The organism is Rhizobium hidalgonense, from assembly GCF_002914525.1.
GTDB lineage: Bacteria > Pseudomonadota > Alphaproteobacteria > Rhizobiales > Rhizobiaceae > Rhizobium > Rhizobium hidalgonense.
The window spans coordinates 1-113,603 of sequence record NZ_LODW01000052.1 but is presented as its reverse complement, the minus strand read 5'-3'; the positions used below and the strand labels follow the sequence as shown (position 1 = coordinate 113,603).

The 113,603-nt window shown below is 61.5% G+C and carries 110 protein-coding genes and 1 pseudogene (1 of these 111 running past the window's edge); 54 read left to right on the top strand and 57 right to left on the bottom strand.

All coding sequences use genetic code 11. The features are described 5' to 3' along the window. The 11 genes from ATY29_RS14650 to aspA all read left to right on the top strand — a co-directional run. Positions 1-229, top strand: the 3' end of a protein-coding gene (locus ATY29_RS14650) for an ABC transporter permease (protein WP_165779434.1). Its footprint begins 713 nt before the window's first position; 229 of the gene's 942 nt are visible here — the last part of the coding sequence; its start codon lies off the left edge, out of view; the stop codon is at positions 227-229. Beyond that, positions 229-1,098, top strand: a complete 870-nt coding sequence (locus tag ATY29_RS14645; RefSeq protein ID WP_097536744.1) for an ABC transporter permease — start codon at positions 229-231, stop codon at positions 1,096-1,098. Before ATY29_RS14650 ends, ATY29_RS14645 begins: the two co-directional genes overlap by 1 nt. 48 nt (positions 1,099-1,146) lie before the next feature. Further along, entirely contained in the window at positions 1,147-1,659 is a 513-nt protein-coding gene (locus tag ATY29_RS14640) for a RidA family protein (protein ID WP_097536743.1), read from the top strand. Positions 1,660-1,729: 70 nt separating this feature from the next. Continuing rightward, positions 1,730-2,926, top strand: coding sequence for an aminotransferase class V-fold PLP-dependent enzyme (locus ATY29_RS14635; RefSeq protein WP_003563893.1), 1,197 nt, complete (start codon positions 1,730-1,732; stop codon positions 2,924-2,926). Positions 2,927-2,943: 17 nt separating this feature from the next. After that, positions 2,944-4,779, top strand: a complete 1,836-nt coding sequence (locus tag ATY29_RS14630; RefSeq protein ID WP_097536742.1) for an ABC transporter ATP-binding protein — start codon at positions 2,944-2,946, stop codon at positions 4,777-4,779. 85 nt (positions 4,780-4,864) lie between these two features. Further along, on the top strand, positions 4,865-5,686 hold the full coding sequence (locus tag ATY29_RS14625) for a bifunctional allantoicase/(S)-ureidoglycine aminohydrolase (RefSeq protein ID WP_097536741.1): 822 nt from the start codon (positions 4,865-4,867) through the stop codon (positions 5,684-5,686). 94 nt (positions 5,687-5,780) lie between these two features. Further along, entirely contained in the window at positions 5,781-6,500 is a 720-nt protein-coding gene (locus ATY29_RS14620) for a FadR/GntR family transcriptional regulator (RefSeq protein ID WP_097536740.1), read from the top strand. A gap of 52 nt (positions 6,501-6,552) precedes the next feature. Beyond that, the gene (locus tag ATY29_RS14615; protein ID WP_097536751.1) at positions 6,553-7,260 is read left to right on the top strand and encodes a FadR/GntR family transcriptional regulator; all 708 of its coding nucleotides are present in this window, start codon (positions 6,553-6,555) and stop codon (positions 7,258-7,260) included. A 225-nt stretch (positions 7,261-7,485) separates the two neighbouring features. After that, a complete protein-coding gene (locus ATY29_RS14610) occupies positions 7,486-8,958 on the top strand; it encodes an amino acid permease (protein WP_097536739.1) in 1,473 nt (490 codons plus the stop codon). A 67-nt stretch (positions 8,959-9,025) separates the two neighbouring features. Further along, the gene (locus ATY29_RS14605; protein ID WP_097536738.1) at positions 9,026-10,129 is read left to right on the top strand and encodes an asparaginase; all 1,104 of its coding nucleotides are present in this window, start codon (positions 9,026-9,028) and stop codon (positions 10,127-10,129) included. A gap of 99 nt (positions 10,130-10,228) precedes the next feature. After that, positions 10,229-11,656 carry an aspartate ammonia-lyase gene (gene aspA, locus ATY29_RS14600; protein WP_097536750.1) on the top strand — a complete coding sequence of 476 codons (1,428 nt, stop codon included), beginning with the start codon at positions 10,229-10,231 and terminating at the stop codon, positions 11,654-11,656. Between the two features lie 140 nt (positions 11,657-11,796). Here aspA and ATY29_RS14595 read toward each other — a convergent pair whose 3' ends face one another. After that, positions 11,797-12,726 carry a TauD/TfdA dioxygenase family protein gene (locus ATY29_RS14595; RefSeq protein WP_097536737.1) on the bottom strand — a complete coding sequence of 310 codons (930 nt, stop codon included), beginning with the start codon at positions 12,724-12,726 and terminating at the stop codon, positions 11,797-11,799. Positions 12,727-13,036: 310 nt separating this feature from the next. Here ATY29_RS14595 and ATY29_RS14590 point away from each other — a divergent pair, with 310 nt between their 5' ends. Beyond that, a complete protein-coding gene (locus tag ATY29_RS14590) occupies positions 13,037-13,444 on the top strand; it encodes a carboxymuconolactone decarboxylase family protein (protein ID WP_003563880.1) in 408 nt (135 codons plus the stop codon). Between the two features lie 266 nt (positions 13,445-13,710). Continuing rightward, a complete protein-coding gene (locus ATY29_RS14585) occupies positions 13,711-14,532 on the top strand; it encodes a DUF1206 domain-containing protein (protein ID WP_097536736.1) in 822 nt (273 codons plus the stop codon). A gap of 122 nt (positions 14,533-14,654) precedes the next feature. On the opposite strand, the gene ATY29_RS14580 is transcribed toward ATY29_RS14585, so the two are convergent. Further along, a complete protein-coding gene (locus ATY29_RS14580; RefSeq protein WP_003563869.1) occupies positions 14,655-15,377 on the bottom strand; it encodes a response regulator transcription factor in 723 nt (240 codons plus the stop codon). Positions 15,378-15,390: 13 nt separating this feature from the next. Then, positions 15,391-16,629, bottom strand: coding sequence for a GAF domain-containing sensor histidine kinase (locus ATY29_RS14575; RefSeq protein WP_003563868.1), 1,239 nt, complete (start codon positions 16,627-16,629; stop codon positions 15,391-15,393). Between the two features lie 278 nt (positions 16,630-16,907). On the opposite strand from ATY29_RS14575, the gene ATY29_RS14570 reads away from it, so the two are divergent. The 5 genes from ATY29_RS14570 to ATY29_RS14550 all read left to right on the top strand — a co-directional run bounded on the left by ATY29_RS14570 (position 16,908) and on the right by ATY29_RS14550 (position 22,268). Further along, the gene (locus ATY29_RS14570) at positions 16,908-17,924 is read left to right on the top strand and encodes an ABC transporter substrate-binding protein (protein ID WP_003563867.1); all 1,017 of its coding nucleotides are present in this window, start codon (positions 16,908-16,910) and stop codon (positions 17,922-17,924) included. A 72-nt stretch (positions 17,925-17,996) separates the two neighbouring features. After that, complete coding sequence (locus tag ATY29_RS14565; RefSeq protein WP_097536749.1) at positions 17,997-19,448, top strand: sugar ABC transporter ATP-binding protein; 1,452 nt, start codon at positions 17,997-17,999, stop codon at positions 19,446-19,448. Continuing rightward, positions 19,445-20,392 carry an ABC transporter permease gene (locus ATY29_RS14560; protein ID WP_003563865.1) on the top strand — a complete coding sequence of 316 codons (948 nt, stop codon included), beginning with the start codon at positions 19,445-19,447 and terminating at the stop codon, positions 20,390-20,392. The genes ATY29_RS14565 and ATY29_RS14560 overlap by 4 nt, the downstream gene beginning before the upstream one ends. Continuing rightward, positions 20,389-21,339, top strand: coding sequence for an ABC transporter permease (locus tag ATY29_RS14555; RefSeq protein WP_097536735.1), 951 nt, complete (start codon positions 20,389-20,391; stop codon positions 21,337-21,339). The genes ATY29_RS14560 and ATY29_RS14555 overlap by 4 nt, the downstream gene beginning before the upstream one ends. 14 nt (positions 21,340-21,353) lie before the next feature. Continuing rightward, positions 21,354-22,268 carry an SMP-30/gluconolactonase/LRE family protein gene (locus ATY29_RS14550; protein WP_097536734.1) on the top strand — a complete coding sequence of 305 codons (915 nt, stop codon included), beginning with the start codon at positions 21,354-21,356 and terminating at the stop codon, positions 22,266-22,268. A 59-nt stretch (positions 22,269-22,327) separates the two neighbouring features. On the opposite strand, the gene ATY29_RS14545 is transcribed toward ATY29_RS14550, so the two are convergent. Continuing rightward, positions 22,328-23,554, bottom strand: coding sequence for an MFS transporter (locus ATY29_RS14545; RefSeq protein ID WP_097536733.1), 1,227 nt, complete (start codon positions 23,552-23,554; stop codon positions 22,328-22,330). Positions 23,555-23,672: 118 nt separating this feature from the next. On the opposite strand from ATY29_RS14545, the gene ATY29_RS14540 reads away from it, so the two are divergent. Further along, positions 23,673-24,263, top strand: coding sequence for a TetR/AcrR family transcriptional regulator (locus tag ATY29_RS14540; protein WP_025418876.1), 591 nt, complete (start codon positions 23,673-23,675; stop codon positions 24,261-24,263). 142 nt (positions 24,264-24,405) lie between these two features. On the opposite strand, the gene ATY29_RS14535 is transcribed toward ATY29_RS14540, so the two are convergent. Then, on the bottom strand, positions 24,406-24,588 hold the full coding sequence (locus ATY29_RS14535) for a hypothetical protein (RefSeq protein ID WP_003563859.1): 183 nt from the start codon (positions 24,586-24,588) through the stop codon (positions 24,406-24,408). A 282-nt stretch (positions 24,589-24,870) separates the two neighbouring features. Here ATY29_RS14535 and ligD (ATY29_RS14530) point away from each other — a divergent pair, with 282 nt between their 5' ends. Beyond that, positions 24,871-25,923, top strand: coding sequence for a non-homologous end-joining DNA ligase (gene ligD, locus ATY29_RS14530; protein ID WP_097536732.1), 1,053 nt, complete (start codon positions 24,871-24,873; stop codon positions 25,921-25,923). A gap of 417 nt (positions 25,924-26,340) precedes the next feature. After that, positions 26,341-28,380, top strand: a complete 2,040-nt coding sequence (locus ATY29_RS14525; protein ID WP_097536731.1) for an SPFH domain-containing protein — start codon at positions 26,341-26,343, stop codon at positions 28,378-28,380. Positions 28,381-28,427: 47 nt separating this feature from the next. On the opposite strand, the gene ATY29_RS14520 is transcribed toward ATY29_RS14525, so the two are convergent. Genes ATY29_RS14520 through ATY29_RS14495 form a run of 6 tightly spaced genes read right to left on the bottom strand, consistent with a single transcriptional unit; the run spans position 28,428 to position 33,472 of the window. Then, positions 28,428-28,736 carry a YciI family protein gene (locus ATY29_RS14520; protein WP_003563855.1) on the bottom strand — a complete coding sequence of 103 codons (309 nt, stop codon included), beginning with the start codon at positions 28,734-28,736 and terminating at the stop codon, positions 28,428-28,430. Beyond that, the gene (locus ATY29_RS14515) at positions 28,733-29,581 is read right to left on the bottom strand and encodes a dioxygenase family protein (RefSeq protein ID WP_003563853.1); all 849 of its coding nucleotides are present in this window, start codon (positions 29,579-29,581) and stop codon (positions 28,733-28,735) included. The genes ATY29_RS14520 and ATY29_RS14515 overlap by 4 nt, the downstream gene beginning before the upstream one ends. Positions 29,582-29,601: 20 nt before the next feature. Further along, positions 29,602-30,660, bottom strand: a complete 1,059-nt coding sequence (locus tag ATY29_RS14510; protein ID WP_025418873.1) for a maleylacetate reductase — start codon at positions 30,658-30,660, stop codon at positions 29,602-29,604. A 1-nt stretch (position 30,661) separates the two neighbouring features. Further along, positions 30,662-31,642 (bottom strand): gamma-resorcylate decarboxylase, encoded by a 981-nt coding sequence (gene tsdA / locus ATY29_RS14505; protein ID WP_064685317.1) that lies wholly within the window; start codon positions 31,640-31,642, stop codon positions 30,662-30,664. Between the two features lie 47 nt (positions 31,643-31,689). After that, the gene (locus ATY29_RS14500) at positions 31,690-32,922 is read right to left on the bottom strand and encodes a flavin-dependent monooxygenase (protein WP_025418871.1); all 1,233 of its coding nucleotides are present in this window, start codon (positions 32,920-32,922) and stop codon (positions 31,690-31,692) included. A 10-nt stretch (positions 32,923-32,932) separates the two neighbouring features. Continuing rightward, positions 32,933-33,472, bottom strand: coding sequence for a flavin reductase family protein (locus ATY29_RS14495; protein WP_025418870.1), 540 nt, complete (start codon positions 33,470-33,472; stop codon positions 32,933-32,935). Between the two features lie 205 nt (positions 33,473-33,677). On the opposite strand from ATY29_RS14495, the gene ATY29_RS14490 reads away from it, so the two are divergent. Both ATY29_RS14490 and ATY29_RS14485 read left to right on the top strand, forming a co-directional pair. Beyond that, complete coding sequence (locus ATY29_RS14490; protein WP_003563845.1) at positions 33,678-34,130, top strand: MarR family winged helix-turn-helix transcriptional regulator; 453 nt, start codon at positions 33,678-33,680, stop codon at positions 34,128-34,130. 181 nt (positions 34,131-34,311) lie between these two features. Beyond that, the gene (locus ATY29_RS14485) at positions 34,312-35,613 is read left to right on the top strand and encodes an MFS transporter (RefSeq protein WP_172644338.1); all 1,302 of its coding nucleotides are present in this window, start codon (positions 34,312-34,314) and stop codon (positions 35,611-35,613) included. A 45-nt stretch (positions 35,614-35,658) separates the two neighbouring features. On the opposite strand, the gene ATY29_RS14480 is transcribed toward ATY29_RS14485, so the two are convergent. The 4 genes from ATY29_RS14480 to ATY29_RS14470 all read right to left on the bottom strand — a co-directional run bounded on the left by ATY29_RS14480 (position 35,659) and on the right by ATY29_RS14470 (position 37,280). Then, positions 35,659-35,940, bottom strand: coding sequence for a hypothetical protein (locus ATY29_RS14480; protein WP_003563841.1), 282 nt, complete (start codon positions 35,938-35,940; stop codon positions 35,659-35,661). 174 nt (positions 35,941-36,114) lie between these two features. Continuing rightward, entirely contained in the window at positions 36,115-36,579 is a 465-nt protein-coding gene (locus tag ATY29_RS14475; RefSeq protein ID WP_097536730.1) for an NUDIX hydrolase, read from the bottom strand. Between the two features lie 24 nt (positions 36,580-36,603). Beyond that, on the bottom strand, positions 36,604-36,768 hold the full coding sequence (locus ATY29_RS36890; RefSeq protein WP_003563839.1) for a hypothetical protein: 165 nt from the start codon (positions 36,766-36,768) through the stop codon (positions 36,604-36,606). 113 nt (positions 36,769-36,881) lie between these two features. Beyond that, complete coding sequence (locus ATY29_RS14470) at positions 36,882-37,280, bottom strand: RidA family protein (RefSeq protein WP_003563838.1); 399 nt, start codon at positions 37,278-37,280, stop codon at positions 36,882-36,884. A 155-nt stretch (positions 37,281-37,435) separates the two neighbouring features. Between ATY29_RS14470 and ATY29_RS14465 the strand changes: the two genes are divergently transcribed. Beyond that, positions 37,436-38,029, top strand: coding sequence for a TetR/AcrR family transcriptional regulator (locus ATY29_RS14465; protein WP_025418867.1), 594 nt, complete (start codon positions 37,436-37,438; stop codon positions 38,027-38,029). A 91-nt stretch (positions 38,030-38,120) separates the two neighbouring features. Here the strand turns inward: ATY29_RS14465 and ATY29_RS14460 are convergent, their stop codons facing one another. The 8 genes from ATY29_RS14460 to ligD (ATY29_RS14425) all read right to left on the bottom strand — a co-directional run bounded on the left by ATY29_RS14460 (position 38,121) and on the right by ligD (ATY29_RS14425) (position 47,990). Further along, positions 38,121-38,801 carry a peroxiredoxin-like family protein gene (locus tag ATY29_RS14460; protein ID WP_025418866.1) on the bottom strand — a complete coding sequence of 227 codons (681 nt, stop codon included), beginning with the start codon at positions 38,799-38,801 and terminating at the stop codon, positions 38,121-38,123. 137 nt (positions 38,802-38,938) lie between these two features. Then, the gene (locus tag ATY29_RS14455; RefSeq protein ID WP_025418865.1) at positions 38,939-39,838 is read right to left on the bottom strand and encodes a carbohydrate ABC transporter permease; all 900 of its coding nucleotides are present in this window, start codon (positions 39,836-39,838) and stop codon (positions 38,939-38,941) included. Between the two features lie 11 nt (positions 39,839-39,849). Further along, positions 39,850-40,782 (bottom strand): carbohydrate ABC transporter permease, encoded by a 933-nt coding sequence (locus ATY29_RS14450; protein ID WP_003563833.1) that lies wholly within the window; start codon positions 40,780-40,782, stop codon positions 39,850-39,852. A gap of 86 nt (positions 40,783-40,868) precedes the next feature. Beyond that, positions 40,869-42,173, bottom strand: a complete 1,305-nt coding sequence (locus ATY29_RS14445) for an ABC transporter substrate-binding protein (RefSeq protein ID WP_003563832.1) — start codon at positions 42,171-42,173, stop codon at positions 40,869-40,871. Positions 42,174-42,319: 146 nt separating this feature from the next. After that, positions 42,320-43,387 carry an ABC transporter ATP-binding protein gene (locus ATY29_RS14440; protein WP_003563831.1) on the bottom strand — a complete coding sequence of 356 codons (1,068 nt, stop codon included), beginning with the start codon at positions 43,385-43,387 and terminating at the stop codon, positions 42,320-42,322. Positions 43,388-43,446: 59 nt separating this feature from the next. Continuing rightward, positions 43,447-44,433 carry a D-erythronate dehydrogenase gene (gene denD / locus ATY29_RS14435; protein WP_003563830.1) on the bottom strand — a complete coding sequence of 329 codons (987 nt, stop codon included), beginning with the start codon at positions 44,431-44,433 and terminating at the stop codon, positions 43,447-43,449. 20 nt (positions 44,434-44,453) lie between these two features. Continuing rightward, entirely contained in the window at positions 44,454-45,179 is a 726-nt protein-coding gene (locus ATY29_RS14430; protein ID WP_025418862.1) for a FadR/GntR family transcriptional regulator, read from the bottom strand. 162 nt (positions 45,180-45,341) lie between these two features. Next, positions 45,342-47,990 (bottom strand): DNA ligase D, encoded by a 2,649-nt coding sequence (gene ligD, locus ATY29_RS14425; protein ID WP_097536729.1) that lies wholly within the window; start codon positions 47,988-47,990, stop codon positions 45,342-45,344. Between the two features lie 237 nt (positions 47,991-48,227). Between ligD (ATY29_RS14425) and ATY29_RS14420 the strand changes: the two genes are divergently transcribed. After that, complete coding sequence (locus ATY29_RS14420) at positions 48,228-49,994, top strand: SLC13 family permease (protein WP_025418860.1); 1,767 nt, start codon at positions 48,228-48,230, stop codon at positions 49,992-49,994. 1 nt (position 49,995) lies between these two features. Here ATY29_RS14420 and ATY29_RS14415 read toward each other — a convergent pair whose 3' ends face one another. After that, positions 49,996-50,370: a nuclear transport factor 2 family protein gene (locus tag ATY29_RS14415; RefSeq protein WP_003563825.1), complete on the bottom strand. Its 375-nt coding sequence runs from the start codon at positions 50,368-50,370 to the stop codon at positions 49,996-49,998. 77 nt (positions 50,371-50,447) lie between these two features. Here ATY29_RS14415 and ftrA point away from each other — a divergent pair, with 77 nt between their 5' ends. Further along, positions 50,448-51,473 (top strand): transcriptional regulator FtrA, encoded by a 1,026-nt coding sequence (ftrA, locus tag ATY29_RS14410; protein ID WP_097536728.1) that lies wholly within the window; start codon positions 50,448-50,450, stop codon positions 51,471-51,473. A 90-nt stretch (positions 51,474-51,563) separates the two neighbouring features. On the opposite strand, the gene ATY29_RS14405 is transcribed toward ftrA, so the two are convergent. After that, on the bottom strand, positions 51,564-51,803 hold the full coding sequence (locus tag ATY29_RS14405) for a hypothetical protein (protein ID WP_003563821.1): 240 nt from the start codon (positions 51,801-51,803) through the stop codon (positions 51,564-51,566). A 135-nt stretch (positions 51,804-51,938) separates the two neighbouring features. On the opposite strand from ATY29_RS14405, the gene ATY29_RS14400 reads away from it, so the two are divergent. Next, positions 51,939-52,418, top strand: a complete 480-nt coding sequence (locus tag ATY29_RS14400) for a DMT family transporter (RefSeq protein WP_097536727.1) — start codon at positions 51,939-51,941, stop codon at positions 52,416-52,418. Further along, complete coding sequence (locus tag ATY29_RS14395; RefSeq protein WP_003563818.1) at positions 52,415-52,855, top strand: DMT family transporter; 441 nt, start codon at positions 52,415-52,417, stop codon at positions 52,853-52,855. The genes ATY29_RS14400 and ATY29_RS14395 overlap by 4 nt, the downstream gene beginning before the upstream one ends. A 42-nt stretch (positions 52,856-52,897) precedes the next feature. Here the strand turns inward: ATY29_RS14395 and ATY29_RS14390 are convergent, their stop codons facing one another. From ATY29_RS14390 to yghX, 3 genes and pseudogenes are all read right to left on the bottom strand, one after another. Beyond that, positions 52,898-53,110, bottom strand: coding sequence for a hypothetical protein (locus ATY29_RS14390; protein ID WP_003563817.1), 213 nt, complete (start codon positions 53,108-53,110; stop codon positions 52,898-52,900). A 174-nt stretch (positions 53,111-53,284) separates the two neighbouring features. After that, a pseudogene (locus ATY29_RS38620) lies at positions 53,285-53,437 on the bottom strand (pirin family protein); the annotation flags it as partial. An 89-nt stretch (positions 53,438-53,526) separates the two neighbouring features. Beyond that, positions 53,527-54,414 carry a YghX family hydrolase gene (gene yghX / locus ATY29_RS14380; protein ID WP_003563814.1) on the bottom strand — a complete coding sequence of 296 codons (888 nt, stop codon included), beginning with the start codon at positions 54,412-54,414 and terminating at the stop codon, positions 53,527-53,529. A 297-nt stretch (positions 54,415-54,711) separates the two neighbouring features. On the opposite strand from yghX, the gene ATY29_RS14375 reads away from it, so the two are divergent. The 5 genes from ATY29_RS14375 (at position 54,712) to ATY29_RS14355 (ending at position 60,131) form a co-directional block, all read left to right on the top strand. Then, positions 54,712-55,869 (top strand): Gfo/Idh/MocA family protein, encoded by a 1,158-nt coding sequence (locus ATY29_RS14375; RefSeq protein WP_003563811.1) that lies wholly within the window; start codon positions 54,712-54,714, stop codon positions 55,867-55,869. 13 nt (positions 55,870-55,882) lie between these two features. Further along, positions 55,883-56,767, top strand: a complete 885-nt coding sequence (locus tag ATY29_RS14370) for a carbohydrate ABC transporter permease (RefSeq protein ID WP_025418854.1) — start codon at positions 55,883-55,885, stop codon at positions 56,765-56,767. Further along, positions 56,764-57,621, top strand: coding sequence for a carbohydrate ABC transporter permease (locus ATY29_RS14365; protein ID WP_003563807.1), 858 nt, complete (start codon positions 56,764-56,766; stop codon positions 57,619-57,621). Before ATY29_RS14370 ends, ATY29_RS14365 begins: the two co-directional genes overlap by 4 nt. A 73-nt stretch (positions 57,622-57,694) precedes the next feature. Beyond that, positions 57,695-58,900 carry an ABC transporter substrate-binding protein gene (locus ATY29_RS14360; protein WP_037091198.1) on the top strand — a complete coding sequence of 402 codons (1,206 nt, stop codon included), beginning with the start codon at positions 57,695-57,697 and terminating at the stop codon, positions 58,898-58,900. Between the two features lie 97 nt (positions 58,901-58,997). Then, positions 58,998-60,131 carry an ABC transporter ATP-binding protein gene (locus tag ATY29_RS14355; RefSeq protein ID WP_025418852.1) on the top strand — a complete coding sequence of 378 codons (1,134 nt, stop codon included), beginning with the start codon at positions 58,998-59,000 and terminating at the stop codon, positions 60,129-60,131. Positions 60,132-60,948: 817 nt separating this feature from the next. On the opposite strand, the gene ATY29_RS36395 is transcribed toward ATY29_RS14355, so the two are convergent. Next, entirely contained in the window at positions 60,949-61,386 is a 438-nt protein-coding gene (locus ATY29_RS36395) for a DUF7919 family protein (RefSeq protein ID WP_128398735.1), read from the bottom strand. Between the two features lie 361 nt (positions 61,387-61,747). Between ATY29_RS36395 and ATY29_RS14340 the strand changes: the two genes are divergently transcribed. Next, positions 61,748-62,311, top strand: a complete 564-nt coding sequence (locus ATY29_RS14340; protein ID WP_280176729.1) for a P-loop nucleotide/nucleoside kinase family protein — start codon at positions 61,748-61,750, stop codon at positions 62,309-62,311. A 63-nt stretch (positions 62,312-62,374) separates the two neighbouring features. On the opposite strand, the gene ATY29_RS14335 is transcribed toward ATY29_RS14340, so the two are convergent. Genes ATY29_RS14335 through ATY29_RS14325 form a run of 3 tightly spaced genes read right to left on the bottom strand, consistent with a single transcriptional unit; the run spans position 62,375 to position 65,464 of the window. Beyond that, positions 62,375-63,475, bottom strand: a complete 1,101-nt coding sequence (locus ATY29_RS14335) for a D-TA family PLP-dependent enzyme (RefSeq protein ID WP_025418848.1) — start codon at positions 63,473-63,475, stop codon at positions 62,375-62,377. Next, positions 63,476-64,951, bottom strand: a complete 1,476-nt coding sequence (locus ATY29_RS14330) for a M81 family metallopeptidase (protein ID WP_097536726.1) — start codon at positions 64,949-64,951, stop codon at positions 63,476-63,478. It abuts the gene before it with no gap. A 30-nt stretch (positions 64,952-64,981) separates the two neighbouring features. Beyond that, the gene (locus ATY29_RS14325) at positions 64,982-65,464 is read right to left on the bottom strand and encodes a hypothetical protein (protein ID WP_003563786.1); all 483 of its coding nucleotides are present in this window, start codon (positions 65,462-65,464) and stop codon (positions 64,982-64,984) included. 111 nt (positions 65,465-65,575) lie between these two features. Between ATY29_RS14325 and ATY29_RS14320 the strand changes: the two genes are divergently transcribed. From ATY29_RS14320 to ATY29_RS14300, 5 genes are all read left to right on the top strand, one after another. Beyond that, on the top strand, positions 65,576-65,962 hold the full coding sequence (locus ATY29_RS14320; RefSeq protein WP_097536725.1) for a RidA family protein: 387 nt from the start codon (positions 65,576-65,578) through the stop codon (positions 65,960-65,962). Between the two features lie 19 nt (positions 65,963-65,981). Beyond that, a complete protein-coding gene (locus ATY29_RS14315; RefSeq protein WP_025418847.1) occupies positions 65,982-66,845 on the top strand; it encodes a MurR/RpiR family transcriptional regulator in 864 nt (287 codons plus the stop codon). Between the two features lie 39 nt (positions 66,846-66,884). After that, a complete protein-coding gene (locus tag ATY29_RS14310) occupies positions 66,885-67,661 on the top strand; it encodes an SDR family oxidoreductase (protein WP_097536724.1) in 777 nt (258 codons plus the stop codon). Positions 67,662-67,764: 103 nt separating this feature from the next. Continuing rightward, a complete protein-coding gene (locus ATY29_RS14305; RefSeq protein ID WP_097536723.1) occupies positions 67,765-68,988 on the top strand; it encodes an MFS transporter in 1,224 nt (407 codons plus the stop codon). A gap of 76 nt (positions 68,989-69,064) precedes the next feature. Further along, a complete protein-coding gene (locus ATY29_RS14300; protein WP_097536722.1) occupies positions 69,065-70,267 on the top strand; it encodes an ROK family transcriptional regulator in 1,203 nt (400 codons plus the stop codon). A gap of 3 nt (positions 70,268-70,270) precedes the next feature. Here the strand turns inward: ATY29_RS14300 and ATY29_RS14295 are convergent, their stop codons facing one another. Beyond that, a complete protein-coding gene (locus ATY29_RS14295) occupies positions 70,271-71,185 on the bottom strand; it encodes a DMT family transporter (RefSeq protein ID WP_097536721.1) in 915 nt (304 codons plus the stop codon). Positions 71,186-71,339: 154 nt separating this feature from the next. On the opposite strand from ATY29_RS14295, the gene ATY29_RS14290 reads away from it, so the two are divergent. Further along, positions 71,340-72,203: a helix-turn-helix domain-containing protein gene (locus tag ATY29_RS14290; RefSeq protein ID WP_483251924.1), complete on the top strand. Its 864-nt coding sequence runs from the start codon at positions 71,340-71,342 to the stop codon at positions 72,201-72,203. Positions 72,204-72,288: 85 nt separating this feature from the next. On the opposite strand, the gene ATY29_RS14285 is transcribed toward ATY29_RS14290, so the two are convergent. The 7 genes from ATY29_RS14285 to ATY29_RS14255 all read right to left on the bottom strand — a co-directional run bounded on the left by ATY29_RS14285 (position 72,289) and on the right by ATY29_RS14255 (position 80,870). Further along, entirely contained in the window at positions 72,289-73,311 is a 1,023-nt protein-coding gene (locus ATY29_RS14285; RefSeq protein WP_097536719.1) for a class I SAM-dependent methyltransferase, read from the bottom strand. Between the two features lie 154 nt (positions 73,312-73,465). Next, positions 73,466-75,487 carry a beta-N-acetylhexosaminidase gene (locus ATY29_RS14280; protein WP_097536718.1) on the bottom strand — a complete coding sequence of 674 codons (2,022 nt, stop codon included), beginning with the start codon at positions 75,485-75,487 and terminating at the stop codon, positions 73,466-73,468. Between the two features lie 37 nt (positions 75,488-75,524). After that, a complete protein-coding gene (locus tag ATY29_RS14275; protein ID WP_025418839.1) occupies positions 75,525-76,469 on the bottom strand; it encodes an ABC transporter ATP-binding protein in 945 nt (314 codons plus the stop codon). Beyond that, a complete protein-coding gene (locus tag ATY29_RS14270) occupies positions 76,466-77,281 on the bottom strand; it encodes an ABC transporter ATP-binding protein (protein WP_025418838.1) in 816 nt (271 codons plus the stop codon). Before ATY29_RS14270 ends, ATY29_RS14275 begins: the two co-directional genes overlap by 4 nt. Beyond that, on the bottom strand, positions 77,278-78,180 hold the full coding sequence (locus ATY29_RS14265; protein ID WP_025418837.1) for an ABC transporter permease: 903 nt from the start codon (positions 78,178-78,180) through the stop codon (positions 77,278-77,280). Before ATY29_RS14265 ends, ATY29_RS14270 begins: the two co-directional genes overlap by 4 nt. Then, on the bottom strand, positions 78,180-79,160 hold the full coding sequence (locus tag ATY29_RS14260) for an ABC transporter permease (RefSeq protein ID WP_097536717.1): 981 nt from the start codon (positions 79,158-79,160) through the stop codon (positions 78,180-78,182). The genes ATY29_RS14265 and ATY29_RS14260 overlap by 1 nt, the downstream gene beginning before the upstream one ends. A gap of 18 nt (positions 79,161-79,178) precedes the next feature. After that, positions 79,179-80,870, bottom strand: a complete 1,692-nt coding sequence (locus tag ATY29_RS14255) for an ABC transporter substrate-binding protein (protein WP_097536716.1) — start codon at positions 80,868-80,870, stop codon at positions 79,179-79,181. Between the two features lie 263 nt (positions 80,871-81,133). Between ATY29_RS14255 and ATY29_RS14250 the strand changes: the two genes are divergently transcribed. Both ATY29_RS14250 and ATY29_RS14245 read left to right on the top strand, forming a co-directional pair. Continuing rightward, complete coding sequence (locus ATY29_RS14250) at positions 81,134-82,672, top strand: DHA2 family efflux MFS transporter permease subunit (protein ID WP_097536748.1); 1,539 nt, start codon at positions 81,134-81,136, stop codon at positions 82,670-82,672. A gap of 104 nt (positions 82,673-82,776) precedes the next feature. Beyond that, on the top strand, positions 82,777-86,064 hold the full coding sequence (locus tag ATY29_RS14245) for a GH36-type glycosyl hydrolase domain-containing protein (RefSeq protein WP_097536715.1): 3,288 nt from the start codon (positions 82,777-82,779) through the stop codon (positions 86,062-86,064). A 4-nt stretch (positions 86,065-86,068) separates the two neighbouring features. On the opposite strand, the gene ATY29_RS14240 is transcribed toward ATY29_RS14245, so the two are convergent. From ATY29_RS14240 to kduI, 3 genes are all read right to left on the bottom strand, one after another. Continuing rightward, the gene (locus ATY29_RS14240; RefSeq protein ID WP_097536714.1) at positions 86,069-86,812 is read right to left on the bottom strand and encodes a FadR/GntR family transcriptional regulator; all 744 of its coding nucleotides are present in this window, start codon (positions 86,810-86,812) and stop codon (positions 86,069-86,071) included. A 169-nt stretch (positions 86,813-86,981) separates the two neighbouring features. Next, the gene (gene kduD / locus ATY29_RS14235; RefSeq protein WP_280176728.1) at positions 86,982-87,746 is read right to left on the bottom strand and encodes a 2-dehydro-3-deoxy-D-gluconate 5-dehydrogenase KduD; all 765 of its coding nucleotides are present in this window, start codon (positions 87,744-87,746) and stop codon (positions 86,982-86,984) included. Continuing rightward, positions 87,743-88,579, bottom strand: a complete 837-nt coding sequence (gene kduI, locus ATY29_RS14230; protein ID WP_003563761.1) for a 5-dehydro-4-deoxy-D-glucuronate isomerase — start codon at positions 88,577-88,579, stop codon at positions 87,743-87,745. Before kduI ends, kduD begins: the two co-directional genes overlap by 4 nt. A gap of 105 nt (positions 88,580-88,684) precedes the next feature. On the opposite strand from kduI, the gene ATY29_RS36885 reads away from it, so the two are divergent. Further along, positions 88,685-89,032 (top strand): hypothetical protein, encoded by a 348-nt coding sequence (locus tag ATY29_RS36885; RefSeq protein ID WP_165779433.1) that lies wholly within the window; start codon positions 88,685-88,687, stop codon positions 89,030-89,032. 150 nt (positions 89,033-89,182) lie between these two features. On the opposite strand, the gene ATY29_RS14225 is transcribed toward ATY29_RS36885, so the two are convergent. Both ATY29_RS14225 and ATY29_RS14220 read right to left on the bottom strand, forming a co-directional pair. Then, the gene (locus tag ATY29_RS14225) at positions 89,183-89,329 is read right to left on the bottom strand and encodes a DUF1127 domain-containing protein (RefSeq protein WP_003563760.1); all 147 of its coding nucleotides are present in this window, start codon (positions 89,327-89,329) and stop codon (positions 89,183-89,185) included. Between the two features lie 189 nt (positions 89,330-89,518). Further along, entirely contained in the window at positions 89,519-90,499 is a 981-nt protein-coding gene (locus ATY29_RS14220) for a 3'-5' exonuclease (RefSeq protein WP_025418831.1), read from the bottom strand. 113 nt (positions 90,500-90,612) lie between these two features. On the opposite strand from ATY29_RS14220, the gene ATY29_RS14215 reads away from it, so the two are divergent. Then, on the top strand, positions 90,613-91,881 hold the full coding sequence (locus tag ATY29_RS14215; RefSeq protein WP_097536712.1) for a flavin monoamine oxidase family protein: 1,269 nt from the start codon (positions 90,613-90,615) through the stop codon (positions 91,879-91,881). Positions 91,882-92,107: 226 nt separating this feature from the next. Beyond that, on the top strand, positions 92,108-93,139 hold the full coding sequence (locus ATY29_RS14210) for an aldo/keto reductase (RefSeq protein WP_025418829.1): 1,032 nt from the start codon (positions 92,108-92,110) through the stop codon (positions 93,137-93,139). Between the two features lie 70 nt (positions 93,140-93,209). Here ATY29_RS14210 and ATY29_RS14205 read toward each other — a convergent pair whose 3' ends face one another. Further along, complete coding sequence (locus ATY29_RS14205; RefSeq protein ID WP_025418828.1) at positions 93,210-94,061, bottom strand: helix-turn-helix transcriptional regulator; 852 nt, start codon at positions 94,059-94,061, stop codon at positions 93,210-93,212. Positions 94,062-94,256: 195 nt separating this feature from the next. Between ATY29_RS14205 and ATY29_RS14200 the strand changes: the two genes are divergently transcribed. The 5 genes from ATY29_RS14200 to ATY29_RS14180 all read left to right on the top strand — a co-directional run bounded on the left by ATY29_RS14200 (position 94,257) and on the right by ATY29_RS14180 (position 99,096). Continuing rightward, positions 94,257-95,381: an ABC transporter ATP-binding protein gene (locus tag ATY29_RS14200; protein WP_097536711.1), complete on the top strand. Its 1,125-nt coding sequence runs from the start codon at positions 94,257-94,259 to the stop codon at positions 95,379-95,381. A gap of 22 nt (positions 95,382-95,403) precedes the next feature. Beyond that, positions 95,404-96,564 (top strand): ABC transporter substrate-binding protein, encoded by a 1,161-nt coding sequence (locus ATY29_RS14195; RefSeq protein WP_097536710.1) that lies wholly within the window; start codon positions 95,404-95,406, stop codon positions 96,562-96,564. Between the two features lie 81 nt (positions 96,565-96,645). Continuing rightward, positions 96,646-97,512, top strand: coding sequence for an ABC transporter permease (locus tag ATY29_RS14190; protein WP_003563752.1), 867 nt, complete (start codon positions 96,646-96,648; stop codon positions 97,510-97,512). Then, complete coding sequence (locus ATY29_RS14185; RefSeq protein WP_003563751.1) at positions 97,512-98,321, top strand: ABC transporter permease; 810 nt, start codon at positions 97,512-97,514, stop codon at positions 98,319-98,321. The genes ATY29_RS14190 and ATY29_RS14185 overlap by 1 nt, the downstream gene beginning before the upstream one ends. A gap of 13 nt (positions 98,322-98,334) precedes the next feature. Beyond that, entirely contained in the window at positions 98,335-99,096 is a 762-nt protein-coding gene (locus ATY29_RS14180) for an SDR family NAD(P)-dependent oxidoreductase (protein WP_003563749.1), read from the top strand. 80 nt (positions 99,097-99,176) lie between these two features. Here ATY29_RS14180 and ATY29_RS14175 read toward each other — a convergent pair whose 3' ends face one another. Beyond that, positions 99,177-100,961, bottom strand: a complete 1,785-nt coding sequence (locus ATY29_RS14175) for a trimethylamine N-oxide permease (RefSeq protein WP_003563748.1) — start codon at positions 100,959-100,961, stop codon at positions 99,177-99,179. A 250-nt stretch (positions 100,962-101,211) separates the two neighbouring features. Here ATY29_RS14175 and ATY29_RS14170 point away from each other — a divergent pair, with 250 nt between their 5' ends. The 4 genes from ATY29_RS14170 (at position 101,212) to ATY29_RS14155 (ending at position 105,035) form a co-directional block, all read left to right on the top strand. Next, positions 101,212-103,581: a trimethylamine N-oxide demethylase gene (locus tag ATY29_RS14170; protein ID WP_097536709.1), complete on the top strand. Its 2,370-nt coding sequence runs from the start codon at positions 101,212-101,214 to the stop codon at positions 103,579-103,581. Between the two features lie 272 nt (positions 103,582-103,853). Next, entirely contained in the window at positions 103,854-104,063 is a 210-nt protein-coding gene (locus ATY29_RS14165; protein WP_003548109.1) for a cold-shock protein, read from the top strand. Positions 104,064-104,287: 224 nt separating this feature from the next. Further along, on the top strand, positions 104,288-104,512 hold the full coding sequence (locus ATY29_RS14160; RefSeq protein WP_003563744.1) for a hypothetical protein: 225 nt from the start codon (positions 104,288-104,290) through the stop codon (positions 104,510-104,512). A 142-nt stretch (positions 104,513-104,654) separates the two neighbouring features. Further along, entirely contained in the window at positions 104,655-105,035 is a 381-nt protein-coding gene (locus ATY29_RS14155; protein WP_003563742.1) for a DUF6481 family protein, read from the top strand. A gap of 41 nt (positions 105,036-105,076) precedes the next feature. Here the strand turns inward: ATY29_RS14155 and minE are convergent, their stop codons facing one another. The 10 genes from minE to ATY29_RS14105 all read right to left on the bottom strand — a co-directional run. Further along, positions 105,077-105,337 carry a cell division topological specificity factor MinE gene (gene minE, locus ATY29_RS14150; protein WP_003563740.1) on the bottom strand — a complete coding sequence of 87 codons (261 nt, stop codon included), beginning with the start codon at positions 105,335-105,337 and terminating at the stop codon, positions 105,077-105,079. Continuing rightward, positions 105,334-106,149: a septum site-determining protein MinD gene (gene minD, locus ATY29_RS14145; protein ID WP_003563738.1), complete on the bottom strand. Its 816-nt coding sequence runs from the start codon at positions 106,147-106,149 to the stop codon at positions 105,334-105,336. The genes minE and minD overlap by 4 nt, the downstream gene beginning before the upstream one ends. 76 nt (positions 106,150-106,225) lie before the next feature. Then, complete coding sequence (minC, locus tag ATY29_RS14140) at positions 106,226-106,945, bottom strand: septum site-determining protein MinC (protein WP_003563736.1); 720 nt, start codon at positions 106,943-106,945, stop codon at positions 106,226-106,228. 189 nt (positions 106,946-107,134) lie between these two features. Continuing rightward, on the bottom strand, positions 107,135-107,737 hold the full coding sequence (locus ATY29_RS14135) for a methyl-accepting chemotaxis protein (protein WP_025418823.1): 603 nt from the start codon (positions 107,735-107,737) through the stop codon (positions 107,135-107,137). A 174-nt stretch (positions 107,738-107,911) separates the two neighbouring features. Beyond that, positions 107,912-109,249: a trimethylamine monooxygenase gene (locus ATY29_RS14130; RefSeq protein ID WP_003563732.1), complete on the bottom strand. Its 1,338-nt coding sequence runs from the start codon at positions 109,247-109,249 to the stop codon at positions 107,912-107,914. A 57-nt stretch (positions 109,250-109,306) separates the two neighbouring features. After that, positions 109,307-110,347, bottom strand: a complete 1,041-nt coding sequence (locus tag ATY29_RS14125; protein WP_025418821.1) for a heme-dependent oxidative N-demethylase family protein — start codon at positions 110,345-110,347, stop codon at positions 109,307-109,309. Positions 110,348-110,381: 34 nt separating this feature from the next. After that, positions 110,382-111,347 carry a PDR/VanB family oxidoreductase gene (locus ATY29_RS14120; RefSeq protein ID WP_097536708.1) on the bottom strand — a complete coding sequence of 322 codons (966 nt, stop codon included), beginning with the start codon at positions 111,345-111,347 and terminating at the stop codon, positions 110,382-110,384. Continuing rightward, positions 111,344-111,949 (bottom strand): dimethylamine monooxygenase subunit DmmA family protein, encoded by a 606-nt coding sequence (locus ATY29_RS14115; protein WP_003563726.1) that lies wholly within the window; start codon positions 111,947-111,949, stop codon positions 111,344-111,346. The genes ATY29_RS14120 and ATY29_RS14115 overlap by 4 nt, the downstream gene beginning before the upstream one ends. 11 nt (positions 111,950-111,960) lie before the next feature. Then, a complete protein-coding gene (locus ATY29_RS14110; RefSeq protein WP_003563723.1) occupies positions 111,961-113,094 on the bottom strand; it encodes an aminomethyl transferase family protein in 1,134 nt (377 codons plus the stop codon). Positions 113,095-113,224: 130 nt separating this feature from the next. After that, positions 113,225-113,603: formyltransferase family protein (locus ATY29_RS14105; RefSeq protein WP_280176727.1), on the bottom strand; the 379-nt coding region annotated here is incomplete at its 5' end.

The window sequence follows — 113,603 nt, the reverse complement described above, 5'->3', positions numbered from 1 at the left end:
GATCCTGACGGTGCTCGGGCTGACGGCGGCGGTGCTGATTTCAGGCGCCGTCGTCACCGAGACCGTCTTCGGCCTGCCTGGCGTCGGCAACCTCGTCGTCTCGGCGGTGCTGCGCCGCGATTATCCGGTCATCCAGGGGGCGCTGCTCGTCATCGCCGCGCTCTATGTGCTGATCAATTTTGCGATCGACATGCTCTATCTGCTGGTCGATCCGAGGGTGCGCTACTGATGGCCGATATCGCAATCAAATCAGCCGAGCGCGAAAGCAGCAAATTCGTCCGCCGCCTGCTGAAGCGAAAGACGGTGGCCTTCGGCCTGCTGATCCTGACGATCTTCGTGCTGCTCGCGGTCTTTGCGCCTGTCGTGGCACCCTATTCGCCCTCCAAGCTTTCCATCGTCAACCGGCTGAAACCGCCGAGCGAGACCTTCTTTTTCGGCACCGACGAGTTCGGCCGTGATGTTTTCTCGCGCACGATCTTCGCCGGCCGGCTGTCGCTGCTGGTCGGCGCCGCGGTCGTCAGCCTGTCGGCGGTGATCGGCGTTACACTCGGCCTGCTTGCCGGCTTTTTCCAGAAGCTCGACACGCCGATCGCCCGGCTGATCGATGCGATGATGGCCTTTCCGGACATTCTGCTGGCGATCGCCTTGGTCGCCGCCCTCGGCCCGTCCTTGACCACCGTCATCATCGCGCTGTCGATCGTCTATGCGCCGCGCCTTGCCCGTATCGTGCGTGCGTCGACGCTGGTTATTCGCGAGCTGCCTTATGTCGAGGCGGCAAGGGCGCTCGGCATTTCCACTTTCCACATCATGACGCGGCACGTGCTGCGCAATCTGCTCTCGCCGATCCTGGTGCAGGCGACCTTCCTCTTCGCCAGCGCCATGCTTGCCGAAGCCGGCCTGTCTTTCCTCGGCCTCGGCGTCAGCCCGGAGATTCCGACCTGGGGAACGATGATTGCCGCCGGCCGGCAATATATCGGCCAGGCCGACTGGATGACGCTGTTTCCGGGTGTGGCCATCATTCTCTCGGTGCTGTCGTTGCAGATGGTCGGTGACGGCCTCAGAGACATGCTCGATCCAAGACTTCGCAAGGACCTTTAATCCGCCGACCTCTCAATCGGCTCCCAAATTCGCCAATCCAAAATTCGCATGACAGGAGTTTGCGTGAATCAGTTTCCAACCGCCGCCAGCAAGGTCGAGAGCTCGCCTTACCAACGCTTGGCTGCCCTCGGTATCAAGCTTCCGCCGCCGCCGCCGCCGATCGCCAATTTCGTGACGCATGTGGTGGAGGGCAATATGCTCTACCTCTCCGGCCAGGGGCCGCGCGAGGCCGACGGCTTCCTGCATGCGGGCAAGGTCGGAGCCGACGTCGGTGTCGAGGAGGCCTATCGGCATGCGCGGCTGACCGGCATCAACCTGCTCGCCGTCATGCATGATGCGCTCGGCGATCTCTCCCGCGTCAAGCGGGTGGTCAAGCTGCTTGGGATGGTCAATGCCGTGCCGGAGTTCGAGGATCATCCGAGCGTCATCAACGGCTGCTCGGATCTGCTGATCGCGGTTTTCGGCGCGGCCGGCGAACATGCCCGCTCGGCCGTCGGCTTCGGCTCGTTGCCCGGCAACATCACCGTCGAAATCGAGGCGATCGTCGCCTTGAATGGCTGACGAGAGCTTGCATATTTGGAGCAGCGTCCACCCGTGACCCGTTCCTCGCCCCAGACCTCTGGAGACCTTCATGCCCAATGATATCAGACCTTCGCTCGGCCTTCGCCCCGTCATCAATGTGTCCGGCACGATGACCAGCCTCGGCGCCTCGATCGTCGTGCCCGAGGCGATCGAAGCGATGGCATCGATCCTGCCGCATTTTGTCGAGATCAACGACCTGCAGCGCAAGGCCAGCGCCGTCATCGCCCGGCTGACCGGCGGCGAGGCTGGCTTCGTCACTGCCTCCTGCTCGGCCGGCATCTCGCTCGCCGTCGCCGGCGCCATCTCAGGCGACAATCTGCTGGCGATCGAAAAGCTGCCGGATGCCATGCTCGAGAAAAACGAAGTCTTGGTGCAGATGGGCCATGTGGTGAGCTATGGCGCCCCGGTCGATCAGGCGATCCGGCTTGCCGGCGGCAAGGTCGTGCTGGTGGGACAGGCAACCTCGACGCATCGCTTCCACATGGAGCATGCGATCACCGACAAGACGGCCGCCGCCGTCTATGTCGTCTCCCATCATGTCGTCGATTATGGCCTGTTGAACCTGAAGGAATTCGTCGAGATCGCTCACGCCAGGGGCGTGCCGGTTATCGTCGATGCGGCCTCGGAATATGATCTCAGGATTTTCCTGGAGCAGGGGGCCGATATCGCACTTTATTCCGGCCACAAATTCCTCGGCGGCCCGACCTCGGGCATCGTCGCCGGCAGGAAGGAGCTGGTGCGCCATGCCTTCCTGCAGAATATGGGCATCGGCCGCGGCATGAAGGTCGGCAAGGAGAGCATCTTCGGCGTCATGGCGGCACTCGAAGCCTGGGAGCGCCGCGACCATGCCGGCATCCGGGAACGCGAGACCGGCTATCTCAACTTGTGGAAGCGCACGCTTGACGGCCGCCCCGGCGTCACCGCACTGATCGAACCCGATCCGACCCACAATCCGCTCGATCGGCTGCGCCTGATCGTCGATCCCGAAGAGGCGCATATCACCGCCTGGGATCTGGCCGATGCGCTCGCGAGGGGCAACCCGCCGATCATCGTGCGCGATCACGAGGTGGAGCACCGCTATTTCTATCTCGACCCGTGCAACCTGCATCGGGGCCAAGAGACAATCGTCGCCGAGCGCCTGGCTGAGGAACTCGACAAGGCGCGCGCCTCCAATGAGATCATTGCCACGCCGATCGAAAACCGCAGCCGGCATCGTTTCGACGGGCTGTTGCGCTGGCCGGATTGAGCCGCAGGAGAGACGATATGGGCAGCGTTCAAGCACGATCGATCGAGACAGCCAGCACGGTTCTTTCCGTCGAGGGGCTGACGACGTCCTTCCTGGTCGACGGCGCCTGGAAACCGGTCGTGCGCGATGTGTCCTTCACCGTCGCCCCCGCTGAAACCGTGGCGATCGTCGGGGAATCCGGCTCGGGTAAGAGTGTCACCTCGCTCTCGATCATGCGGCTGCTGCAGGCCGACACAAGCCGCGTCGGGGGCAGCGTCATTCTTGGCGGACGCGACCTCCTGGCCTTGCCGGAACATGCCATGCGGCAGGTGCGCGGCAATGAGGTGGCGATGATCTTCCAGGAGCCGATGACATCGCTTAATCCGCTCTTCACCATCGGCGATCAGATTTCCGAAGCGCTGTTATGCCATTCCGAGATGAGCAAGGCCGATGCCAGGGCTGAGACGATCCGACTGCTGGAAAAGGTCCGCATCCCGTCTGCCGCCTCGCGCTTCGGTGAATACCCGCATCGTTTCTCCGGCGGCATGCGTCAGCGGGTGATGATCGCCATGGCGCTCGCCAGCCGGCCGAAGCTCCTGATCGCCGACGAGCCGACGACGGCGCTCGATGTGACGATCCAGGGCCAGATCCTCGATCTGATCAAGATGCTGCAGGAAGAGGAGGGGACCTCCGTTCTCTTCATCACCCATGACATGGGTGTCGTTGCCGAGATCGCCGACCGGACGGTGGTGATGTATCGCGGCGAACAGGTCGAAAGCGGTGCCACAGCCGATATCTTCCACCGCGGCAAACATCCCTATACCCGGGCGCTGCTATCCGCCGTGCCGGTGCTCGGCTCGATGCAGGGCCGGCAGAGGCCGCTGCGTTTTCCGGTGGTCAACACCACGACAGGGGAATCGGACATTCCCTCTGAGGCCGCCGATACCGTAGCAGCGACGCCGGTCCTCGAGGTGAAGAACCTCACCAAGCGTTTCGACATTCATACCGGCCTGTTCGGCCGGCTCACCAGCCGGGTGCACGCGGTCGAAAACGTCTCCTTCGATCTTCATGCCGGCGAGACGCTGTCGCTCGTCGGTGAATCCGGCTGCGGCAAATCGACGACCGGGCGGGCTATCATGCGTCTGATCGAGCCGCAGGCGGGCTCCGTTCTCGTCGAGGGCAGGGAGGTGCTCGGCCTCGACAGGCAGGAGTTGCGCGAGATGCGCAAATCCGTGCAGATGATTTTTCAAGATCCCTTTGCCAGCCTCAATCCGCGCATGACCGTCGGTGCTGCGATCGCCGAGCCCTTTCTCGAACATCGGATGGGCAGTTCGAAACAGGCAAAAGACGTGGTCGCCGATTTGCTGGTGAAGGTCGGCCTGTCTCCTGATATGGCGGCGCGTTTTCCGCATGAATTTTCCGGCGGCCAGCGTCAGCGCATCTGCATCGCCCGGGCGCTCGCCTTGCAGCCGAAGGTCATCGTCGCCGATGAGAGCGTGTCGGCACTCGATGTGTCGATCAAGGCGCAGGTCATCAACCTGATGCTCGATCTGCAGCAGAGCCTCAACCTCGCCTTCCTGTTCATCTCGCACGACATGGCGGTGGTCGAGCGCGTCAGCCACCGGGTGGCGGTGATGTATCTCGGCGAAATCGTCGAGATCGGCCCGCGCGCCGCCGTGTTCGAAAATCCGCAGCATCCCTATACGAAGAAACTCATCGCAGCCGTGCCGGTGCCCGATCCCGATCGCCGCCACGAGAAGCGGATGGTGGTGAATGACGAGATCAAGAGCCCGATGCGTGCCGTCGACTATCAGCCTCCGGCCACCTTCTATCGCGAGGTCGGGCCGGGCCATCTGGTGATGGCCGATCGCTAGGCCTGGCTTGGCCTATTGGCAGTTGCCTAACGGGCCGGCGGCGCATAAAGCAGATGCAGAGACACCTGCCTGGAAAGCCGTATCAATGGACAAGACAGAGTTTTTTTCGAAGCTCGGCGGTTTGCCGCCGCAGACCCAGTTGCTTTCCGGCAGAGCCGTTTTCACCACGGCTTACGCGGTCATCCCCCGCGGCGTCATGAGCGATATCGTCACGAGTTTCCTTCCGCATTGGACGGGAACGCGGGCATGGGTTCTCTCCCGGCCGCTTTCCGGCTTCTCCGAGACCTTCTCGCAATATGTGATGGAAGTTCAGCCGGGCGGTGGCAGCGATCGGCCGGAGCCCGACAAGCGGGCCGAAGCGGTGCTGTTTGTCGTCGAAGGCGGCATGACGGTAGAGCTCGAAGGCGTCAGCCACGCGCTGCGCGCCGGTTCCTTCGTCTATATTCCTGCCGGTTCGGCCTGGCGCCTCAAGAACGACGGTTCGGCCGCAGCGATCTTCCACTGGGTCCGCAAGGCCTTTCAGGAGGTCGACGGGCTGGAGCCCCCGCCGGCGATCGTCACGCATGAGGACGACCATCCGATCCGCGCCATGCCGGATACCGACGGCCGCTGGGGCACCACCCGCTTCATCGATCCGGCCGATGTGCGCTACGACATGCATGTCAACATCGTCACCCTGGAGCCGGGCGCTGTGATCCCCTTCATGGAAACCCATGTCATGGAGCATGGCCTCTATGTGCTGGAAGGCAAGGCGGTCTATCGCCTGAACCAGGATTGGGTCGAGGTCGAGGCCGGCGATTTCATGTGGCTGCGCGCCTTCTGCCCGCAGGCCTGTTATGCCGGCGGGCCCGGCCGGTTCCGCTATCTGCTCTACAAGGACGTCAACCGTCATATGAAGCTCTGGTAGGCCTCGCGAGGCGCGCTGCATGCGGTCGGCAAGCTCCGCCAAAGAGCCTGTCCGGTTGCTTGACAGCTCTGGGGATTGCACCCATCGTCGTTCGATGCGGGATAGGGATTCATGGCTGTCGGAGAAGAAGGATATGAGCCGAAGAAACGCTGCGGAAGCGGTCTTCGAAGATATCCGCACGGCCATTGTCGATCGGAAACTGGCTCTCGGTATTCGTCTTCCCTCGGAGGTACAGCTTGCCGAGCGTTACGGCATCAGCCGGGCTATCGTGCGTGAAGCGCTGCGCTCGCTGCAGACACTGGGGTTCACGCAGACCCGGACCGGCCGGGGCACCTTCGTCGTTTCGGAAAGCCCCGCGCGCCAACTGGGCGGCGGCGCCTATTCCGCCCGCGATCTCATGGAAGCGCGCCCCTGCATCGAAATACCGGCTGCCGGCTGGGCGGCATTGCGTCGCTCGCACGAGCAGTTGACCCTGCTGACATCCTTGTGCGACCGGATGGACGCGGAAGTGGATGTCCAGAAATGGGTGCGGATGGATGCGGCGTTTCATGGAGAAATCGCCGAGGCCTCGGGCAATGCGATCTTCAGGAAAGTCGTCGCTGATGTTCGCGGCGCGCTTTCGACCCAATCGGAGCTCGTCGAGCATGTTCGCGGACGGCGCAAGGCGTCCAATGCGGAGCATCGCCGAATTCTGCAGGCCGTGGCCGCGGGCAGCGAGGAGGATGCGCGCGCAGCCATGGCTGAGCACCTGCTGGAGGTCAAGCGATCCATCATCGGAATTACCGATGAAAGACGAACCGCGTCGAAGCAATGATTTCCAATTTGCGCCCGGGAAGCCGGGCGCGCCGCCGATCGGATGCAAAGCGATGAATGATCTAGAAAGCTGGCTGTCCGACACCGCTGTCCTCAGTCGCAAAAGCGCCTCGGAACTCGTGTTCGAGGAGTTGCGCAGCCTCATCCTTTCCGGCCGGTTTGCTGCCGGTTCGAAGCTGCCGTCAGAAGCGAAGCTGGCGGGAAAATACGGTGTCAGCCGCCCGATCGTGCGGGAAGCGCTACGCTCGCTGCAGATTTTGGGGCTGACGGAGACACGAACGGGCAGCGGTACATACGTGCTTTCGGCCTCCGGCGACGGAGATATCAGTTACGGCGATTATTCGGCGCGTGATCTGATGGAGGCGCGTCCCTATGTCGAGGTATCGGCCGCCGGCTGGGCGGCGCTGCGTCGAAATGACGACGAGCTGTCCCGGCTGCTCAGGCTTTGCGAGCATATGGAGCAGGAGGAAAATACCGAGGCCTGGGTGCGGCTGGATTCGGAGTTTCATGGGCTGATCGCGGCGTCGTCGCAGAATGCTGTCTTCCGCGACATCGTCGATGAGGTTCGCGAGGCGATGGCGCAGCAATCCGGGCTGCTGACGGTGTTGGGGCCGCGGCGTCGGGAGTCGAACGAAGAGCATCGCGCCATCGTCGAGGCCATCCGTACCGGGTCGGAGCTCGAAGCCCGGGCCGCGATGGAAATCCATCTCAAAAAGGTCGAGGCGGCGCTCAATCGCATCATCGGCGCCGAGCCGCGCTAGCAAGCGCTTCACGCAACAGTCTTGTCGAACACTCCCGGTGTCCAGGCATCGGCGACTGCTCGAGCCCCTTCCATATATGCACGCCGTCGAACGAAAGACGCTTGACCGAGGCCCGCTTTTGCATCTATTTCCAAACCTGTCAGACTGCATAGCAGGTGAACATCTTGTTGGCAGCTGCGCGGAGGGGCGGCCGGGAGGTTGCCGAACCTATGGATAGGGAGGAAAATGACAGTGATGGAATCCACCAGAACCGAGGCCGATGGCCAGGTTTTCGCCGAGGAGGACCTCGGTTACAAAAAAGCGTTGAAGCCACGGCAGATCCAGATGATCGCCATCGGCGGAGCCATCGGCACCGGCTTGTTTCTGGGCGCAGGTGGGCGGCTCGCCGCTGCCGGTCCGGCACTCGTGCTGGTCTATGCCTTGTGCGGCTTTTTCGCTTTCCTCGTTCTCAGGGCTCTCGGTGAACTCATCGTGCATCGCCCGACTTCGGGTTCGTTCGTCTCCTATGCCCGTGAATTTTACGGCGAAAAGCTCGCCTTCGCGGTCGGCTGGCTCTATTGGCTGACCTGGGCGATGACGGCGGTCGCTGATGTCACCGCGGTGGCTCTCTACATGAATTTCTTCAAGGCTTATGTCCCCTGGATTGCCATGATCGATCAGTGGGTATTTGCGCTGGTGGCGCTAGTCCTCGTCCTCGCCATGAACCTGCTGTCGGTGAAGGTCTTCGGCGAATTGGAATTCTGGTTCAGCCTCGTCAAGGTTCTCGCTTTGGTCGTCTTCCTCATCGTCGGAGTCTACTTCGTCGTCACCGGCACGCCGATCGACGGTCACGTTCCGGGGCTGAATACCATCACCGACTTCGGCGGCATGTTTCCGAGCGGAATTCTGCCGGCGCTGGTCGTGATACAGGGCGTGGTGTTCGCCTATGCCTCGATCGAGCTGATCGGCACCGCCGCAGGCGAAACCGAAAATGCGCGCAAGGTCATGCCGCGGGCGATCCGGACGGTCGTGCTGCGCCTGGTGGTCTTTTATGTCGGCTCGGTTCTGCTGCTGTCGCTGCTGCTGCCCTATACCGCCTATAAGGGCGGCGAGAGCCCGTTCGTGACCTTCTTCGGCAAGATCGGCATCCAGGGTGCCGACGTCGTCATGAACCTCGTCGTGCTGACCGCCGTCCTGTCGTCGCTCAATGCGGGCCTCTATTCGACCGGCCGCATCCTTCATTCCATGGCGATTTCGGGATCGGCGCCGGCTGCGCTGGCGAAGATGAACAGATCCGGCGTGCCCTATGGCGGCATTGCGGTGACGGCTGTTGTGACCGCCTTTGGCGTCGTGCTGAATGCTGTCGTTCCGGCAGCGGCTTTCGAGATCGGCTTGAATGTTGCCGCGCTCGGCATCATCGCTGCATGGGGCGTCATCATCCTGTGCCAGCTCAAGCTGTGGCACCTGTCGCGCCAAGGCAAGCTGGCAAGGCCCGAATTCCGGATGTTCGGCGCGCCTTATACCGGCGTGCTGACGCTGAGCTTCCTTGCGGTCGTCGTGATCCTGATGGCCCTCGATTATCCGGTCGGTACCTACACGGTTGCCTCTCTGCTGCTGATCATTCCGGCGCTGGTGGTCGGCTGGCTGCTGATGCGTGAGCGCATCCACATGATTGCCGCCGAGCAGGGCGACGATCGCGGCAGTTTCGATCTGGCCTGAGCCGCGCGATAGCAAGGCTTGCCCCGGCGCCGAAGGCTGCCGGGGCGGCGCATGAATGGAGAGAGAAATGATCCCGAGTGAGGATTTCGTCGTCACCGAGCGTGGCGGCATCGTCGAGAACCGTCACCGCGTCCATGCCGCGGTCGTCGATGCAAAAGGCAGGCTGCTTTTTGCGCTGGGAAACCCGACGCGCTTTACGCTTGCCCGGTCTGCCGCCAAGCCGGCCCAAGCGCTTGCCATCCTGGAGGCGAATGGGTTCGAGCCTTACGGGTTCGATGATGCCGACCTGGCACTGATGTGCGCTTCCCACAGCAGCGAGGAGCGGCATATTGCGCGGACGCGGACCATGCTGTCGAAGATTGGGGCCAAGGAGGCCGATCTTCGTTGCGGCGGCCATCCTTCCCTTTCCGAAGCCGTGAACCGCTCCTGGATCAGGCAGGATTATACGCCGACGGCGGTTTGCAGCAATTGTTCGGGAAAGCACGTCGGAATGATGGCCGGATCCCGGGCGATCGGGGCGGGCCTGGAAGGCTACCATCTTCCGGATCACCCGATGCAGGTGGTGGTGAAGCGGACGGTTGCCGAGCTCTGCGATTTGGACATGCAGGACGTCGAATGGGGGGTCGACGGATGCAATCTCCCGACGCCCGCTTTTCCATTGGATCGGCTGGCGCGCATCTATGCCAAGCTCGCTTCGGCGGTGGACCAGGGCGAGGCGCGCGAGGGCGTGTCGACGCGAGACGCGGCGCTGGCTCGCATCTTCCAGGCGATGGCGCGCTACCCGGAAATGGTTGCGGGTGAGGGGCGCTACTGCACGGTGCTCATGCGCGCATTCGACGGTGCCATGATCGGCAAGCTCGGCGCCGACGCCAGCTACGCAATCGGTGTGCAAGCCTCCAATGATACCAGGCGATGGGGAGCGGAAGGGGCGCTCGGCATCTCGGTCAAGATCGAGGATGGCAACATCGAAATCCTCTACGCTGTCGTGACGGAAATCCTCGAGCAGCTCGGTATCGGTTCGCCGGAACGCCGCAAGCCGCTTGCATCATTCCATCATCCCAGCCGTGTGAACACGATGGGTGTCGCGACAGGCGGCGTGTCCTTTCCGTTCATGCTTGGCGGATCGAAATCGGACGCGGACGGTTCTCGTCCTGCAGCTTTGAGCCGATGACGCATTCTGGATGCGGCAATATTGCCGCGTCTCCCCATCATCTTGTCCGGCCTGCTGCCGCAGTTCATGTCCGCAGCGCCGCTTCTCGAAAGTCCAGCCATGACTATCTCTGATATTGCGAAAATCCGCGTCGAGCATGACCTGATCGGCAATCGCGACGTGCCGGCCACGGCCTATTACGGCATCCATACGCTGCGCGCGGTCGAGAATTTCCCGATCACCGGTCAGACCTTGCGTGAATCGGCAGACCTGATTGCGTCACTCGCCGCGATCAAGCAGGCGGCGGCTCAGGCCAATGCAAGCCTCGGCCTTCTGGATCGGGCACGCGCCGACGCCATCATTGCGGCCTGCGTCGAGATCCGTGACGGTGCGCTGCACGACCAGTTCGTCGTTGATCTCATTCAGGGCGGCGCCGGCACCTCGACCAACATGAACGCCAACGAGGTGATTGCAAACAGGGCGCTGGAAATCATGGGATATGGCCGAGGCGATTACCAGCACCTGCATCCGAACGAGCACGTCAATCTCTCGCAATCCACCAACGATGTCTATCCGACGGCGCTGAAGCTCGCCGCATGGATCGGCGTTCACCGTCTCGTCGACGCCATGGCGATCCTGCGCCGGGCATTCGAGGCCAAGGCGATCGAATTTGCCGACGTCCTCAAGATGGGCCGCACCCAGTTGCAGGACGCCGTGCCGATGACGCTGGGGCAGGAATTCGGAACCTATGCGCTGATGCTCGCCGAGGACGAAACGCGCCTCTCCGAAGCGGTCTCGCTGATCCGCGAGATCAACCTTGGCGCAACGGCCATCGGCACCGGCATCACCGCCCATCCTCAATATGCAGCGCTGGTGCGCGAGCGTCTGTCGGATATCGTCGGCGTCGATCTGGTGACCTCACCGGATCTGGTGGAGGCGACGCAGGATTGTGGATCCTTCGTACAGCTTTCGGGCGTCCTCAAGCGCGTGGCGGTCAAGCTGTCCAAGACCTGCAACGACCTGCGGCTTCTGTCCTCGGGGCCGCGCGCCGGATTGAACGAGATCAATCTGCCTGCGCGGCAGGCCGGCTCCTCGATCATGCCCGGCAAGGTGAACCCGGTGATCCCGGAAGTCGTCAACCAGGTCGCTTTCGAAGTGATCGGCAATGATGTGACAATCACCATGGCAGCGGAGGCCGGCCAGCTTCAGTTGAACGCTTTCGAGCCGGTGATCTTCTATTGTCTCTACCGCAGTCTCAGCCACCTGACCAATGCCTGCCTGACACTCGAAGCCAATTGCATTCAAGGCATTACCGCCAACCGTGACCGGTTGCGGCAGACAGTCGAGCAGTCGATCGGCATCGTGACGGCATTAAACCCCTATATCGGCTATCGCAACGCCACGGAGGTCGCGCTTGAAGCGCATCATTCCGGACGGGGCGTCTACGAAATCATTCTCGAACGCGGTCTGATGCAGAAGGAGCACCTCGATGCGGTGCTGCGCCCAGAAACGCTGACCCGGCCGAGCGAGAAGCTTTCCTTCTCGTAAGACGAGCGGCTCATTTAACCCGCGGGCTTCTTGCGGAAGGCGGACCCGGTTGCGTCCGCTATCTGCGCTACAAGGATGTCAACCGGCACATGAAGCTTGGGTCTCGCTTCATGTGCCGGGCAATACTTATCTGCGTATGATCACGCCGCCTTTGCTTTCGGCTTGGCCGCCTTGACATGGGTTATGCTGCGGCGGCCGTCGATGCTGACTGGGACATCGCCGTCGACAGTGGCGCGGCGCACCACCCGGTGCTGGTCGCCATAGTCGTTGACGGCATAGTGCTGGGTCGCACGATTGTCCCAGATCGCGACATCCCCGGCTTTCCAGCGCCAGCGCACGGTATTTTCGGGGGCGGTGACGTAGGATTGGAACACCTCGTAGAGTTTGGCGGAGTCGCCCTTCGACAGCCCGACTAGGCGTTGCACGAAATTGCCGAGCAGCAGCGATCTCTCGCCGGTTTCCGGATGGACACGCACGACCGGATGCTCGGTCTCGTAGATTGTCGAGGTGAAAACCTCTTCGAAGTGCTTTTTCTCTTCGGCGGTGGCGCGAGGGCGTACGGCCGCGTAGTCATAGGCATTGCTGTGAATGGCCCATAAATTATCCACCAGCAATTTGAGCGGCGCCGGTAGACTTTCGTAGGCAGCATGGGTGTTGGACCAGATCGTGTCGCCGCCGGCCGCCGGAATGACGACGCCGCGAAGGACCGAGAATTTGGGGTAGGCATCGACGAAGGTGACGTCGGTGTGCCACTGATCAGCCCGGCCGCCGCCGCGGCTGGAATCGAGGTTGAGGATAGAAGCCGTGCCAGCGACCGGTCCCTGGGTTGGATGAGGCACGAGATCGCCGAGGCGGCGTGCGAAAGCTTCCTGTTCAGAATCCTCAAGATGTCCCTGATCGCGGAAGAAGATGACCTTGTGTTTCAGGAGAAGCTGGTTGATGGCGGCTACTTGCGCGTCCGAAAGATCCCCGCCAAGACGGATCCCTCTGATTTCGGCGCCGACGCGGCCGGTCAGCGGCACGACATCGGACTCGGGAATGATCTGATTGACGAGGACCGGATTGCTCATGGAAATCTCCTGTTGATGTAAAGAAGTCGGCAGGTCATTTGCGCCCGAAGAAGCATTTCCCGGGCGTTTAAGCCTCATCGCTGAAATCGACGGGGCTATGAAACCGTATAATCTATAAAATCAGTAGACAATATTTCTAATTTTGACTGTTTTCCTGAAACACCAGCCTTCGATTTCCTCGCGGGACGGGGAAGGTTGGTGGCCATTGTCGTTTCTTCGTATCTTCCGCCGGCAGTGTCTGATCGCCGGGCAATTTCACCGCGGCGAAGAAAAGATCATGGTGCATCGGCACACCGGAAAGGAAAAATCGATGGCAACAGTCAAACTTCTGTCGGATCAACAGGCCGCAGCCATTCCAGCCGTGCAAGCGGTGTTCGATGACATCAGGGCGACACGCAAGACCGCTTTCATCAACAATTTCTGGCGCGCTCTTGCAAACGATCCGGCAAATCTCAAGCGGGTATGGGAAACGCTCAAATCGGTCATGATGGTCGAGGGCACGATCGATCCGTTGACGCGCGAGATGATCTACATTGCAGTGTCAACGGCCAATGCTTGCCAGTACTGTGTTCAATCTCACACCGCCGCCGCCCGTGTGCGAGGGATGAGCGATGCCCAACACGGCGAACTCCTGACGATCATCGGTCTTGCCGCGCAGACAAATCATCTCGCCCTCGCCATGCAGGTTCCGCCAGATCCCGAGTTTGAGGTGCGATAAGAAACAACGGACTGGTGCGCGCATGCCGCCCGCCACTGCGATCAACGCCATCTGCAATACCCCCTCTTAAGTGCGGGAGGTACAATTTCTGGAAGAAGGTTAATTCAACTTTAAATTGCAAAGTGGCGTAATCTATCTTATGGAACTTATGCCGTTCGTGACGGTGAGCCATCGCGTTGCCCGGTCAACAAAGGAAGATCCACCCAGCAAACTTTCGGAAGGCTGGCGCGTTAATCTCGCGCACCGGCGACGGATAGGAAATGCTGATGACTAAAGGCCTTCGATTTGATCTGCTCGCCAAAGGCGGTTACACCGCGCGCGGTGTCGTATTTCTCCTGATAGCGGGGCTGGCGCTCTTCTCCGGCGTCGCTGGCGGCCGGCCCGAAACGAAATCGGCGCTCTCGACGCTGCTTGCGCAGCCGTTCGGTCGTGTCTGGGTCGGAATCATTGGTCTCGGACTTCTCGGCTTTGTCGCCTGGAGGCTGGCCCAGTCCCTGGCAGATAGCGATGGCCACGGGAAAGACGCAAAGGCATTGGTGATCCGGGCAGCACTCCTTGGCAGCGCCATCACCTATCTCGGGCTTGCCGGATATGCACTGGGTCGTGCCCTGTTCTTCGGCGGAGGCAGCGAAGGTTCCGGCGAGAAGGGTTTTGCGGGATGGATCATGTCGCAGCCGTTCGGGTCCTACCTTGCGATCGCCGTTGGCGCCGGTTTTGTCATCGGCGGCATCGTGACTGTCGCAAAGGGCATCAGCCGGAAGTTTGAGCGCTACGTCAAGATACCGGACAGCAAGGGTATCGTGACATGGATATGCGTTTACGGTCTCGTCGCCCGCGGCATGGTGTTCGCCATCACCGGCGTGCTTTTTGCCTATGCAGGCTTCCGGGTGGATCCGCAACAGGCCGGCAGCATGGGCGACGCCTTGGAATGGGTCCGCCAGCTTCCGTTTGGAGCCTTCCTCTACATCGCCGTTGCCGCTGGATTGGCAGCCTTCGGACTATACAATCTTGTCGAGGCACGATACCGCGTCATTTCGGGCCCATCCTTGGCAGAGGCCAAGCGTTCAATTCCGCTGCCTGGCTCATGATGCCGCGTTTCGGAGGTTGACTCGAACGTGAGAACGACGCTGTAACGGTTTGAATTGCTGATTATTTCTATGCAGCCTGGCTCCCTTGAAAGCCATCGCATGATCCGCGTGGAGCCGCGGATCTACTTTCCGTCAAGCCATTCCTGCAGCTCCGCCTCGGCCCGCTCCAGGGCGCTATAGTTCAGCAGCTTGCGCAGGAAAGCGACCGTGATGGCGCGGGCGCGGAGATTGAAACGACCGTCTTCGTGGTCGTCGCCGGCGCTCTGGTAGACGTCGAGCTTGTCGTAGAGCTGCTGCAGGCGGTTCTGCACGCTGCGCAGCGACAGGCCCCGGCGTTTGGCGATCGCCCGGTCGGTGAGGCCGAGCGCGATATCGACGAGAATCTCGTATTCGGAATCGGTAAAGCCGTTCGTCTGGCCAAGGCTCTTCTGCTGCAGGCCGCGCACCTCGCGGTCGATGACGCACTGGCTCTCGATGAAGATCGAGCGCAGCGCAAGCTTCAGCCGCTCGTCGGAAGCGGATTTCAGCACGTAGCCGTAGGCTGCGCCATCCGGCACGATGCGCGAGACGCCGCGCACATAGGCCTCGTCAGAATAATTCGACCAGAACAGGATGCGGGTCTCCGGCCGCTCCTTCCAGATGGTGCGCGCCGCCTCGATGCCGTTGCGGTTCGCCATCTGCAGGTCCATGACGATATGCGCCGATTTGTGGTCGCGGGCGAGCTTCTCGCCGACTGTTCCGTTCTCGGCCTCGATCACCGTGTCGCATTCCGGCAGGGCCGCGTTGACCGCCTCGTGCAGGTAGGAGCGGTGCAGAGGGTCGTCCTCGACGATCAGAACCTTCATTGCGCCCTTCTCCTCAGTTCGGCTCGTTCGCCGGGTCGTGCGGGTGAAGCGGCAGCACGACCCGCACCACGGTTCCGCGATTGTTGTGGCCTGGCCCGGTCGCAAAGCGCGCCGAGATCAGCCGCGCCCGGGTCTTCATATTGTCGATGCCGCCGCCGATCCGGCCCCGCGCCTTGGCGAGGCCGCTGCCATCGTCGGAAATTTCGATCGACAGCCGCTCGTCGTCGGCCTCGAGCCGTACCGTCACGGTGAGCGGCGCGGCATGGCGCACCGCATTGTTGATGGCCTCCTGGGCAATCCGGAACAGCGCGACGCTGACGGTCGGTTCCAGCCGCTCCAGCGCGCCGTGCGTCTCGTCGACGAGGCCCCATTCGATGGCCGACCCGCTATCGCGGGTCGATCGGTCGAGATGATGCTCGATCGCCTGGGAAAGCCCGAAGAGCTGCAGCACGGAGGGTTTTGCCTGTTCGATGATCTGCCGCAGATCCTGCATGCAATGCTGCAGCGAACGCGAGACCGGCTCCAGCGCCTCGGGCGCCACCTCGCCGTTGCGCGACAGCCGATCGATCCGGCGGGCGAGCCGCGTCAGATCGGCGAGCGTCTGGTCGTGCAGGTCCATGCCGATGCGTTGGCGTTCCTGCTCCAGCGCTTCGGTCAGCTTCAGCGCGCCTTGCCGCAGTCCCTCCTCGCGGGCGCGGGCCTCCGCCTCGACGATGGCCGAGCGTTGCGCCTGCTCGGCCGCCTGCAGCGCGAAGAAATAGGGTGTCAGCAGGTCGGCGATGATGCGGGCGCGTTCGATATCTTCCATTGTATAGACGCCAGCCGTCTGCGACGAACAGGAAAGTGCGGCGATGATCGTGCCCTGCACCTTCATCGGCACATGCAGGCGGCTTCTCAGTGACTGTTCGACGATCGGCCGCTTGAATGCGCCCTCGAAGTGGAAACGCGGATCGGTCATGGCATCGTCCGTCAGCAGAAAGTCCACCTCGCCCCGCAGCAGCGAGCGGATCGGGCTGTTGACGACAGGCGCGCCGGCAATCTCGCCCCAAGCGGTCTCGATGCCGGTCTCATAAGCCGTGTGATAGCTGCCGCCTTCGAGCAGCACGCAGACATCGAGATGGTCGTGCGGGATGATGTGAGCGACCTCGGCCGCGACGGAGCGGATGGCCGAGCGGAAGTCGAGCTGACCCGCGAGCAGCCGGGAAATGCCGAGATAATGGTCGAACAGGGCTGCCGGTGCACGATGCAGCATTGTCAGTTCCTCCCCGTCACGGCAGGCTCCTCAACCCGCCGTGATCGTTTCCCCAGTAAGCGCCCGCAAATGGGTCGCCGTCTTGCGTAAACCCGCAGCTTGTTGCGCAAAACCCGCAAACGACTTGCCGCCTTGCCCCTGTACAGGTCGGCCGATCTCCCGCATCCTGCCCTTACTGAGAGGAGGAAGCTCAGTGCAAGAACAATTTTCATTCGAGGCCGTTTGAGGCGGCAGAGTGAAGCGATCCGCCGACCGGCGCGATCATCAGGGAGGAAGACATGACAATCCGTAAGATGCTTCTGGCATCGGCCGCTATTGCTTGCGCCGCCATGCCCGTTTCTGCCTTTGCCGACACTTCGGCTAAGAAGATCGCCCTTTCCAACAACTATGCCGGAAACTCCTGGCGCCAGGCCATGCTGACGAGCTGGGGCAAGGTGACCGGCGAAGCCGTGAAGGCCGGCACCGTTGCCGCCGCCGATCCTTTCACCACCGCCGAGAACCAGGCGACGGAACAGGCGGCGCAGATCCAGAACATGATCCTGCAGGGCTATGACGCCATCGTGCTGAACGCCGCCTCGCCGACGGCGCTGAACGGCGCGGTCAAGGAAGCCTGCGACGCCGGCATCACCGTCGTCTCATTCGACGGCATCGTGACCGAACCCTGCGCCTGGCGCATTGCCGTCAACTTCAAGGAAATGGGCCGCAGCGAGGTCGAGTACCTGTCGAAGAAACTTCCGGAAGGCGGCAACCTGCTCGAGATCCGCGGCCTTGCCGGTGTCTTCGTCGATGACGAGATCTCGGCCGGCATCCATGACGGCGTCAAGCAGTTCCCGCAGTTCAAGATTGTCGGCTCGGTTCACGGTGACTGGGCGCAGGACGTGGCGCAGAAGGCCGTTGCCGGCATCCTGCCCAGCCTGCCCGACATCGTCGGCGTGGTGACGCAGGGCGGTGACGGTTATGGCGCCGCACAGGCGATCGCCGCGACCGACCGGAAGATGCCGACCATCATCATGGGCAACCGCGAAGACGAGTTGAAGTGGTGGAAGGAGCAGAAGGACGGCAAGGGTTACGAGACCATGTCCGTGTCGATCGCACCGGGCGTCTCGACTCTTGCCTTCTGGGTCGCCCAGCAGATCCTCGACGGCAAAGAGGTGAAGAAGGATCTCGTCGTGCCTTTCCTGCGCATCGACCAGGACAATCTTGAAACGAACCTCGCCAATACTCAGGCCGGCGGCGTCGCCAATGTGGAATACACGCAGGCAGACGCGATCAAGGTCATCGAGTCGGCAAAATAACTCTCCCGGCGACTGTCGCGCGGGCCAAAAATGGCCGCGCGGCAGTCCTTCCGAGCAGATGTGGCGGGCAGCATGAATGAGGTTTTGAAGGCGGTGATTGCCGTCGATGGCGCCAGGGTGAGCTTCGGCGCGGTCAGGGCGCTCGACGGCGTCACGCTTAGTGTCATGCCGGGCGAATGCGTCGGGCTCGTCGGCCACAATGGCGCCGGCAAATCAACGATCGTCAGCGTCATCAACGGCGGCCTCACACCACATGAAGGAAGTGTCGCGAGCGACGGCCAACGGCTGGAGCGCTATGGTATCAACGCGGCGCGCGCCCGCGGCGTGCGCTGCGTCTTCCAGGAGCTTTCGCTCTGTCCCAACCTTTCCATCGTCGAGAACACACGCGTCATGCATCGCCATCTCGGTGGCTTCGGCTGGCGCAGGCGCGCCGCCAATATCATCGAGAAGAGCCTCGACACCGTCTTCCCCGGCCATGGCATCGACAGTGGCCGAGCCGTGGGCGATCTCTCGATCGCCGAGCGGCAGATGGTCGAGATATCAATGGCCTTTTCCAACGCCGGCACGCCGCCGCGGCTGGTGATCCTCGACGAACCGACCTCGTCACTCGATGCGAGCCTTGCCCGGCAGATGCTCGACCATGTCCGCCGCTTCATCGCCGCCGGCGGGGCGGTGATCTTCATCTCGCATATCCTGCACGAGATCCTCGAAACCTCCGACCGCATCGTCGTCATGAAGGACGGCCGCGTCGTCGCCGAACGTCCGGCTGACCGATTTGACCATCACGGCCTCGTCGAAGCGATGGGCACCGTTGCGAAGGAGGAGAGTCGGCCACGCTCGGCGCGCGAACGATCCACCGCCCCGCTCACTCTGTCGCATCCGACGAAAGGTCTTCCTTTCACGGCGCGCAAGGGCGAGATCATCGCGCTGGCGGGGCTGGCCGGCCACGGGCAGACCGAACTGCTGCTCGCTTTGCACGCCGCCCAGTCCGGCAACTGGCTGCCGGAGCGCGATCCGCTCGTCACCTTTGTCGCCGGCGACCGCCGCCTCAACGGCGTCTTCGAACTGTGGAGTATCCTGCGCAACTTCTCCATCGCCTCGCTCGGTGATCTCACGCGCCGAGGCCTCATCCTTGCAGGCGAAGAGGTGACAAAAGGCGCCGACTGGCGGCGGCGGATCGAAATCCGCACGCCCGATATGGCAAACCGCATCCTGTCGCTTTCCGGCGGCAACCAGCAGAAGGTGCTGTTCGCCCGCGCCCTTGCGACGCGCGCGCCTGTCGTGCTGATGGACGATCCGATGCGCGGCGTCGATGTCGGCACCAAGCAGGAGGTCTATGCCATCATCCGCGAGGAAGCGGCGCGCGGCCGCACCTTCATCTGGTACTCGACGGAGATGGACGAGGTCCGCCTCTGCGACCGCGTCTACGTCTTCCGCGAAGGCCGCATCACCGCCGAACTCGCCGGTGATGCCGTCAACGAGACAAGTATCATCGCCGCTTCCTTCGAAGGGGTCGCCGCATGACGTTCCGGCCTTCGTCCGACGCCTTGCGTCTTGCTATTCCCGCTTTGTCGCTGACCCTGCTGCTCGCCGCCGTCTTCTGGCTGCAGCCACGCGCCATGAGCTATGTCGGGCTCAATCTGCTGTTCAATCTGGCAGTGCCGATCGCGCTTGCGACGATCGCCCAAATGCTTGTCATGGCGGTCAACGATCTCGATCTGTCGATGGGCACCTTCGTCAGCTTCGTCGCCTGCGTCACTGCGACCTTTCTGCGGGATGCCCCCGCGATTGGCGTGCTGATCCTTGCCGGTGCGATCGCGATCTATGCGGGCCTCGGCGTCGTCATCCATCTGCGCAACCTGCCGTCCATCGTCGTCACCCTCGGCATGAGCTTCGTCTGGGGCGGCCTTGCCGTGCTGCTGCTACCGGCACCCGGCGGCCAGGCGCCGGATTGGGTGCGTTCTCTGATGACCGTCAAGCCGCCGCTGGCGCCGATGGCGATCGTCGCCAGCGTTGCCATCGCCGTCGTCGCCCATATCCTCGTCATGCGCTCCTCGCTCGGCGTGCTGATCCGCGGCATTGGCGGCAACCAGCGCTCGGTCGAGCGCGCCGGCTGGTCGATTGTCGGAGCGCGGGCCATCGCTTATGGGCTTGCCGGCTTCTTCGCCGTGCTTGCCGGCATCGCCCTCGTCGGCCTGACCACCTCGGCCGATGCCAATATCGCGCTGCGCTACACCCTGCTGTCGATCGCCGGCGTGATCCTCGGCGGCGGCGAGTTCATCGGCGGCCGCGTCTCCCCTGTCGGGGCCGTCATCGGCGCGCTGACGCTGACGCTCGCCGGCTCGTTTCTGTCCTTCCTGCGAATCTCGCCCGACTGGCAGATCGGCGCCCAGGGGGCGATCCTCATCATCGTGCTGGCGCTTCGCCTGATGCTGAACCGCCTGGAGAAGCGGGAGAAACGCCGATGAGCGCGCTGTTTCGCCTTTTCGGGAGACCCTGGATCTGGTCGTGGCTCGCCGCCTTCGTGGTCTGGTTCCTGACGATCATGGTGACGCTCGGGGCGAGCGCGCTCGGCCTGTCGCAGGCAGCCCTCACATTCGCCGCCTTCTCGGTCATCGTCGGCATCGGCCAGATGTTCGTCATCACGCTCGGTCCCGGCAATATCGACCTCTCGGTCCCCGCCACCATGACGCTTTCCGGCACGGTGGCGCTGAAGCTGATGAATGTCGAGAACGGCCTGATCCTGCCCGGCCTTCTCGTCGCCCTCGTCATCGGCCTTGCCGTCGGGCTCGGCAATTATGCGCTGATCAAGGTGCTGCGCATTCCGCCGATCATCGCCACGCTTTCCATGAGTTTCATCGTCCAGTCCGCCGCGATCTGGACGAACCGGGGCTTGCGCATCAAGCCCCCGAGCATGCTTGCGGAGTTCACCACGTCGAACACGCTCGGCGTGCCGAATGTGGCGATCGCCGCACTGCTCATCTCGCTGCTCGCCTGGTTCCTGCTGGAGAAGACGATCTACGGGCGCTGGATCTCGGCGATCGGTCAGAGCATGCCGGCCGCGCGCATGGCCGGCATACCGGTCGACGGCACGCGCTTCGTCACCTACCTGTTTTGCGCCGTGCTCGCGTCGGTCGCAGGCTATCTGCTCGCCTGTTTCTCCGGCGGCGCGGCGCTCAACATGGGTTCGGAATATCTCCTGATGTCGATCGCCGTCGTGGTGATCGGCGGCACGGCGGTCGCCGGCGGTGATTCCAACGTGCCGGGCATCTGGGGCGCCTCGCTCTTTATGTTTTTGGTCGTCTCCATGCTCAACACCTACGGGGTCGGCGCGGGCATCCGCCTGATCATGACCGGCCTCATCATCATCAGTGTCATCATGCTTGCCGGCGGCCGCCGGGCCGGTATGCGATAAACGGGAAGACCGCTATGGCCGAGGCCAGTATCTACGAAATCCATGACCCGCGTTTCCGGCAGATGATCGTGGCGAGCGCCGGTCTCGACGAGCTTTATTCCGGCTGCCGCTGGGCCGAAGGTCCGGTCTGGTTCAACGATGCCAACCAGCTGCTTTGGAGCGATATTCCCAACCAGCGCATGCTGCGATGGACACCGGAGAGCGGCGTCTCCGTCTACCGGCAACCCTCCAATTTCGCCAACGGCCATACGCGCGACCGGCAGGGACGGCTGATCTCCTGCGAACATGGCGGGCGCCGCGTCACCCGCACCGAGGTCGATGGCTCGATCACCGTGCTCGCCGACCGTTTCGAGGGCGTCAGGCTCAATTCGCCGAACGACGTGGTGGTGAAATCGGACGGCGCGATCTGGTTCACCGATCCCACCTACGGCATCATGTCGGACTATGAAGGCTATCGCGCCGTGCCGGAGCAGCCGGCCCGCAATGTCTACCGGCTCGACCCGGCGACCGGGGCGCTTGCGGCTGTCGTCACGGATTTCATCCAGCCGAACGGGCTTGCCTTCTCGCCCGACGAGACAATTCTTTACGTAGCGGATTCGGCGGCAAGCCATGATGAAAGCCTGCCGCGCCACATCCGCGCCTTCGACGTGATCGATGGCAGCAGGCTCACAAACGGCCGGGTCTTCTGCCTGATCGACAATGGCATTCCGGACGGCATCCGCACCGACGTCAACGGAAACCTCTGGTCGAGTGCTGCCGATGGCGTGCATTGCTTCGACCCGACAGGCAAGCTGATCGGCAAGATCCGCGTGCCGCAAACCGTCGCCAACCTCACCTTCGGTGGGCCTAAGCGCAACCGGCTGTTTATCGCGGCGACGCGGTCGCTTTATTCGGTCTATCTCGCAGTCAGCGGTGCTCAGCTGCCGTGAGGTTGGGGTGGTCGGGTTGAGGGGATTCGCCTGTCGGGCAAGCGCCAGCCGCCTTCTTCCTACTGCGCCGGCTCCAGCATCGCGCAATCTTCCCCGTCGGTGCACTCTCCCGAGAGTGTGCGCTGACCGAGCGCAATGATAAGGACGGTCGCGGCCCCGGCCGCCGTAGACACCCAGAATCCGCTCTCGGCACCGTAGCTATCGACCACCCAGCCCGAGACGAAGGCGCCGAGCGCCATGCCGATGCCGATGCCGGTCATCACCCAGGTGACGCCCTCCGTCAGCACCGATTCCGGCACACGACGCTCAATCAGTCCGAAGGCCGTAATAAAGGTCGGCGATATCGCGATGCCGCTGACGAAGACGGCGATAGCAAGCAGGGGCACCGAGCTGCCGGCAACGAGCAGCGGCAGGGAGGTCAGTGCGAGAGTGGCGACAGCGATCAGCAACTGACGGTGCAAGGGGATGCGCAGATTAAGCGCGCCGAGGGTCAAACCCAACAGGAAAGAACCGAGGGCATAGACCCCGATGACCAGGCTTGCCGCATTCGGCTGACCGAGCTCCTTGGTGATGGCGACAACACTCACTTCAGCGGTTGCAAAGATCGCGCCGACGAAGATGAGCGCGAGGGTGATGATCTGCACCGGCCGTTGGCGGATCGCCGAGCCAGCCGAAGCCGCGCCGGCGACATGGCGCACCTTCGGTTCGGTGCCGCGCTGCACGATGAAAGCGGCCGTCCCAAGCGCCAGAAAAGCTGTGCTCACCATCATGCCGGCTTCCGGGAATAGGGCGACGGCCAGCCCAACCGACAACGAGGCGCCGGCGATATAGACCAGTTCGTCCGCGGCACTTTCGAACGCGAAGGCGGTGTTGAGTTCGGGCTGGTTGCGAAAGAGCTCCGTCCAGCGCGCCCGCATCAGTGCCGGAATGCTCGGCATGGCTGCCGCGAGGAAGGCTGAGGCAAAGAGGGTCCACACCGGCCAGTTCTGGTTGGCCGCGGCGATCAGCGCGATGAATGCCAGCACTGACACGATGGTTGCGGGAACGACCACTGCCGTCTGGCCCAGCCGGTCAACCGCTCGCGAAATCTGCGGCGAGATCACTGCATTGGTGAGCGCATAGGTCGCCGACACGGCGCCCGCCAGCCAATATTCGCCACGTGCCTGCGAAAGCATGGCGACGATGCCGATCGGCGCCATGGCAATGGGAAGGCGTGCGAAAAAGCCAGCGACCGAGAAGCCCTTGGCCCCAGGTGCCGCGAATATTTGTCTGTACGGATTTGACATGCGACGATCCTTCCAGCTATCGGATAGAACACTTATATACGGAGCGTATGTGTTTAGATAGGGCATACGTCCCGTATGTCAATGAAAAAGATACGCGGCGTATGCCAATGGAGAAGCCATGCGCAAACCGCGCCAGAAGATGATCGCAGAGACCCGCGGCAAACTTATCGCAGCCGGACGGCGTGCCTTTGGCACGATCGGTTACGCGGAAGCCTCGATGGACGATTTCACCGGCGAAGCGGGATTGACGCGTGGGGCCCTTTATCACCATTTCGGGGACAAGAGGGGCCTGCTAAAGGCCGTGATCATGGAAATCGATGCGGAAATGACCGAACGGCTGAACGAGGTCTCGGCCGCCGCTCCCACGCGCTGGCAGGGTTTTGTCGACGAGTGCTCCGCTTATATCGAAATGGCACTCGAGCCCGAAATCCAGCGTATCATGTTTCGCGATGGCCCGGCTGTCCTCGGCGACATCTCGCAATGGCAGAACACCCCCGGCTGCATCGCCGCCCTCTCCCGCAGCCTCGACCGCCTCAAGGCCGATGGCGAGATCATCGACATCGACACCGAAACCGCCGCCCGCCTGATCAATGGCGCCAGCAGCCATATGGCGCTGTGGATCGCCAATGCGGAGAATCCAGAGGCGGTCTCGAAGCGGGCAGTTGCAGGGTTCAAAGCTATGCTGGGGAGCCTCCGCAGGCAGCAGTGAAGTGTTCGATTTCTCGTTCAGGCGAACGGCCGATCGGCTACGGCGCCCGGACGGGATCCGCACCGCAGCGAATGGAGCCCCTGGCCGACCGCCGAGATCTACGCGCGGATTCGCCTTCCGCTACCCCAGCGCACCATGCTTGTCAGTGCTTGACGGTCCGATCGCCGCGGTCGCCCTCGCCCGGCTTTGCCTTGGTCTTCGCCGTCTGGCGACGATCGGCCGCCAGTGAGCGGCCGACATCGTCGCTTTCCTTGAATTGCCCCTTTTCACTACGGCGGACATAGCGTTTGTCGGTGCCGGTATCGATGAGTTCGCGCTTGGTCATGTCATTCGTTCCTATGGTGCCGTCTGACTAGAACGCGCGTCGCGGCAAAAAGATGCATGGAATCAAGACGATCTCACGCCGGTTCATTCTGGCGGCGCCTATGCCGTAAGTCATTGAATTTTGATTCGTTTCGACGCGGAACAATCCGCCGGTCGATTGGGTTGACTCGCACCGCTTGCCTCAGGAGTATGATGACATGGTCGCCTCGCCAGCGAGTTGGAAAGGCTGCATCAATCTTCGAGAAGAGACTGCAGACCGGTTCGGGAAGGGCAAACATTATTCATGACACGTTCTCGCCGCCCCTCATTGCCCTTCCTCAACGAGTCCAACGCGACGCTGCAGTCCCGTCCGCTCCGCAAGCGTGATCCTGACCAACCAAGCCTGCCGTTCGACCCAATGCCTACAAGGATCGAGCCATGCCTTGCGCTGCTGAAGCCCAATGTGCCGCTGGGGTCGGATTGGCTGTACGAGGTGAAATGGGACGGCTACCGGCTTGCGATCCATATCGAGCCAAAGGGCGTCCGGGTCATCACGCGTGGCGGCCATGACTGGACCGACCGCTTTCCCGCCATCGCTGCGGCAGCAAAAGAACTGGGCGTGACCACCGCCATTCTGGACGGGGAGGCGGTGGTGTTGGACGATCATGGCCGATCGGATTTCGGCGCGTTGCAACGTTCGCTCGGCGGTCGAGGCGGCAAGCGGGCTTCGACCGAGTCCAGACTCTACGTCTTCGATCTTTTGTATCTCGATGGGCATGACCTCACAGGCACCGAGCTCGCCGTGCGCCGCCACCTTCTTGAAGACCTGATACCAGGCGGCGATGGGACGATCCGCTTTTCCGAAGAACTGGATCTGCCGGCCGAAGACCTGCTCGAGCACGCCTGCCATCATCGGCTGGAAGGCATTATCGCCAAGCATCGCGATCGGCCCTACAGCAGCGGCCGCACCGGCGACTGGCTGAAGATCAAATGCATTGAGAGCGAGAGCTTCATGATTGTCGGTTACGAACAATCGGCATCCGCCCGCGGCGGCATCGGCAGTCTGCTGCTCGCTGGCAGGAAGGGTTTCGACTGGATTTACGCTGGGGCGGTTGGGACCGGTTTCACCGCCAGGGATGCCGAGCAGTTGAAAAAGACCCTCGACAAGTTGAAGACGAACCAGCCGGTCGTTACCCTGAAGGGCAAGCGCTTCGTCTTCGTGCAGCCGACCCTCATCGCCGAGATCGAGTTCCGCGGCTGGACCGATGACGGCAGTCTTCGTCACGCCTCGTACAAGGGACTGCGCGAAGTCCAGGACAACGCGGCCGTATTTGACATGAGCGGTTTCGCCGGTTGAGGACAATACGGCGACGGCATCCGGATGGAGGCAATTACCAATATTATCGCCAAATGCCGGCCGAAACAAACGAGCAGCAACGGCCTAATTCAGTAGAATTGAATGCTCGAAATATCGAAATCGTTGGAAGTACTTGCTCGATTTCCGCATCCAACATCTTTAAACCTGTAGGCGCAATCCTTACGTCCTCCATCGTCATGTCTACCAAGGCGACACCGATGTAAGAGCATTCACGACCACGCCGCCCCTTATTGGGGACTCGGGACGCGCGGTCATTTTTCCAGACAATGAGCAGCCCAAGCGTTCGATACACCCTGAGTGCGTCGAGCCAATTAGGCGCGTCATCTCCCCTTCTTATCCAATAACAACCGGGCGGCCACCGGGTGGATGAACCCGTGCGCCCATACGAGAAAAAAGATGGAAAACCTGCAATATCTTGGCCCGATGGGGTGGAGGGTGATCGTTTTCGCCGTCCCGGTCATTGTGGTGGTACTCCTGTTCTGGTGGAGCGGCGTGATCCGCTATATCCCGAACGACCGGCTCGGCATTCTCGAAAAGCTGTGGAGTTTTCGCGGCTCCGTCGAGACCGGCTTCATTGCGCTCTACGGTGAGGCCGGCTTCCAGCCGGAAGTCGTGCGCGGCGGCCTGCATGTCTTCATGCCGTTCCAGTATTCGATGCATCGCGCCAATCTCGTCACCATTCCGCAGGGCCAGATCGGCTATGTCTTCGCCCGTGACGGCGAACCGTTGCCGCCGACCCAGACACTGGCCTCGAATATCGATGCCGATGATTTTCAGGATGTGCGCAGCTTTCTGACCAAGGGTGGCCAAAAAGGGCCACAGCGCAAGATCCTGCGCGAAGGCACCTATGCCATCAATCTCGCGCAGTTCATCGTACTGACCGCGCAATCGACCTATGCCGTCAACTTGAACGCGTTGGAACAAAAGCTGTTTGCCGACATGTCGACTTTGATCAGCGAGCGGAACGGTTTCGAGCCCGTCGTCATCCATGACGCCGAGGACCTGATCGGCATTGTCACCATCCATGACGGTCCGGCGCTGCCGGATGGCGAGATCATCGCGCCGACCGTTTCCAACAACCCGAAAGATCCGAACTTCCACAACAATTTTCAGGATCCGGAGAAGTTTCTCAATGCCGGCGGTTATCGCGGCCGGCAATTGCAGGTGCTTGCTGACGGCAGTTATTTCCTCAACCGCATCTTTGCGACCGTCGAACTTGTGGAGAAGACGATCATCGACGTCGGCACGGTGGGTGTCGTCGTCTCCTATACCGGCCGGCGAAGCGCGGATATTTCAGGCCAGTCCTATCGCCATGGCGAGTTGGTCGAGACGGGCGCACGCGGTGTCTGGTCGACGCCGCTTCTGCCGGGCAAATATGCCTTCAACACCTATGCCGGCAATATCATCATCGTGCCGACCACCAACTTCGTGCTCAAATGGATGAAGGAACAGTTCGGCGAACACAGACTGGACGAAAATCTATCCGAAGTGTCGCTGATCACCAAGGATGCGTTCGAACCCGTGCTGCCGCTCTCGGTCGTCGTGCATATCGACTATATGAAGGCGCCGCTGGTGGTGCAGCGCTTCGGCGATATCAAACGGCTGGTCGAACAGACGCTCGATCCGATGGTCTCGGCCTATTTCAAGAATATCGCCCAGACCAAGACGTTGATCCAACTGCTGCAGGAGCGCAGCGAAATCCAGCGCAAATCCGGCGACGAAATGCGCGAGAAGTTCGGCTCCTACAGCCTCGAGCTGCAGGAGGTGCTGATCGGTACGCCCCGCGCCAGCAATGGCCAGAACAGCATAGAGCAGATCCTGATCCAGTTGCGCGAACGTCAGATCGCCGTTGAAAAGGTCGAGACCTATAAATTGCAGGAAGCGGCTGCGATCCAGGAGCGCACATTGCGCGAGAAGGAAGCGCTGGCCGAACAGCAGGCCAAGATCACGACATCGGCCCTCACCATCGAGATCAGCGAGAACGAAGGTAAGGCGCAGCTCGCCCGCACCCGCCAGCAAGCCGAGACCATTCAGGTCACCGCCAAGGCCGAAGCGGAAAAGGTCCGGCTTGCAGGCCTTGGCGAGGCCGACCGGATCAAGGCGATCGCACTTGCCGATGCCGAGCGTATCAAGGCCACCGGTCTTGCCGATGCCCAGAAGGTGCGCGCCGTCGGTCTGGCGGAAGCCGAGGCCACCGAGAAGAAGGTCGCGGCCTTCGGCGGTCCGGACTATCAGCTGCATTCCCAGGTGCTGATGCGCTTTGCCGAAGCGATCGAAAACGGCAAGTTGCCGCTCGTGCCGCAGATCCAGGTCGGCGGTGCCGGCGGCGAGAAGGGCGGCGCCAACGGCCTGGTGGAAATGATGCTGTCGATGCTGGTCGCCGACCGGCTTGGACGACAGGGTGCCCCGGCTGCGGTGCCGGCGCAGGCCGAATAAGATTGATTGTGGATGGGCCGGTCATGCCGGCCCATTTTTCATCCTGCCTAAAACGCTGGCCGGAAACTCTCCAGAAGAAGCCCAAAAGTGGGGCGCCATTCGAATAGATCGACGCTTCCGTATACACCGGATCGGACGAAGGGATCACCCGCGCTGAACGCCTCGAACTCGGCCAGCGTTTCGACTTCCGCAATTACGACGGCGGGTGAACCCCTACCCTCCATCGGCGGTGCAGACGGGCCGGAAAGCAGGATGCGAATCGCCGCGCCGCGCAGATAGGCCTTGTGTTCCTCCAGCAATCGCGAACGTTCGGCGGCCTTGCCGGGGTCAGATATCGCATAGCGAACAACGATCATTGCCTGCCCTCGACCAGCGTCAGCACGAAATCGAAATCGGAGCGCCAGACCGTCGGACGATCGATACGCTGGAAAGGCGCGACCAGGCTGTTTTTGACACCAAACACCGTATCGGATTCCAGATAGGGATCGTCGCCGACAAAAGTGTGGGTTACGAGCTTCTGATAACCTGGAGCCGTGATCAGATAATGGGTATGGGCGGGACGGTAGGGATGGCGGCCGAGGGAGGCCAACATCTGGCCGACCGGGCCGTCATCCGGGATCGGATAGGAGACCGGTTTGATGCCGACGAAGCTATAGGCGCCATCTGCACCGGTGATGAAAATACCCCGATTGTTCCATTTCGGCTGAATATCCGGCTGCTGGACGTCGTAGAAGCCATCGGCATTATCCGACCATATGTCGATCCGGGCTCCTTCGATCGGATTGCCATCGAGATCCAGCACTCGCCCGATGAAGAGACAAGTCTCGCCCTTGCCGTCGAGCGAGATGTTTTCACCCATCTGCCGGACGGGCGCCCCTTCGACATGGAATGGTCCAAACACCGTATTTTCCGTGGCGCCTGGCGGACGCCGGTTGTTGATCGCATCCACCAGCATTGAGAAACCCAGCGTATCGCTGAGCAGGATAAATTCCTGTCGTTGGTCATGACAGAGATGGCCGGTGCGGGTCAGGAAGCCTATGGCCAGCTCCCATTCCTCCTGGGTCAGGCTGATATCCTTGGCAAAGGCATGCAAATGGTTGACAAGCGACGCCATCACGGCGGCCAGACGTGGATTGATGTCCTGCCCCATCCGCATGTTGACGGATTCCGCGGATTTCTCTTCGCTGAAATATTCAGGCACGCGGCCCTCCTCCTAACGCGTTAACGCGGCCGCGCGCCCTCCCAGGCGCTCTGCAGCAAAGCCCGGATCGCTTTTCCTTCGATCGGGCGCGGGTTCCAGTAGGGATTCCGGGCGGCAAGTTCTGCCGCAAGGTCCAGATCGGCTTCCTTCATACCCAGATCCCGCAGCGCCATCGGGGCACCGATCGAAGCGGCAAAATCATAAAGACCGCTGCCCAGCAAGCCGCCGAAAAGATCGGCAGCGGGCTTGAGCGCATCCAATGCGGCTGCGGCGTTGTAGGCAGCGGAATGGGGCAGAATGACAGCATGGGTTTCTGCATGCGGCAGATCGAAGCTACCGCCCAGCGTATGGCAAAGCTTGTGATGCAGGGCCATTCCAACGGCTCCGAGCACCGTGCCGCACAGCCAAGAGCCGTAAAGCGCTTCGCTTCGGGGTTCGATGTCCCTGGGGGCATTGACGATTTGCGGCAAAGCCTGCTTCAGCGCGCGCAAGCCCTCGAGGGCCATCATCGAAGAAATGGGATTGCGATCCTGCGCATAGAGCCCTTCGACCGCGTGCGCCATGGCATTGAGCCCGCTGCTGACGCTGATGTTGACCGGCAATCCCAAAGTCAATTCGGGGTCGTAGATCACCACTTCCGGCAGGATGCCGGGGCCGCGGACCGTGGTCTTCTGCCCGTTCTCCGTCTGGCCGAGGATCGGTGTTACCTCCGATCCCGCATAGGTCGTCGCCACCACGATCTGGGGTGCGTCGTTGCGGTAGGCGATTGCCTTGCCGAGACCGATCGTCGACCCGCCGCCGATCGCGACCACGCAATCGGCACCGGCCTTCTCGTATGCCGCCATCGCGCGCTCGGTCACATCGATCGGCGTGTGCATGACAGCACCGTCGAATAGTCCCGCCGCAAGCGGGCCGAGGGAAGCGGCGATGCGTTGAGCGTCGGCTTTCTGGTGCGGGGTCGAAAGGATCAGGGCGTGCTTGCCGCCCTGCCCGGCAATCGCATCGGCGAGGCGACTGACCGAGCCGCTCCCGAAGATGACCTGGGCTGCACTGACCGTGTATCTGAAAGGTGCGACCATGTTATCGATCGAGTTTGAACAGGGAAACTGCATTGGTGCGACCGATCTTCAGACGGTCGGCTTCGGAGATGGTGGTGCTGTCGAACCAGTTTGCAGCATGATCGACGTTCTCGAAAGGCCAGTCTGTCGAAAACAGGATTCTGTCCGCGCCGATTTCCAGCATAGCATCGATCAGCGATTGCGTGCGGAAATTGCCCGACGTCGTAATGTAGAAATTCTCGTTGAAATAATCGGCAATCGGGCGTTTGGCCGGGTAGTTCTTTTCCACTTTGACCCACGCATTCCGGTTGTCGATGCGCCACATCATGTACGGCAGTCCCTCTCCCATGTGACCGACGATGATCCGCAAAGCCGGATGCTCGTCAAACAGGCCGGATCCCATCAGGCGCAGCGCATGAACAGCGGTCTCCTGCGCGAACGCCCATGTGGGCCCCATCAGCCAGGAATGGCCAGCATAGATCCGGCTATCCTGCGGCAGCGGGTTGCGCGGGTGCAGATAGAAAGGAACGTTGAGTTTTTCGACTTCGGCCCAGAACGGACGGTATTGCGGCAGGTCGTAATAGAGCGGCGTTGTTCCGTCGCCTTCCTGCGAGAAGCCATTGACCAGTGCGCCGACGAAACCCATCGTCGTCACGCAGCGCTGCAATTCCTGCGCAGCGGCATCCGGATCCTGCAGCGGCAAAGCTGCAAATCCGAGGAAACGGTTCGGGTTTTTAGCGCATTGCTCGGCCAGAAAGTCGTTGGCGCGTCGGGAAATCTCCAGGGCCTTTGCCCTGTCCGGGATCGCCTGCACGGCTGGTGCGTTCAGCGACAGGATCATTTTCTCGATGCCGTGAGCATCCATCAGCCGCAAACGCTTGTCCTGGATATCCAGAAGACGGGCGGACAGTTCCGTCCAGTAGTCGCCCGGCACGAATCCGGCCGAATCCTGCAGCGTCTCGGGAATGGCGAAGTGTTCTTCAAGCGCGATCTTGCCTTGCACGATATGCTCTCTTTCCTGTCTTCAATCGAAATAATGGGGATGGCGGATCAGAATTGTCCCTTGGGCGGAAGACCGAGCAGATGCTGGCCGACCATGGTGCCGACGGCATCCCAGTTCATGGAAATGTGGCGCCCGACGGCATTTGCATCGCGCCATGCCCGCTGCACGGGGTTGGACATCTGGAGGCCGAGGCCGCCGGTCGATGCATTGAGTGCTTCGACAGCCCGAAGCGCTAGGCTGACTGCAAAGGACTGGCTGCGGCGGGCGAGAATCCGATCTTCCGCGGTGATGTCGCCGGTGCCATCCTCGCGTTCCTGGGCCAGTTGCTGCGCCCGGAAAATATCGCGCAGAATGATTTCGCGGGCGGCATCCACGGATGCGGAGGCTTCCGCCACGCGAAGCTGGATCGTCGGAAATTCGGCGATCTTGTTGTTGCCGCCGGCAACCGCACCCCGTGTCACCCTGGTCCCGATGTGGTCGATATAGCTCTCCAACGCGCCCTTCGCCGCGCCAACGGCGGCGCTGCCGAGGCAGAACGGAATTCCCATGAGCAGCGGCATGTTGAAGAGGCCGATACCCTTATGGAAGCGCCCGCCCGGCGTTCTGCCGGAGGTCGCGTCCGGAAAGCTCAGTATGCGATACTGCGGAACGAAGACATCCTTGAGGATCAGGCTTTTTGAGCCGGTGCCGGCGAGGCCGACCACATCCCAGGTCTCGGCAATGGTATAATCGCTGGCGGGAACCAGAAGGAAGGCCGGCATAGGAGGCTCCCCCTCGCCGTTTGGCGGAATGATCGCCGCGCAGAGGGCCCACTGGGCATTTTCGCATCCGCTCGCGAAGGCCCAATCGCCGGATAGACGGAAACCGCCCTCGACGCGTTCAGCCATGCGGACCGGCGCGTAGGAACCGCAGAGCAGTGCATCCGGATTGCTGCCCCACACTTCCTGCTGAACCCTTTCCTCGAACATGGCGAGGAGCCATTGATGCGCGGAAAGGAGGCCGGCAACCCAGCCGGTGGAGGCACAGGCCGACGACAGTTCGATATTTGCATCGACAAGCTCGGCAAACGATCCTTCGTTGCCGCCGAAACGGGCAGGCTTGACGATATCGAAATAGCCGGCGGAGCGTAGCAGATCGATATTGCGCACTGGCACACGGCCGGATTTTTCGGTATCGCGGGCGCCGGCGCGAATTTCGTCCAACACCGGTGCGATGCGATCTGCAAGACATGCGTTCTCGACCCGCGCTGCGGCGGGAAACAGGGCAGCTGTATTGTTCATGGAACGACCTTCAGTTCTGGGATGTGGGAAGCGCGTGCCGTGGCGCGCAATATTTCGAGTTCTCGTACATCAGCGCGATCGTGTCGTCGGAAAGGCGCGTGTCGACCACCTGCCCGATGAAGATCGTGTGCGTTCCATAGGGAACTGCGCCCATGCGACGGCAGACAACCGAGGCATGCGCGGAATCCAGCACCATCATGCCGCGCTCATGGCGAACCCAATCGGCACCCTCGAAGCGGCGCTCTGGCGCAATCTTGCCGCTGAAACCTTCCGATAGGGCGACTTGCCTGTCGGTCAGAATGCTGACTGCAAATTCCGGCACCTCAAGCAGCATGTCATGCAGGTAGGTGCGATTGTTCAGGCAGATGAGGAGAGATGGCGGATCCATCGAAAGTGATGTGACGGCAGTTGCCGTCATGCCATGGTCCGTACCGTTGCGGCAGGCAGAAATGATCGTCACCGTCGCCGGGAAACGGCGCATGGTCGATCGAAACGCGTCGCTGATCGGTGCGGGGGCCGGCACTATGCCGAGAGCAGCAGTGGCAGACATGATTTCCTCCCGTGTTTCCTCGCCGTCAAATTATTGCATTTGCAACTGTTGTCAACGCAAATCTAGAAATCAGGCGGGAAAAATGTTTGATCTCCCCCGCCATTGTCGGCGGCTGAAAGCCAATCATGTTGTCATCACGGTCATTTAGGTGCATGTCGGAGAGAACATTCAGCAAGCGCCCCGAATCCCGCCAGCAGACAGAGATATGTACAAACTTACCGATTCCGTTCCGTATCTTCTCAATCGCGCCGGCGTGCGGATAGCCGAGGTGTTCGCGCAGAGAATTGCCGAAGACGATCTCAGCGTGGCGATGTACCGGGTTCTGGCGATGCTCAAGGAGCGCCGGGAAAGCACCCTGGGGGATCTCGCCGACGTCGTCTCTGTCGAGATTTCGACGCTTTCGCGCCTCGTCGGCACGCTGGCCAAGCGCAAGCTGGTGTCGAGAACACGTCCGGAAGACAATGGCCGTATCGTCATCGTCAGGCTGACCCCGCAAGGCGAAGCGCTGACGGAAAGGCTCATGCCGCTTGCCGTGGAGCTTGAACGCACCGCGGTTCAGGGCATGTCGGCCGAGGAGGTCGCAGCCCTGAAGAATGCGCTGCGCCGCATGCACAGCAACCTGCCGGCCATGTCCGCAAAGGGAAAAGTTGCTAGCTGAGAAGTTTGCAGTTGCAAATATTTTATTCGCAAGTATTTTATAGCGTGTCATCGTTGTCTTGACATCGCCCGCTCGCGGGTGAGTCTGGCGCTGGGAGGAACCACGCCGGCAATGATCCAGGAGGATTTGTACATGGATCGGTGCGGACCTGCCGTTGGCAGGAGCGTACTGCCTGTACGCAATGTATGGGGAGGGAAAATTGGCCATACAAGATCTCGCTATTTTCGACGAACGCGTTCGCAGCCCGAATATCATCATCGCCCTTTGTGGTCTGCTGATCCTGTTCGACGGTTATGATCTCATCGTTTACGGCGCAGTCGCACCGGCTCTGCTCGGTGAAGCAAGCTGGGGCCTGACGCCCGGCATGGTCGGACGGGCTGCCTCCATCACCCTGTTCGGCATGCTGCTCGGCGCGCTCGTTGCGGGAACACTCGCCGACAGGATAGGCCGCCGCAAGGTCATCATAGGCAGCTTGCTGAGCTTCTCGGTTATGATGATCGGCAGCGGTCTTGCACCGAACTTTCTCGTTTTCGAGGCAACCCGCTTTCTAGCCGGTCTGGGGCTCGGCGCTCTTTTTCCGACAGTAACTGCGTTGATCATCGAGTTCTCCCCGCCGAAACGCAAGGCGATCGCCTATTCCTTTGCGCTTCTGGGTTATCTGGCCGGCGGCATCATTTCGGGGATGCTCGGAATGTTGCTGATTCAGAAATACGGATGGCGTCCGCTGATGATCATCGGCGGCGCACCGATCCTGCTACTGCCCTTCTTCATCCGCCTCATCCCCGAGTCCCCCGAATGGCTGGCAACGAAGAACCGTCAGCCCGAAGCCAACCAGATCGCCAACCAGTACGGACTGCCCAATCCCGTAGCCAGGCCGGTGGCGGCACGCCAGGTTGGCATCCCGTCACTATTTTCCGAAGGGCGCCTGCTCCCGACCTTGAACGCATGGGGCATCCACTTCTGTTCGCTCCTGCTGACATTCGGCATGGTCAACTGGCTTCCGACCATTATGAACAAGTTGGGCTACGACCTCGGTTCTGCCCTGCTCTTCTCGGTAACGCTCAATCTCGGAGCCGCGGTCGGCCTGCTGATCGGTGCCAGGATTGCTGACCGCGGAAATGTCAAAATCGTTGTGGCAGGTCTGTTTCTTCTCGGCGCCTGCTCGATCTGGTTGCTGACGCAGGTGGATCAGGGCCTCCAGGTTTACGCTCTCGTCGCGCTTGCCGGTACGGGAACGATCGGCACGCAGATCCTCGCCAACATTCTCGTTGGAAACCTCTATCCAGTCGAGATCCGTGGAACGGGCCTTGGCTTCTCGCTCGGCATCGGCCGCATCGGAGGCATGATAGGACCGGCCATCGGCGGCGCGGTTCTTGGGGCGGGCCTCGCTCCGCAGTGGAACTTCTACATCTTCGCTTCTGTCGGAGCCCTTGGATGCGCCCTCGCACTCATGACGTTGCTGTACCGCAAAAAGGCTGATTGATGGCCGGATTGTCGGCGGGTTCGGCATCGGAGCCTGCCGACAATGCTAATGAACCATTCCAGGCGGTTTCGCCCTGTTGGCAAACTGGTGGACGAGCATGATGCCCTGCTCGAGGAGCAGTTCGGCCGCCCGCAGATTGTGCGGCGCGAGCTCGCCCGAAAGTCCGCGGATCGTATTGGCGATGCAGACGGAGTTGGCGACGAAACGGGCATCGCCCTCCCCTTCGGCCTCCTCGGCGGTTGCTTCCAAGGCATCGGCGACGGTGTCGAGCAGGCTCGACCGTTCAACAAGCGTCATGTCGTTCAGGGTTTTCGAAATGCCGTTCATGATTGTCTCCTCGCGCGAGCCCAGGCCGGGCCGCAGCGCCGATTTTCTCGATGTGCGTCAGATGGCTGTGACTGTCAGATGGAGATGCATGTCTTCAGAAGCAACGCATGGCTGCCGCGCGCTTCACGCATGCGTGCAGCAAGACGGGCGGCCCACATAATCATTTCGCGCCGATCATTCCTGATGCTTCAGGAGATCGGCAAGCATCGGCCGCTGCCCTTTCAACAGCTTTGTTCCGGCGTCGGCCAGGGAAAACCAGCCGGCGCGGTCAACCTCGGGAAAGCTCCTGACCCGGCCCGATTTCGGCGGCCATTCCATTTGAAACTCGGCGCTCCGTATCGCATTCACGTCCAATAACGGATCGGCTTCGATCGACCAGGCGACGACGATCTTGCCGCCAGGCTGTCGGTATTCGCCGAGGGGCGTGGCTATGCCGTCGATTGCTACACCCAGCTCTTCGGCCGTCTCCCTCTTCGCCGCGGCGAGTTCATCCTCTTCCGGCTCGACCAATCCCTTCGGGATCGACCAGGCAGCCTCGTCTTTCCCAGCCCAAAAGGGACCGCCCGGATGGACGAGAAGGACTTCGAGGTCCGCGGACAGGCGCCGATAGATGAGAAGTCCGGCGCTACGGATCGCCATCGCGCCGCGCCCTTCCTGCGTTCATCATGAGGCGAGACATTCCTCGCAGATGCCGCAACCGTCATCATCCATCCATTGACACCGGCGCTGGCAACAAAGGCACGCGCGGCCATCGGGCTGTTCTTTGGTGTCTTCCGGAGGAATGATCTCGATCGCCGCATCGAAAAGAGTGTCAGCCACAAGTTCCATGATCTCGTCGCTCCATCAGTCTGTTCGACATGAGATAGGAGCGGCTACCGATGTCGGCAAGTCTCGACGGCAGTAGCGGCAGGGCGTTCCGGCGCAGCCGGGGTTTGGCGATATCAGTTTCTTGCCGGAATCCGGGCGATGACCTTGATCTCGAAGTCGAAGCCGGCGAGCCAGTTGACGCCGAGCGCAGTCCAGTTCGGATAGGGTGCCTTGCTGAAAATCTCCTGCTTGACGGCCAGGATCGTTCCGAACTGATTTTCAGGATCGGTGTGGAAGCTGGTGACATCGACGATATCGTCCAGCGTGCAACCGGCTGCGCCGAGCGTGGACTTTAAGTTTTCGAACGCCAGCCGCACCTGGCGTTCGAAATCCGGTTCAGCTGTTCCGTCCGAACGGCTACCGACCTGTCCTGAGACAAACAGCAGGTCGCCGGATCGGATCGCGGCGGAATAGCCGTGCTTCTCATAAAGATCATGCCTGCCGGCAGGAAAGATTGCTTCGCGTTGGGTCATTCTGATCTCTCTTTCTTGTTGGAAACCACCGATGAGGGCCAGGTGACGCTTCACAAGCTTGCCCTCGATTTGGTATACGGTACGTATGTGAAATAGCCGACATGCGCGCCGCATGTCAAGTCCGTATACGCTTCGTATGTGAAATGAGGGATCGAATGGCGAAAACTCGCAGCGAAACCATGCAGGAAAACCGTGTCAAACTGATCGCAGCCGCGCGAAAGGCCTTTGCGGAAAAAGGCTACTCGGCAGCATCGATGGACGAGCTGACGGCTGACGCCGGCCTGACACGCGGCGCGCTCTACCACAACTTCGGAGATAAACGCGGGTTGCTGGCGGCGGTGGTCGATCAGCTCGACACGGAAATGGCGGCGCGCGCCAAAGAGATTGGGGCGCAAGCGGGCAATGATTGGCAGGGCCTGCTTGCCGAGGGCGCGGCCTATATCGAGATGGCGCTCAATCCGGAAGTCCAACGCATCGTTCTGCTCGACGGACCCGCGGTGTTGGGTGATCCCTCGCAATGGCCCAGCCAGAACAGCTGTCTGCAGGTGACGAAAATCACCGTGGAGCGCCTGATCGCCCAAGGCGTCCTCAAGCCGCTTGATCCGGAAGCGACGGCCCGATTGCTGAGCGGTGCCGCACTCAATGCGGCTCTCTGGATCGCCGCCAGCGATAATCCGCAAAGCGTGCTGCCGAAAGCGGTCGAGGCCTTTCATGCCTTGGCCGCAGGTCTGCTTTTGCAGCGTTTGTGATCGGCTAATGCATGTCGCCGGGAAGTGTGCAGCGGTTCCCGGACATGCGTAAAAACAAAGAGCTAAAGCACCGGCGGACCGTTGCTGCAGCTCAGGGCCCAAGGCTGCCGGCGGCGGCAATGATCTCGGCCGTCGTCGGGAAGACGGAGAGGCTGTTCGGTCCGTCGAGCGCCTCGATTCGTGCCCAGCCAATGGTGCCGTTCGCATTCACGAGGAAGTGCCCGACGAGCTGGGTACCGTGGTTGGCGAAGATCGCATGGTCGGCTTCGGTAAGCTCGAAGCGGTCGTTGGCATTAAGTATCGTGTTGGCTTCCATCGGATGCAGCGGCTCCGGCAGTTCGCCGGTGGGGTTGATGCGGGCTGCCTGGAACTGCGCCATCGTTACCCTATAGGGCCATTCGGGCTGCTCGTGGCTCCCCTCGGGCAGGAATTCGGCATGCGGCACACCGTAGGCCCGATGCGTGCGGCAGTCCGGATCACAGAGAAGCGTGATCGGCGTCGGCCGGTGGCGGATATAGAGGCGCGCACGTTCCACCGGCGTGTTAATCACGGCCACGATCTCCACCCCGGCGGCGCGCAGGGATGGCTCTACGCTGGCAAGCTGTTCCAGCTGACGCCGGCAGAACGGGCAGTGCAGCCCGCGATAGAAGCCGATCAGGAACGGGCGACCGCTCAAATCGGCGAAAGAGACCGTTCCGTCGAAGTTGGCCGTGGCCAGCGCGAATCCGGGCGCGGCTTCTCCAGGTTGCAGCGGGCGTTTCTGGTCACCCATGGAAAAATTCCTTTTTCGTATCGTACAGGAGGACGACCGAAATCAACTATACCACGTGTCGCCAGAAGGCCCAGTGCTCGACTTGGAGACGCTGACTACGGTTCGGCATGCCATTGCCGCACCACATTCAGCGTCGGTCACTCCTTCACCGCCCCGGTCATCGAGGATACGTAGTAATCCACGAAGAACGAGTAGAGGATGACCACCGGCAGCGAGCCGAACAGGGCTCCCGCCATCAGCGCCCCCCATTCGAAGACATCGCCGCGCACCAGTTCGGTCAGCACGCCGACCGGGATGGTTTTATTCTCAGATGACTGAATGAACGTAAGGGCATAGATGAATTCGTTCCAGGAGAGCGTGAAGGCGAAGATCCCGGCTGAGATCAACCCCGGTACGGCAAGCGGCAAAATGATCTTGGTGAGAATCTGCCACCGGTTGGCGCCGTCCACCAGCGCGCTTTCCTCCAGCTCGAAGGGGATCGAGCGGAAATAACCCATCAGCAGCCAGGTGCAGAAGGGAATGAGGAAGGTCGGATAGGTGAAGATCAGCGCCAGCCGCGAGTCGTAGATGCCGAGCTTGAAAACGATGAAGGCAAGCGGAATGAAGAGGATCGACGGCGGCACGAGATAGGCGAGGAAGATCACCAGGCCGACCGAACGCGAGCCGGTGAAGCGGACGCGCTCGATCGCGTAGGCCCCCAACACCGAAGCCACCAGCGAGAGGAAAGTGGAGCAGACCGCCACCAGCATCGTGTTCCAAAGCCAGCCGGGATAGGAGGTTTCGAGGAACAGGTATTTGATGTGGGCAATCGTCGGTCCCACCACCCAGAAGGGGCTGTAATTGGTATAGTCGGTCAACTGTTCGTTGGGCTTCACCGCGGTGATCGCCATCCAGTAGAACGGGAAGAGCAGCACGAAGACGAAGACCGCCATCGGCAGATAGAGCATGACAATCCGCCGCGGCAGGCGGTTCAGATAGCTCATGCCTTCGGCATTGTCGGTCAGGGCCTGATCGGCGGTGTTGGAATGTGTCGACATCGTCATTCTCCTTAGTCCTGTCCGCCCTGCTGCCATTTGCGCCGCTGCAGGCCGAAGAAGCTGAACATGATTGCACCGAGCAGGAAGGGCACCATGGCGACCGCGATGGCCGCGCCCTCGCCCAGCTGGCCGCCGGGAATGCCGCGCTGGAACGACAGCGTCGCCATCAGATGCGTCGCGTTGACCGGGCCGCCCTTGGTCAGCACGTAGATCAGCTGGAAATCGGTAAAGGTGAAAAGCACCGAGAAGGTCATCACCACGGCGATAATCGGCGTCAGCATCGGCAGCGTCACGTAGCGGAAACGCTGCCAGCTGGTGGCGCCGTCGAGCGAGGCTGCTTCCTGCAGAGATGCCGGGATCGTCTGCAGCCCCGCAAGCAGCGAAATCGCCACAAAGGGAATGCCGCGCCAGACATTGGCGACGATGACCGATATGCGCGCATTGATCGGGTCGCCGAGGAAGTTGATCGGCCCGCTGATCAGCCCCAGCTTCATCAGCGACCAGGAAATGATCGAGAACTGCGAATCGTAGATCCACCAGAATGCCAGCGCCGAAAGCACCGTGGGCACCACCCAGGGCAACAGGACGATGGCCCGGAAGAAGGATTTGTAGGGCAGGTGCTGGTTGAGCAGCATCGCCAGCCAGAGGCCGAGCGCGAATTTCAGCACCGAGGCGACGAACGTGTAGAGAATGGTGTTGAAGACCGACAGCCAGAAGACGGAATCCTCCATCAGGAACTGGTAGTTCTCCAGCCCGATGAAGATGCCGTCGCGGCCGATCCTGGTATCGGTGAAGCCGAGCCAGACGCCGAGCCCCAGCGGATAGGTGAGAAAGCAGACAAGGAACACCGCCGCCGGCAGCATGAACAGGAAGCCGAGCACATTGTTGTTCTGCAGGAGCGAAGAGACCGGCCCACGTCCATCCCCCGAATTTGCCATCGACATTGCTTATCTCCAGATCGCGTTTCGGACTCCCGCAGGAGTTTGCGGCATGCCGAAGGCCGGCACGCCGCTTGCTTTCCGCCTCTTGCTCAGACGCGATAATAGCGGTTTGCCCGCCGTTCAGCTTCCTTCATCGCATCTTCCGGCGACATCTGGCCGGTGACGGCGGCCGCATACATGTCGACCAGAACATAGTCGGCCATGGTTGCCGCCGAGGCATAGCCGAGCGGGCCGGCATAGCCGTTCGGACGCAGTTTTTCCGAGGCGCGCGCATAGGGCGCGTGCACCGGATCGGCGGTCCAGATCGGGTTTTTGGCGAACGCCTTAAGTGGCTGGCAGCAATAGGCGCTGGAGCCCTGGATCCAGGCATTCATCTGGTCGGCTTCCATCATGAACTTGATGTAAGCCTTGGCCGCTTCCGGATATTTGCTGTGCTTGAAGAGCAGCAGCGAGCTCGTCTGGCAAAGTTCGACGCTCTTGCCGACGGGGCCGATCGGGAAGTTCGTCGTGCGGATGTCCTTGGCGATCTCGGCGAGCTTCGGGTCGTTCTTGGCGGTGTAGTAGACCGAAACGCCGTTGGCGATCAGCGAGACCTGGCCGGCGAGGAAAGCACGGTTGTTGTTGACGTCCTGCCAGCTTTCCGTGCCCGGGATGAAGGTCGCATAGAGCTCCTTGGCATAGTTGATCGAAGCCAGCGTTTCCGGGCTGTTGATCGTTACCTTGCCGCTTTCGTCGACCATCATGCCGTTATGGCTCCACAGCAGCCAATGGGCATAGTTGTTGCCGTCGCCGACGGCCTTGCCGTGCGGGAAGCCGGCCGGCGTACCTTTTGCCTTCATCGCCTTGCAGAGTTCGAGGAAGCCTGCGGTATCCTTCGGGAATTCGTTGAAACCGGCAGCCTTCACGTGGCTGTCGCGATAGACGACGGCATTGCCGATCGCCGTTAGTGGCATGGCGATGAAGGTGTCGCCGCGCGTGGCATAACCCTTCACACCGTCGTACCAGCCCTCATACTTGTTGCCGAGATAATTGCCGAGTTCCGTGAGATCGACCAGCTTGTCCGGATACTGGTGGGCATCGTCGAACCAGCACATGATGAGATCGGGACCGGAGCCGACATTGGCGGCAACGGCTGCCTTCGGGCGGATGTCTTCCCAGCTTTCCTTGTCGATGCGCACCTCGACGCCGGTCGCCTCGGTGAACTTCTTGGTGTTGGCAAGCCAGGCTTCCTCGTCGCCCTTGACGAAGGGCGTCCAGCGCAGCAGGCGAAGGCTGGCGCCGCTTTCCGGCGTGTAAGTCGGTTCCGCCTGCGCCAGGGAAGGCCGGATGCCGAAGCCGGCAGCACCGGCGACGGCAGCCGAGGCGGCAAGAAAGTCGCGTCTTCTGATTTTCATGAGATTCCTCCTCAAAAGCGGGTACGAATTCCCCGTCCCTCACCTCCCGCTTGGTGAACGACGATCCTCGCATCCCGTAGGGGGATGCTGCCGGCCCGCGGACGGCGAAAGGGGCTCCTCCGCCCCCGCGCCGCCGCCGGACGGCGTCAGTCGGTCAATCTCCGGCCGCTCTCGGCATCGAAGAGATGAACATGCGCCGCGTCGATCGAAACGCGCAGGATTTCGCCTGGCCGGGCGCTGACGCGTTCGCGGAAGACGCAGCTGAGCTCGCTGCCGCCGAGCTTGAGAATGAGATGCGTCTCGTAGCCGGTCGGCTCGATCACCACGATTTCGCCGGGCAGGCCATTGGCGTCGAGCAGGATATATTCCGGGCGAAGCCCGTAGACGAGGTCGCGGCCAATGGCGCCGGCTGGCGGATTGAAGACCGGCAGCGCCGTGCCGTCGGGTGCCATGAAGCGTGCCGGGTTTTCCGGATCGAGCCTGCCCTTGATCATGTTCATCGCCGGCGAGCCGATGAAGCCGCCGACGAAGAGATTGGCCGGCCTGTCGTAGAGCTCGAGCGGCGTGCCGATCTGCTCGACAACGCCATCATGCATGACGACGATCTTGTCGGCCATGGTCATGGCTTCGATCTGATCGTGGGTGACGTAAACAGTGGTGGTTTTCAGCCGCTGGTGCAGTTCTTTGATCTCGGCGCGCATGGCGACACGCAGCTTGGCATCGAGGTTGGACAGCGGCTCGTCGAACAGGAAGACTTCCGGATCGCGCACGATGGCGCGGCCCATGGCGACACGCTGGCGCTGGCCGCCGGAAAGCTGGCGCGGATAGCGGTCGAGCAGCTTGTCGAGGCCGAGGATGCCGGCGGCATATTTCACCCGCTTTTCCGCCTCCGCCTTCGGCGACTTGTTGAGCATGAGCGAGAAGCCCATGTTCTGCTCCACCGTCATATGCGGATAGAGCGCGTAGTTCTGGAACACCATGGCGATATCGCGATCCTTCGGCGGCAGCGTGTTGACCACCCGCCCGCCAATCTTGATCTCGCCGCCGGAAATGTTCTCAAGTCCCGCCAGCATCCGCAGCAATGTGGATTTGCCGCAACCCGACGGGCCGACCAGGATCACGAACTCACCATCGGCGATGTCGATATCCACGCCTTTGATGACCGGAAATGAACCGAATGATTTCCGCACATCCGCGAATTGAACGCCTGCCATACTCACTCCTCCCAGAAATCGAGCGCTACACGCTATGTCTTCGTCTTGTCGTTATCTCTTCATCGGGACGCACCCGGAGCATCTTCGGAGAGGTAGACCTCGATCAGCTCGTCGACGCTGGTCTCGGCGGTGAACCCCAGTTGGGTCGCACGATCGGGCGCAAAGGATTTCGGCCACCCAGCGACGATCCCTTCAATGACCTCGTCGCGGCGGCGGTCGATCAACTCAGCCGCCGCAGGGCCGGCGACACGGCGCAATGCGGCAATCTGGTCGGCAACGGTGGCGGCAACGCCCGGCATGGTGAGCGTGCGCCGCGCACCCAGCGACGATGTGTCGAGCGTGGCGGCGTGGATCAGAAATTTGATGGCGGAACGCGGGCTTGCCAGCCAATGCTTGACCGTATCCTCCACCGGAAGAACCGCCCGCTGGCCGGCGAGCGGTTCCCGCAAAATTCCGGAAAAGAAGCCCGATGCGGCGGCGTTCGGCGCACCGGGCCGGATGACGATGGTCGGCAACCGAATTCCGACGCCGTCGACGAAGCCGCGGCGCGAATAATCGCCGAGCAGAAGTTCCGATATCGCTTTCTGCACGCCGTAGCTGGTGAGCGGCGCCTGGACGTAATCGTCGGGGATCGGATCGGGAAACGGTGTGCCGTAAACCGCAATTGACGAAGTGAAGACGAAGCGGGGAACATAGGCTTGCCGGCTTCCCTCATGACGGATCGCTTCCAGCAGTGCGCGTGTGCCATCGAGATTGACCCGGTAGCCGAGTTCGAAATTGCGCTCGGCCTCGCCGGAAACGATCGCGGCGAGATGGAAGATTACGTCGGCCCGGCGAGCCGCCAAGGCTTCGGCCGCGCCACCTTCCGAAATATCGGCAGCCAGCGCTTCCACCGAGGCAACGACGCCTGATGGCACCGGCGGCGCCGCGATATCCACCAGCGTCATGCGCGTGATCGTTTGAGCGCCGAGGGAACCGCTGCGCGCCAAGCTGGCGGCAAGCTTACGGCCGATCATTCCTCCCGCCCCGATAATGAGAATATGCATCGTGTTCGTCTCCCTGCGGTCTACGAAAAGAGCAGCTTGGTTGTCGTATAAATGCGGGTTTCGTGGATCGCGAAGGCCGCGCATGCGGCGTCCGGATCGTGCGTCTCCAGACCGGCGAGGATTAACCGGTGATCGGCGATGCTCGTGGCGATCGTCCCGGGCTGCGATACGACGCGCCTGCGGTGGCTGAGAAGATAGGAATAGAGATCGGCGGCCATGTCGGCCAGCACCGCATTGCCGCTGGAACGGTAGATGGCGGTGTGAAACTCCCGGTCGCAGATCAAGAAACGCACGGGATCGTCACAGGCGGCTTCCTGTGCCGTGATCGACTTGCGGAGATAATCAAGCGTCGGCGCTTCGACCTTGACCGCGGCAGCCCTGACCACCTGAGCTTCGATCAGCAGTCGCGCCTCATGAACATTGTCGAGACTATAGGCCGCGATGTCGCGGTAGCGCGCCGCCTGGACAGCCAATTCGCCGACGTCCTCCGATGCCACCACGGTGCGCGTTCCCTGCGCGACAGAGAGAATTCCATGTGTGGCGAGGATGAGGATCGCGCCGCGGACGGTCTCGCGGCTGACCGAGAGCGCGGCAGCCAGTTCACGTTCGCCGGGCAGCGGGTCGCCTGATTTGAGGATGCCGGTGGCGATGAAGGTCGCAATTTTCTGGACGACGAAGTCTTTCATCGACTTCTTCGGCGCTCCCCCAAGCGTCGCAACCTCTTCGAGCATCGCTCGAACATCCACTGCCATGCCCCTCTCCCTGAGGTCTGCTGGTCCGGTAAGTGGACCACTAGACCTCATGGCCGGGGGATTGTCAACGCTCGATCTATGCGATCCGCTTCACTGCTATTTGGAGTAGTTTTGCGAAGGGCAATATGGCACGCAGAGAAAATTCATTCGTGATGTTCAAGCCGCCGCGGATGCTTTGCCGAGGCGTTTGATCGCTTGCTCCAGCGGACGCTCGCCATCGCAGTAATCCTCCCAGGCTGGCGATTTCGACAGCAGTGCCGGCACGGTGCGGATGGTGAAGCGTTTCGGGTCGAGATCCGATTTGACCTGGGTCCAGGTCAGCGGCATCGAGACCGTGGCGCCTGGCCGGGCCCGTGGGGACAAGGGTGCCACGGCCGTCGCCATCCGGTCGTTGCGGAGATAGTCGAGGAAGATGCGGCCGTTCCTCAGGCTCTTGGTCATCTTGATCAGATAAAGATCGGGATTGTCGCGCGCCATCTGCTGGCAGACGTCGTGCGCGAAGCTCTTCGCCTCAGCCCAGGAAAGCGGCTTGCGTTTGTTGATTGCAAGCGGCGTGACAACGTGCAGGCCCTTGCCGCCGGTTGTCTTGCAGAAGCTGATCAGGCCCAGTGCGTCGAGACGATCGCGCATTTCGCGGGCGGCGGAAACGACCGTCGAGAACGGCACGTCGGGGCCGGGGTCGAGGTCGAACACCAGCCGGCCCGGCACCTCCGGCTTGTGCGGTTGGCAATTCCAGGGGTGCAATTCGACAGCGCCGATCTGCGCGACAGCAGCCAGACCCTCGACCCTGTCGATCTGCAGGTAGGGCTTTTTGTCGCCGAAGACCTTGACCAGTTCGAGGAGGTTCGAGGTGCCGGGCATTGCATGGCGCTGGAAGAACTGCTCGCCGCCGAGCCCATCGGGCGCACGGATGATCGAACAGGGACGCCCTTCGATATGCGCGATCATCCAGCCGCCGACGGCTTCATAATAGCGCGCCAGCTCTTCCTTGGTCACCGGCCTGCGGTCATTGGCATCCGGCCACAGCGGCTTGTCCGGATTGGAGATCATCACCCCCATCACCTCGGTTTTGGCGCCTTTACGGCGAGCGGGCCTCGCCTTCACCTCCGCCTCCGCCGCCGGCTCCGGTACCTCGGTCTCAGCGGGGTTGGCCGGCCGTTCGGCCTTGACCTCTCTGGCCGGCTTGTCCTCCCGCAGGCCCTTGAAGGCCGCCTGGCGGACGATGCCGTCGGCGGTCCAGCCTGCGAACTCGATTTCCGCCACCAGCTTGGGCTTCAGCCAGGTGACCTCGGCCTCCTTCTTTGGAGCACCGATGCCGGTGAAGGGCGATTTTGCCGCCTCGAGCGCCTGAAGTTTCGGCAGCAGCGTTTCCACTTTCTTCGCGCCATATCCGGTGCCGACGCGGCCGACATAGACGAAGTGGTCGCCGCGGTAGACGCCGACCAGCAGGGAGCGGAATTTGCCGTTGGTCTTGGCATAGGCGCCGATCACCACTTCGTGGCCGGCGCGGCATTTCGACTTGGCCCAGCTGTCGGCGCGGCCGGATTGATAGGGAGCATCGACCTGTTTGGAGACGATGCCTTCCAGTGAGAGCTTGCAGGCGGAGCGAAGGACCGCGTCGCCGCCGGTCTCGAAATGCTCGACGAAACGGAGCCGAGGGTCATCACCGGCATCCGCCAGCAAGCTTTGAAGCCGGGCCTTGCGCTCCACGACCGGCAACGACCGCAAGTCCTCGCCACCCTCGTAAAGAAGATCGAAGGCGAAATAGACGAGATCGCCGGTCCTGCCTTCCGAAATGGCGGCCTGCAGGGCTGCGAAATCCGGTGCGCCATGGTCGTCGAGAGCACAGATCTCGCCGTCGATAATGGCGTCGGGTAGTGCCGATGCCGCCTCGGCGATCTCCGGATATTTACCGGTCCAGTCGAGCCCCTTCCGCGTCTTCAGCGTCACCTCGCCCTCGAGCGTCCGCATCTGGATCCGGTAGCCATCGAATTTGATCTCGTGAATCCAGCCCTCGCCGGCCGGCGGCCGCTCCAGGGTCTGGCAAAGCTGCGGCGCGATGAAATCCGGGAGGTCGACCCTTGCCGCTTTCGGCTTCCTGCCGGCTCGGCCCGTCTCTTTCCTCTCTTCGGCGGCCAGCCCGTGGTTGCTGTCCCAGACGGCATCGGCCTTGATATCGCCGCCTTTCATCATGAACGGCTTCGGCTTGCGGCCCTTGCCGGCGGCAATCGCCTCCATCGTCCGGCCGGAGGCAACCGAGGTATCGTTGTCCTCCAGGATCGCTTCGCCATTTTCGTCGACCGAGAACGCGTCGTGATGTTTGATCAGCAGCCAGTTGGTCCGTTTGCCGCCGTCGCGATCATTGCGCATGCGCACCAGCACGAAGCTGCCGTGCAGCCGTTCGCCTTCCAGCGTGAACTTGAAGTCGCCCTTGGCAAGCGCCTGCTCCGGGCTCTTCTTTCCCTCGGGCTCCCAATAGCCGCGGTCCCACAACATCACCGTGCCGCCGCCATACTGGCCTTTCGGGATCGTGCCTTCGAAGTCGCCATAATCGAGCGGGTGATCTTCCACCTCGACGGCCAGCCGCTTGTCGTGCGGATCGAGCGACGGGCCTTTGGTGACCGCCCAGGATTTGAAGACGCCGTCGAGTTCGAGCCGCAGGTCGTAATGCAGTCGGGTGGCGTCGTGTTTCTGGATGACGAAGCGACGGCGATTGCTGCGCGCGATCTGCTTGTCGCCGCTCGGCTCCGCCGTCTTTTGAAAATCGCGCTTCGAGCGATATGTCGACAGGTTGTCACTGGCCATGGTCGTTTCCGAATCAACATCCAAGCATGGAATGCCGGCCGGCGGCTGGAAGTTCCATGATGGCCTCCTCCCGCTGAAACATGGGAACAAGTGCGTCTCTGCCAAGCCTCGCCTGCCGGCTTTTCATGCCCATCCGATTGTCGGCGGCAGCAAGCGGCGAGGATCGATGAGAAATTCTCTGGCTCGTCGCATCATTCTCTTGCGTCAAACGTTAATTGCTACCACAGGGATGCAAACATGCGCGTTGATCAATGGCTTTCTCTTCTCGTCATCGCGCTCATGATGGGCGCCTTCGTCTGGGGGCGTTATCGATACGACGTGGTCGCAGTGAGTTCCCTGCTTGTGGCAATCACCGTCGGCATCGTCCCTGCCAAAACCGCCTTTTCCGGTTTTGCCGATGACATCGTCATCATTGTCGGCAGCGCACTGATCGTCAGTGCGGCGATCTCCAGATCGGGGATCATGGATCTCGCATTGCGCCGATTCTCTCCGGAAAGGCGCGGGCCGCGGATGCAACTGATCATCTTGGTTGCCATCGTCGCGGCCCTGTCGGCTTTCGTTAAAAACATCGGCGCGCTGGCGATCATGATTCCGGTTGCCGTGCAGATGGCCCGGAAATCGCGCGTGTCACCGTCGATGTTCCTGATGCCGATGTCTTTCGCCTCTCTGCTCGGCGGGCTGATGACGCAGATCGGCACATCGCCGAATATCATCGTTTCCCGGGTGCGCGAGGAGATCACCGGGCAGCCGTTCACGATGTTCGACTATACGCCTGTCGGCTTGGCGCTCTCGGTCGCCGGCGTTGTCTTTCTGGGGCTGTTCTACAAGCTGCTTCCCGAACGATCGCGGGTAGAAACGTCGATGGACGAGGCGGTGGCGATCAAGAACTACACGACCGAAGCCAAGGTCACCACGCCATCGGCGGCGATCGGCCGGTCCGTCAGCTGGCTGCAGAAACCGGCCGGCGGTGATGCCATGGTGACCGCGATTATCGGCGGCAGCGGCCAAAGACGAACGCCGCTTCCCGACACCGTTCTCAAGGATGGCGACCTTCTGATCATCGAGGGCGAGCAGAGCGCCCTCGACAAGATCGTCAGCGAAGCCAAGCTGCAACTGTCCGATCGTAAACACGAGCCCGAGATCCGCCGGGACATCAGCTCCGTCGAAGCCATCGTCGGCGAACATTCGCGCTTGATCGGCGTCAGCGCAAAAGACGTCGCTCTCTTCCACAATACCGGCCTCAACCTTCTTGCCGTCAGCCGCCGGGACAGGCGCTTCACCGAGCGTCTCGGCGAGATCAAGATCCGCAACGGCGACGTCGTGGTCTTGCAGGGCGACTTGCAGAAACTGCCGGATCTTTTACGCGAATGGGGATGTTTGCCGCTGGTCGAACGGGATCTGAAGCTCGGCAATGCCCGCAACGGCATGATCCCGGTCATTATCCTGCTGGCGACGATGGCGGCGACGGCCTTCGGCGGCATTCCCGTCGCGACGGCATTTTTTGCCGCCGCCTTTCTGATGGTGGTCACCGGATCGGTTCCCTTGCGCGAAGTCTATCATCATCTCGATGCGCCGATTCTGATCATGCTGGCTGCTCTGATCCCGATCAGCGACTCGCTGAGAACCACGGGAACCACCGACATCATCGCGGATCTCCTGTCGCGCACCGCCGAAATGCTTCCGCCCTTCGGCGCTCTGGCTCTCATCCTGGTGGCGGCCATGGCCGTGACGCCGTTTTTGAACAACGCGGCGACCGTTCTGGTCATGGCGCCGATCGCCGCGACCTTTGCCGCCAAGCTGGGCTTCCGGCCCGATGCGTTTCTGATGGCGGTGGCAATCGGCGCCGGCTGTGATTTCCTCACCCCGATCGGCCACCAGTGCAACACGCTGGTCATGGGCCCGGGCGGATATCGATTTGGCGACTATGCGCGATTGGGCCTGCCGCTTTCGCTGATTGTCGTGCTCGTCAGTGTGCCAGCGCTGCTGGCAGTCTGGCCGATCTGACTTAAGCCATTCTTCGTTCGAGATGCCAGATCTTGGCGACGATCCGCCAGCTATCCGTGCCTTTCACAAAACACAGATGATCGATGAAAATATTCTCGTGAATGCGCAAACGGACTTTGATGGTAGCGGAAGCATCCGAGAGCCAGTCGATCAGGATAATTTCGTCTTGACGCGGCTGCGAACGGCTGGAAGGCGAAATTCGCTTGGCGATGACCTCGCGGTAGGCTGCGATTGGATCAACGACAATTGCGCCTTCGTCAGCATCAAACAGGCTGCAGGCCGGATGGAAAACCCTGTCGAACAGCTCCAGGTCGCAGGCATAAAGGGCATCGAAATAGGTCTGGATGGCACTTAGCAATTCTGTATCCCGTGACATGGTCTCTCCTATGACAAACACTTGACGAGATCGCATGGCCGGCAGCCGCGTTGCCAGTGGCGGAATTGCCAGATAGCATGGCATTCATGCCAAATTTCAGACATACGCCATCTCAAGAACCAAACAGACGCGTCGTCAGCCTCGTCTATGACGGCCTGTGCACCTTCGAGTTTGGGATCACTGCCGAAATTTTCGGTCTCTCGCGGCCTGAGGCTGGGCCGAACTGGTATCGATTCGAGTCCGTCGCCCTCGAAGACAAATCCCTTCGCGCCTGCGGTGGTCTGATGGTCGCCGCGACCGGTTCGGCAGAGGATTTGCACCAGGCCGGAACGGTGATCGTCCCGGGGTGGCGCGGCGCCGAGGCGCCCGTACCGCAGCGAATCTGCGACGAACTTGTCCTTGCGCATAAGAGAGGTGCCCGCATCGTGTCGATATGCGGCGGCGCTTTCGTCCTCGCGGCGGCGGGCCTTCTGGATGGCCGCAGGGCGACAACCCACTGGCAATTTGCGAAAACCTTGGCCGAGCGTCATCCGGCAATCGAAGTCGAGGCGGATCGCCTCTACATCGACGACGGAGACATCCTGACCTCGGCGGGCAGCTCAGCGGGCATTGACCTATGCCTGCATATCGTGCGCTCCGATTTCGGAGCGAGGATTGCAAACTCGGTCGCACGCCGGCTGGTCATGTACAGCCATCGGCAGGGCGGCCAAGCCCAGTTCGTCGAACAACCGATTCCGGCCGAATACGAAGCGCACCGCTTGTCGTCCTTGTTGGATCATGTCCGGGCCGACCTCGCAGCGTCGCATAGCATAGCGTCGCTTGCCGGCAAGGCAGGAATGAGCCTACGCACTTTCCAACGCCGTTTTCGCTCCCTGACCGGATTGCCGCCATTGAAGTGGATATTGAAGGAGCGCCTCGAATGTTCGCGCATGTTGCTCGAAACCAGCAATGCGCCGCTAGACGGGATCGCTCTTGCGACTGGCTTGGGCAGTGCCGAGAATCTCCGATTGCAGTTCGTTCAAACCTATGGCGTCAGTCCGCTGAATTACCGGAAGCAGTTCGCGACGCCTGGAATGCGACTGATCGCAGGAAGTGGCGGATGATCATCGCGACGGCGACACCGATGCGAAGTCCGCGGGCCTTTTCCCCGCGCAAGGCAAGTCAGGCTGCGCCGGCGGCGCAGCCTGACAGCTTTACTTCCACTGCGTCCCGTCGCCGGCAGCGCAGCCATAGGGTGGCAGCGAGCTGGCAAAGGTGCTCCTCAGCTTGGCGCAGCCCCAGCTGTTGATCGGACCGGGCATAAAATTGTTGAGGGTGATGCCGATTTCATCATAGGGGCTGTCGGTGTTGGAGACATAGCGATACCAACGGAAACCGGTAAAAACGACGACGGCAAGAGCGATCGTCAGCAGCAGGCGGATCAATTTTTTCACGATATTTCCTTTACATGCAAACGGTGCCGTTTAGCACTGCGATGCGGATGCGGAAAGCTCCAGCCAGATGCAAGACGCGGGCCGTGGCGACAATCGAAAATTTTGGGCGCAATCAATTGTTTGACGGGATCTGCAATGACCATAGAAGCAGGACGTAATTCGCATCCCATTCACTTCATCGGCGCTTTTGCCACGGGCGGGCTCCTCACCTTCATGGTCCATCTGAACGGGGAATTGGCACGTTACGGCAACCCCCTGTTCTCATCCTGGACCGCTCACGGCACAGGCATGATCGCCGCCGTCATTCTGCTTTTGGCGATGTACCGCCGGCATACGCCGGGGAAGACTGCCAGAGCGCCCTTGTGGGCCTATCTCGGCGGGGTGTCCGGCGCCGCAACCGTCATTTTGACCTCGACCGCGGTCAACTCGCCGCTCGGGCTCTCCGGTACCCTGGCTCTGGGCCTGGCAGGCCAGGTCGCCTTCAGCCTGGCGGCCGACCGGTGGGGACTGTTCGGTCTGCCGAAGCGGCGCCCGGATCTCCGCGACATCGCCGCGCTCGGCCTGGTCGTCACCGGCGGCGCACTCATCATCCTCTTTGGGCGAGGTGGGGCGTGACGCTGTTCATTCTTCTCGCTTGCCTGGGCGGCGTGCTCGTCGGCCTCAGCCGTCAGCTCAATGGGCGGTTGAGCATATCGACCACGCCGCTGATCGCATCCTTCTGGAATCATGCGGTCGGCTTTGCCGTCCTCACCTGCCTTGGTCTTGGTGTCGGAGGCCTGCTGCCTGCAGGTGCTGCCGAGGCGCCCTGGTATATCTATCTGGGCGGTCCGATCGGCGTCGTTTTCGTGGCGGCGGGCAGTTGGGCGATTGCGCGCATAGGCGCCGTCAATACGGCGCTGCTGATCATCGGCGGCCAGATGGTAACCGGGGTGGCGTTGGATTATGTCAGCGACGTTCCGACGTCATTCTGGGCGAACGCGACCGGAATTATTCTCATCGTCGGCGGAATGATGGTCAGCCGGAGACGACGCAAGGCCGGCGGCTCGCGATAATCGACGCCGTGCATGTCGAACAGCACAAAAGTATCGGCTCGTTCATTCGTCCAAGGTGGAGAGAGCATCCTGCAGTCTGAGCGCCGCAAGCGCCTTCGTCGCCTCATCGGAAGACCATCCGGCTTCCAGTGCCGCAGCCAGCACCAGCGATTCGGTTTGAAGCTCGAGTTTCTCGTAAAGCGGCTCGATGGCTTCGCGCGCAGTTACGAGGTGCTGGTCAGGCGGCGTGATGGGTGTCGCGGCAACCGTAGGCATGAAATGCTCCTCCTTTGAACGCTAAGGTTCGAAACCAATGACGGACATGCTTGTTCCGTTCAGATCGCCTTGGGCCCTGGAAAAAATACAATGAGAGCCACGTATCCTTGTCGCCCGACCTTGGTCCTTCGTGGGGCCGTCTTTGGTGTCGGAGCAATCTTTCGCTCGAAAAAACCGGCGCGAAAAATGATGATACCACAGATGACGAAATTTCCTCCACCTTAGAAATGCACGAATGATGATTGCCGGCGGAATCTTCCTGTGGTCGCCGACAGTGCCCTGCTTGGTGACCGCTGCGTTCGGATTGAGCAGAAACGCAACGGGGGTAATTGGGGGCTTGACCTCACCGGGCCGGCCGCAGACGGGCGGGCGGAAATGCTCTTCCCGCCCGCACATCCGTTCAAGCCACGGCCTTCTCAGGCGAGGTATTTCGTAAACCAGTCGACCGTTCGCTGCCAGGCGAGCTTGGCGGCCGCTTCGTCGTAGCGCGGCGTCGAATCATTGTGGAAGCCGTGATTGACGTCGGGATAGACATAGGCCTCGTAGGTTTTTCCGGACGATTTCAGTGCGGCCTCATAGGCCGGCCAGCCTTCGTTGATGCCCTTGTCCAGCCCGGCATAATGGAGAAGCAAGGGCGCCTTGATCTTCGGCACATCCTCGGCGCGCGGCTGCCTGCCGTAGAAAGGCACGGCGGCGGCAAGTTCGGGATAGGCGACTGCCGCGGCATTGGCGACGCCGCCGCCGTAGCAGAAGCCGGTGATGCCGACCTTGCCTGTGGTGAGGTCGCTCTTCATCAGAAACTCGACGGCCGCGAAGAAGTCGTTCATCAGCTTCTCCGGGTCGACCTTCTGCTGCAGCTCCTTGCCTTTTTCGTCATTGCCCGGGTAACCGCCGACCGAGGTCAGGCCATCCGGCGCCAGTGCGATGAAACCCGCCTTCGCCACGCGCCGCGCCACATCCTCGATATAGGGGTTGAGCCCCCTGTTCTCGTGAACGACGACGACCGCCCCGACCTTGCCGGCGGCTTTGGCGGGGCGGACGAGATAGGCGCGGACGTCGCCATTTCCTTTCGGCGAGGGATAGGTGATGTATTCGGCTGATATGTCGGGATCGGTGAATTCGACCTGGGTCGCCAGCGCATAATCGGGGCTGAGCGAGGCCAGTATGGCGGCTGCCGTCACGCCGCCGACGGCGAATTTGCCGGCCCGGTCGAGAAACTCGCGCTTGGTGATCCTCCCGTGCGCGTAATAATCATAGAGTTCGAGAAGTTCCTGCGGGAAATCCTTGGCTGTCATGCGGGTCATGATGGCTCCTCCTGGCCTCGGGTTCTCGCATCATCCTACACACGTAAACTCGCGGTTCTTTTCAACATTTCGCGAGATTAACGTGAGGCCCGAATTCGCCTCCCACCTCAGGCGCGTGTCAGCACTTTCATCCTGCAATCGACGTCCGGCCGCTCGCGGCGCGCAATCGGCAGCCGCCTACCGATCTATGAAAATTAATTTCATACTCCTGCCGCGAGGCCCGTTTTCTATTGACGCCCCTCGTTTTTTGTCCCAACTTAAAGAAAATAAATTACCTAATTTGGGAACTTGATCGGCATGAAAGTGGGAATCATCGGGCTCGGATTCCGGCTCGGCTATCTCGGCTATGTCTTTAAAGCGATCGATAGCAGCTTCGACATTGTCGGCTATGTGGATCCGGAACCTGCCGGGCTTCCCGGATTGACGGAAAAGGGAATTTCGGTCGGCAAGGCCTATGGGTCGCCGGAGGAACTGCTTGCCTCCGAAAAGCTCGATCTCTTGATGATCGGCTCCCCCAATCACCTGCATCTCGACCATATCAGGCTCGGACTGCAAGCTGGTCTCAAGGTCTTCTGCGAAAAGCCGATCGTCACGACCATTGCAGAAAGCATCGAGCTTGCGCATCTGATGGCGAAGTTCGGCCATGAGCGGCTGATGGTCGGTCTGGTGCTGCGTTATTCCCCTCTTTACAAGGATCTGCGCGCCGTCCAGGCCGAGGGCAAGCTCGGTCAGATCGTCTCAATCGAGGCTTCCGAACATATCGAGCCCTATCACGGCGCCTTCTTCATGCGCGACTGGCGCCGTTACGAGCGTTATTCCGGCAGTTTCATGCTGGAGAAATGCTGCCACGACCTCGACCTTTATAATGGCGTCGTCGGCGCGCGGCCCGAGCGTGTCGCCAGTTTCGGTGGCCGCAAGAGCTTCACTCCGGCCAACGACCCGGCGCGCGAAGGCATCAACGATCTCGAGATGTTCCATCGCAAGCCGAGTGGATGGATGGGATCGGACAAGGTCTTCGACAGCGATGCCGATATCATCGATTATCAGGTAGCGATCGTCGAATATGAAAATGGCGTCGGCATGAACTTCCACACCAATCTGAACGTGCCCGACCAGTTCCGCCGTTTCGCCATCATGGGCTCGCGCGGCATGGCCGAAGGCGATTTCGTGCGCGGCTATCTCGACGTGCACGAGCAGCTGACCGGCAACAAGGTGGTCGAAAACAAATACGCCGCCACCGAACTCTCCCAGCATTACGGCGCCGACGAACAGATGGCGAGCGACCTGCTGGAAAGCGTGCGCACCGGGCTCGAACTTCCGGTTTCCACGCTGAATGCGCTCGAAGCCGGCATTCTGGCGCTGGCTATGGACGAAGCGAGGATGAAGAAGACGGTCGTCGACCTCAGACCCATCTGGGACCGCTTCGACGAAGCCCTTCACGCAAGAGCGGCTTGAGGAGGGCGGCAGGATGAGTGTTCAACGAGGCACGGTCATCTTTGCCTGGATCCTTCTCCTTCCGGCCGTCCTCTATGTTCTCGCCATCGTCGCCTATCCCCTTGTCGATACCTTCATTCTTTCCTTCACCGACGCATCGCTGAAGAAGACCACCAACTGGGTCGGTTGGGTCAATTACCAGAAGATCTTCAACGCCACCTTTGCGGAGGTCATCTTCCGCACCTTCATCTGGACCTTCTTCTCCGTCGCCCTGAAAATGGTGATCGGCACTTTCGGCGCGACCATGCTGAATGCCGCCGTGCCCGGCCGCTCGCTGTTCCGGCTTTTGACCATGCCGCCATGGATCGTGCCGATGGCGATCGGCATCTTCATGTGGGGCTGGATGTATAATGGCCAGTTCGGGATGATATCGGGCGTCTTGCAGCGCTTCGGCCTTGTCGACGGTCCGGTCGCCTTTCTTGCCTATGGCAGCACCGCCTTCTGGGCAACTGTAATCACCGATGTATGGATCGGCGTGCCCCTGGTGACGATCTACTTCCTGGCGGCGATCCAATCCATTCCCAAGGATCTCTACGAGGCCGCCTGGACCGACGGCGCCGGCCGCTGGTACCGCTTCCGCCGCATCACCCTGCCGCTGATGGTGCCCGCCATCATCACCATGTCGATGCTGTCGCTGATCGCCACCTTCAACTCGTTCGACATCATCTGGATCCTGACGCAGGGTGGGCCGAGCGGCGAGACGACGACGATGATCATCGATACCTATCAGACGGCGATCGGCTCGAAGAAATACGGCGAAGGGGCGGCGCGCGCCGTTCTGATCTGCATCTTCCTGTCGCTCTTCTGCTTTGCCTATTTCCGCGTCACCCGCCGCCTCAACCCGGAGAAACGCGCATGAGCAGCCCCGCCATGATCGACCGTTACCGCTGGTGGGAAATCATCCTGATCTATTGCGGCATCGCTGTGTTTCTGTTCTTCGTGCTGGCGCCCTTCTTCGAAGGCTTCATGGTATCACTGAAGCCGCTCAGCCAGCTCTTCTCTTCACCCTACCGCTTCTGGCCGGAAAACGGCTCGTTCGAGGCCTACCGGACGATGTGGGTCAGCGTTCCGGGTTTCGGACGCTATATCTTCAACTCGTTCTTCATCTCGATCATCGTTACGCTGATCGTGCTCTGCCTGGTCATTCCGGCGGCCTATGCCTTCGCGAAGTTCGAATTCAAGGGCATGGGGATCCTGCTCGGCGCCTTCCTGACGGTGAACATGTTCTCCGGCGCCGTGCTGCTCATCCCGCTCTTCCGGCTGATGCGCAGCATGGGGGTGCTCAACACCTATCTCGCCATGATCGTGCCGGGCGTCGCCTTCCTGATCCCATCGGCGATCTGGCTGCTGCGCACCTATATGATCCGTATTCCGCAGGAACTCAACGAAGCGGCCTACATGGATGGCGCCAGCCACTTCTATACGCTGCGCCGCGTCATCCTGCCCATTGCGATGCCGGGGATCATCGTCGTCGCCATTACCACCTTCATCGGCGCTTACGCCCAGCAATTCATCTTCGCGCTGACCTTCAACTCGAAGACCGAATACATGCCCCTGCCGGTGGGTCTCTTTGCTTACTTCGGTAAGCAGGAGGTCATCTGGAACGAACTGATGGCGGCTTCCTTCGTCGGCATCGCGCCGGCGATGGTCGTCATCTTCTTCCTTCAGCGCTACCTTGTCGGCGGGCTGACCGCCGGTGCGGTGAAACAATAAGAGCAAAAAACGAGTGAACAGCTAACACAAGAACGGGAGTCACGACGTGAGCATAACAATCAAGACAGGCCTTATGGCGCTCGCCTTGCTCGGTTCGACGGCATTGACCGCGGTCACTGCCCAGGCGGCCGACAAGGAAATCAGCTGGATCTATTGCGGCGATACGATCGACCCGGTCCACACCAAATACATCAAGCAGTGGGAAGAAAAGAATACGGGCTGGAAGATCACCCCCGAGGTCGTCGGCTGGGCGCAGTGCCAGGACAAGGCGACGACGCTGGCCGCCGCCGGCACGCCGGTCGCCATGGCCTATGTCGGCTCGCGCACGCTGAAGGAATTCGCGCAGAACGACCTCATCGTCCCGGTGCCGATGACCGATGACGAGAAGAAGGCCTACTACCCCCATATCGTCGATACGGTAACCTTCGAGGGTAACCAGTGGGGCGTTCCGATCGCCTTCTCCACCAAGGCGCTTTACTGGAACAAGGATCTCTTCAAGCAGGCCGGCCTTGACCCTGAGAAGCCGCCGAAGACCTGGGCCGAAGAAATCGAGATGGCAAAGACCATCAAGGAAAAGACCGGCATTCCGGGCTTCGGTCTTTCCGCCAAGACCTTCGACAACACGATGCACCAGTTCATGCATTGGGTTTACACCAACAACGGTGCGGTGACGGATGCCGAAGGCAAGGTCACGCTCGACAGCCCGCAGATTCTTGCCGCGCTGAAGGCCTATAAGGACATCGTCCCCTACTCCGAGGAAGGCCCGACGGCCTATGAGCAGAACGAAGTCCGCGCCATCTTCCTCGACGGCAAGGTGGCGATGATCCAGGCAGGCTCGGGTGCCGCCGACCGCCTGAAGAAGACGCAGATCAGCTGGGGCATCACGACGCTGCCGCTCGGCCCCGACGCCAAGGGTCCGGGCACGCTCTTGATCACCGACAGCCTGGCGGTCTTCAAGGGCTCGGGCGTCGAGGACAAGGCGACCGAATTTGCCAAGTTCATCACCTCTCCGGATGTCCAGTCGGAATACGAGCTGCAGGGCGGCGCCGGGCTCACCCCGTTGCGTCCTTCGGCCAAGGTCGACGAGTTCGTCGCCAAGGATCCCTATTGGAAGCCGCTCATCGACGGCATCAGCTATGGTGGCCCGGAACCGCTCTTCACTGACTATAAGGGCTTCCAGAACTCGATGATTGAGATGATCCAGTCGGTGGTGACGGGTAAGGCCGAACCGGAAGCCGCGCTGAAGAAGGCTGCCGGCGAAATCGAAGCCTTCAAGTAACCCCCTTGAGGCTTCTTGGGGTCGCGGCGGGATGGCCGCGGCCCCTCCCCTTATGACGATCGAATGTGCGACGAAGGCCGCCGGCGGAGACAGATTTTTGGGACAGCTCCTTCTCAACAAAGTTCAGAAATTCTACGGCGACTACGAAGTTCTGAAGGGCGTGCAGCTCGAGGTGAAGAATGGCGAGTTCGTCGTCTTCGTCGGCCCGTCTGGCTGCGGCAAGTCCACCCTGCTGCGGATGATCGCCGGTCTTGACGCGACGACGGCGGGTGACATCGTCATCAACGGCATCAGGGTCAACGACCTGCCTCCGGTCAAGCGCGGCATCGCCATGGTGTTCCAGTCCTATGCGCTCTATCCGCATATGTCGGTGTTCGAAAACATCGCCTTCCCGCTTCGGGTCGAGAAGATGGAAGAGTCAAAGCTCAAGGCCAAGGTGGAAAATGCCGCGCGCATCCTTCACTTGGAACAGCGGCTGCAGCAGAAACCCGGCATGCTGTCCGGCGGCCAGCGCCAGCGCGTCGCGATCGGCCGCGCCATCGTGCGCGAACCAAAGATTTTTCTGTTCGACGAGCCGCTCTCCAATCTCGACGCCGCACTTCGCGCCGATATGCGCATCGAGCTTGCCAAGCTGCACAGGGCGTTGAAGGCGACGATGATCTATGTGACGCACGACCAGGTCGAAGCGATGACCATGGCCGACCGTATCGTCGTGCTCGACGCCGGCAATATCTCCCAGACGGGCGCGCCATTGGAGCTTTATCATAAGCCCGCCAACCAGTTCGTCGCCGGCTTCATAGGCAATCCGAAAATGAATTTTCTGCCCGTGACCTGCAAGGCCGTCGGCGCTCATGGCGTCGAGGTGGATTATAACGGCCAGACCGCCATTCTGCCGGTGACCCCGCGCGACGGCATATCAGGCAAGACCCTGACGCTCGGCATCCGCCCGGAGCATATCCAGCTCAACGGCGGCGATATCGTCTTCACCGTGACCCCGACCGTCATCGAACGCCTCGGCGCCAATACCGTCGCCTACGCATCCCTCAACGGCGAGGCCGAAAATTTCTGCGCCATGCTGCCCGGCAGCGTCGGCATCCGCGCCGACGCGCCTGTATCAACCGGCATCAATGCTGCGGATTGCCATCTCTTCGACGAGGCGGGGATTGCCTTCGAGCGGCGGGTGGAACTGACGGAGATCGATATGAACGTGATTAATCCGACGGCGGCTTGAGCTGACTGCTGTATATCCAACACTTAGGCTGACATGCCCCCCAAGTGCGGAGATCCGCTTTCGGCCCTCAGCGGACATGTGGCGCGAGTTCGAACAAATAGTTGAGTTGTTTTGCTCCGTCCCAGTCCGGCGGCATACGCGACCGGATGCCGGACCACACTGGCACTCCATTCCAGGCACTCCGATATCTTCTCAGTGACTCCCGTATGTCTGGGCGTGCCTCGCCGCTGGCGGCAGGGTCATCATCGAACCCTGGCTCCCACAGGCAACAAGCGCAAATGGTGGAACCAATGAGCCCACCAACTGCGTCGTACGCCGGCCCCGACGTGTATTCTGGGAATCCGCAGGCCGGGCACAGATAATGCCCACTCGGGTCCACAATGTTGAAGTGTCTCGCGCCAGCCATCCACGAAACCTAGCTCTTATTTCGATATGTGTGCACGATGACCGCTGTTGGCGCGAAGCGGAAGACCTCAGTCGGCCCAATGGCGGACGTCGATCACGCCTGTGACCAAACCACTACCTTCGCCGCCTGGATTAAGAAAAAGACGAGCGCTAGAGTAATTCCAGAAGGACCTAAAAGCTCGCGGAGCCCATGTCTTTTCGTCTTTCGCACCCTCATCTTGAGCACAATCAGAAGTATGACGCATACCGAAATGTCGGCAACCTGAAGTAACGTCTGACTGTCATCTGTCATGCAGTCCTGCTCACCCTCAACGCGTCCGCACGATCAAGATACTCATAAAAACAATGACCGCAATTGGCGCGAAGCGGAAGATGTCAACCTGCCCGAAGCGATCATGGGGCAATCGTGAGATCAGGTTGGGTGAGAGGACTCGTTGAAAGCTTGCGTTAAACCTCGTCCCCCGTTTGACAGCAGCTTTTTCTTATAGCCCATGCTCTGCATAGGTGGACAGTCAAGGACAGCTTGGACGAAAACTGCGGGCGGGCTGTACCAATGCGTGGCGATGTAGTGAGCGACGCCCACTGGGGCAACATAAATGCAGCCTCGGCCAGGGACGTACAGTTGACCTTTGAAAGGTACGCCATCATATTGGCAAAGATCGCAATGATGAAATCCGGCGGTTGCAAAAGGTTGCCAAGGGTTTCGGCACAGCTCGGTCAGCTTCTCGTAGAAGTTCGGTGCAACCTTTCCCGTCGCATAGTTCATATCTCGATTAAGCCAACCGATGCCGAGCAATACCGTGTCATCGCTCGGGGTGGCCAGGCGCTTAAGGTCGCGAAAATTTACCATTCTGCTTAGTTCCCTCGGAGTGTCTTCGCAATTATTGTTCGCGATCAATGCGAAGCGTGCCCTCGTCCGAGCAGATTTACAAGGAATGAGAAACGTCCGCGATTGGCGCGTTGCGGAAGTCGGCCTGCTTCCGCTGTCGGCTTATTCGCGACGGAAGTCGATTTCTGCTCGACACTTTGAGCGACGTGTTTGTTGGGGGATGCAGATAGTCAGCTTATTGTTGGAGGTTCCACAAAGCAGCCAGTGGGTGGTGCGACCTCACCTGTGAGCTCACTCATGCGCTCCGTCTTGACCCCCGAGCAGAGCGGTCCTACAAGATTGGCTATGGCAACAAACCTTTGATTGGCCGCGCCCAGCGGCATTGAGCGAAGCGCAGTCCTGCACAGTACCCAGGGCCACGTCCACTTGCCAAGCCAAAAATCAGAGATTTTCGATGCCCACGCTCTATCTCACTTGCGGTCTTCCCGGTTCAGGGAAGTCGTCGCTCGCCAAGATAATCGAACAAGAAGCATCTGCCCTCCGTCTGACCGGAGACGAGTGGATGCACAAGCTTTACCCCGGCATCTCCACTTCAGAAGCCGAAACCGGCCCGTGCCGAGGTAGAGTCGAGAGCCTGCAATGGCAAATTGCTCTGCGTGCCATCAGGCTTCAGTGTAACGTTGTGGTGGATTGGGGAGTGTGGTCACGGGCAGAGCGGGACGCCTGCCGGGACGAAGCTCGCGCAGTTGGTGCCAGCGTCGTCCTTTGCTTCCTCGACGTTCCCTTCGATGAGCTTTGGGACCGGGTCTCCCGAAGAAACGCCGAGCTTCCGGTCGGCACGTTCGATATCTCGCGGGCCGACCTCTTTAGGTGGTCGAAGCTGTTCGACCCGCCAACCGCCGAGGAGTTGGCACTTTACGATCGGCAAATTCTGCGTAGAGGCTAACTCCGCCGTTCGCGCAGCGAAGGCGTCTGCTGCGTGCATTTCGCCCTCAAACGAAGCCGCCCTCTACCAGACAAGGCCGCGGGCCGCGACTTGCTCGACGCGGGTCACGACGCCACCCCGATGGAAAACCATCGTATCGAACAGGTTGGACACCACGCAGGTGTGGTTCGGGATGATGAAGAGCTTCTCGCCGATCTGCGGGCGGGGGCCGGTGCAGTTCGACAGATCGATCACGCCGTGCTCTTCCGAGAGGCTGCTGATCCGCGCCTGGGGATAGCCGACGATCAGGCCGTAGTCGATAAAACCCTGGAGATCCGAGGTCAGGGCTTTCGAGCCGGCATCGATGACGGCGCGGTCGGGGGTTGGGCGGGAGACGACGGTTGCCAGCACATGCATGGCGCAATCGTCCTCGGTGCAATGGCCCATGCGCAGCATCTGGCGGTCGTTGTAGATATACGTGCCGGCGCGGTGTTCGGTGGCCGAGGGGACGAGATGCGCTTCGAACAGGCTCGGCGTTCCGCCATTGCTGACGATCGGGCAGTCTATGCCGTCGGATGTGAGGCGTTGCAGCACCTCGGTGATAAAGGCTTCGACGGCGGCGGCTGATTGCGGCTTCGGATAGGTGACGATGCCGCCGAAGGTCAGGCCGTCGGCGGCAGCAATGCGCTTGGCGAGCGAGGCGGCTTCGTCCGGCGTCTGCAGGCCGCAGCGGCCGCCGCCGGTGTCGCATTCGACAAGCACGGTCAGCGGCTTGTGGCCGGAGAAATGCGCGGCGAGCCCGTCGACCGTCGTTTCGCTGTCGGCGACGACCTTGAGGGCCGGGATTTTCTCGTTCAATCTCGCCAGCCGCTCAAGCTTCTGCTGCCCGAGGATGTTGAAGGTGATGAGGATGTCGCCGAAGCCGGCTTCGGCAAAGACTTCGGCCTCCGTCACCTTCTGGCAGTTGATGCCCTTGGCGCCGGCGGCGACCTGCGCGACGGCCAGCGCCGGGATCTTGTGCGTCTTGATATGCGGGCGGAAATTCAGCCCGTGATCATCCATATAGGATTGAACGCGCTTTATGTTGGCAGCCAGCCTGTCTTCGTCGATGACCGGACGCGGCGTCGAGAGATCGGCGATCCTGTCTCCTGCCCTGGCGACGACGGCAAAGCTGGCATCATGCATTTAGGCGGCTCCGCGTTGTAACCCGTGTGGATCGGCGACGATCGGCCAGATCGTCTTCGGCGCCCGCCGATAGGGCGTGGTCGCCGGATTATTGGGATAGGGCGTTCCGGCCGAGCAGTAAAGGATCTCGGCGGCGATCCTGGAGAAGGAGGCGAAGAAGTGATTGGTGGATTTGATCACCAGGATCTTCTGCTTTGTCGGATCGATGCCCATCACCGAAAACAGGCTGGGATCGAAGCTCTGGGCGCGCGTTGAATTGAGGATGATGTCGATGCCATCGAGCACGATATGGGCGGCATCGCCGAAAGGCGCGAGACTCTCGCCGAACTGCATCTCGGCATTCCTCACCAGCCTGACGACCCTGACGGTGCCGTCGATGGGATTGCCGGTGCCGGGCGCCGATTTGGCGCCGAAGCGCAGCGGGATATCGGCTCCCTCGCCCGCCGCAAAACAGATCTGCACGGCGACCGGATCCCAGATGGTGCCGATCGCCGCACTGGTGACGCCGCGGGCCATCAGTTCGGCGAGAATAACCGTCGCATCGCCTGCCGTGCCGCCGCCCGGATTGTCCCAGACATCGGCGATGACGACGGGCCATGCGGTGGCATCAATCGCCCGCGCGACGGCTTGCCTTTCATCGATCTGCGGCACCATGAAGGTGCCGCGTTTGGAAAACAGTTCGAGGCCGAGTTCGCGGGCCAGGGCCGCGCCCTTTTCCAGCTTGTGGTCGGTGACGACGAGCAGCTTCGTTCCCATTTCGGGAACGTCGCCGACCATGAAGCCATGGATCACCGAGATCGACAGGATATCGGCATCATCCTTCTCGATCTGCATGATCTTGTCGACGAAGGAGCGCATCGGCTCGCGCGATGTCGGAAAGACGTCGATCATCCGGCAGTCGAATACCGAGAGAGCAGGCTTGACCCGGCCTTCGAGCGTATCCACGGCGATGCGCCAGAGGTCCTCGGCGCGGTCGACGAAGTCGGTATGCGGAAATTCCTTGAAATAGACGGCGAAATCGAGTGCCGCGACGCGTTTTGCCGTCAGATGGCTGTGCGGGTCGAGTTCAGCGCAGATGAGCACATCAGGCCCGACGATCTCGCGCATGCGCTGGAGGAGATCGCCTTCCGTATCCTCGTATCCGGCCGCGACCATGGCGCCATGCAGGCCCATGACGATGGCATCGACCGGCATTGCAGCGCTGAGCTGGCCGAGGATTTCATCCCGCAATTCTTCATAGGTCGCCCGGTTGACCAGGCCTGCTGGGTCGGCCCAGGTCGCCGTTCCCTCGATCAGTTCCCAGCCCTTTTCTCTGGTCACGCGCCTGCCGACGGTGATCGGCGCGGTGCAGAGCGTCGGCGTTTCCGGATGCTGGCCGGGGGGCGCATAAAGAGAGGCTTCGAATGCGCGGCGATCCACGCAGATCGGGGAAAAAGTATTGGTCTCGGTCGCCAATGCTGCGGTGAAAATGCGCAAGAAAGTGGCCTTCGTGTTGTCGGCCCCGCTTTACCCCATCGGGTTCGGCAGGTAGCCGGTGAAACCTGAGATCTTCCAGCGTCCCTGGTGAAGCCTGCAATAATAAAGCGTCTGCCATTGCAGCAGGTCGCGGCTGCCGTCGGACTTGGTAATGCCGCCGTCAAATTTCTTGCGAACCAGCGCCATGTCGCCTTCGATCTCGATATCTTCGAGCGTCGTCGTGGTGAAGATCGCCGTGCGCGCATCTTCGGCGAAACTCTGCTCGGCGAAATCCTGCGCCTGCCTCAGCCATTCCTGGCGATAGGCGGCGAGCGTCGGGAAAGCCAGGCGCCACCTGTCGGGGCTGACCTGCTTCTGGGCATCGATGCCGATGAAACCGTCTTCGACGAAGTCCTCTTTCACCTTCGACCAGTCGGCAGCGAGAAAAGCATCGATATCGCGCAGAACGAGCATTTCCCAGATGGCGTGCCGGGCGCTGCCTGCGGGGAAAGGATTCAGGAAAGGATCGCGCATATCAGCCCCGGATTGAAATTCTTTTCATAATTCTTGTTTTTCACTGGTCAAATTCTGCTTTCTGTGGTCATTTGTCAACTTATCAAGAAAATAATTTGCAAGGACTTCAGCATGCCCATCAAGCGCTATGGCACTGTTCAAACGGGCGCCGGCGGCAAGGCGCTGCCTTTCGCGCGTGCGGCCGAAGCCGATGGATGGCTCTATGTTTCCGGCCAGGTTGCGATGGAGGATGGCGAGATCATCGACGGCAACATCATCGCCCAGACCCATAAGACCATCGCCAACGTCCTGGCGATCCTCGATGAGGCTGGATACGGCGTCGAGGATGTCGTGCGCGTCGGCGTCTGGCTCGACGATCCCCGTGACTTCTGGACCTTCAACAAGATCTATCAGGATTATTTCGGCGAACATCCGCCGGCACGCGCCTGTGTGCAATCGTCGATGATGGTCGATTGCAAGGTTGAGATCGACTGCGTGGCCTATAAGAAGAAGGATTGATGGAGCGGGGAGGACGGGTTTGGATATCTTTTCGACATTGCAGGAAGACAAGAGCCGGCTCTCTCCCTCCGAAAGCCGCATCGCCGAGATCATCGTCAACGATTTCGAGTTTGCCGTGAACGCCTCGATCATCGAGCTTGCCGAACGCGCCGAGGTCTCGCCGCCGACCGTCACACGCTTCTGCCGGCGGCTGGGCTGCGAGAGTTTTTCCGATTTCAAGGTGCAGCTTGCCCGCACCGCCCATATCGGCGTGCGTTATCTGAAGCCGGAATCGAAAAGCACCGATCCGGCCGATGTCGCCCAGGATATCATCACCAAGGCCCAGAACGCGCTCTTTCTGCTGCACCGCTCGCTCGATCTGGCGGCGATCGAGGCCGCCGTTTCCCATATCGCCAAGGCCGATATGATCTATGCCTTCGGCTCGGGCGGCAATTCATCGATGATCGCCGACGAGCTGCAGAACCGCCTGTTCCGTCTCGGGCTTCGCATTACCGCCAGTTCCGATCACAGCATGCAGCTGATGATGGCGGCCGCGGCAAGGCCGGGCGACGTGCTGATCGGCTCGTCCTTCTCCGGGCGCAATATGGAGTTGGTGCGGGCCTTCGAGCTTGCCCGCGACACCAAGGTGAAGACGATCGCGCTGACCCAGACGGAAAGCCCGGTTGCCAAGGCCGCCGAAATCGTCGTGCCGATCGATCTTCCCGAAGGCAACAACATCTATCGCCCGACCTCGACGCGCATCGCCTACCTCGCGACCGTCGATATTCTGTCGAGCCTCGTTGCCTATGCCGTTCAGCCGAAGGCGACGACCACGCTTCGGCGCATCAAGCAGCAGCTCGTCATTCACCGCGACGGTGACGACCGGCAATTGCTGGGCGATTGAAAGTCAAGAGATTGAAAATATGAGCGGGAGCGCGGGAAAATGACCCAATCGGCAGCCATCGTCACCGGTGCGGCGGGCGATATCGGTGCTGCGATCGCCGCACGGCTTGCCGATGACCATGACGTCGTCTTTCTCGCCGATATCGATGCTGCTGCGGCGGCTGTCACGGCGTCGAAACTCGGGCCGGACAATCGTTTCGTCGCCGCCGGATGTGACGTGACCAGCGAGGCAAGCATTGCCGAACTGGTAGGGCGTGCCGCCGGCGCCGGCGTGGTTCGAACGCTGGTCAACAATGCCGGTGCGGCGCGCGCGACCAGCCTGCACGAGACGACGCCCGAAATCTGGCGGGCGGACATGGCGCTCAATCTCGAAGCGGCGTTCCTATGTTTCCGCGCCTTCGAGCCGATGTTGAAGGCGTCGAAAGGGTCGGTCGTCAACATCGCCTCGGTCAACGGCATGCATGTCTTCGGCCACCCGGCCTATAGCGCCGCCAAGGCCGGTCTTCTGCATTTCACCCGGCTGGTGGCGGTGGAATACGGCAAGTTCGGCATCCGCTCCAATGCGGTCGCCCCCGGCACGGTGAAGACCCAGGCCTGGGAGGCGCGCGCGGCCGCCAATCCGAATGTCTTCGAGGAAGCGCGCCGCTGGTATCCGCTGCAGCGCGTGGTCGATCCCAAGGATGTCGCCAATGCCGTCGCCTTCCTTGCCGGTCCGCTTGCCGCGGCCATCACGGGCGTCTGCCTGCCCGTCGATTGCGGCCTGACGGCCGGCCAGGCCGAGCTGGCGCGCACCTTCTCGCAATCGGAACATTATTGACATTCAGGGCTCCGATTTCCGAGCCGAAACGATAGCATGAGATGACCTCCGGGACTGCCCCCCGCGGCCGCGCCTGCCGATTTCCCTGATGATTGATGACCCCATGAGCCGCCTCTTCCCCGACGTCTTCCGCAATCCGGCGATCCGCGCCAGCATGATCGCCATTTTCACCTTCGGCATGGCGGGGGCGATGACGGCACCCTATCGTTCCATCATTGGCATCCGTGAGCTGGGGTTGAGCGACGGTCTCTATTCCTTCCTCGCCTTCGCCTCGGCGGCGGTGAACGTCGTGATCAGCATCCTGCTCGGAAATCTCGCCGATCGGCTCGGCGAATACCGTTCGGCGATGATCGGCGCCTGCCTCTTCGGCATTGTCGGTTACGGCATGGTCTACGCCTTTCCCACAGCGGCGATCTTCATCATCAGCGGCTTGCTGCCGCTGCCGATCTTCGGGGCGCTGAACTCGCTGCTGTTTGCCAATGCGCGCGCGGCGATGCACGGCATGAACCGCAGCGACATGGTGACGGCCAACTCCGGCGTGCGCGCCATGATCTCGCTCTCCTGGGTGCTGATTCCGGGGATCACGGGCCTTGCGCTCTCCGGCGCATCGAGCATGCTGCCCGCCTATCTCTTTGCCGCCATCGCATGTGTCTTATGCCAGGGCATGATCCTCTTCGCCCTGCCGAAGCGGGTGGCAACGGAGATAACAGCGGTTCATCATCTCAGCTATCTCGGCGCGCTGCGGCAGGTGATTTCGCCGCGGATTTCGGCGCATGTCGCCGGCGTGGCGCTCATCACCAGCACGCTGCATCTGAACGACGCCCTTCTGCCGTTGATTGCCACTGGTGCCGCCCATGGGACGCTCAGCGACGTCGGCATCCTCGTCGGCATCGTCGCCTTGCTGGAGATCGTCTTCATCATCGTCTGGTCGCGGATTGCGCGGGAGGCTGGCCAGATGGTGGCGCTTGCCGCCGGCACCATCATCTATGCGGTGTTCCTCAGCCTTCTCGGCTTTGCCTCGCAGCCGTGGCACCTCTATGCGCTGACCCTGCTTGCCGGCATTGGTGCTGCGGCGATCATCAGCATTCCGATCACCTATCTGCAGGATCTCATCGCCGATCGGCCGGGGCTCGGCAGCGCACTGATCTCCGTCAATATCTTTGCGAGCGCGGGGATCGGCGCCCTGGTCTTTGCCGCCGGCACTTATATGACAGGTTATTCCGGGACCGCCATCATGAGCGCCGTCACCGGCCTGTCGGGCATTGCGATCCTCGGCCTGCTGCAGAGACGAAATGCCGTTGCGTCCGTTGACGCCGGGGTTCAATAAAAGCTGGCGAAGAATGTGGCTTTCATCACTATCCGTCTTGTGACAAGGGTGGGGCACCATTTCCTTTGAAGGCGACATGAAGGCGATCTCCGGCACGAATCTCGAGCAGGCCAAGTCTCACAACCGGCGTGTGGTGATCGAGGCGGTGCGAACCCACGGTCCCCTGTCGCGCGCGGCGATTGCCCGGATGACGGCGCTGACCGCCCAAACCGTGTCGAATATCGTCGAGGAGTTGGAGAAGTCGCATCTTCTCGTGCCGGCCGAGGCGCAGAAGCTGGCACGCGGCCAGCCGATCATCCCCTATTCGATCAATCCCGCCGGCGCCTATTCGATCGGCCTCGAACTCGGCCGCCAGCGCGCCAGCGGGGTTCTGACGGATCTCTCCGGCGCTGTGCGCGCCCGCATCGAGCGCCATGTCGAACATCCCGATCCGCAAAGGGCGATGCCGGCGCTGCAATCGATCGTCGAAGATCTGCAGCAGGCCTTCGCCTTCGACCGAAGCCGGCTGCTCGGCGTCGGCATGGCCCTGCCCGGCCGCTATGCCGATGGCGGCACCACCTCGCTCAGCCCGCAGAACCTGCCCGGCTGGCAGGATTTTCCCGTCGGCCATGAGCTGGAGCAGAGGGTCAAAGTGCCGGTGCTGGTCGAAAACGATGCGACATCAGCCGCAATCGGCGAGCGCCTTCACGGCGTCGCCCGCGGCCTCAGCAGCTTCGTCTATCTGTTTCTGGCCGGCGGCGGCGGCATCGGTGCCGGCATGTTCCTCGACGGCCATCTCTACAAGGGCAGCCGCAACAATGCCGGCGAGATTGGCCACATCATCGTCGAGCCTCATGGCAAGCTCTGCAGCTGCGGCAAGCGCGGCTGCCTCGACCGCTACGTCTCGCCTGCTGTCGCCTATGAATTCATGGGCATTGCCAATGCCGAGGAGCTGTCGCCAGACGATCTCGACGCGCTGATCGCCAGGGGCGGAGAAGGCCTGGATGCCTGGCTCGACCAGGCCGTCCAACCGCTGCGCCAGACCCTCGACTTCCTCGAACTTGCCTTCGATCCGCAGACCATCGTGCTCGGCGGCAGCATATCGACATCGCTGATGGCCCGGCTCGCAGAGCGGCTGGAGCCGTTGCACACCCCGATCGACCCCGACGGCAAGCGCAGCGTGCCCCGCGCCATGATCGGCATGACCGGCAAGGATACGGCCATCCTCGGCGCTGCCGCCCTGCCGATCTTTTCCGAAACCAATCCGCGCTTCGACGTCCTGCAAAAGCCGGTCGTCTGACCCTCATTCGGCTGCCGGCAGCCTCGCCTCGACTTGCGGCGCGCGACGGGCTGGAGTCCGCGCAAAGATGACCACGTTGCCGAGAAGCGTCAGCGCCAGACCGATGAGGCCGAGACCGCTCCAGTGGTAACCCTCGAAGACCGTCGACAATGACAGGGCGACGATCGGGAACAGGACGGTGGCATAGGCCGCGCGCGAGGAGCCGATACGGGATACCAGCATCAGGTAGGTGGTGAAGCCGATCACCGATCCGATTGCCGCGAGATAGAGCAGTGCGGCAAGATACCTGATGTCAGGCGGCGTCACGATCGGCGTTTGCGTCACGGCAATCAGCAGGAGCAGGACGACCGTGCCATAGGTCATGCCCCAGGCATTGGCGGTCAGCGGTGAGATTCCGGCCGCGCTGTTTCGACGCGACGCCATATTGCCAAGCGAGAAGAACAGCGTGCCAAGCGCTGCGAGCCCGATCCCTTTCAACGTGTCCAGATTGAAATCGACGACGACCTCCTCTGCGAACAACAGGAGAAGGCCGGTGGCGCCGAGCGCGGCTGCGAGAAGCGTGCGGCCGGTAATGCGATCGCCGAAGAACAGGCGCGCATTGACGGCATTGTAGATCGTTGCCAGCGAGAAGATCACCGAGATCAGCCCTGACGGGATAAAGCCGGCAGCATTGTAGAAGCAGATGAAATTGAGGCTGAACAGGCAGAGCGCTTGCGCAAGAATGAAAGGTTGATCGCGCAAGGCAGGCACCTTAAGCTGCCGCATGACAGCCAGGATGGCGACGAGGATCACGGCTGCGAGCGCAAATCTGTAAAACACCGAGACCAGGACCGGCACGGGACCGACCTGCATCGCAATGGCGATCCAGGTCGTCCCCCATATCAGGACGGTCGAGATGAAGAGAGCGGCGTTTGCCATGGAGTGATCCTCGTTTTCTCGATCGATAGGCCAACCGTGAGCCGGCCTCTTGCAGATTCTTGCTGCGAAATTTTATTGCCCTGGACTTCCTGCTCGCCACGCGGACCGTCCACCGGTATCATTCGCGAGGACGTCATACGTGTGGGAAAGAATAGTGAAAGATAGCCGCCTTTCGGTTTACAGCTTTTTGTCCGCATCCCCCTCTGCCCGGGTGTCGCAGTCGATCGATCTGGGGTTCGGACGATCAGCGGCCCTCTGGAGCAATGGCAGCGACAGGATGAGCTATGAACGGCCGGACGGACATACGTTCAGTCTCTATCTCACCGGCGGCGCCGGAACGCGACGTCTGGATGGCAGCCCCGCCGCGCAGGGCCGGCCCGGAGCCTTGTGCGTCATGCCGCAGGGGCACTCGTCCGAATGGGAAATCACCGACCCCTTCGAATTCGTCCATCTCTATGTTCCGGACGATCAGATGCGCCGGATGTTTGCCGAGACCTTTGACCGCGATTCCAGGCTCATGGTGCTTCCCGAAGCGACTTTCGCCGATGCACCCGCTTTGGCGCGCGCGCTTCGGCAGATGACGCAAGCGATGTCGGCGGGCGATCATCTGCTGGCTGAAGAAGCGATGACGCAGACGATCAACGATTTCTTCGTTGATCCGCGTTATGGCGGGATGCGTTCCCGCGCCATCAGCGGCGGGCTCGCTCCCCATATCCGGCGCCGGATCGTGGACTATATCGAGGCCCATCTCGATGAGACGATCCGCTTGCAGGATCTGGCGGCGATCGGACAGCTCAGCGCCTTTCATTTTCAGCGGATGTTCCGGGCAAGCTACGGTGTGTCCCCGCATGGCTGGGTGGCCCACCGGCGTGTCGAGCGCGCCAAATCGATGTTATCAGGCATGGACCCGATCGCGCAGATCGCCTCGGCCTGCGGCTTCAGCAGCCAGAGCCACATGACCCGGGCGTTCAAGGCGGGCACAGGTGTCACACCCTCTGCCTACCGGCAGCGGCAGTGACGCGCCTTCTCTCGCGAAATATCTGTTCGGCGCAGGCTGACGGGACGGCAGCCTTGATCCTGGCATAGGGATGCCAGCCCACCGGCTATTCGAAAAGAATAAGACTTGCTGGCGTTGGCGGCATCGGTTTGACTGTGACGCCGGTAAGACCGGCCAGTCTTGCCATCTCCGTCAGCTCACTTTGCGAATAAGCCTGGCCCGCCGGCGTGCTGGCCAGCATCTCCCAGGAGAAGGCCGCGGGGAAAGGCGGCGACACGCCATCTTCGTTCGGCACGAAATCGACCGCGACGATCCGACCATTCGCTGCCAGGCTCGCGATGACCTTTCGCAACAGCTGAGCGCATGTCGGCATATCGAAGTGGTGCAGGAAATTTGGAAGCAGGACGAGATCATAACCCGTGCCCCAGTCGACATCGAAGGCACTGCCGGCGATCGTCCGATACCTCGCAGCGACGCCGGCTTTTTCCGCGTTCTGCCGCGACAACTCCAAGACCGCGGCCCAGTCGACAGCGACGATTTCTGCTGCTGGAAAGGCTTTCGCAATTTCGATCCCGAAAATGCCCGGACCTGCAGCGATGTCCAGAACCTTTTTAAGAGACCTCCGCCAGCCGGAGATTTCGCCAGCCAATATTTTGGCGCTGAGCCCGGTAAAGGAGCCCATGCCGCGCGCAAATTTCACCCAGACGGGATTGTCGGACGACATGTTGGCAAGCCCGGCCGAACCGCCGTTTCGTACGACGGCGGCCGGATCGCGCAGAAAATTGTCCAGTATTTCGGGTGCCGCGACGAACTCCACGGCGGAGCCCATATAGGCCGGCGAATTGCGATCGAGGAACATCCTGGTCGAGGGCGTCATCCGGTACTGTCCGCTTTCCTTTGTCAGGAAACCATGGACCACGAGGTAGTCGCACAGGATGCGCACCCCACGCTCCGAGGCGCTTGTTGCCGACGCCAGCAAGGCCGCCGTTTTGCCCTCGGCGATATGCGTAAAGAGATCGAGCTCGATGGCCGCCCTGATCGCTGCCGTCTTTCGGCAGGCAAACAGTGCATCGACCACGAGTTCGGGCGACACGACGCCGGTATTGGCGTCCTCGACGATTGTTTCCATTGGGATCCCCAAGAGCGCTCGATCGGTCTTGCCTGGCAGCGCCGGCCGCCGAAATTATGCGTACATTCGCATATTCCACAATACTTACCGCGCTAACCCGATCGGGTGCCCCAATGGCGGTCGGGACCGTTCTATCACGGTCCCGATCCGAGCCTTACGACTGTTGCAGCCCGTAGAGCAGCGGCATCAGCCCGGCGAGCGCCTTGAAGCGTTCCCATGACTTCGACGACGGCTTGATCCAGCCGGTTTCGGCAAGTCCTGATATACGCGGGAAGACGAGGCGGTCGAAAACGGCGCGATCCGTCATCGGTTCGGACCAGATGCAGGCCTGGATGCCGAGCAGTTTCTGTTTCTGGCCCGCTGTCCAGCCGCCGACCGGATCGAAATTATAGAGCTTTTCCGCGTCCGAGGTTCCCGCCCAGCTGGCGCCGGGCTCGTCCCAGTCCGGCCTCAGCGCCATGTCGAGGTAATAAACCTGTCCGGGGCAGACGACCATCTCATAGCCGCGTTCGGCAAGTTCGGCCGAGACCTCGACATTGCGCCAGCTGCAGAGATAGCTCTTCGATTTGTCGATGACATCGCCATGCGCAGCCTCCTCCCAGCCGCCGGTGATGCAGCCCTTGCCGGCCAGGAAGCGTTGGACGCGTTCGAGGAACTCCGCCTGCAGGATGGCCGCACCCGAGCCGTGGATATCGTCGGCGCCATGCGTATTGGTGACGACGTTCAGCCGCTTGGCATGAGCATCGGCAACCGCGTCGCCGGCAACGGTGCGCAGGCGCTTGAGCGCCTCCGGTGATCCGGACCACGCGCCGAGCGGAACTTCGTCGGCGCCGAGATGGATCGTCTTGAACGGGAAGAGTTCGATGAGTTCGGTCAGGATGGTCTCGACGATCTCGTAGGTCTTCTCAAGCGCCGGATTGATGCAATTGTCGGGAAAGCCTTGAACCGAATAGTAGCTGCCGGTTTCATCAGGGTCGCGCAGTTCGGGTATCGCCTGCTGCATGGCGTAGCAATGGCCGGGCATGTCGATCTCCGGCACGATCTCGACACCGAAGCTCTTTGCCTGGGCGACGATCTCGCGGATGACGGCCTTGGGATAATAACCGCCGGTGCGGGCCGGGCTCGAACCGAGCAGCGGCGGGACGGCAAGGCCGTGGCCGCGCCAGGCGCCGATTTCGGTCAGCGCGGGATAGGCGTCGATCTCGACGCGCCAGGCCTCGTCGTCGGAAAGGTGCCAGTGGAAGCGGTTGAGCTTGTTCCAGGCCAGCACCGCGATCAGCTTCTTGACTTCGGCCGCGCCATAGAACTGGCGGGCGACATCGAGATGCAGGCCGCGCCAGCCCATCGCCGGCTCGTCGACGATCTCGCCGGACGCCGGAAACTGGAAGGCCCCGGGATGCAGCCTGGCGCCGCGCCAGATCTGCCCGAGGGTGACGAGGCCGTAGAGAAAGCCGGTCCGGCTGCTTGCCTCGACCGTCAATGTCTCCTCGTCGAAGCTCAGCCGATAGGCCTCGGGACCGAAGCCCGCGGCATCCTTCAGGACGACCGGGACTGCGCCTTCCGCCTCGCTACGCACGATGCCTTCGACGGCAAAGAGTTGCTCCACCAGCGCCGCAAAACCTTGCGCCGCCGCCTCCCCTTCGCCGCTCTGCGGCTGCGGCGCAAAACCGGCCGGCAATGGACGGCGGGAGGTGACGGCCACATGGTTCGGCCAGGGAATGATCGACACCTGAACGGGCGCATGGACGGGCACGGGATAGATCTCGGCGCCACGCTTCAGCGGCGCATTGCTGACCGAAGAACGCGTCGGCTCGATGCCGAGCACGATGGTGCGGCCATCGGAAAGTGCGAGATAGGCGCTGGTCGCGCCGTCCGTCCAATGGCGGAACTGCCAGCTCAGCGCATAGACGGAGATCGTCCAGGTCTCGCCGGCGCCGAGCACGAAATCGGCCGGCGGCTGGAATTCGGTGAAATTGGAAAGCCGCTTCGAGACCGTCGCACCTTCGACCCGCCCGGCCGGGTCGACACGGCCCGGGCCGCTGACGCAGAGGGAGAAATGCGACAGCGGCTCGCTGCCGAGATTTTTGAGGCGCAGGACATAGGAAAACTCCTTGCCGTCGGCGGGCGGGTTCCAAAGGGTTTCAAGCCGCAGGGCTTTCGGTCGCGATGTGGACATGGTCACTTTTCCTCTTGAAGGTCGGGCCTTTTGAAAATCAGCTCTTGGGTCTTTCGGCGCTGGAGACGCCGAGCGCGCGGATGAAATGGTTGGGACCGACCTGTTCGATCACTGATGATTCCGGGCGGCTCAGCGAACGCACCTTTTCCGCCTGTTCGAGGAAACGCGCGCTTCCGCCGGTCACGAACGGCCTGCTGCCGTCCGGAACGGCGGAAAGCAGCAATCGCGTATAGGGATGGCTGGGATCGGAGAGAACCTTATCGGTGTCGCCCCATTCGACCATCTGGCCGGAAAACATCACGACGATCTCCTCGGCCACATGCGCTGCCGTTGCAATGTCGTGGGTGATATAGAGCATGGCAAGGTCGTTTTCCCGTTTCACCGTGGCGAGCAGATCGAGAATATCCTTGCGGATCGAGACGTCGAGCATCGAGGTCGGCTCGTCGGCGACCAGCACACTTGGCGCGACGGCAAGGGCGCGGGCGATGTTGACGCGCTGCCGCTGGCCTCCCGAAAGTTCATGCGGGAATTTCTGCCTGGTCAGATCGGGCTCCAGCCCGACGCTTGCCAGCAGCCGGGTCATCTCCTCGGCGAGATCAGCCTTGGAGCCGCTCGGCCGATGCAGTTGCAGCGGCCGCGCCAGATGATGGCTGACGGTGAAGGCCGGATTGAGCGAGGAGAACGGATCCTGGAAGACCATCTGCACCTCACGGCGGTAGCGATGCTCGTCCCCGGTCTCGCTGCGGGCGGTCAGTTCCTGCCCGCGGAAAAACAGCCTGCCGCCGGTCGGTTTATCCAGGCGGGCGATGATGCGGGCGCAGGTCGTCTTGCCGCAGCCGGATTCGCCGACGAGCGCCAATGCCCGGCCGGGAAAGAGCGAGAAGGATACGCCTTTCAGCGCCCGGACCGAACCGAAATTACGCGTGATGTCTTCGAGCCGGATCACGGCTTCAGCGATAACGGGATTAACCTCCGCTTTCATGCCACGACCTCCGATAGATGCCGATGATCGGGAAGCTGCGGAATGGCATTCCAGAGCTTGCGGGTATATTCGTGCCGAGGCGCATGGGCGACCTGGCCGACGTCGCCGACTTCGACGAGTTCGCCCTTGAGCATGACGCCGATGCGCCGGCAGAGCTGCGCCATCAGGTGCAGGTCATGGGTGATGAACAGCACCGAGAAGCCGTGGGTCCGCTGCAGATCGACGACCTGTTCGAGGATCTCGCGCTGCACGACCACGTCGAGCGCCGTCGTCGGCTCGTCCATGATGATCAGCTCGGGTCTGAGCGCCAGGCAGATGGCGATGACGATGCGCTGGCGCATGCCGCCGGAGAACTGGTGCGGGTAATCGCCGATGCGATGCGTGGGAATGCCGACGAGGCGGAACATTTCTTCGGCCCGAGCCCGGGATTCCTCATGCGAGCAGCCGGTGTGCCGGCGCAGAACGTCGTGGAACTGCGCCTCGACCCGCATCAGCGGATTGAGCGAATTCATCGCGCTCTGGAAGACCATGCCGATGCGCTTCCAGCGGATTTTCTGCAGCTCGCGTTCCGGCAGCGTCAAGAGATCCTGCCCGGTGAGCCGGATGCTGCCGCCGCTGATCCAGGCGGGCGCCTTGGAAAGACGGGTGATGGCATAGGCGATCGTGCTCTTGCCGCAGCCGGATTCACCGGCGAGCCCGAAAATCTCGCCGCGGCCGATGGTGAAGGAGACCTCCTTGACGGCGCGGAACTCTCCCCTGTCGACGAGGTAATCGACATTGAGCCTTTCTATTTCCAGAAGATTGTCGCTCATCGGCCAAGCTCCAGTTCCCTGTTGCGGGCGCGGTTGAGGCGGAACCAGCGGGTCAGCGCCGGGCCGGAGCGGAGCTGCGGATTGGCGATCTCGTCGAAGGTGAAATTCAACAGCGCAAGGCCGAGGCCGGTCAACGCTATGCCGAGCGCCGGCACCCCGATGTCCCACCAGGCGCCGACCATGATCGCCGAGGAGTTCTGGGCGTTGTAGAGCATGGTGCCCCAGGAGACTTTCAGCGGATCGCCGAAGCCGAGATATTCGAGCGTCGTCTGGGCAACGATGGCGTAGATGATGCTGCCGACGAGATTGATCCCGATCAGCGTCGTCAGATTCGGCAGGATTTCCACGAAGATGATGCGCCAGGCCGGCTCGCCGATCATCTTCGAAGCCGTGACGAAATCGCGATTGCGCAGCGCCATCGTCTGCGATCGCGTCATCCGGGCGCCCCACGGCCAGGAGGTCAGCGCGATGATCGTCATGATCGTCATCGGCCCCACCGTGCCGGCGAAGGAGGCGAGCAGGATCAAGAGCGGCATGTTCGGGATGACGAGCACGGCATTCGTCGCCAGGTCGAGCCACGCATCCGTCCTGCCGCCGGCATAACCGGCGATAAGCCCGATGGCCGTGCCGAGAACGGTGATGGCAATGCCCGTGGCAAAACCGACCGAGAGAGAGCTGCGCGCGCCCCAGACGAACTGGCGATAGACGTCCCGCCCCATTTTCGTGGTGCCGAGAACATGTTCGATCGACGGCGGCTGGTGCGAACGTCCGACACGCGCTCCGGGCTCGCCGGGGGCAACGAGCGGCGCAAACAGCGCCATCGACCACAGGACGGCGATGATGATCAGGCCGGCCAGGGCCTTCTTCTGCTTGAGGATGGGCCATAGCGTAAAATTCATCACGCAGCCTCCCGCAATCTCGGGTCGACGAGCCCGTAAATCATGTCGACCAGGAAGTTGGCGCCGAGGGTTGCGAGCGTCATCAGCAGCAGCTGCCCCTGGATGACCGGGTAATCGCGGGCGATGCTGGCGGTATAAAGCGTCAGTCCGAGGCCGGGATAGTTGAAGACGATCTCGGTGACGATCGAGCCGCCGAAGACGGCGCCGAGCATCAGCGCCAGATTGGTCAGCACCGGAAGCATGGCATTGCGGGCGCCGTAGCCGAACATGACAGTGAGGTGGCACAGCCCCTTGGCGCGGCCCATGGTCACATAATCCTCGCCGAGCACCGAGATCATCGACGAACGCATCGTCGTCTGGAACTCACCGATCAGAAACGGCGAAAGCGTCAGCACCGGCAGGATCGCATGGGCGAAGACGCTGCCGACGAAAGTGAAATTGAAGGCAGGGTCGAGATTGGGATCATAGGCATAGCCGACGGGAAACCAGCGCAGCGAAACCGCGAAGACGAAAAGCGTCGTCAGCGCCACGATGACGGGCGGCACCGAAATCATGATCACCGACAGCGGCGAGACGATCGTGTCGAAACGCCCGCCGCGGCGCCAGGCCGAGATTGCGCCCAGCACGACACCGACGCAGAGCGAGAAGATGATCGCTGTCGTCACCAGGAAGACGGTCCAGAGCGTCGAACGGCCGAGAACCTGAACGACGGTCTGGGGGTAATATTTGACCGAGACGCCGAGATCGAGGGTGACAAGCCCCTTCAGGTAATCGGCGAATTGCCAGAGCATCGGCTGGTCGACCGCGCCGAAGCGCGCCTTGATCGCCTCGACGGCGGCGGGTGTCGCCCGCGGCCCGAGCTGGGCGACCATGGCATCAACCGGGCTCCCCGGCATCAGCCGGGGAAGAATGAAGTTCACGACGATGGCGAAGGCCAGGGCGACCGCATAGACGCCGAGGCGCCGGCTCGAAATGCGCATGTCCGCTCCCTGCGAGGCTTAACTGACGGGCTTCAGACGGAGCAGATGCATCAGGCGCATGCGGTTATTGTCATGATCCTCCGGATTCATGATCGGATCCTTGTCTGTGACCCAGCCGGTGAAACGTTTGCTGGAGAACTGATACCAGGTCGGGCCGTTGAAGACGGGCACAGCGGGGAAGTCATCGGCAACAAGCAGCTGGATGTCGTTGAAGATCTTCTTGTGATCGTCCTCCGACGTCGCCTTCAGATACTGATCGAAAAGCGCATCCAGCTTGGGGTTCGAATAACGCGAGGGTGCGCCGGTGATGCGCCCGCCATAGGCGGTCGACAGGCTCTGGTAATAGCCGCGGAACGGCGTCGCGCCGTCGGCGCGGGAGTTCATGACGACCTCGAAGCTGCCGTCGATGATCTGCTTGCGCCATTGTTCATATTCCGGGGTGGCGACCGAGGCATTGATGCCGGCGGCGCGCAGGCCTTCGACGGCAATCTGCACCGCATCGATCCAGTCCGTCCAGCCGTTCGGAACGATGATCGGGAAGGCGATCGGCTTGCCGCTCGGCGTCGTGCGGAAGCCGTCGGCGCCTTTCTTGTAGCCGGCATCGTCGAGGACCTTGTTGGCCTTCTCGGTATCGAAGCCCATGAAGGCGTCCTTGTCGCCCTCCGCCGCCTTGTTGCGCCAGGTCTCGAAGCGCGGCGGCAGGCCGGTCGCATGCTCGTTGACGACGGGATAGCCGAAGCCGGCAATATCGACCATCGACTTGCGATCCATGGCCAGGCTGAAGGCGTGGCGGAAGTTCAGGTCCTTATAGGCCTCGAGGTTGCCGTCATTGCCGCTCTTGAAGTTCATTTGGAAGGCGACAGTTTCGGCCGGCGGCTGCCAATAGCCGTTGTGGTCGGCATCGAGCGCCACGAAGGTCTTGTCGATCTGCGGAATGAAGGAGCCGATCCAGTCCATATTGCCCTCCGGCAGGATGGCGAGCATCTGGTCGTTGCCTGATATTTGCGGCAGCCTCAGGCAATCGACATGCAACGATGCGGCGTCCCAGTAGTTCGGGTTGCGGCACTGCTCGTAGACCTGCGGCGTGAAGCGACGCAGTTCGGTCATCGGGCCGGAACCGACCGGCTTCTCGTTCTTGAAGGCGACAGGATCGGAAACGTCCTTCCAGATATGCTCGGGAACGACGGCAAGATCGGCAAGCGTTTCCGGGAAATCGGAGTTGACGGCCTTGAGATCGATCTTCACCTCGGTTGCCGACGGCGTCTCGACCGAGGCAACGGTTTCGCCGACGCCGACCGTGTCGAGGGCGGCGTTCTTCAGCATCAGATCGATCGTATATTTCACGTCAGCCGAGGTCAGCGGCTGGCCGTCCGACCATTTCAGATCGGGCCGCAGCGTATAGGTGACCGATTTCATATCCTCGGAGAATTTATAGCCGGTTGCCAGGCGGAAGACCGGCTTGCCGCCATCCTCGGCATTGAAGATCACCAGCGGCTCGTAGATGAAATCCATCGTGCTCTGCCGGCGGCCGGCCAGATCGAACGGATTGAAGTTCTGAACCCAGCTGGTCTGCTCCTCTATGTGCATCGTCAGCACCGATTCAGCGGCGGCACCGCCTGCCCCGAAAGCGACGAGCGCCGTCAGGGCGGTCGCCGCCGCCCAGCCGGCACGCACGGAAATTCTGCGGAATAGGCTTTTGCTCGATCTCATTCCAATGCTCCCCTCATTATATTTTTGGAGTCAATCAAATTGATTTAATATTGATAGTCAGTTTCCCGCAGGCCCGTCAATTGCCGATCTCAAATTTTTGCGGGCGTATCCGAAGCCGTCGAGCCTGGCCTTCCCGGTCGGGCTCGATTGCATTCGGTGATGCTTTTGCCCTGATATGCCGGTTGACATGTCAATCGTCTGGATCACAAACATGATCGCTATTCTCAACCGGGGCAGAAATGCCGCGCGCGCGGGGCCATCGCATGAAACGAGTTGAGCCTGCCCATCCCGACGCAAACCCCGCCATCGTATGGCTCGGCTTCATTGCCATGTGCGTCGGCATGTTCATGGCGATCCTCGATGTCCAGGTGGTGGCGACATCGCTGCCGACCATCCAGTCGGCGCTGGATATCGGCCCGGATCAGATGAGCTGGATCCAGACGGCCTATCTCATCGCCGAAGTGGTGGCGATCCCACTGACCGGCCTGTTGACGCGGCTGCTGACGATGCGATGGCTGTTCGTCACCGCCATCGGTCTGTTTGTGACGGCTTCGGCCGGTTGCGCGGCCAGCAGCAGCTTCGGCGAGCTGGTGGCCTGGCGGGTGCTGCAGGGCTTTTCCGGCGGAACCCTGATCCCCTCGGTGTTTTCAGCCGTGTTCATCCTGTTCCCCAATGAGCGGCAGGCGCTGGCAACGACAATCGCCGGCGTGCTGGCAGTGCTGGCGCCGACCGTCGGGCCGATCGTCGGCGGATGGCTGACCGAGACCTATTCCTGGCACTGGCTGTTCCTAATCAACATCCCTCCGGGCATCGCCTCGGCCATCCTGGCGGCACGCTTCCTGCCGAGGCAGGCCGTCGATCCCTCCGAACTCCGGCATCTCGACGGTCTGTCGCTTCTGTTGATGGCAACCGCACTGACGAGCCTGGAGCTCAGCCTGAAAGAGGCGCCGACCAGCGGCTGGACCTCGGCCTATGTGCTGAGCCTGCTGGCGATCTGCCTGGCATCGGGCGGTATATTCATCGCACGATCGCTGCGCCGGCGCCGGCCGATTGTCGATCTCGGCAATTTCGCCGATCGGAATTTTCTCGTCGGCTCGACCTTAAGCTTCGTGCTCGGCATCGGCCTGTTCGGCTCGGTCTATCTGATGCCGGTTTTTCTCGCTTTCGTCAGAGGCCATGACGCGCTCGAAATCGGCATGACGATGCTGGTCACCGGCATCGCCCAACTGGTCACGGCACCGGTCGCGGTGGCGCTGGAGAAGCGCATGGATGCGCGGCTGCTGTCGGCTATCGGTTTTGCCCTGTTTGCGATCGGCGTCGGCATGAGCGCCTTTCAGGATCCGCGTTCGGATTATGACGCGATGTTCTGGCCGCAGATCGTGCGCGGCGTCGCCATCATGTTCTGCCTGCTGCCGCCGACGCGGCTGGCGCTCGGCACGCTTCCGCCAGACCGCATTCCCGATGCCAGCGGCCTTTTCAATCTGATGCGCAATCTCGGTGGCGCGATCGGCATCGCGCTCATCGACACCATCATCTACACCCGTTCGGAACCACTCGGCCAAAACCTCTGGGCACGTCTTCAAGCCGGCGACCTCGGTACTGCGGCATTTGTCGGCGCGCCGGCGGAGATCGTCTCAAGTCATAGCGGCAGCTTCGATGCCGATGCGACGGCGATGCTTGACCCTCTCGTCCAGACCGCGGCAAGCGTTCAGGCGATCAACGAGGCCTGGCTGGTCGTCGCCATTCTGACTGGCTGCGCCCTGCTTTGCATACCCTTCGCGAAGCGGCCGGCATTGACGTGAAACCCGTCGCGACAGCTTGCCGATCTCCGGATCGCCGCTAAGATTTCTCTCAATCATTTGCGTCATCCTCCAGTTCCCCTTTGAAACGAATCCACGAGATATCAATGGTCCCGGACCTCAAGCGCAGTTTTCAAATGCCCCGACGCGAACAGCTTGGCCTGTTGACGATCGCCAACGGTTCCGGCCTGTCGATATCGGCCCTGCCGAACGGCACGCTGTTTGCGATCGAATATGCCGACGACAAGGGGTCGGTGCAGATCAACCAGATCCAGGGTTCGCCCTTGTTCGGCGGCATCGGCCGGCTTTATCTGCGCGTCGGTGGCAAAAGGCCCGATGTCGTCGAAATTGTCGGGCCGGGCGCCGATGGCGGCTTCGGGCATGACGCGACGAGCTTTTCCTGGAGCGGCGAAGCCGGCGATATCGGCTACAACGTCCGACTGGCGCTGCATCCCTCCGAGACTGCTTGGTTCTGGCGTGTCTCGATCCAGCATCTCAAGGAGGTAGCGGTACCGGTGGATCTGGTGCTGGTCCAGGATGTCGGTCTTGGCGATCGCGGCTTCCTGATGAACAGCGAGGCCTATGCCTCGCAATATGTCGATCACCACATCGCTAATCACCGGATATTCGGCCCCGTGGTGATGAACCGGCAAAATCTCAAGCAGGGCGGCGGCCGCAATCCTTGGCTCGTTCAGGGTTGCCTCGATGGTGCGGCTGCCTATGCCACGGATGCAATCCAGCTGGTGCAGGCAAAAGACCGCCACGGCGACCTGCTGGTCGGCCCTTACGGCACCAGCCTGCCGAGCGAACGGCGGCAGCAGGAGACGGCCTGTCCCGCCATCCAGTCGCGATCGCTCTCCGATCCGGCAAGCGGCGCGACGGCGACCTTCTTCGCCATCTTCGCCACCGATCACCCCGAAGCGTCTGATGATGACGACCTGTCAAGGCTCGACGGGCTTGCGGGCCTGGAGAGCGCAGCTGACGATCTCGCAGAGACGGCGCCTGTCCGCAGCCTGCTCCAGGATGCTGCCTTGCTGAAGGTCGAGGCGCTGGACAAAAAGGCAATCGGCCAGCTCTATCCCGAGCGGAGCCTGGAAGAGCGCGCCGACGGAAAGCTGCTGTCGTTTTTCGTGCCGGATGGCGCCCTGAACCGCCACGTCGTCCTGCGCGAAAAGGAACTTTTGGTGGCGCGCCGCCACGGCGCGATCGTGCGCAGCGGCCAGAACATGCTGCTCGACGATAGGACACTTGCCGCGACCTGCTGGATGCAGGGCATTTTCGCCGCGCAACTGACGATCGGCAACACCTCCTTCCACAAGCTCTTTTCCGTCTCCCGCGACCCCTACAACCTGACGCGCGCCAGCGGCTTGCGCATCATGGCCGATGTCGGCGCCGGCTGGCAGCTGCTGGCGGTGCCGTCGGCTTTCGAAATGGGCCTCAGCGACTGCCGCTGGATCTACAAGTGCGCGGACCGCACGATCACCGTAACGGCGGTCGTCTCCGGCGAGGATGCGGCGATGCATTGGACCGTGTCCGTCGAGGGTAAGGCGTGCCGCTTCCTGGTGTTCGGTAATGTCGTGCTCGGCGAGCGCGAATATGATGCCGGCGGGCAGATCGAATTCGATAGATCAGGCAAACGCATCCATTTCCGGCCGGATCCTGCCTGGCTCTGGGGCGAGCGTTATCCCGATGCCGGCTATTGGCTGGTGAGTTCGACGCCCGATGCCATCGAAGAGATCGGCGGTGACGAACTGCTTTATACCGACGGCATTGCTCGCGACGGCGCCTTCGTCGCCCTGCGTTCCCGGCCGACGCAGGCGCTCTCTTTTGCCGTTGTCGGCTCGATGACCGATGCTGAAGAAGCCGAGCGGCTGGCAGAGCGTTATGAAGCCGGTGTGACCGATGCAGCAATGCTTGCGCCGGCATCGACATTCTGGCGCAACGCCGTGCGCGGTCTGACGATCGACAGCACTTCGCCCGACCTTACCGCGCAGACGGCCCTCCTGCCCTGGCTAGCGCATGATGCGATCGTGCATCTGAGCGTGCCGCACGGTCTGGAGCAATATACGGGTGCAGCCTGGGGTACACGCGATGCCTGCCAGGGCCCGATCGAATTCCTGCTCGCCTATGAGCATGATCGCGAGGCCAAAGAGGTGCTGAAAACCGTCTTCAGCGAACAATATCTGAAAGACGGCGACTGGCCGCAATGGTTCATGCTGGAGCCCTATGCCAATATCCGGGCGGGCGACAGCCATGGCGATATCGTCGTCTGGCCGCTGAAGGCGCTCTGCGACTATATCGAAGCGACCGGCGATCTCGCCGTCCTCGACGAGAGGGTCTCGTGGCGCGACGAAAAGACTATGCAGAAGTCCGAGAAGGCGAGCACCATCGCCATCCATGTGGAAAAGCTGCTCGATACCGTCCGCGAACGCTTCATCCCGGGAACGCATCTGATCCGCTATGGCGAGGGAGACTGGAACGATTCCCTGCAGCCGGCCGATCCGCATCTGCGCGACTGGATGGTCAGCAGCTGGACCGTTGCCCTGCTCTACGAGCAGATCGTCCGTTATTCCGCAATCCAGCGCCGCCTCGGCCACGGCGATAAGGCCAAGGCCCTCCGGAAGGTCGCCACGGCGATGCGCCGGGATTTCAACCGTCATCTCATCCGGGACGGCGTTGTTGCCGGCTACGGCATCTTCGATCCCGCCCATGACGGCGTCGAATTGCTGTTGCACCCGAGCGACCGGCGCACCAGCCTCTCTTTCTCGCTGATCTCGATGACGCAGGCGATGCTCGGCCGGCTATTCACGCCGGCGCAGAGACAGGATCATATGAAGTTGATCAAGAAGCATCTGCTCTTTCCAGACGGCGTGCGGCTGATGGAAAAGCCCGCGACCTATGCCGGTGGACCCGAGACGCTGTTTCGCCGCGCCGAATCCTCATCCTTCTTCGGCCGTGAGATCGGGCTGATGTATGTGCATGCCCATCTGCGCTACTGCGAAACGCTGGCCCTCGATGCCGAGGCGGATGAGCTCTGGAAGGCGATATCAGTCGTCAACCCGATTGCCGTCACCAATGCGCTGCCGAATGCTTCGCTGCGCCAGCGCAACACCTATTTCAGCAGCAGCGACGCGGCTTTCCCTGACCGCTATCAGGCCGCTGCCGATTGGAAGCGCGTCAAGGCGGGGAAGATCGCGGTCGACGGCGGATGGCGCATCTATTCAAGCGGCCCCGGGCTTTTCACCAGAAGCTTCCTCGAAAATATCCTGGGCTTCAAACGGCGCTTCGGCCGGCGCCAGCGCAAACCGCTTCTGCCAGCGGTTCACGCCTCCGTCGATCTGCAGACGGATCACGCCGGCTGGAGACGGCTGCTGCGGCCGAAGGCCAAGTCGTAACGGTTCAGGACGAAATACTGGCGTCGCGCAGCTCTTCGAAGCGGGCGGCGCTCTTCGACAGGTGGCTGCGGATGGCGCGGCGCGCCGCAGCCTCGTCACTGTTGCGGATCGCCGTGAATATGGCGTGATGTTCCCGGCGCATGCGCGCCGCATGGCGCTTGCGCTCGGCCGATGTCATCTTGTCCAGGCGGGCCCATTGCCGCGGCACCATGATATCGCCGAACGTATCGAACAGGCGGCTGTAATAGGAATTCTGCGTCGCGACCAGAATGGACCGGTGAAAGGCGCAATCCTCCTGTGCGCCGTATCCGCCCTCTTCGAGCGCCTTGTCGAGGGCATCGAGGCGATCCTGCATGCGGTCGAGATCTTCCTGCCTGCGCCGCAGCGCGGCAAGACCGGCGGCTTCGTATTCGACCCCCATGCGCAGCTCCAGCACGCGCAAGACCTCGTCGATCGACTGCAGGTCGTTCGGAATGATCGAGAAGGATCTCGCGGTCGGATCGTTCGAGACGAAGGCTCCAAGACCTTGCCGCGTGGTGATCAGCCCCTTGGCGCGCAGCGTCGCAAGCGCTTCGCGAACGATCGTCCGGCTGACGCCGGTCGCCCGCATGATCGCCAGCTCGGTCGGCAGGCGCTGGCCGGGCTTCAGGTCGCCGGACTCGATCTGCGCCGTCAACATATCGGCAAGGCCGCTGCGCAGGTTCGGTGGCTGCCGAGTGGTGGTGACCGCCTTGTCTCTGTCCGTCATCCCTGTCTGATCCCGCCTGTCGATGCGGCTGCGCCGGCCGCTATGCTTTTGCTAACGCATGCCGGCGGCAAAGGCAAAATGATGTCGGTCATGGCAGCTCACTGCGACAGCGCCGCGCGTCTCTTCAGAGGTGCGGCGCTGATTTATTCAGTCGTCGGTCGGGGCCGCATCACCGCGCCAGCCAGCCGCCGTCGACCGGCAGCACCGTTCCATGCACGTAGTCGGAGGCCGACGAGGCCAGGAACACGGCGGCGCCGCCGAGTTCGGCAGGCGTGCCCCAGCGCCCGGCCGGAATACGAGCAAGGATGGCGGCATTGCGGTCGGCATCCTCACGCAACGCCGTGGTGTTGTTTGTGACGAAATAACCCGGCGCAATGGCGTTCACGTTGACGCCCTTGCCGGCCCATTCGCAGGCAAGCAGCTTGGTCAGTCCGGCAAGCCCGCTTTTCGAGGCGGTATAGGACGGGATGCGGATGCCGCCTTGGAAGGAGAGCAGCGAGGCGATGTTGATGATCTTGCCCCTGCCCTTCTCGACCATGTGGCGGCCGGCCGCCTGCGACAGGAAAAAGGCCGTCTTCAGGTTGACGTCGATCACAGCGTCCCAGTCTTCCTCGGTGAAGTCGAGCGCATCGGCGCGGCGGATGATGCCGGCATTGTTGACGAGGATGTCGAGGCCGCCGAAGGTCTGGATCGTCTCGTCGACGATCCCCTTGACCGGCTCGATGGTGGCGAGATCGGCCTTGACGACATGAAAGCGGCTTCCCGCCTCCTTCACCAGCGCCTCGGTTTCGTCCATTGAGGAGCGCCCGACGGCGACGATAGCGGCGCCGGCTTCGGCCAGCGCCGCCGCAATCGCCTGGCCGATGCCGGTATTGGCGCCGGTGACGACGGCGGTTTTTCCGCAAAGGTCGAAGGGATTTGCCACGGGGCTCACCTCAGATCCGCAATGGCGATATGATCCATGTCGGTGAAGCTCTTATTGTCGCCGGCCATCGCCCAGATGAAGCTGTAATTTTTGGTGCCGGCGCCCGAATGGATCGACCAGGGCGGCGAGATAACCGCCTGCTCGTTGGCGACAAGCATATGCCGGGTCTGTTGCGGCTCGCCCATGAAGTGGAAGACACGCTGGTCGGCTTCGAGATCGAAATAGAGATAGGCTTCCATGCGCCGGTCATGCGTATGGGCCGGCATGGTGTTCCAGACGCTGCCGGGCTCGATCATGGTGAAACCAAGGGTGAGCTGGCAGGACTGGCAGACTTCCGGGTGGATGAACTGGTAGATCGACCGCTTGTTGGCCGTCGCAGCTTCGCCCGGCGTCAGGTGACGGGCCTTTTCGCGGGTGAGCAGCACGGTCGGATGCGTCTGATGCGCCGGCGTCGAAACCAGATAGAACTTTGCCGGATTGGCGGCATCGGCGCTCTCGAAGCTGATGTCCTTGGCGCCCCTACCGACATAGAGGCAATCATATTTGGCAAGATCGTAACTGGTGCCGTCGACGATGATGCGGCCGGCGCCGCCGATGTTCAGCGCCCCGAGTTCACGCTCGGCAAGAAAGGTTTCCTGGCCGATCGCCGTCGGCGCCGTCAGCGTCAGGCCGGGGCCGAGCGGCGTGGCGCCGCCGATGACCATGCGGTCGTAATGGGAATAGGTCAGCCGGATCTCGCCGCCCGCAAAGATGGTCTCGACCAGAAAGTGACGCCGCAGCGTTTCGGTGTCGAAATTGCGCACAGCCTCGGGATGGGAGGCGTGTCTCACGTCGATCTGCATGGCGAATTTCCTCAGTTTTCGTTGTCGTCAGGCGTTGTCGCTGTCGCGGCGCTGGCTCGGTTCGACCGTCCCTTCCGCTCGATAATGAACCATATGGTTACATAGTTGTACGACAAGTTCGAAGTCAATATGTTTCTGCAGGTTCGTTCGCGCCAAGCAGCGTGTCTAAAAATTACCAATAAAATCAATAGCAAACAGGGAAGCTGTGTTCTCCAAGTGCGATGGATTGCAGTGGCTTTCTCGGCCCGATGGAAATTTCTATCGGCCAAAACGAAAAAGCCTGCCGCGGGAGGAGGTGCGGCAGGCTTTCGTAAAAAACCGAACGACAGCTGGGAGGAGGAGTGCTGCCGTTCCCGCAGACGACCCTGGGAGGAGGATGGGCGCCTGCATATCGAAGGGATGCGGGAGGAGGTGCATCGCTTCGATCATACTTATTTCCTGCTCAGTTGGTAGGCATTTCTTTGCAGGGCAGCTATGCGTTATGCGAAAAGCGGGAGGCTCTCTCCATCGTTGGCCTATCCGCCACAAGCACAAAAGCAAAGCGCCCGCTTCAGAGAAAGCAGGCGCTGGCCAAGTCTTCGATAGTACTGAGTCTGCGGGCCGTTAGCGGGCGATGGCAGCGCGAGCGATGCTGTGGATGTCGCCGCGGCCGATGCCGAGGTCGTTCAATTCGCGCGTGGACATACGGCCCAGTTCAGCGACCGTCTGACGGTACTTGCGCCAGTTATTAAAAGAGCGTGCTACGTTCATGATGATCCCCTTTCCGTGGGCTTCGAAGCCTAGCTGCCAGTCCTTGGCGCTTCGTTCGCTTCGATGAGTTGTATATAGTACGAGCCCTTCGAATGTTGCAGCGCCAATGCATCACTGCACCTATGCAACACTTGCATGGGTCATCTATTTGGGGAGTTGTTTCCGGTCAGGATCCGAGCCGCTACGCGCTCAGGATTTGAAACGGTCGAAGGCCGTCAGCCGCGCGATCGGCGGCTCCGCCTCTTTCCACCGGTAAATCTCCGAGCGCAGATAGGAGAGTTCGTCGTCGAGATCGTCTTCGCCGACTTCGACCCACCAGGACTTCAGGCGGCCGTCGCTGCCATCCGACCAGCGATAACCCCTCGCCTTCAAATGGTCCTTCATCTCGAACGGGCTGTGTTCGGCAAAGATGCGGACGCGTGAGCGTTGGCTGGCGCGGTAAAGCTCGGCAAATGGGCTTTCACCGTCGCGCGGCTCCCGATCGAGGATTTCCAGCAGCGCGTGGCAGTCGTCGACGGCGCGATGGCCGTCATGGAAATAACCGGCCTGGCCGACGAGATAGCCGAGCTTGGTGCCTTCGAAACCGCGGGCGCTCCAGTCGATCTCCGAATTCGAGCATGCCCAGGCCTTGCCGGCGAAGATCTTCGAGAAGGCCTCGCAGAACGGCCGGTCGAAACCGGCATTATGGGCGATGATCAGATCCGCCGGCTCGATCAGGGCGCTCAGCGGCCTGGTGTCGATGACCTGTCCTTCGACCATCGCATCGGTGATGCCGGTCAGCCGGGTAATCTCGGGCGGGATCGGCCGCGATGGCTGCTGCAGGCCGCCATAGATGCCGACGACATCGCCGACCGCGCCATCATCGTCGAATGTGAAGGCGACGGCGCCGATTTCGATAATCTCGTCGCTGCGGTGGTTGAGACCCGTCGTCTCGGTGTCGAGAATGATCCCGAGCCGCGAGAATTCCGGCCGTCTGACTGACGCAATCGGCCGGGCGATCAGTTTTCTCAAGATGCGATAGTTGCCGCTCTCCTCGAGTGCGCGCGCCATCTGTTCTTCAGACCTGGCGGCCGGCTGCGACGGCGACCGGGGCATCGGAGCACGCGACTTGGCGACCGCCAGCGATGGCTTGGCAAACATGTCGAGTTGCGAATCTCTGTTCACGCTCATTCGACCTGTATGTCACGCAGAGGCGTTTTAATCCATCGCAGGCGGCGTGCTATCCGCTTGCGTTTCGCGGACATGGCAGCTTAGCTGAGCGGCGAGCGGTCAAAGGAGAACACATGCCTGGTAACAACGGCAAGGGCGCCGACGAAGACGTCGTCATTATCGGCGCCGGCGCCGCCGGCATTGCCGCTGCCCGTCGCCTCCAGGCCATTCGCCCGGATCTTTCCATCCTGCTGCTTGAAGCTGGCGATCGTCTCGGCGGCCGTGCCTGGACCGTGGGGCTGCCTGATGCCGGCGATATCGGGCTCGATCTCGGTTGCGGCTGGCTGCATGGGGCGCGGACCAATGCCTGGACGGCGATTGCTGACGAGGTCGGACTGACGGTCGATCGCACACCGGCGCCCTGGAACGGCGGTCAGCGGCTGCAGCGGGACGATGCCGAGACCCACGCCGCGCAAGAGGCGATCGGCGACTATTTCGAACGTCTCGAGAGCCATGAAGGCGATGACACCGACCTGGCCGAGATGCTCGAACCCGGCAATGCCTGGAACGGCCAGATCCGGGCGATCGGCACCTATATCACCGGCGCCGAATTGGAACGCGCATCGGTGATCGACTACAACAGATACGATCCCGGCCCCGGTCCCGATTGGCGGGTGCGTGAGGGTTATGGAACATTGATCAGCCGCTACGGCAGGCCGGTTCCGGCAAGGCTCGGCACCGAGGTGACCCGCATCGACCACCGCCATGCCGGCCGTATCGACATTCGGACGAACCAGGGCAGGCTCACTACCCGTGCGGTGCTGGTGACCGTCTCGACCAATGTGCTTGCCGCCGGCAGGATCGCCTTCCACCCTGCCCTGCCGGAGAAGATCGAGGCGGCGGCGCGTTTGCCGCTCGGGCTCGCCGACAAGCTGTTCCTCCGGCTCGCACATCCGCAGGCGCTGCCGGCCGATACCCATATGCTCGGCTCCAACAGCCGTGGCGCAACCGGCACCTATCAGCTCCGGCCGTTCGGCGCTCCCGTCGTCGAGGCCTATTTTGCCGGCGACCTCGCGCATGATCTGGAGCGGGAGGGTGGAGAGGCCGCCTTTTCCTTCGCCGCCGATGAACTGGCGGCACAATTCGGCGCCGATATCCGCAGAGAATTGTCGGTTGCGGCGATCTCGGCCTGGGCCGCGGCACCCCATATCGGCGGCTCCTATTCCTATGCCGAGCCCGGTGCTTCCGATCTGCGCGCGGTGCTCGCCGCGCCGCATGACGGGCGGGTCTTCTTTGCCGGCGAAGCCTGCTCGCGCTCGCGTTATTCGACGGCGCACGGCGCCTACGAGACCGGCGTTGCCGCCGCCGATTTGATCGCCGGTTCGCTGTCGCAAAATCCATAACCTCGCCGGCCGCAGCGGCGGGTGGGAATATTTTTTCCCACTTGTGGCAGAGGCGGGATTGGTTATGCTGCCCTCGCCCCTGAGCCGAATGAGCCCAGGGCGCCATACGTCATCCTGGCGGCAAGCGGCCGCCTCAAGCTCGATATTGTCATTGATTGCGGAAGCCCCGGCTTCTCCCCCGGCGATTTTGCGCGCCGGCTGCGGGTGTCCGCATAAGGAGGAAGAAATGGATTATCGCAAGCTCGGTCCCAGCGGGACCGTTGTTACCGCCTATTGCCTTGGAACCATGACCTTCGGCGCGGAGGCCGACGAAGCGGCCTCGCACAGGCTGCTCGACGATTATTTCGCCTGGGGCGGCAATTTCATCGATACCGCCGATGTCTACAGCGCTGGCAAGTCGGAAGAGATCATCGGACGCTGGCTGAAGGCGCGCCCGACCGAGGCCCGCCAGGCGATCGTCGCTACCAAGGGCCGTTTTCCGATGGGCAATGGTCCCAATGATATCGGCCTGTCGCGCCGGCATCTCGGCCAGGCGCTCGACGACTCGCTCCGCCGCCTCGGCCTCGAGCAGATCGACCTCTACCAGATGCATGCCTGGGACGCGCTGACGCCGATCGAGGAGACGCTGCGCTTCCTCGACGACGCGGTTGCCTCCGGCAAGATTGGCTATTACGGCTTCTCGAACTATGTCGGCTGGCACATCGCCAAGGCTTCGGAGATCGCCAAGGCGCGGGGCTATACACGCCCGGTGACATTGCAGCCGCAATATAATCTGCTGATGCGCGACATCGAACTCGAAATCGTCGCGGCCTGCCAGGATGCCGGCATGGGCCTGTTGCCGTGGTCGCCGCTCGGTGGCGGCTGGCTGACCGGCAAGTACAAGCGCGACGAGATGCCGACCGGCGCCACCCGCCTCGGCGAAAACCCCAACCGCGGCGGCGAATCCTACGCGCCGCGCAATGCGCAGGAACGCACCTGGGCCATCATCGGCACGGTCGAGGAGATCGCCAAAGCGCGTGGCGTCAGCATGGCACAGGTGGCGCTCGCCTGGACGGCGGCGCGGCCGGCGATCACCTCGGTCATCCTCGGCGCCCGCACGCCGGAGCAACTGGCCGACAATCTCGGCGCCATGAAGGTTGTGCTCTCCGAAGAGGAAATGGGAAGACTCAACGAGGTGAGTGCTCCCCAACCTTTGGACTATCCTTACGGCAAGGGCGGCACCAACCAGCGCCACCGCAAGATCGAAGGCGGCCGCTGAGCCTTTCGGCTTCCAGTGAGCGAAGCCTGTCTGCTTCACGCCGAAGTGGACAGGCTGTCCGGGCCGAGGCCTATCGACTTGTGCTTTGGGCCGGTCGGTCGCCCGTGTTGCCGAATGTCTTCAGGTAGATCGACAAAAGCTGCGTCTGCGAGGAGATGCCGAGCTTGCGGTAGACGTTGCGGCGATGAACCTTCACCGTGCCCGTCGAGATGTTGAGCCTGAGGCCGATCGATTCCGAGGAATGTCCCTGCAATACCAGGTCGACGATCGCGGTTTCGCGGCTCGTCAGCTTGAGGTCGCGCCAGACAGTGTCGGCCGGCTGCAGCGCCTGCGCCGCCGCACCGCGCTTCCTCCCCGTTCTCAAGCCGGCATCGCGTTGCGCGTCGAAGCGGGCACCGAGCCCCGGCCAGAAATGCCGGACAAGGTTCGCCACCAGAGGTTCGGCCTTTTTCAGGAGCGCGAATTCAGCCGGCGGAAACGGGCCGGTCTTTTCCCGGCGCATCAGCGACAGCACGACGGTGATGTCGTCGTCGAGTGTCACGAAGAAGCCGATCTCCTCGGCAAGTCCGGTCTGGACATAATAGCTCCGGTAATATTCGCTGGAGAAGAAGCGGTCGGGCGCCAGCTCGCGCATGCGGAAGACACCTGGGCGGCGCGCGCGGGCGGTATGGTAGAACGGATCGAGTAGATAGGGACCGACCTGGTAGAGTGTGACGAAAACCACGTTCTCGTCGGGATCGAAGGTGCTGTAGAGATCGATCGGCCGCTCCTTGCCGCGATAGGCAAAAACCACGACATAATCGAAGCGCACCAGCGCCGCCATCATCCGGCGGAACGTCTCTCCAAACTCCGCATCCGCCATGGCGGGCTTTCCGACGGTGACGTCGAAAGCCTGAAACAGCGCCTCGAGATCAATGCTCATCGATAGCCTCCCCAAACCGCCTCAGCAGAGATACGCTCTGAGTTTCATATACACCTTCCACGAAGAGATTTGAGGTAAAATACCTCCTTCGGGGTATATACCGCACAGAGGGGTCAGGCTTAGTCTTTCCCCAACGACGGTGGCAAAAAGGCAGCGCTAGACTGCCCTTACCAACCAACCGCAGGGAACAGACGCGTGGCATCCGCTTCGACGAACGATATCGAATTCCGTTCGGTCACCAAGAATTATGGCGCGGTGACCGCCGTGACAGACATAAACCTGAATGTACCGAAAGGTGCTTTCCTCGCTTTGCTCGGCCCTTCCGGCTGCGGCAAGACCACGTGTCTCCGCATGATGGGCGGCTTCGAGCAGCCGAGCGAGGGCGCCGTGCTGATCGACGGGCGGGAGATGAACGGCGTTCCGGCCTATCGCCGCCCCGTCAACATGGTCTTCCAGCATTATGCTCTGTTTCCGCATTTCAACGTCGAACAGAACGTCGCCTATGGCTTGCGGCAGATGCGGCCGAGGATTGCGGCTGCCGAGATCAATCGCCGCGCGGCAGAGGCGCTCGAGATGGTGCGGCTCGGCGGTTTCGCCAAGCGGCGCATCCACGAGATGTCCGGCGGCCAGCAGCAGCGGGTGGCCTTGGCGCGGGCGATCGTCAACCGGCCTTCGGTGCTACTTCTTGACGAGCCGCTGGCCGCGCTCGACAAGAAGCTGCGCTCGGCCATGCAGATCGAATTGCAGACGCTGCAGCGCGAGCTCGGCATCACCTTCGTACTCGTCACCCACGATCAGGAAGAAGCGCTGTCGATGGCCGACCTCGTCTGCGTCATGAGCGCGGGGCGCATTCGTCAGCTCGGCACGCCGCAGGAGGTCTACGACCGCCCGGCCGATCTTTTCGTCGCCGATTTCGTCGGCAAGACCAACCGGATCGGTGCGACGATGGAAGCCGGTGGCACGAGGCTGCGCCTTGGCGACGGTTCGGCGCTTGCGGCCAATGCCCGGCCTGGCCTTGCGACGGGCGACGTCATCGTTGCGATCCGTCCCGAGGCGATCCGGCTGACGCGGGCTGCGGTCGGCAGCGCGTCCTTTGCCGGCACGGTCACGCACCGCATCTTCCTCGGCTCCTCGGCCGAATATGCGGTCACCGTCCCGGGTCTCGGCGATTTCCTCGTCACCGCCGACCGGCGTGGCATGAATGAGAGCGATCTGGTCGAGCCGGGCGAAGCAATCTTCCTCGGCTTCGATCCCGACATGGCCCACGTCTTTCCAGCCCAGGTTTCTTCGGCCCAAGTTTTTTCAGCATCGAATGCATAAACCAGAACAAGGGAACAGCATCATGAGCAAGGACTACAAGGATCATCTGCCTATTACCCCTGAAGGCTTCATGGACGAGTTCATGCGCCTGAAGCGTGGCTCCGTCAGCCGCCGTCACTTCCTCGGCGTCACCGGCCTCGGGCTTGCGACCGCCGTGCTGTCGCGTTTCCCCGGTGCGCTGTCGACGCCCGCCTACGCCGAGGATCTCGGCACCCAGATGTCGATCGCCACCTGGCCGAATTACCACGACCCTGCGACCTTCGAGAATTTCAAGGCGGCGACCGGCGTTGCCGTCGAGGTCAACGTCTTCGGCTCCAACGAGGAAATGCTGGCCAAGCTCCAGGCGGGCGCCTCCGGCTGGTCACTCTTCGTGCCGACCAACTATACGATCTCCACTCACCACAAGCTCGGCCTGATCGACGAACTCGATCTCTCCAAGATCCCGAATTTCAGCCAGGCGACGGAAAATCCGCGCTTCACCAAGGAAGGCATGATCGATGGCAAGACCTATGCCGTGCCGAAGAACTGGGGTACGACCGGGTTCTCGGTCAATACCTCGAAGATCAAGACCAAACTTTCGACCTGGAAGGACTTCTTCGAAATCGCCCAGACGGAAGCCGACGGCCGCGCCATGGTGCATGATTACCAGCTGACGACGATCGGCAGCGCGCTGGTCTCGCTCGGCTACGGCTTCAATTCGATCAAGGCGGACGAACTCGCCAAGGCCGAGGAACTGCTGATCAAAGTCAAACCGCACCTTTTCGCCATCAACAGCGACTACCAACCGGCCATGCGCGCCACCGACGCCTGGCTCACCATGTGCTGGACCAATGACGGGGCGCAGCTCAACCGCGACGTTCCCGAGATCGCCTATGTGCTTGGTGCCGACGGCGGCGAGATCTGGACCGACTATTACGCCATCCCGAAGGATGCGCCGAACAAGGCGGCAGGTTACGCGCTGCTCAACTACCTCATGGATCCGACCAATGCCGTCAAGGAGCACATCGCCAATGGTGCGCCGACGACCGACAGCCGGGTCATCGCGCTGCTGCCGAAGGAGATCACCGCGAACAAGATCGTCTATCCCGACGAGGCATCATTGACGCCGCTGGAATTCGGCGCGGCAGTGACGCTGACCGATCCCGGCCGGGCGGAACTGATGGCGCGTTTCAAGTCGGCCTGATCGCCCTTCCCAACTCCGGCCCCGCCGCCTGGCGCGAGGGGGCCGGCCTCGTGCTGAGAACCGGCGGATAAAGAACCTTCGATGCCTTTTACTCCTGCCACCAAACGGCGCCTTGTCACCGCGGCTCTTGTCGGTCCGGCCAGCATCTGGCTGTTCGTGTTCCTGGTGCTGCCGTTCATCGCCATCATCGTCTTTGCCTTCGGCGAGCGGGCTCCCGAAGGCGGTTATCAGGCGGCTTTCACCTTTGCGCAGTTTGCCAATCTCGGTTCGCGCGCCGCAGCCTTCAAGAACACGCTGATCCTTGCGCCGATCGGCGCCTTCGCCTGCCTGCTCGTCGCCTATCCGGTTGCCTATTACCTGGCCGTCAAGGCGAGCGCCAAATACCGGCTGCTGCTGGTCTCCCTCGTCGTCGTGCCTTTCTGGACAAGCCTTCTCGTACGCACCTATGCCTGGATGTACATCTTGGGCGCCCGCGGCATTCCGCATCTCTTGGAGATGGTCGGCATCGAAAATGTCAGATTGCTGAACACACCCGGCGCCGTGCTGCTCGGTATCGTCTACGGCTATCTGCCGCTGATGATCATGCCGATCTATGTCAGCCTCGAAAAGCTCGACTTCCGCCTTCTGGAGGCCTCCGCGGATCTCGGCGCGCGGCCGCTTTCGACCTTTTTCGGCATCACGCTGCCGCTGTCGCTTCCAGGCGTGATGACCGGCATCGCCCTCGTCACCATTCTGCTACTCGGCGAATATCTGATCCCGCAGTTGCTTGGCGGCGGCAAAGTCTTCTTCATCGGCAATGCGCTGGTCGACCTCTTCCTACAGTCGCGCAACTGGCCGTTCGGCTCTGCAATCGCCGTCACCCTCGTCGTTGTCGTCGTCATCGTGCTGTTGATCGCCATGCGCATCGCCTGGCGCGTTGCCGGTACCCGCCAGGTGGATCTCGTCTGATGCGCGCGCTGGTCACCGCAGTCTACCTGTTCCTCTACACGCCGATCGCGCTTGTCGTGCTGTTCTCCTTTAATGCCGGCCGCAATGCCAGCGAGTTCACCGGCTTCTCGACGCAATGGTATGGCAAGGCACTTGGCAACACCTTCCTGATGGAAGCGCTGCAGAACAGCCTGACCATCGCCTTTACCAGCGCCGGGCTGGCGGCCATTTTCGGCACAATGGCGGCGATCGGCATGGAGCGGCTCGGCGCCCGGGCGCGCGCGGTCTTTGACGGGCTGTTTGCTGCGGCGATCGTCGTTCCCGGCGTCGTCATCGGCATCGCGACGCTGGTGGCGCTGGTCGAGGTCTTCGGCTTCGTCAATCCGCTGATCGCCGCCATCTGGCCAGGCGAACAGGCGCCGAAGCTTTCGCTCGGCTACGGCTCGATCATCGCCGCCCACGGCCTCTTCACCATGGCGCTGGTGACAATGATCGTCAAAGCACGCATCGCCGGCCTCGGCCGTGACATCGTCGAGGCGTCGAGCGATCTCTACGCCACACCCTTCACCACCTTTCGTCAGATTGTGCTGCCGCAGATCCTGCCGTCGATCCTCGCCGGTTTCCTGCTCGCCTTCACCTTCTCCTTCGACGACTTCATCATCGCCTTCTTCGTCGCAGGTTCGAACACCACTCTGCCGATCTATGTCTTCGCCTCGATCCGACGTGGCGTGACGCCGGAGATCAACGCCATCGCCACGATGGTGCTTGTCGCATCGCTGGGACTGATCCTCATCGCACGCTTTCTGATGCGTGAGAAAACAACAAAATGAACGGGAAACACTGATGATTCTTGAAAATCGCGTCGCGATCGTCACCGGAGCGGGGTCGGGCATCGGCCAGGCCGGCGCGCTGATCATGGCAGGAGAAGGTGCGTTCGTCGTCGTGGCCGATCTGAATGCCGCCAATGCCGCCGAAACCGTCGGCCGGATTGAGGCCGCGGGCGGCAGGGCAGAGAGCCTTATTCTCGACGTCACCGACGACACGGCACTCGAAGCCGGCATCGCCGCGGTCGCCGAACGACACGGCCGGATCGACATCCTCCACAATCATGCCGGCGCACAGGTGGCGGGCGATCTGGAACAGGTGGCCGTCGAGGGTTTCGACAGGTCGTGGAGCCTGAATGTCCGAGCGCATTTCATGGCGGCTCGCTTCGTCATGCCGTTGATGAAGAAGGCCGGCCGCGGTGTCATCCTCAACACGTCTTCCTCGTCGGGCGTGCTCTACGATCGCGAGATGATCGCCTACACGACGACGAAACATGCGGTCATCGCGATGACCCGGCAGATGGCGGGCGACTACGCCAGGTTCGGCATTCGTGTCAACGCGCTCTGCCCGGGCTGGGTGGATACGCCGTTCAACGAACCGTTCATCGCCCAGATGGGCGGGCGCGGCGCAATCGAGGCCTATGTCGCCGAAAAGGTGCCGCTCGGACGCTGGGCTGATGTCTCCGAAATCGCCGAGCCCATTCTCTTTCTGGTCTCGGACCGCTCATCCTACATGACCGGGCAGATCCTCGTCGTCGACGGCGGCGAGACCGTTGTCTGATGGTGGAACGGTATTGCCCTCGATGAGCGCATGAAAAAGCCACCATGTTGCCATGGCGGCTTTTTTGCTTGCGAGGCACTTTAAGCTGGAAGCTGGAAGATCACGTTGGCGATCAGGACGATCGCCAGGCCGCCGGCGAGCGCCAGATAGGGCAGCATGCCGGCTTTCTTGACGCCGAGATCCTGGCCTATGAGGCCGAGATCTTCCATCGCACCGGCCGGGAATTTGCCGCCGTCACGTACATAGTGGCGATAGGCAAAGACCGGCAAGATCAGGGCGGCGAAAATGAAGCCGACCCAGAGCGCATTGGAATAACCCCAGACCTTGGCGCCGGCGCCAAGGAACAGCGCGTTGACGAAGGCCAGCACGGTGTTGAGGCCGATCAGCCAGGTCGGCGCCTTCCAGGGGCGTTCGATGTGGCCGGAATCCATTCGGTGGATCCAGCCGGAATTGAGGTTCAGGAAGTTGAAGATGATGTAGCCGACATTCGAGACGGCGAGGACGAAGAAATAGCCGCCGACATCCGAGGCAATTGCCAGCAGGAAGAGGTTGAAGGCGAAATCCGTCCACATCGCCCGTGTCGGCGCGCCATTTTCGTTGACGTGGTCGAGATATTTCGGCAGCCAGCCGTCTTTCGAGCCCTGGTAAAGCGTGCGCGACGAGCCGGCCATTGCCGTCATGATGGCGAGGAAGAGTGCCATGATCATCAACACGACGAGCAACTGGGTGACGATCCGGCCGGCGCCGATCAGGCCGCCGAGGGCTTCGGCAACACCGGTGCCATCGACGATGCCGGGGGCCAGCATGCCCGCATGGCCGAGAACGCCCTGGAAGGCGAAGGGCACGAGGAAGAAGAACAGGCAGCAGGCAAGGCCGGAATAAAAGATCGCCTTGAAGGTGTCGGTTTTCGGATCCTTGAGCTCGCGGGTATAACAGACCGCCGTCTCGAAGCCATAGGTCGACCAGGCGGCGATATAGAGGCCGCCGAGGAAGAGCGTCCAGCCGCCATTGCTCCAGGTGCCGTCGGCCGCGGCATAGGCGGCTGTCGGCGGCACCAGGCCGGTGACATTGGTGGCAAGGATCTGGCCGCTGACGATTGGATAGAGGCCGATGATCAGCAGCGGTACCAGCACGATGATTGCCAGCCACTTCTGCACGCTTGCCGTTTCCGAGATGCCGCGATGCTGGATCGCGAAGATGATCAGCATCAGCGTGCCGCCGATGAAGAAGGTGGCGTTGATGTTGGCGGTGGCCAGGAAGGGAATGTTGAAGCTCAAGAGCGACCAACTGCGGATCGCCGGCGTCAGTGCGGCAATACCGTCGGTGCTGAGCAACGCCTTGATGGCGTCTTCAGGCGTGGTGCCGGCATGGGCTGCAATATATTCGGCGACGCGGGGGCTGTCGGCCGTGATGGAAGCGGCATGCGCCGAGATCCAGTCGAGGACCATCTGCGAATCCGCCGCCGGAATCGGATAGAATGCATTGAGGATGTAACCGGCGGCGATGGCGCAGCCGAGCGACAGCACCGGCGACCAGGCAAACCAGTTGCACCAGACCGACAGCGGCGCAATGAATTTGGAATAGCGCAGCCAGGCGGTGGCGCCATAGACCGAGGCGCCGCCGGATTTGTTGGCGAACATGCCGGCAATCTCGGCATAGGTGAAGGATTGCAGGAAACCCATCACCATCGAGATGATCCAGACGACGAAGGCAAGCTTGCCCGTCGTGCCTGCGATGCCGCCAATGGAGAAAAGAACGAGCGGCGGCACGCCCGCGGCCACCCAGAATGCGCCCTTCCAGTCGAGCGCGCGTACAAGCTTACCTTCGGTGCCGGAGGAAATTCCGGCCTCCACAATATCTGTCATCGGTAAAATTCCCCATATCTATCTGTTCCGGACGTCTCTTTGTACGTCTCCCCGAACGTGTCTCCCTGACAGTCTCAAGTCCGCCCGGATGATTTTGGCGATCCGCGCTCCCGACGGATTCCCGAGTCTGAACTCTTTATGCATAGTGAAGATATTTTCTTTTTAGTCAACATGCCTTTACTTTCCCGAGCCATTTTGTAACCTGTATGGGTGTGTGCCGCATGGCATGCCGATCGCCCATGAGGGTAGAATGCGAGAACTTCATCCTGCTGTGACGGGCCTGCGGACGGTCGCTCCAAGCCTCGTGCATTATCCGGGCATTCCCACCCTGCCGGAGGGAGCCGAACGGTACCGGGTAAAGGGCGGTGGATCGGTCGTCGTCCGCGTCGAGGCGGGTGACCGCGTCAGTGTTATCGACAGCGAGGGCGGCCAGGTCTGCGAAATCTCTTTCCTCGACGAGAAAGGGCGCTTCCAAGCGGCCGGTCTTGGAACGGCTTTCAGCAATTCAGCCGAGGGCTTGAAGGCCATTCTTCAAGCAGAGGATGAAAGCGCGGCCCGCACTCGAACGGCGCTTCAGCGTCGCGGCGCCGACCTTGCGGCGGCCGGAGCCCTGCGTCTCTTCGGGACCGGATCGACCCCGGGCAGCCAGGCGGATTTCACCGTTAGCATGAAAGGTCTGTTGATCGTCGCAGCACCGGCGGCTGCCATGTCGCCGGAGGCGCAGGATACGGCGACGCCGATCGAGGTCAAGATCAAGCGCAGCCTGCTGATCCGTGATTATGCCGCCGCCCTGCCGGAACCGGCCGCCGATCCGATCGAGGATATCCGCATCCGGGCGGCGACCGCTGCGGCCTATTTCGTGCGCGCCGGCGAATTCATCCAGATCATCGACGTCTACGGACGTCAGTGCACCGATTTCCAGGCCTTCGCCGCCCGCAAGGTCGACAAGGGCCTCGACCTGGCGCTCGATTCAACGGTCACTCGCACGCTGCTCGGCCGCAGCTATCCGATGCCGGGCCTTCCCTCCAAGGCTTTCGACCGGGATTTCGAGCCCCTGGTCGAAATCGTCCAGGATACGGTCGGGCGCCACGACGCTTTCGCGACCGCCTGCAATGCGCGCTATTACGACGACATGGGCTATCCCGGCCATAGCAACTGCACGGACAATTTCAACGCGGCGCTGGCGCCTTACGGCATTGCCGGCCGCAAGGGCTGGGAAGCGCTGAACTATTTCTACAACACCAATATCGACCACAACAACCAGCTCTACCTCGACGAGCCGTGGTCGCGCCCTGGTGATTATGTGCTGATGCGGGCCCTGACCGATCTCGTCTGCGTCTCCTCGTCCTGCCCGGACGATATCGATGCGGCGAACGGCTGGGATCCGACGGATATCCATGTCCGCACCTTTTCCGGAAACGAGAAATTCTCAAGAGCGGTGGCCTATCGCATGACCCCAGATGCCGACGCCGAACTGACGCGCGAAACCGCCTTCCATCCCCGTCTCTCCGCGCTGACGCGGGACTACACCGAATATCGCGGCTACTGGCTGCCGAACCGCTTTTCCAGCGAAGGCCCGGTCGAGGAGTACTGGGCCTGCCGCGAGCGCGCCGCCGTCATCGATCTCTCGCCGCTGCGGAAGTTCGAGGTGACCGGGCCGGATGCCGAGGCACTGCTTCAATATTGCCTGACGCGCGACGTGCGAAAACTGTCGACCGGCCAGGTGGTCTATTCCGCCATGTGCTACGAAAACGGCGGCATGATCGATGACGGCACGCTCTTCCGCCTCGGCGACCAGAATTTCCGCTGGATCGGCGGCGATGATTTCAGCGGCATCTGGCTGCGTCAGCAGGCCGAGAAGAAGGGCTTCAAGGCCTGGGTCCGCTCCTCGACCGACCAACTGCACAATATCGCCCTGCAGGGTCCCAGGAGCCGCGATATCCTGAAGGAGATCATCTGGACGGCGCCGCGCCAGCCAGATATCGGCGAGCTCGAATGGTTCCGTTTCACAATCGGCCGCATCGGCGGCTTCGAAGGGGCGCCAATCGTCGTCTCGCGCACGGGTTATACCGGCGAGCTCGGCTACGAGATCTTCTGTCATCCCAAGGATGCGCTGACGGTGTTCGACGCCGTCTGGGAGGCAGGGCAGCCGCATGGACTGAAGCCGATGGGGTTGGAGGCACTCGACATGGTCCGCATCGAGGCGGGCCTGATCTTCGCCCATCACGAATTCACCGACCAGACGGATCCGTTCGAAGCCGGCATCGGCTTCACCGTGCCGCTGAAATCCAAACAGGATGATTTCATCGGCCGCGAGGCGCTGATCCGGCGCAAGGAGCATCCGCGCCACCTGCTCGTCGGGCTCGATATCAAGGCCAATGAGGCGGTCGGCCACGGCGACGGCGTCCATTTCGGCCGGGCACAGGTGGGCGTTGTCACCAGCGCCACGCGCTCGCCTGTGCTCGGCAAGACGATCGCGCTCGCCCGCATCGATGTGATGCACGCAAGTCCCGGCACCGAGGTCGAAATTGGCAAGCTCGATGGCCACCAGAAACGCCTGCCGGCGACGGTCGTGCCGCTCTCGCATTATAACCCGCAGAAGACGCGGCCGCGCTCGTAACGCATGCATTTGAGACCTGGACGCGTCGCCTACGGGCGACGATGTGTAAGACGGCCCGTATGCAACCACATAGAGAATTGAGAGTTTCAAAAAACTAAAAGTTGACAAATCCGCGTTCGATGATTATATCAGGATTGTCGATATTGCTTGTTTGACTTTTGTTATTGCACGCTGGCAACGTGCCCTGGACGAACTTCCCTCTTCAAAATCGAGATCATCATCCGCCGTGCTATCGCACGTGCGGTCTGTCAATTGCTATGAAAGGGTTTGTTATGACCACTGGCACAGTTAAATGGTTCAATTCCACCAAGGGCTTCGGCTTCATTCAGCCTGATGACGGCGGCGCTGACGCCTTCGTTCACATCTCTGCTGTCGAGCGCGCCGGCATGCGCGAAATCGTCGAAGGCCAGAAGATCGGCTACGAGCTTGAGCGCGATAACAAGTCGGGCAAAATGTCCGCTTGCAATCTTCAAGCTGCCTAAATTGATATCTGCTTTCCTTTGACCACGGATGTACTGGCACTGTCGAAAGCGTGATACCGGCAAGGTCAGGCAGGTTGCCTGGCCTTTTTGTTGCGCGCCGAGCGCGCCACTGCGTCATTCCTTTCATCGGAATCGATTTAAGGAATTATGCAGCATTCAAGGTGTTGCGGCGCCTTTTGCGCGTCCGAAATGCCGCGCGTCGCCCTAGAAAATCCAGGACAAAAATGACAGAGACACACAGCAAATCACGCCAGCGGGCGGAGATCGCCTTCGGTAACGCACAATCGCAATTCCTGGCGCGCAGCCGTGCAGTGGAAGAGATTGATCAGACGGTGCGCGCCCGTGAGGAAAAGACCTTGAGATTGCGCGAAGCCCGTGAGGCCAAGGAATTGCAGGATCGCTTGATGGCGGAAAATGCCCCGGCTACGAAGCGAAAAAAGAAAATGTGATTTTAGTCTGGATGATTTTACGTCGGATTGGCATAATATCATTTAGATCCAAATCGAACAGATAGAGCATAGGGTCTTCCGAAAATCGCGCAGTTTTCGGCATCGTGCTCTAGTCTCGAAATCAAACAGTCAGGTAACAGATTTGAAACACGCCAGAAACAACGAGCTTTCCGATCGTCGCAGCGCCGCTGCCGAAGCCAAGGCAGCTCTCCTCAATGCGTATCGTACCGCCAAGGATACGGCCGAACCGACTCGGCTGGCAAAGCAGGCGGAGCGTCAAGCTGTCGCCGCGGCCAGGGAAGAACGGCGCGCCGAGCGGGAACGGGTGAAGCGCGAGGAACTGGAACGGGCTCAGGCCGCGGAAGCAGAGCGCCAGGCAGCCGCCGAGGCTGCAGCACGCGCCGACGCCGACGCGCGCGAAGCGGCCGACAAAGACCGGATCGCTCGCGTAATTGCCGACGAAGCTGCCCGAAAGGCCGCACGCGACTTGCGTTACGCCAATCGCAAAGCCCGGAAGTCGTGACTTCGAGCGCTGCCTGTCGTGACGACAGGCAGCGCCTCGTTTTAAGCGGCCTGCACGGCCGCATTCAGCGGAATTTCGACATCGATCTCAAGCGTCGAAACGAACTCGTTGCGATCGATCGTCACCTGTACCTTGTCGTGGTCGAGCTGCACATGTTTTGCGATCACCGCAAGGATTTCCTCGCGCAGCAGCGAGACGAGGTCCGAACCCGCCGAGGAGCGCTCGTGGGCAAGAAGCACCTGCAGGCGCTCACGGGCGGCAGGTGCGGTTCTCTGCTTGTTGAATAGCCGGAAAATATTCATGCCGCCCTCCGTCCGAAGATCTTGCCGAAAATATTCCGCTTTTCCTCAGGGATTGCCATCGGTACTACTTCGCCGGCGAGCCGGCGCGCGGCGTCGAAATAGGCCATCGCAGCCGGGCTGCGGCTTTCAGAAAGCGTCACCGGCGCACCGATGTTGGATGCCCGCAGCACATCCATGCTTTCGGGCACGATGCCGAGCAGCGGGATGGACAGGATCTCCAGCACGTCGTCGACCTTGAGCATGTCGCCGCGTTCGGCGCGGTTGGCATCGTAGCGGGTCAGCAGCAGGTGCTTTTCCATCCGCTCGCCGCGTTCGGCTTTGGCAGTTTTGGCATCGAGCAGGCCTATGATGCGATCGGAATCGCGGACCGACGAGACTTCCGGATTGGTAACGACAACGGCAACATCGGCATGGCGCATGGCAAGCGTCGCACCGCGCTCGATCCCGGCCGGGCTGTCGCAGATGATCCAGTCGAAATAGCGCTTCAGATCGGTGATGACGCGCTCGACGCCCTCGGCCGTCAGATTGTCCTTGTCGCGCGTCTGCGAGGCCGGCAGCAGGAACAGCGTCTCCAGCCGCTTGTCGCGGATCAGCGCCTGGGTCAGCTTGGCGTCGCCCTGGATGACATTGATCAGGTCGTATACGACCCGGCGCTCGGCGCCCATCACCAGGTCGAGATTACGCAAGCCGACGTCGAAATCGACGACGACGACCTTTTCATTGCGTTGCGCCAGCGCCGCTCCCAATGCGGCGGTCGAGGTTGTCTTGCCAACCCCGCCCTTGCCTGACGTGACGACGATCACTTTCCCCATTTCTCTCTCCTTTGCCGCAGTAATTCAAAGTGTTACAGCGTCCTTTGCGCGTCTGAAAAGACGCGCGGCGCTGTCGTCAGATCAGTTTTTCCGCCATGATCGCATCGTCTTCGAGCCAGAGCTGAACTGCCTGTCCGCGAAGATTGGGGGCCATGTCTTCTGCCATTTTGTAGATGCCGTCGATTGCCACCAGCTCGGCCTCGAGCTTGCGGCAAAAAATCTGCGCCGATGCGTTTCCGATGGAGCCCGCCATGGCTCGGCCGCGTAGCGCGCCGTAAATATGGACCGATCCCCCGGCGATCACCTCGGCGCCGGACGCGACCGATCCGATGATGGTGACGTCACCTTCCGGAAAGATCACCGACTGTCCCGAGCGCACCGGTTCCCGGATGACGATCGATTGCATGGCAGCACGGGTCTCGGCGGCTGCCGCTTTGACCGGCGGATCGGCGGTCTCCTTGGCGGGAACCTCGATATCGGAAACCGACCGGCCGCCCTTGAGTGCCGGAGGCATGCCCGAGCCGAGGATCGAAGGCCGCGCGCCTTCGATACCCATGATGCTGACATTGCGCTTGGCAAGTTCGGCAATCAGCTCTTTGAGCTGCGGCCGGTCGATTTGCAGGTCCGTCAGGTCGAGCACAACAGGCCGTCCGAGGAAGAAGCCGGCCGAACGCGCGGCCAGATCGTCCAGCCGGGTCAACCAATCGTCGATCGGGAGGTCCGGGGACAGCATGACCGCCAGGAAAGAGCGGCCCTTGATGCGGATAGAGCGAGCGTCTGTTAGCACTTTGGTCATCTATGTGAAGAAATCGTTGACCATGTGTAGCGCTGCTATGGTTAACAAAAAGTTAACGCGGCCTGAATATTCCTCGTAACAGCGCGAGATTCCTGTCCAGCGGAATTACAACAAGCTATTGAAGAATATATGCAATTTTTGAGAACGCCGCAGGTTAACAACGCGGGCGTTCTGCGTCGGCGCCAATGCTCAGCCTTGCGCCTTGCGTTGCGCGTCGGAAATGGCGCGGGCGGCCTCTTCGGAGGAGTTGGCAAGCGTGCGCATTTCGGCGGCAAGCACGGCAAAACCCGATCCGGCCGTGCCGGCGCGGGCCGCCTCGATGCCGGCATTGACGGCGAGCAGCTTGAGGTAGCGCAGCGATTGCAGGATCTCGTTGGTCTTCGAGGCGGTGACGCGCATGTCGGCGGTCTGTTCGTCGATTCGCTGGTAGAGTGATTCGATGTTGATGATGCTACCCTCGAGATAGAGAAGCTCACCCTTCTCGTCCCAGAGGCCGCCGCCGGTCTCGGTCACCCAGATGAGATGGCCCATGGCGTGGCGGATGCGGTATTCCATCGTCCAGTCCGCGCGTTTCTCCAGCGCCCGTCCGACGACCTCGTCCATCAACGGCACGTCTTCCTCGTACATGATCGAGGTAAAGGTGCGGGTGCGATTGCCGACGATCTCGTCGACTGGATAACCGAAGATGCGCTCGATGCCGTTGGTCATCTCCAGCATCGTATAGTTTTCATCGGCGCGGCAGCGGTAGAGAAAACCGTTCATGCGCCCGAGAATGCTTGTCTGAAAATCCATGAAGGCCACGTCCGAAGAGATGAGTTGCAGAGGGATTTATGCCGTCTTCTTTGTGCTAAGCATGTCGTGATCGCAAAACCGCTGCACACTTTTGCGCGACACGCTTCAAGGGCCGGCTGCAATTGCCGGAACAGGGTGGACAGGCACCCTGCTCCGGCAATGCGGCCCGCCTCGTCAGTTGCGCAGATATTCCTCCATGGAATCGTCGAGCGCCTCGACCCAGGGCGTGTGGTGCGTCGGCGACATGTTGCCGGTCATCAGCGATCGATAGGCATGATCGCGGAAGCCCATGATGTTGTGGGCCTTGTGATGTTCCCACTCCATGAAGGTCTTGTTGGTGCCTTCGATGTCGAAGGAAGGATAATCGGTTTCGGCAAGCAGTTCCTTCACATAGTCGCCCTGATACCAGATCATCTGCTCGGCATCTTCGAGCGTCTCCTCGCGGGCACGCCACATGTCGAAATTGGCTTTCAGCTCCTCTTCCGGCGGCAAGGTGATGCGCCCCATCATCACGTCTCGCGCCCACCAGGCCTGCACGTCGAACATGTTGAAGGTGTAGAACTGATCCTGCATGCCGATATAGAAGAGCTGCGGGTTTCTGTCGAAGATCACGCCCTTGTAGAGGCTGTCGGCCCAGAGCCGGTTGGCGGTCTTCAGCCTGAGATCGTCAGGCAGGAAGGGGAAATGGTGCTGGTATCCGGTGCAGAGGATCACCGCATCGACCTCCTTGGTCGAGCCGTCGAGGAAATGCGCCGTGCGATTTTCCAGCCGGGTCAGCAGCGGACGTTCCTCGAAATTCTCCGGCCATTTGAAGCCCATCGGCTTTGACCGGTAACTCGTCGTCACCGATTTTGCGCCGTATTTCCAGCATTGCGAGCCGATGTCCTCGGCCGAATAGCTACGGCCGACAAGCAGGATATCCTTGCCCTTGAACTCCAGCGCGTCGCGGAAGTCGTGGGCGTGCAGCACCCGCCCGTTGAAGGTCTTGACGCCCTCGAAATAGGGCACGTTCGGCGTCGAGAAATGACCGGAGGCCACGACGACATAGTCGAATTCCTCGTCATACATACGGTCCTCGATGCGGTTATGCGCCGTCACCGTGAATTTCTTGGTCTGCTCGTCGAAACGCACCATGCGCACCGGCGTGCTGAAGCGCACCCAATGGCGAACATTCGCCTTCTCGACGCGGCCCTTGATATAGTCCCAGAGCACGGCGCGCGGCGGATAGGAGGCGATCGGCTTGCCGAAATGCTCTTCGAAGGAATAATCGGCGAATTCGAGGCATTCCTTCGGGCCGTTCGACCAGAGGTAACGATACATGCTGCCGTGCACCGGCTCGCCATATTCGTCGAGGCCAGTGCGCCAGGTATAGTTCCAGAGCCCGCCCCAATCCGACTGCTTTTCGAAGCAGACGATCTCCGGGATTTCGGCGCCCTTCTGGGCGGCCGATTGAAAGGCGCGCAGCTGCGCCAGCCCGGAAGGACCGGCACCGATGACGGCTACTCTAGTCATGAAGCATTCCCCTCTTGATTATGCAGCAATTCGAAGTGTTACAGCGCGCTTTGCGCCTCAGTCCGGATAAATGCCGGGGCTGGTCGGCGCCCCATCGTCATATTTGGAAAGCCAGTCGATCGTCGTCTCGCGGAAGCGGGTGAGGCCCTTGTAGTCGATCAGCTCCGGCGGCAGCGTCTTCAGCACCCGCGGCAAGCGCCGCGCCCATTTCGGCACGGTGGCGAGTTCTTCCATGTTCATCAGGTAGCAGCGGATGACGAAGAGGATGGCGTTCGAGCGCGGCAGGCGCCACAGGCTCTGCAGCTCGACACGCAGATGCACCTTCTCGCCGACATTCTCAGGCGTTACTGTCGTGCGGTCAGGACCCCATTTGTGATAATTCTCCGGGCTGGTGTCGAGCCGCGGGTTGATCGTCATCGTCCAGTTGAAACGCCGCGTCGGCTTGCCCTGCTGGAGGTTCAGCAGGAATTTCAAGGCCCGGTCGAAGACGCCGATCTGATGGGCGAGCGGCACCGGCCCGTGCCATTCCATGAAGTTCATGCCGATATCGAAATCGAGCGACCAGTCGGCCTGCGTCGTCACCATGCCGGCATCCATCCACAGATTGCCGTCGCGCTGGTCGACGATGCAGAAATCGCCTTGGGCCTGGCGGGTGATATATTCGAAGGGCTCGTAGGGCAGCGTCGAAGCATCGCCGAAGGTAAAGCTGTCGTCGATGCCGAGCGGACGGTTGATCCAGCGCCATTGGTCGCCGTTGCGGATCAAGGTGAAATGGTCGGGGTAGCCCGCCGCCTGTTCTTCCATCAGCAGTTCGAGCGTATCCCACTGCGCGCTCATCATGTGCGGCAGCGCCTGATAGCGCAGCGGATCTTCCTTCAGCACCAGCGCCCGGTCATGCATCTCGGCGACGTAATGTTCGTCGACGTCGATCAGGCTTTCGTAGACGGTCCCCGCCCGCCCGTGCACATGCGGCTCCATATTGACCGAATACATGTATTCGTCGCGGTCGAAGGGAAACGGGAAACGCCGGATATTCTCAGGGCTGTTCCGGTAGCTGAAATCGTTCCGGAAAGTTTCCTGCTTAAAGACGATTGCCATATCAGGTCTCCTTGTTCCGCTTTATCAGATGCCGCTAGAGATCAAGATGCAGCGTCTTTCCCTCGAAGCGGGAAACGCAGATCATCACCTTGCGGCCGGATGATTTTTCTTCGCTGGTCAGATAGACGTCATTGTGCAGCAGCTTGCCGTCGCAGGTGACGACCCCGGTTTCGCATTGACCGCAGGCGCCGCCGCGACAGAGGAAGGGCGCGTCGACGCCCGCCGCCTCGATCGCCTCCAGCATGCTTTCGTGATGGCCGACCTTCACGGTCTTGCCGGACCGAAGGAGTTCGATCGCGAAGGGCTTGCCGGGCAACGACGACAGGAACCGTTCCGAGTGCAGGTTCTGCTCCGGCCATCCGGCATTGAGGCCTGTTTTCAGCACGCCGTCGATCATGCCGGAGGGGCCGCAGACATAAAGATGCGTGCCGAGCGGCTGGCTCTCGAGCAGACGCGTCAAGGGGATGGCGCCGCCTTCGGCGTCGCAATGGATCTTGATGCGATGCTGGCCGTAGCGTTCAAGCAACTCCCGCCAGTAGGCGCCGCGGTCGCGCGTGCGGATGGCATAGTGCAGTTCGAAATTGGCGCCTTCGCGGGAAAACTGCTCCATCATCGCAATGAAGGGAGTAATGCCGATGCCGCCGGCGACCAGAAGATGTTTGCGTCCGCGCCAATCCGGTTGGAAAAGATTGACGGGATAACTGACTTTCAGCTCGTCGCCTTCGCTCACCTTCTCATGCATGAAGGTGGAGCCGCCGCGTGAATCCTCGACATGCAACACGCTGATCTCATAGGCCACACAATCATGCGGCGGCGACATCAGCGAATAGGCGTTGCGGCGCATATGGCCGCCATCGTTCATCGAGACGATGATATGCGAGCCGCCGGAGAAATAGGGCATCGGCTTGCCGTCGAGGCGCTCGAAGCGGAAGCGCTTGACGCGTTCCGCAATCGGGGTGATCCGCGCCACACGGACGGGAATTTCTGTACCACCGCTCAAAGGAACAACTCCTCCGGATTGGGCGCGCTGCCGGGCTCTTCCGCGTCGATATTGACGCCCTGGAAGGCGGCGAGCCGGCGCGAATAATGGTCACGCACCAGAAGCGGCAGCGCGCAGTGGCTGCAGGCAAAGGGGCTAGTCGTGACGTCGTCGGTGATGCCCTTGCAATGGACGCATTGCACGCGCCTCGCCAGCGAGCCGCGGTGCTCGGTAATGACGGAGGCGTGGTCCATGCCGTATTCGAGCGCGACCAGCATCGCCTGCCCGATAAAGCCTTCCGTGCCTGATATATAAAGCCGCGTGCCCATATGGGCGGTGCCGAGCGACCCCTTCAATCGGAAGAGCAGCGTTGCGATCGTCGGCGCGGTGAAGAACATGTCGGCGCCGAGGCCGCGCAGCGCATCGTCCAACCCAGTGCCTTGCGAGCCGCGGGCGACATAGAGGATCTCGCTACGGGAAAGAGCGGTTTCGTCAAGCGCTGCCCGCCGGTCGAGGAGAGCCTGGGCGCCCTCCCCTTCGAGCGCGAAAATGTGCCGCCGGGCGTTCGGCTGGATGGTCAGACCTTGATAGACTGGTCGGCTTTTGATGCCTGCAACGAGCATTGGCGTGCTCCTTAACCCACGGCAATCCTCTTCTTCTTCTCCGGATCGTCGAAGGGAAGCGTGTGGGCCGTGGCACTGGCCTTCACGGTCTTGCCGCGGACTTCGAGTTTCGTCCCATGCACCGCCTTGTCAACATCGAGACGGGCGATCGCCATGGATTTCTTCGTCAGCGACGAATAGCTCGGGCAGGTGATGACGCCGACCTTTTTGCCGTCGGCAAAGACTTCGTCGCCGAGATCGGCCGGTCCGTCGGCATCGATCAGCATGCCGAAGATCCTGAAGCGTTCCTTGCCTTTCAGCCGGGCATGTTCCTCGGCGCCGCGGAAACCGGTCTTGCCGGGGCTGACGGTGAAGTCGAGGCCGAGTTCCCAGAGGCTGTCGCCGGGCGGCTGGTCGGCGAAAGGATACATCTGCGAATTGTCGTAGGGATAGAACAGCAGGTAGCTTTCGACGCGCAGCATGTCGAGCACCGAGAAGCAGCAGGGAATGATGCCCATCTCCTTGCCTTCCTCGACGATCCGGTCCCAGACCATGACGGCGTCCTGGCCGCGCACGAAGAGTTCGTAACCGCGTTCGCCGGTGTAGCCAGTGCGTGAGATCATCACCGGCGCACCGAACAGCGTCGTCTGCATGTGGTGGAAATATTTGAGGTCGCGGATGCCGGGCACGTATTTGGCGAGATAATCGACCGCGAGCGGGCCCTGCAGCGACAGATCGTGCAGGTCGTCGTCGAAGAGCACGGCGCAGTTTCGGCCGGCTGCCTGCCGGACGACTTCCTCGTGGCCGGAGCCGGAGCCATGCACCAGCATCCAGGAATTCGGCCCTGTTCGATAGACGATGCAGTCGTCGGTAAAGTGGCCGCGCTCGTTCAGCATGGTCGCGTAGACCGAGCGGCCGGGGTAGATCTTCGTCAGGTCGCGGGTGGTGATGTAATCGAGCACGGCGATGGCGTGCGGGCCGACCAGATGCACTTTCTTCAGGCCGGAGACATCCATGATGCCGGCCTTTGTTCGGACGGCGACATGCTCTTCCGACATGTCCTTGTCGTAGGTCCAGGCGGTCCCCATGCCGCTCCAGTCCTCAAGCTTCGATCCCAGAGCGCGATGCCGATCCGCCAACACGGAGAAACGCCATGATAATGCCATTACCGTTCCCTCTTATTTCCTCTACGGAATATTTATTTCCTGACTATATAAGCCTTTCGCGTCGTGGCAAGCCCATCCGACGTGCATTTCCCAAAACTTCGATAGCATCTGCCCGCCACCGGTGACCCTCTTACCCCATCCGCTCGGAAGCGTAGCTGCCGGGGCTGGCCGGGAAGACGACGGTTCGATTGCCGTTGATGAAGGTGCGGTGGTGGATATGGGCGTGGATGGCGCGCGCCAGCACCTGGCTTTCGACATCGCGGCCGATCGAGACATAATCATCCGGCGACTGCGCATGGGTGATGCGCGCCGTGTCCTGCTCGATGATCGGGCCTTCGTCGAGATCGGCGGTGACGTAATGGGCGGTCGCGCCGATCAGCTTGACGCCTCGGCCGTAGGCCTGCTTGTAAGGATTGGCGCCCTTGAAGCTCGGCAGGAAAGAGTGGTGGATGTTGATGATCTTGCCCGACATCTTCTGGCACATCTCATCCGACAGGATCTGCATGTAG

Excerpts from the sequence above, each read along its gene's own strand:
- ATY29_RS14645 (WP_097536744.1), top strand. The coding sequence starts at position 229 with ATGGCCGATATCGCAATCAAATCAGCCGAGCGCGAAAGCAGCAAATTC.
- ATY29_RS14640 (WP_097536743.1), top strand. The coding sequence starts at position 1,147 with ATGACAGGAGTTTGCGTGAATCAGTTTCCAACCGCCGCCAGCAAGGTC.
- ATY29_RS14635 (WP_003563893.1), top strand. The coding sequence starts at position 1,730 with ATGCCCAATGATATCAGACCTTCGCTCGGCCTTCGCCCCGTCATCAAT.
- ATY29_RS14630 (WP_097536742.1), top strand. The coding sequence starts at position 2,944 with ATGGGCAGCGTTCAAGCACGATCGATCGAGACAGCCAGCACGGTTCTT.
- ATY29_RS14625 (WP_097536741.1), top strand. The coding sequence starts at position 4,865 with ATGGACAAGACAGAGTTTTTTTCGAAGCTCGGCGGTTTGCCGCCGCAG.
- ATY29_RS14620 (WP_097536740.1), top strand. The coding sequence starts at position 5,781 with ATGCGGGATAGGGATTCATGGCTGTCGGAGAAGAAGGATATGAGCCGA.
- ATY29_RS14615 (WP_097536751.1), top strand. The coding sequence starts at position 6,553 with ATGAATGATCTAGAAAGCTGGCTGTCCGACACCGCTGTCCTCAGTCGC.
- ATY29_RS14610 (WP_097536739.1), top strand. The coding sequence starts at position 7,486 with ATGACAGTGATGGAATCCACCAGAACCGAGGCCGATGGCCAGGTTTTC.
- ATY29_RS14605 (WP_097536738.1), top strand. The coding sequence starts at position 9,026 with ATGATCCCGAGTGAGGATTTCGTCGTCACCGAGCGTGGCGGCATCGTC.
- aspA (WP_097536750.1), top strand. The coding sequence starts at position 10,229 with ATGACTATCTCTGATATTGCGAAAATCCGCGTCGAGCATGACCTGATC.
- ATY29_RS14595 (WP_097536737.1), bottom strand. The coding sequence starts at position 12,726 with ATGAGCAATCCGGTCCTCGTCAATCAGATCATTCCCGAGTCCGATGTC.
- ATY29_RS14590 (WP_003563880.1), top strand. The coding sequence starts at position 13,037 with ATGGCAACAGTCAAACTTCTGTCGGATCAACAGGCCGCAGCCATTCCA.
- ATY29_RS14585 (WP_097536736.1), top strand. The coding sequence starts at position 13,711 with ATGACTAAAGGCCTTCGATTTGATCTGCTCGCCAAAGGCGGTTACACC.
- ATY29_RS14580 (WP_003563869.1), bottom strand. The coding sequence starts at position 15,377 with ATGAAGGTTCTGATCGTCGAGGACGACCCTCTGCACCGCTCCTACCTG.
- ATY29_RS14575 (WP_003563868.1), bottom strand. The coding sequence starts at position 16,629 with ATGCTGCATCGTGCACCGGCAGCCCTGTTCGACCATTATCTCGGCATT.
- ATY29_RS14570 (WP_003563867.1), top strand. The coding sequence starts at position 16,908 with ATGACAATCCGTAAGATGCTTCTGGCATCGGCCGCTATTGCTTGCGCC.
- ATY29_RS14565 (WP_097536749.1), top strand. The coding sequence starts at position 17,997 with ATGAATGAGGTTTTGAAGGCGGTGATTGCCGTCGATGGCGCCAGGGTG.
- ATY29_RS14560 (WP_003563865.1), top strand. The coding sequence starts at position 19,445 with ATGACGTTCCGGCCTTCGTCCGACGCCTTGCGTCTTGCTATTCCCGCT.
- ATY29_RS14555 (WP_097536735.1), top strand. The coding sequence starts at position 20,389 with ATGAGCGCGCTGTTTCGCCTTTTCGGGAGACCCTGGATCTGGTCGTGG.
- ATY29_RS14550 (WP_097536734.1), top strand. The coding sequence starts at position 21,354 with ATGGCCGAGGCCAGTATCTACGAAATCCATGACCCGCGTTTCCGGCAG.
- ATY29_RS14545 (WP_097536733.1), bottom strand. The coding sequence starts at position 23,554 with ATGTCAAATCCGTACAGACAAATATTCGCGGCACCTGGGGCCAAGGGC.
- ATY29_RS14540 (WP_025418876.1), top strand. The coding sequence starts at position 23,673 with ATGCGCAAACCGCGCCAGAAGATGATCGCAGAGACCCGCGGCAAACTT.
- ATY29_RS14535 (WP_003563859.1), bottom strand. The coding sequence starts at position 24,588 with ATGACCAAGCGCGAACTCATCGATACCGGCACCGACAAACGCTATGTC.
- ligD (WP_097536732.1), top strand. The coding sequence starts at position 24,871 with ATGACACGTTCTCGCCGCCCCTCATTGCCCTTCCTCAACGAGTCCAAC.
- ATY29_RS14525 (WP_097536731.1), top strand. The coding sequence starts at position 26,341 with ATGGAAAACCTGCAATATCTTGGCCCGATGGGGTGGAGGGTGATCGTT.
- ATY29_RS14520 (WP_003563855.1), bottom strand. The coding sequence starts at position 28,736 with ATGATCGTTGTTCGCTATGCGATATCTGACCCCGGCAAGGCCGCCGAA.
- ATY29_RS14510 (WP_025418873.1), bottom strand. The coding sequence starts at position 30,660 with ATGGTCGCACCTTTCAGATACACGGTCAGTGCAGCCCAGGTCATCTTC.
- ATY29_RS14500 (WP_025418871.1), bottom strand. The coding sequence starts at position 32,922 with ATGAACAATACAGCTGCCCTGTTTCCCGCCGCAGCGCGGGTCGAGAAC.
- ATY29_RS14495 (WP_025418870.1), bottom strand. The coding sequence starts at position 33,472 with ATGTCTGCCACTGCTGCTCTCGGCATAGTGCCGGCCCCCGCACCGATC.
- ATY29_RS14490 (WP_003563845.1), top strand. The coding sequence starts at position 33,678 with ATGTACAAACTTACCGATTCCGTTCCGTATCTTCTCAATCGCGCCGGC.
- ATY29_RS14485 (WP_172644338.1), top strand. The coding sequence starts at position 34,312 with ATGTATGGGGAGGGAAAATTGGCCATACAAGATCTCGCTATTTTCGAC.
- ATY29_RS14480 (WP_003563841.1), bottom strand. The coding sequence starts at position 35,940 with ATGAACGGCATTTCGAAAACCCTGAACGACATGACGCTTGTTGAACGG.
- ATY29_RS14475 (WP_097536730.1), bottom strand. The coding sequence starts at position 36,579 with ATGGCGATCCGTAGCGCCGGACTTCTCATCTATCGGCGCCTGTCCGCG.
- ATY29_RS36890 (WP_003563839.1), bottom strand. The coding sequence starts at position 36,768 with ATGGAACTTGTGGCTGACACTCTTTTCGATGCGGCGATCGAGATCATT.
- ATY29_RS14470 (WP_003563838.1), bottom strand. The coding sequence starts at position 37,280 with ATGACCCAACGCGAAGCAATCTTTCCTGCCGGCAGGCATGATCTTTAT.
- ATY29_RS14465 (WP_025418867.1), top strand. The coding sequence starts at position 37,436 with ATGGCGAAAACTCGCAGCGAAACCATGCAGGAAAACCGTGTCAAACTG.
- ATY29_RS14460 (WP_025418866.1), bottom strand. The coding sequence starts at position 38,801 with ATGGGTGACCAGAAACGCCCGCTGCAACCTGGAGAAGCCGCGCCCGGA.
- ATY29_RS14455 (WP_025418865.1), bottom strand. The coding sequence starts at position 39,838 with ATGTCGACACATTCCAACACCGCCGATCAGGCCCTGACCGACAATGCC.
- ATY29_RS14450 (WP_003563833.1), bottom strand. The coding sequence starts at position 40,782 with ATGTCGATGGCAAATTCGGGGGATGGACGTGGGCCGGTCTCTTCGCTC.
- ATY29_RS14445 (WP_003563832.1), bottom strand. The coding sequence starts at position 42,173 with ATGAAAATCAGAAGACGCGACTTTCTTGCCGCCTCGGCTGCCGTCGCC.
- ATY29_RS14440 (WP_003563831.1), bottom strand. The coding sequence starts at position 43,387 with ATGGCAGGCGTTCAATTCGCGGATGTGCGGAAATCATTCGGTTCATTT.
- denD (WP_003563830.1), bottom strand. The coding sequence starts at position 44,433 with ATGCATATTCTCATTATCGGGGCGGGAGGAATGATCGGCCGTAAGCTT.
- ligD (WP_097536729.1), bottom strand. The coding sequence starts at position 47,990 with ATGGCCAGTGACAACCTGTCGACATATCGCTCGAAGCGCGATTTTCAA.
- ATY29_RS14420 (WP_025418860.1), top strand. The coding sequence starts at position 48,228 with ATGCGCGTTGATCAATGGCTTTCTCTTCTCGTCATCGCGCTCATGATG.
- ATY29_RS14415 (WP_003563825.1), bottom strand. The coding sequence starts at position 50,370 with ATGTCACGGGATACAGAATTGCTAAGTGCCATCCAGACCTATTTCGAT.
- ftrA (WP_097536728.1), top strand. The coding sequence starts at position 50,448 with ATGGCATTCATGCCAAATTTCAGACATACGCCATCTCAAGAACCAAAC.
- ATY29_RS14400 (WP_097536727.1), top strand. The coding sequence starts at position 51,939 with ATGACCATAGAAGCAGGACGTAATTCGCATCCCATTCACTTCATCGGC.
- ATY29_RS14390 (WP_003563817.1), bottom strand. The coding sequence starts at position 53,110 with ATGCCTACGGTTGCCGCGACACCCATCACGCCGCCTGACCAGCACCTC.
- yghX (WP_003563814.1), bottom strand. The coding sequence starts at position 54,414 with ATGACCCGCATGACAGCCAAGGATTTCCCGCAGGAACTTCTCGAACTC.
- ATY29_RS14375 (WP_003563811.1), top strand. The coding sequence starts at position 54,712 with ATGAAAGTGGGAATCATCGGGCTCGGATTCCGGCTCGGCTATCTCGGC.
- ATY29_RS14370 (WP_025418854.1), top strand. The coding sequence starts at position 55,883 with ATGAGTGTTCAACGAGGCACGGTCATCTTTGCCTGGATCCTTCTCCTT.
- ATY29_RS14365 (WP_003563807.1), top strand. The coding sequence starts at position 56,764 with ATGAGCAGCCCCGCCATGATCGACCGTTACCGCTGGTGGGAAATCATC.
- ATY29_RS14360 (WP_037091198.1), top strand. The coding sequence starts at position 57,695 with ATGGCGCTCGCCTTGCTCGGTTCGACGGCATTGACCGCGGTCACTGCC.
- ATY29_RS36395 (WP_128398735.1), bottom strand. The coding sequence starts at position 61,386 with ATGGTAAATTTTCGCGACCTTAAGCGCCTGGCCACCCCGAGCGATGAC.
- ATY29_RS14335 (WP_025418848.1), bottom strand. The coding sequence starts at position 63,475 with ATGCATGATGCCAGCTTTGCCGTCGTCGCCAGGGCAGGAGACAGGATC.
- ATY29_RS14325 (WP_003563786.1), bottom strand. The coding sequence starts at position 65,464 with ATGCGCGATCCTTTCCTGAATCCTTTCCCCGCAGGCAGCGCCCGGCAC.
- ATY29_RS14320 (WP_097536725.1), top strand. The coding sequence starts at position 65,576 with ATGCCCATCAAGCGCTATGGCACTGTTCAAACGGGCGCCGGCGGCAAG.
- ATY29_RS14310 (WP_097536724.1), top strand. The coding sequence starts at position 66,885 with ATGACCCAATCGGCAGCCATCGTCACCGGTGCGGCGGGCGATATCGGT.
- ATY29_RS14305 (WP_097536723.1), top strand. The coding sequence starts at position 67,765 with ATGAGCCGCCTCTTCCCCGACGTCTTCCGCAATCCGGCGATCCGCGCC.
- ATY29_RS14300 (WP_097536722.1), top strand. The coding sequence starts at position 69,065 with ATGAAGGCGATCTCCGGCACGAATCTCGAGCAGGCCAAGTCTCACAAC.
- ATY29_RS14295 (WP_097536721.1), bottom strand. The coding sequence starts at position 71,185 with ATGGCAAACGCCGCTCTCTTCATCTCGACCGTCCTGATATGGGGGACG.
- ATY29_RS14285 (WP_097536719.1), bottom strand. The coding sequence starts at position 73,311 with ATGGAAACAATCGTCGAGGACGCCAATACCGGCGTCGTGTCGCCCGAA.
- ATY29_RS14280 (WP_097536718.1), bottom strand. The coding sequence starts at position 75,487 with ATGTCCACATCGCGACCGAAAGCCCTGCGGCTTGAAACCCTTTGGAAC.
- ATY29_RS14275 (WP_025418839.1), bottom strand. The coding sequence starts at position 76,469 with ATGAAAGCGGAGGTTAATCCCGTTATCGCTGAAGCCGTGATCCGGCTC.
- ATY29_RS14270 (WP_025418838.1), bottom strand. The coding sequence starts at position 77,281 with ATGAGCGACAATCTTCTGGAAATAGAAAGGCTCAATGTCGATTACCTC.
- ATY29_RS14265 (WP_025418837.1), bottom strand. The coding sequence starts at position 78,180 with ATGAATTTTACGCTATGGCCCATCCTCAAGCAGAAGAAGGCCCTGGCC.
- ATY29_RS14260 (WP_097536717.1), bottom strand. The coding sequence starts at position 79,160 with ATGCGCATTTCGAGCCGGCGCCTCGGCGTCTATGCGGTCGCCCTGGCC.
- ATY29_RS14255 (WP_097536716.1), bottom strand. The coding sequence starts at position 80,870 with ATGAGATCGAGCAAAAGCCTATTCCGCAGAATTTCCGTGCGTGCCGGC.
- ATY29_RS14250 (WP_097536748.1), top strand. The coding sequence starts at position 81,134 with ATGAAACGAGTTGAGCCTGCCCATCCCGACGCAAACCCCGCCATCGTA.
- ATY29_RS14245 (WP_097536715.1), top strand. The coding sequence starts at position 82,777 with ATGGTCCCGGACCTCAAGCGCAGTTTTCAAATGCCCCGACGCGAACAG.
- ATY29_RS14240 (WP_097536714.1), bottom strand. The coding sequence starts at position 86,812 with ATGACGGACAGAGACAAGGCGGTCACCACCACTCGGCAGCCACCGAAC.
- kduI (WP_003563761.1), bottom strand. The coding sequence starts at position 88,579 with ATGCAGATCGACGTGAGACACGCCTCCCATCCCGAGGCTGTGCGCAAT.
- ATY29_RS14225 (WP_003563760.1), bottom strand. The coding sequence starts at position 89,329 with ATGAACGTAGCACGCTCTTTTAATAACTGGCGCAAGTACCGTCAGACG.
- ATY29_RS14220 (WP_025418831.1), bottom strand. The coding sequence starts at position 90,499 with ATGAGCGTGAACAGAGATTCGCAACTCGACATGTTTGCCAAGCCATCG.
- ATY29_RS14215 (WP_097536712.1), top strand. The coding sequence starts at position 90,613 with ATGCCTGGTAACAACGGCAAGGGCGCCGACGAAGACGTCGTCATTATC.
- ATY29_RS14210 (WP_025418829.1), top strand. The coding sequence starts at position 92,108 with ATGGATTATCGCAAGCTCGGTCCCAGCGGGACCGTTGTTACCGCCTAT.
- ATY29_RS14205 (WP_025418828.1), bottom strand. The coding sequence starts at position 94,061 with ATGAGCATTGATCTCGAGGCGCTGTTTCAGGCTTTCGACGTCACCGTC.
- ATY29_RS14195 (WP_097536710.1), top strand. The coding sequence starts at position 95,404 with ATGAGCAAGGACTACAAGGATCATCTGCCTATTACCCCTGAAGGCTTC.
- ATY29_RS14190 (WP_003563752.1), top strand. The coding sequence starts at position 96,646 with ATGCCTTTTACTCCTGCCACCAAACGGCGCCTTGTCACCGCGGCTCTT.
- ATY29_RS14185 (WP_003563751.1), top strand. The coding sequence starts at position 97,512 with ATGCGCGCGCTGGTCACCGCAGTCTACCTGTTCCTCTACACGCCGATC.
- ATY29_RS14180 (WP_003563749.1), top strand. The coding sequence starts at position 98,335 with ATGATTCTTGAAAATCGCGTCGCGATCGTCACCGGAGCGGGGTCGGGC.
- ATY29_RS14175 (WP_003563748.1), bottom strand. The coding sequence starts at position 100,961 with ATGACAGATATTGTGGAGGCCGGAATTTCCTCCGGCACCGAAGGTAAG.
- ATY29_RS14170 (WP_097536709.1), top strand. The coding sequence starts at position 101,212 with ATGCGAGAACTTCATCCTGCTGTGACGGGCCTGCGGACGGTCGCTCCA.
- ATY29_RS14165 (WP_003548109.1), top strand. The coding sequence starts at position 103,854 with ATGACCACTGGCACAGTTAAATGGTTCAATTCCACCAAGGGCTTCGGC.
- ATY29_RS14160 (WP_003563744.1), top strand. The coding sequence starts at position 104,288 with ATGACAGAGACACACAGCAAATCACGCCAGCGGGCGGAGATCGCCTTC.
- minE (WP_003563740.1), bottom strand. The coding sequence starts at position 105,337 with ATGAATATTTTCCGGCTATTCAACAAGCAGAGAACCGCACCTGCCGCC.
- minD (WP_003563738.1), bottom strand. The coding sequence starts at position 106,149 with ATGGGGAAAGTGATCGTCGTCACGTCAGGCAAGGGCGGGGTTGGCAAG.
- minC (WP_003563736.1), bottom strand. The coding sequence starts at position 106,945 with ATGACCAAAGTGCTAACAGACGCTCGCTCTATCCGCATCAAGGGCCGC.
- ATY29_RS14135 (WP_025418823.1), bottom strand. The coding sequence starts at position 107,737 with ATGGATTTTCAGACAAGCATTCTCGGGCGCATGAACGGTTTTCTCTAC.
- ATY29_RS14130 (WP_003563732.1), bottom strand. The coding sequence starts at position 109,249 with ATGACTAGAGTAGCCGTCATCGGTGCCGGTCCTTCCGGGCTGGCGCAG.
- ATY29_RS14125 (WP_025418821.1), bottom strand. The coding sequence starts at position 110,347 with ATGGCAATCGTCTTTAAGCAGGAAACTTTCCGGAACGATTTCAGCTAC.
- ATY29_RS14115 (WP_003563726.1), bottom strand. The coding sequence starts at position 111,949 with ATGCTCGTTGCAGGCATCAAAAGCCGACCAGTCTATCAAGGTCTGACC.
- ATY29_RS14110 (WP_003563723.1), bottom strand. The coding sequence starts at position 113,094 with ATGGCATTATCATGGCGTTTCTCCGTGTTGGCGGATCGGCATCGCGCT.